Source organism: Variovorax sp. KBS0712 (genome assembly GCF_006323185.2).
Classification (GTDB): domain Bacteria; phylum Pseudomonadota; class Gammaproteobacteria; order Burkholderiales; family Burkholderiaceae_C; genus Variovorax; species Variovorax boronicumulans.
Genome location: NZ_VCCD02000001.1, coordinates 788,861 through 904,203, shown reverse-complemented (window position 1 = coordinate 904,203; position 115,343 = coordinate 788,861). Strand labels below are relative to the sequence as shown.

The following is a 115,343-nucleotide window of genomic DNA, read 5'->3' as shown; positions in this document are numbered from 1 at the left end:
CGTACAGTCAGCTTCGCCATTTCCGTGTCCTAGCCGTGTCCTAAAAATCGGTGGATTTCAGTGTATCCAGCCGAACGATCGCGGACAAGAAAACGAGGTAAGCTATTGTTTTATATGGGTATTTTCGATCCGTGGACGTCCGAGGAAATCCGCAATTACTCACCTGTCACGCCGGGGGTCGCGGGTTCGAGTCCCGTCCACTCCGCCAAACACAAGCCCCAGTAGCAGTTTTGCTACTGGGGCTTTTTGTTTTGCTCGGGGGCTTGAGCGCGGATTGGCACTTGTTCCTGGGATTCCGGCTAACCCACCTCGACCAGCTGGCAGCGTGACATTTGGGAACGTTCTTCACCGTGGCGATGTACGCGGCGCCGCAAGGCCAGGCGTTGGTTGTGCATCAGGGCTATTTCTCGCCCTCCAGGAGATGAAATGACTTTCCCCCGAGCCACTCTCAAGCTGGGTTTCGCAGGTCTCGTTGCTGCCGCAGCCTTGTTCACCGCCGCATCGGCCAGTGCGGCCACCAGTTGGTCGATTGGCGTCAACCTGCCCGGCGTGGTCGTGAGCGAGCCCGCACCGGTCTACTACGAGCCAGCGCCTGTCTATTCGAGGCCAGCCCCGACCTACTACCAGCCCGCACAGCCGGTCTACTCCGCCCCTGCACCTGTCTACTACGAGCCTGAATCCCGTTGGGAAGAGCGTCGCGCGCAACGCTGGGAGGAACGCCGCGCAGAGCGCCGTGAATGGCGTCGCCGGCAGTGGGAGCGCGAGCAGCACCGCCGCTACTACGAGGATCGCGACTGACATCGGGAACGTCGATCCCTGCGAATCTGCCGGGCCTGGCATCAGTGATCTGCTGCCAGGCCCGGCTCGCATGCACGCGCGGTTGACCTGAGCGCAGCACGTTTCCCGAGCGCAGCCACGCGCTCCCGGCGGTTGCCTGCGCGCCCTGCGCCTCCGCAGGGCCGACAGGACTTTCACCGAGCCATCGACGCATGAAGTCCGGGCATACTCGCGCGCCCTCCAGATTTCCAACAACCACGCCAAGAAGAACTTCATGTCAGGACACGGCTTTCACGTGCATGGTCCGCACGATCACGAACTCGAACATGCCGCCTCCGGCGGCCACGACCACGGCCACGGTGATGCAGCCTCCTCAGGCAAGGGCATGAGCACGACCGGAAAGATCGCCGTGAGCACCGCCGCCATTGCGACGGCGGGCGCGATCTTCGCGTACATGGGCGGGGCCACGCAGGCCAACGCCGGCCTCTACAAGAACAACGCGGCCATCAAGAAGACCGAGGCTTCGAACCAGTGGAATTACTTCCAGTCGAAGAGCACCAAGCAGGCGCTCGCGGAGTTCGCACGCGATACCGCCACCGACGACGGCCGTCGCCAAGGCTGGCAGGTGAAGGTCACCCGCTACGAGCAGGAGAAGACCGAGATCCAGGCGGCTGCCAAGAAGCTCGAGGACGAGGCCAGCCGCTGGGACGCGCAATCCGAGACGCAGATGCACCAGCACCATCGCTGGGCGCAGGCCACTACCGTGCTGCAGGTCTCCATCGCGCTGGCGGCCATTGCGCTGCTCACCCGGAAGAAATGGCTGGAGCGCGCCATGTACGGCGTGGCCGTCGCGGGCGTTGCGATCGGCGCGCTGGCAGCGCTGCACATCTAGGACCCGGAGCGGCGGTTCACCAGCGCGTGAATCCCGCGCAAGTCCAACCGCTCCAGCAGATCGACAAGCAGGGCCATGAAAGGCGCGTAGGCGGCTTGGTCGGCGTGGCGTTCGATCCAGTGCTCGATGTCCGTGACGCGACCCTGAAGCGCCAGACTGGCGAGTTCGTCCAGGGCACGATCTTCCGGCATGGCATGTCGGGGCATCGCGGGCGCCGGTGATGGCTCGCCAGGCGCGGTCTCCCGCTGCGCGACGACGGGCCAGTCCGCGTCGGAGGCATCGACCGGCACCGACAGCGTGAAGGAGAACGTCGCACCCTGACCGGCCACGCTGGCCACGCTCAGCGTTCCGCCCATGGCCGAGACGATGCGCTGCGCGATGAACAGGCCCAGTCCCGTGCTGCCGCTCGCGGGGTGCATCTGCTGGAAGGCGCCGAAGATGTCGATGTTGCGGCTCATGTCGATGCCGATCCCGGTGTCACCGACAGCGAAGCTCAAGACACAGGCGCGCCCCTCGGGCCGGGCCGTGACCGACAAGGTCACCACACCGTCGCGCGTGAACTTGGCGGCGTTGGACAGCAGGTTCAGCAGCACCTGCTGCATGCGCTTTCCGTCCAGGCCGATCTGCCGGGGCATTCGCTCGGAAGGGCGGTAGCGAAAGCGGTTGTTCCGCTGCGCGCACAGGGCGACGGCGTAGTCGGAAATGTCGTCCAGCAGGTGCGGCAGGTCGGTGGTGACGGGGCGGACCGTCAGCGGTTGCAGCTCTGCCTTGGCGTATTCCAGCAGTTCGTCGATCAGGTGGAGCTGGTACTTGACGCTGCGCTGGATGGTCAGCAGATGCTGGCGCTGCGTGTCGTGCGCATCGGCGAGCAGGAGAGACGCGTACCCGCCGATCGTCGCAAGCGGTGCGCGCAGGTCGTGGCCGATGTAGCCCAGGATCTCGACTTTCTGATGGGCCTTGGCCTCGATGTGGGCGAGGGCCGCGCGCAGATCGGCATGCAAGGCGGCGGCGTGCATGTTGCCGAACGCGAGCGCGTAGCCGATGTGGGTCAACTTCAAGCCGAAGGCCAGCAGGGTCTGGAAATTGCCCGACGCCAGAAAATCCTGCGGCACGGGAAAGAAGGGCGTGCCGACCAGGCGTGCACCATGAACCAGCAACGCCAGCAAGGCGACGACGACCACTTCGGGGTTGCTGTTTCCCCCGCGCCCGCGACCCATCGTGCACAGTGCCTGAAGGGTCATCAGGGCGATCACCGACTGGGCCGCGCCGTACACGTAGACACGGGCCGAGGTGTCGTACGTGACATAGGAGAAGCAGGCCAGCAAGGCCACTTCCACGGCCAGTACCCCCGCCATCCAGGGCAGCCACGTGCGGCGCCGATCGAAGAACAGGCAGATGCCCACGTAGAACAGGACCGAACTTAGTGTCGTGAGGAAATTCCCGAGGAGGATGGAGAAGAAGTCGGGGATCCTGTCCCGCAGGATGAGCAGCAAGGCGCCGACGCCGAAGACAAGGAAGCCGACGCCCCAGACCAGCAGATAGCGCGCGCGTCCCTTCGCCCACAGCGCCAGCATGCCGGCGGCAAGGACAAACTCCGCCAGCGCCGTGAAGAACGCAGCAGTTCCCAGATTCAGATTCATTTGGACTTCGATCGACGCTTGGCGATGCGCGTCGCTCCGAGGGGAGTCCGATTCTGCGGAGGATCTCGTCAGCCGCCTTTGCCTGGCGGTGCGCCGGTTTTGATCGGGCGCCCTGTCCGGTCATTGACCGGTTCGCGCCCTTGCTGGGTGCGAAAATTCAAGCGCAGCGCAGGACTACCCCAGCAGCAGGACCTGCGTGCCGTCGGAGGCCACCATCACGCCCGGCGAGGCCGCATCGATCTCGATGCGGATGCCCATGTGCAAGGCCGGGTCCAGGGGGCGCTGGCGGCCCGCGTTGAAGAGCGCCACGTCGCGCAGGTAGGTGTCGTGCTGCGCAAGGTTCAGCACGAACTTCTCTGGATAGGCGCCGGTCGCGCTCAGGTGGTCCGAGAATTTCTCGGTCATCGTGAAGAAGAGGAACAGCGGGTTGTCGGCCATGCCGCGAATCTAGCCGCGCTGCACGCAATCCGACTACCGGGTTTGTGGGAGGGGGAAGCGCCCGGCCGCAGCCCTCAGGCCATCCCGTAGCGCAGCAGCCAGTTCCAGATCACCGCCGAGCCGTTCGACATCGCCAGCGCCGACTTCGCGTAGCCCATGAGGTCGGCCAGCCGCACCTCGGCGCGGATCACGACGTCGTGGCGCTGCAGGTCTTCTTCCTTCACGTCCGCGCGGCGCCGGTCGAGCTCGTCGCGCAGCACGGTGGCGTAGGCGCGCGGGCTCTTCAGGCGCAGGAACATGATCGGCTCGACCACGGCGTCGAGCGCGGGATCGACGAAGGTGTGGATCTCGGGTTCGCGCGAGACGACCTGGTCGCCGTGCGCGTCCCGGATCAGCTGCTGGGCCTCTTCGAGCGCGGCCTCGTTCGCCGCGTAGATCCGGCCGCCGCGTCCTTCGCAGATGAACACGTACTGGTCGGGGCGCGAGAGCCAGTCGACCGGCCCGCGCTGGGCGAAGACGGCCAGCCCTTCGGCGCCGGGCAGCAGCGACTGGCGCAGCGGGTACTTGGTGAGGGGGTCTTCAGCGAACATCTTGCAGCTTCCTCGAAATGACGAGCGACGGGGTGTCGGCGCGGCGGTCCGCGGGCACGACCAGCACGTCGCCCGTGGCCCAGCACAGCACGCGCTGCGCCACGCTGCCGAACAGGAAGTCGGCCAGCGGATGGGCGCGGCGCTTGCCGACCACCAGCAGCTCGGCGCGCGCATGCTGCTGCTGCACCGTGGCCTGCCGCGCCGGGTCGCCGCGGCCGATGGCCGACAGCACGCGGTTGCGCCGCGCGCTCGACGAGTCGGTGAGCGAGAACAGCCGCTCGCGCGCCTGCCGCATGCTGTCGTGGCGGTAGGTCTTGATGGCGTGCTCGGACACTTCGGCGTAGCGCAGCTTGCTCTCGTGCATCGTGTTGAGTGCGTGGAACAGCTCCAGCGCGGCGTCGGGGTCCAGCCCGTGGGCCAGGCTCACGAGCTCGCGCGAGGCGGGCGTGAAGTCGACGGCCACGAGGATGCGGCTGTAGCGCAGGCGCGTGTCGAGCCGCGTCACGAGCACCGGGCAGCGCAGCTGCCGCAGCAGGCGCTCCACGGGTTGGCCGGTGAAGAAGGCGGCGGGCGAGCGGTCGCGTTCGTGGCTCAGCACCACGAGGTCGACGTAGCGCGCCTCGTCCACGATCTGCGCGAGACCGCCGCCACGCCCCGCGACCTGCTTGACCAGCACATCGAAGCGCGAGGCCATGGCGCGGGCCAGCCCCGCGAGGGCGGTGGCCGCCTCGGCGTGCGCGAGCGGCGCCAGGTCCGCGGGCGCGTACACGAGCTTCAGCAGCGCGCCGTGCTCGGCCGCGAGCAGGGCGGCGCGTTCGACCGCGCGGTTGCCGCGCGCCGTCAGGTCGGTGACGGCGAGGATGGATTGAAAAGACGGCGTGCTGGATGCGACGCCGCCTCCGGGAAGGGCGTGCTCCCGCTGAACCTGATGATGATGCATGACGCACTCCAGTCGAACGCGACCCCGGATGACGGGGGCGCAGCCGCGCGGGGCAGGTGCCCGGCGGTCGATGGTTTGCGCTGAAAAGAGAGAGGGGGAAAGAGGCGGACCGCCGGGCTCAGGAATGTGCGGGCGTCTGCTGGGCCGCCGCTGTCATCCGCGCCCACGCAGGCGTGCAACCGCCGGGGCGGGACGTCGAGGTGTGGAGGAAGGGCTGGGCGTTCATGCGGGGGAGTCTAGGCCGGATGCGGCCGAATCCGCTCAGTACCCGCACAACCTTTGCCAGATTGGAGCCGCGCGGTGCAGGGCGCGCGCGGTTGGGCTTCCCATTTTTCCTTTTCATTTGTCATGCGCAGGAGGGGGCGTGTTTCCGTGTCTGTCCCCGTCTTCCTGGAGGTTCACGCATGAGATTCCACTGTCTAGCGCCCGGCCGGGCCGCAGAGATAGCCCATGAGCGCATCGACGATCGAGGCCTCGAGCGCGGCCGGCTCGAACTGCGCGGGCGGCTCGATGACGGCCGCATGCACCAGCGTCTCCATGATCTGCAGCACCACCCAGGTGGCGAGGTCGAGGTTGCGCGGCGCGAGCTCGGGGCGGTGCTCGTCCAGCAGCTGGCGCACGCGCCGGAAGATGTCGTGGTCGGCGGGGCTTTCTTCGCGCGGCGTGTCGAAGAAGGGAAATTCCTTTTCGAGCACGCGATGCAGCGCCGGGTAGAGCGCATGCGCCGCGAGCAGCGCGCGCACCATGGCCTGCACGCGCCCGCGCAGGCTGCGCGCACGCGAGGCGGCGAGCACCTCGTCGATCACCGCGTACATCTGACCCGCGTGCCGCTCGTGCAGCGCCGTGATCAGCGAGTCCTTGTTCGGGAAGTACTGGTAGAGCGAACCCACGCTCACGCCGGCGCGTTCGGCCACCACGTTGGTGTTGGTGCCGGCATAGCCGCGCTCGCCCAGAACACGAGCCGTGGCTTCCAGGATGACCTCGACCATCTGCTGCGAGCGCGCCTGGCGCGGCGTCTTTCTTGGCTGGGGAAGGGATTTCATCGGGCGTTCCGAATGCGAGTTTTCAATGCGAGTGATGGCTCGTATTCTAAGAAGAACCGAGCAAATGCTCGCATTCAAGAGTTCGCAACATCCGAATCGATACACACACCATGACAGCCAATGCCTCCGAGGCCCACGCGCCGCGTGAGTTGCCTTCCGCCTTCCAATCCCCGCAACCGAGTTCAGCGGCCCCGCCTGAGCGCGGTGCGCGATTGGAAGCCCACGTCCTGCAGTGCCGCCTCGTGACGCCGCACATGCGCCGCATCACCCTCGGCGGCCCGGACGTCGCCGCCTTCTTGCGCCACGCGGCGGCCGACCAACCCGGCGCCTGGGTGAAGGTGTTCGTGCCCGGCGGCGAAGGGCGGGCCTACACCCTTCGCCGCATCGACCGCGTCGCCGCCACGCTCGAGCTGGACTTCGTGCTGCACGGCGACAGCGGCCATGAAGGCCCGGCCTCGGCCTGGGCGGCACGGGCGCAGCCGGGCGAACGCATCGGCTTCGCCGGGCCGCGCGACGGCGGCTTCGCGCTCCCGGACGACGCGCGCTGGGTGATGCTGGCCGGCGACGCGACCGCGCTGCCTGCGATTCAGGCGATTGCCGCGAGCCTCGGGCCGGAGATCCGCCTCAAGACCTATGTCGAAGTGCCCACGGCGGCCGATGTGCAGGAGATCCGCAGCCAGGCTGTGCTGCGCACCTGCTGGCTCACCGGCGATCCGGCCGAGCCGGGGCTGGCGCTGCAACAGCAGCTGATGCACCGGCCGCAGCCGGCGGGGCCGGGTTACATCTGGCTGGCGGGCGAGTCGGGCGTGGTGCGCACGTTGCGCGCCCATTTCCTGAACGACCAGGGCCTGGCGCGCACGCGCCTGACCGCCAAGGGCTACTGGAAGCACGGCGAAGCCGATCACCGCGACCGGGCCTGAGCCCGACGCGCCGGGTCAGTGTTCCGCCGGTGCGTGGCGCGTGCGGGTGTCCGAAGGCCGCTCGCCGAAGCGCGCGCGGTACTGGGCCGCAAAATGGCCCAGGTGAAGGAAGCCGTATTTTTCCGCCACGTCGCGCACGCCCGTCTGCGTGGACGCGGCCTGCAGCTCGGCGCGCACCCGGTCCAGCCGCAGCTCGCGCAGGAACTCCATCGGCCCCTGGCCCGCATGCTGGCGGAACGCGAGTTGCAGGGCGCGCGCGCTGCAGCCGGCCTCGCGGCACACGTCGGCCAGCGACAGCGGCTGCTCGGCGTGCGCGGCCATGAACTCCTGCGCCTTGCGCACCGCACGCGGCAGCAGGTGGCGCTGCGCGTCGCCGGCCAGGGCGCGCGAGTGGTTGTGGCCGGCCGACATCAGCAGGCTCGACATCAGGTACTCCTCGGCATGCTCGGCCAGTCGCCCGCCGCCTTGGAGTGCATTGCCGGCATCGAGCGTGAGCCGCAGGTAGTCGATGAAATGCACCAGCGGCGCGAGCGCGGGGTTGTCCAGCGGCACGCCGAGGTCGAACACCAGGTGCTGGCGCACCGGCGCCTGCAGCAGCGCCTCGAGCCGCGACAGCAGCGCCGCGCGCGCGATGCGCACGATCAGGTGCGGGCTGTCGTCGGCCCAGCGCATCGACAGCAGCTCGGTGGGCGAGGGCAGCGAGGCGACGCGCGGCGTGGCCTCGACCTGCTGGCCGCCGCAGCGGATGTCGGCGCCGCCGCGCAACGGAATCTGCAACAGGAAGAAGTCTTGCAGGTAGCCCGGGTCGATCTGCACGCCGGGGCCGTACTGCACGTAATTGAGGCTCACGTCGCGGTGCAGCCGCGCGCTGTGGTGGCAGGCGTCCAGTTCGGTGCGCGGGCGCAGCATCGTGAGGCCGTGGGGGCAGAACACGCGGGCCACGCTCTCGCGCGCCTCGTCCATGTCGTGGCTCTCGAACAAACGGTAACGCTGCAGCGGCAGCCGTGGGGCGGTGGCGGTTTCCATAGGGAAGCGCAGTGACCGTAGCAAAAAGCCTTCCAGCCCACAATTCGGGCCGTCCCTTGGAACCCCCGAAAAAACCTGCGCGGCAGGGACAGCGCCTGCGTTTTCCGGATCGGCCGGCGAGGCCTTGCGTTCTACCTTTGGCCCATTCGCCGAACCGGCGATTCAACCGAGGAGAGCAAGCGTCATGTTCAAAGGTCTCGAAGGCAAAAGCGCCATCGTCACGGGTGGTTCGACATTGATAGGCGCCGGCGTGGTGCGCGCCTTTCACGCGGCGGGCGTGAAGGTGGTCATCGCCGACATCGACGCCGACAAGGGCCAGCCGCTGGCCGACGCGCTGGGCGCCGGCGTGCGCTTCGTGCGCACCGACATCACCGACGACGCGCAGGTAAAGGCCTGCGTCGATGAAGCCGCCACCCGCCACGGCAGCGTGGACTTTCTCGTGAACCTGGCGTGCTCGTACGTGGACGACGGCTTCAAGTCGCCGCGCGCCGACTGGCTCACCTCGTTCAACGTGAACGTGGCCAGTGCCGTGGCCATGCTGCAGGCGGCGCACCCGCACATGGTGGCGGCCGGCGGCGGGGCGGTGGTCAACTTCACCAGCATCTCGTCGCACGTGGCCCAGACCGGGCGCTGGCTCTACCCCGTGAGCAAGGCCGCGATGGCGCAGCTCACGCGCAACATGGCGATGGACCTTGCACCCGACCGCATCCGCGTGAACAGCGTCTCGCCGGGCTGGACCTGGTCGGCCGTGATGGACCAGCTGACCGGCGGCGACCGCGCGCGCACCGACCGCGTGGCCGCGCCCTACCACCTGCTCGGGCGCGTCGGCGATCCCGACGAGGTGGCGCAGGTGGTGCTGTTCCTGTGCTCCGAGCACGCGAGCTTCGTCACCGGCGCCGACTACGCGGTGGACGGCGGCTACTCCGCCATGGGCCCGGAGCAGGCCGTGCCCGCGATTCCCCGCCTGATGGAACCCTGATCGGCATCCACAACAACACCCCCACGAGACAACACAGAAGGAGCAAGCCATGAAGCGAATCGCCATCGTCGGCGCGGGCCAGTCGGGCCTGCAACTGGGACTCGGTCTGCTGGACGCAGGCTACGAGGTCACCATGTACAGCAATCGCACGGCGGACGACATCCGCCACGGCAAGGTCATGTCGAGCCAGTGCATGTTCCACACCGCACTGCAGGTCGAGCGCGACCTCGGGCTCGACCATTGGGCCAGCGACTGCCCCACGGTCGATGGCATCGGCTTCGCCGTGCCGCACCCCGAGCAGAGGGGCGCCAAGGCCATCGAGTGGGCGGCGCGGCTGAACTCGAGCGCGCAGTCGGTCGACCAGCGCGTGAAGGTGCCGGCGTGGATGGCGCTCTTCCAGCAGAAGGGCGGCGAGCTGGTCTTCAAGGACGCCGGCATCGACGACCTCGAAGCCTGCACCCGCAGCCACGACCTCACGCTGGTGGCCAGCGGCAAGGGCGAGATCTCCAAGCTCTTCGAGCGCGACGCCGCCAAGTCGACCTACGACCAGCCGCAGCGCGCACTGGCGCTCACCTACGTGAAGGGCATGCGCCCGCGCACGCCGTACTCGGCCGTGTGCTTCAACCTGATTCCGGGCGTGGGCGAGTACTTCGTGTTCCCGGCGCTCACCACCACGGGCCCATGCGAGATCATGGTGTTCGAAGGCGTGCCCGGCGGCCCGATGGACTGCTGGACCGACGTGAAGACGCCGCAGGAGCACCTGGCGCGCAGCAAGTGGATCCTCGACACCTTCACGCCCTGGGAGGCCGAGCGCTGCGCCGACATCGAACTCACCGACGACAACGGCATCCTCGCCGGCCGCTTCGCGCCCACCGTGCGCAAGCCCATCGCCACGCTGCCCTCGGGCCGCAAGGTGCTCGGCCTGGCCGACGTGGTGGTGCTCAACGACCCGATCACGGGGCAGGGCTCGAACAACGCGGCCAAGTGCGCCGACACGTACCTGAAAAGCATCCTGGCGCGCGGCGAGGGCGCGGCCGATGCGCCGTGGATGCAGCAGACCTTCGACCGCTACTGGTTCGGCTACGCGCAGTGGGTCACGCGCTGGACCAACATGCTGCTCGCGCCGCCGCCGCCCCACGTGCTCAAGCTGCTCGGCAGCGCGGGCGCCGTGGCGCCGATGGCCAGCGCCATCGCCAACGGCTTCGACGATCCGCGCACCTTCTTCCCGTGGTTCGCCGACCCGCAGGAGGCCGACCGCTACCTCGACACCTGCGCGGCCGCCGCGGCGGCTGCGTAGGCGGAGCCAGCCCATGACACGACGCGTGGCCATCGTCGGCGCCGGCCAGTCCGGCATGCAGCTCGCACTGGGCCTGCGGGCCAAGGGGTACGCCGTGACGGTGTATGCGAACCGCACGGCGCAGGAGATCTTCGACGGGCCGGTGATGTCCAGCCAGTGCATGTTCGAGACCGCGCTGCAGACCGAGCGCGAACTGGGGCTCGACAGCTGGGCCGACACCTGCCCGGTGGTCGAGGGCATCGGCATGTCGGTGCGCAGCCCGGAAGGCAGCCGCGCCATCGCGTGGGAGGCGAAGCTCGACGGCCCCGCGCAGTCGGTCGACCAGCGCCTGAAGATCTCTGCATGGATGCAGCTGTTCGAAGCGCGTGGCGGGCGCCTCGTGCACCAGGACGCCGATCTCGACACGCTGGAAGACTGCGTGCGCACGCACGACCTCGTGGTCGTCGCGAGCGGCAAGGGTGAGATCTCGGCGCTGTTCCCGCGCGACGCGGCGCGCTCGCCCTTCGACGCGCCGCAGCGCGCACTGGCGCTCACCTACGTGAAGGGCATGCGCCCGCGCGAGCCGTTCGCAGCCGTGAGCTTCAACCTCATTCCGGGTGTCGGTGAGTACTTCGTGTTCCCGGCACTGACCACCAGCGGCCCGTGCGAGATCATGGTGTTCGAAGGCGTGCCGGGCGGCCCGATGGACTGCTGGGACGACGTGAAGACGCCGCAGGAGCACCTGGCGCGCAGCAAGCAGATCCTTGCCACCTTCTTGCCCTGGGAGGCCGAGCGCTGCGAACACATCGAACTCACCGACGACCACGGCGTGCTGCGTGGCCGCGTCACGCCCGTGGTGCGCCACCCGGTCGCCACGCTGCCCTCGGGCCGCCAGGTGCTGGGGCTCGGCGATGCGGTGGTGCTCAACGACCCGATCACGGGGCAGGGCTCGAACAATGCGGCCAAGGCGGCCGACATCTACCTCAAGCGCATCCTCGAGCACGGCGACGCACCTTTCGATGCCGCGTGGATGCAGCAGACCTTCGACCGCTATTGGGAGGGCTACGCGCGCTGGGCCACCGACTGGACGCACAGCCTGCTCACGCCGCCCGCGCCGCACCTGCAGAAGCTGCTGCAAAGCGCTACGCACAGGCCGGCCGTGGCGAGCGCGGTGGTCAACGGCTTCGACGACCCTCGCAACTTCGCGCCCTGGTGGTTCGACGCGGCCGAGGCCGACCGCTTTCTCGAAGCCAAGGCGCGCGAGGCCGCGGTCGACCGCTTCGACCGGCGCGACTTCCGCAAGGCGCTCGGCCAGTTCAGCACCGGCGTCACCGTGATCACCACGCGCGCACTCGACGGGCGCCGCGTGGGCATGACGGCCAACTCGTTCTCGTCGGTGTCGCTCGACCCGCCGCTGGTGCTGTGGAGCCTGGCGCGGCAGGCGCCCAGCGTGGCCGACTTCACCGGTGCCAGCCACTTCGCGATCAACGTGCTGGCCGCGCCGCAGCATCATTTGTCGCGCCAGTTCTCGACGCCGCAGGCCGACAAGTTCGGCGGCGTCGATTGCTGCGAAGGCACGGCCGGCGTGCCGCTGCTCAACGGCGTGCTCGCGCGCTTCGTGTGCCGCAACGTGCGACAGTACGACGGCGGCGACCACCTGATCTTCATCGGCGAGGTCGAAGGCTACGAACGCTTCGACGGCGAGCCGCTGGTTTTTCACTCGGGCTACTACCAGGTCACGACGCGCCATCCGGAATGCGTACAGTGAGCCCCTGGTTTCCCACGTCCACCTTTGAGCATTGAACGGAGTCACACACCCATGCAGAACAAGGCACCCACCTCCTCGTCGCAAGACATCCGCATCCAGGCCGCCGACGGCAGCGGCAGCTTCGGCGCCTACCTGGCCCTGCCGCGCGGCGGCGCCGGCCCGGGCCTCGTGCTCGCGCAGGAAATCTTCGGCGTCAACAAGACCATGCGCGACGTGGCCGACTACTACGCCGAGGAGGGCTACGTGGTGCTCGTGCCCGACCTGTTCTGGCGCCAGCAGCCCGACGTGCAGCTGGGCTACACGCCCGACGACTGGCAGCGCGCCTTCGCGCTGTACCAGGGCTTCGATGAAGCGCTTGGCATGCAGGACATGCAGGCCGCCATCACCGCGCTGCGCCAGCGCCCCGAGGTGCCCGGCGGCAAGGTCGGCGTGCTCGGCTTCTGCCTGGGCGGCAAGCTCGCCTACCTGGCGGCCTGCCGCACCGACGCGGACGTGGCGGTGGGCTACTACGGCGTGGGCATCGACGCCGCGCTCGACGAGGCCGACCGCATCCGCTGCAAGCTGGCGCTGCACGTGGCCGAGCTCGACGGCTTCTGCCCGCCCGAGGCGCGCGACCGCATCGTGCAGACCCTGCGCGGCCGGCCGAACGTCGAGGTGCACGTGTACCCCGGCGTCGACCACGCCTTCGCACGTGTGGGCGGCGAGCACTTCCACCGTGCCTCGGCGCTCATGGCGCACGAGCGCAGCGTGGCCGCGCTGAAGTCGGCCATCGGCCCGAACTACGACCTGGCGGCGCTGTGGGACAAGCACTGCGAGTACGAGTTTGGCACCCGCAACGTCGACGACACCATGGGCACCATGGTGGCCGAGCCCTACGTCAACCACATCCCGACCATGACCGGTGGCGTAGGCTACAAGAACCTGCACGCGTTCTATACGAACCACTTCGTCAACAGCAACCCGCCCGACACCTCGCTGGTGCCGATCTCGCGCACCGTGGGCGCGACGCAGGTGGTCGACGAGATGCTGTTCTGCTTCACCCACACCACCGAGATTCCGTGGATGTTGCCCGGCGTGGCGCCCACCGGAAAGCGCGTGGAGATCCCGCTGCTCGCGGTCATCAAGTTCCGCGGCGACAAGCTCTACCACGAGCACATCTACTGGGACCAGGCGAGCGTGCTGGTGCAGGTGGGCCTGCTCGATCCGGCGCTGCTGCCGGTGGCGGGCGTGGAAACGGCGCGCAAGCTGCTCGACGAGACGCTGCCGTCGAACACGCTGCTGACGCGCGCTTGATGCGAACCTGATGCGTCCGCGCGGCGAAGCTGCCGCGCGGGACGCGGCGGGCTTCTCAGACCGTCATGCCTTGTTCGACGTCGAGCGTCTTGCGGCGCGCCATGGCCAGGTTCGACTTGGTCTTGTCCAGCACCAGGTAGACGAACAGGCCTTCCTTCTTCTGCATCGGGCGGATGATGTGGTACTGCTTGCCGAGCGTGATCAGCATGTCTTCGATGTTGTCGTTCAGGCCGAGGTCGCGCATGGTGCGCAGCTTGGCGCGGACCACTTCGGTGTTGCCGGCGGCGGCCACCTCGAGGTCGACGCCCGAGCCGATCTGGCCCAGGATCATGCCGCTGCTCGAATCGACCAGCGCCGCGCACAGGGCGCCGTCGCAGGTCATCAGGTCGTCCATGGATTGCTTGATATTTGCCATCGAAATCTTTCCTAGTCCTCGCCCCTGAAAGTCGGCGGCCACCCGGGCGAAGGGAATGGGCGGCTGCCGGTGTCGAACGGGTGTGGTGCGCCGGCGCCCGGCGTCAGGCGTGCTGCAGCAGCTGCGTTGCCTGTTTCGCGAAGTAGAGGACCTGGCCGATGATGGCTTCGCGGCTGGTGACCACGCTCACGATCAGCGTCATCTCGGGATGCCGGGCCTGCAGCATCAGGATGTGGCCGTGCGTGGCCTCGATCGCCACGTTGTCGCAGTGGCCCAGCTGGCTTTCCTCGCCGGCCACGGCGCCCAGCGCGGCCAGCGAACTGGCGATGGCCGACAGGCGCGCGACCTGCGCGGTGTTCTCGACGCGCGCGGCCAGCTCCAGGCCGTCTTCGGTCGAGATCACCACGGCCTTCACGCCCTTGATTTCCCGCATCAGGGTGTCGATGGCCGATTCCGCTGCAAGCCTGATTCTTGGAGTGATGTTCATTGCTGCCTGAATGGAAGGAAAAGGAGAAAAAGAGGGGCGTCCTGCGTTCAGACCTCGAGCTGGAGCAGGAGCAGTTCCAGCAGCTGCACGACCTGCTGCGCATCGGTGACGTTGGCCGGCAGCACCGGGCACACGACGCCCTTGGCCTCCATGCGCCGGGCGTAGGCGTCGATGCCGGGGCTCGGGTGCGCTTCCATGCGGCCCACGGCCACCACGCAGGCGGTCTGCGCGATGAGCTCGGCGAAGCCGTCCAGGTAGATGTCCAGGTCGGCCAGCGGATCGGGGCGGCTGTTGTCCACCAGGATCACCACGCCGAGCGCGCCGCGCCCCAGGATGCGCCACATGAAGTCGAAGCGCATCTGGCCGGGCGTGCCGTACAGGCGCAGCTTCTCGCCGTTGTCGAGCGTGAGTTCGCCGTAGTCCAGGCCGACCGTGGTGGTGGCCTTGGCCACCGAGGTGTCGCTGTTGCGCACGTCGGTGCTCACGGGCGGGATCTCGCTCACGCCGGCGATGGCCGTGGTTTTGCCGGCGCCCATGGTGCCGGTGAAGAGGATCTTGTGTTCTACGGTCATTGAGGGCCTGACGGCAGCAAGCCGAGTCGGTTCCTGATGCGTGCGAGCAGGCCGGGCTGCACGGTGTCGCGGGCGGGTGCCGGGAAGCGGCTGTCGGGAAAGACGCTGTCGGGGGCCGAGGCCGCCACCAGCGCGCCGGGGGGCGCGGCGCGTTCGAGCAGGCCGGCGCGCTGCAGGTCGGCCAGGAAGTCCGCGCACTCCTGGCGCGTGGCGGGCGAGCGCTGCTGCAGCGACAGCACCGACGCCGGCCGGTTGGACATCAGCGTGGCCAGGCGCAGGCGGATCGGCGCTTCGAGCACCGCCGCGGGCGGCCAGCGCAGCATGCGGAACTCTTCGTGCTCGCCGATCGGCACCTCGGTCATGGCCAGCCCCAGGCCGCGGGCGTGGACGACCATCGCGCCGAGGCGGTTGAGCGCCACTTCCAGCGCATCGGTGTGCAGCGGCAGGGCCAGGAAAGGGCCGCGTTGCGGGTCGGCATGGGCGACGGTCAGCGTGGGCACCGCCGGTTGGGGCGAGGCGGCTGCGAGGGCGACTTGGTCGCCGACGACCCGCAGGTCGGCCTGTTCGGCCTTCCACGACCAGTTCTGGTGCGTGCGGTGGTCGAGCAGCCGGATCAGCGACTTGAGCAGCACTTCTTCGCGGTGCGGCAGCCCTTCGACGCTGTAGCTCAGCAGGGCGCGTTGACTTTTGGGAACGGTGTTAACGGCCGTCATGCAGCCTCCGCACCACCGTGCCCATCGGCCGGCCGCTGTGGGGTGTTGCGTTCAACCGCATCGAAAACACCGATTGGAGGCGGCATCGCCGTTCTTTTTGCAACTTAAGCACTCACTGTAAGAAGTTGGACGGAGACGCCGATCGCAACGCTGGCTGGGAGAACTAAAGTGTTTGTTTGGAGGTGGCGTCAAAAATATAACACTTGTTGCAAATAAAAACACAAGATTACGAACAACTGTTTTCAGTGGGTCGCGGACGCGACAAAGCCTCGCGTGCCGCAGCGCGGCGCGCGAGGTTTCAGGGAGGGGGCGGTGAAAGCGGCGGGCGGGGAGAAGGGCGCCCGCCGGGGCGTCAGTGCGCCAGTTGGGCCTGCAGCTCGGCCACTTGCCGGCGCAGGTCCGCGTTCTCGGCCGTGAGCTCGGCCACGCGCTGTTGCAGTTGCTGCACGGCGTCGAGCGCCGCCGGTTCGGCGCCTTCTTCGGTTTCGGGCGCGGCCTCGCGCGGCTTGCGCTTGGCCTCGCGCACGCGCTTGGCGGCCTGCTTCAGCTCATCCTTGCCGGCGTTGGCGGCCGACACCTGCTCTTCGGCGGGCAGCGAGGCGACGGCCGCGGCCGTGTTGATCGAGATTACGCCCGACTTCACGGCCGCCACCAGTTCGGGCGCAGCCTGCTTCTGGATCTTCTCGATCATCACGACCTGGCTGCTGCTCAGGCGCGCGGCGCGGGCGATGGCCTCGCGGCTGTTCAGCGGCACGGGCGGCGGCAGGGCCTCGTCGGAAGTGGGAGTGGAGGTCGAAGCCGGGGCGTCATCGACGTCGAAGGGCGGGTCGTCCGCCGTGGTCGGGGTGGTCGGTGTGGCGGCGGTGCTGCGGGCGCGGCGCTCGTCCACGATGTCCTTCTTGCGCAGCGCCAGCACGCCGCGCAGGTAGTCCGAGATGCTGCGGCGGCCCAGGTGCTGGTCGATCATCCACAGGTGCACGTCCTGCAGCGTCTTGAAGCGCGTGTTCTGCACGGTCTGGAAGGGCAGGCCGTGCTTCTGGCAGATGCCGTAGCGGTTGTGGCCGTCCACCAGCACGTCGCCCCACAGCACCAGCGCGTCGCGGCAGCCTTCGGTGAGGATGCTGCGTTCGAGGGCTTCGTACTCCTCCGGCGTCAAGGGATCGATATAGGCTTTGAGTTCTTCGTTGACGACGATGTTCATGGGTACGGGTGCGATGTAAGGGGCGGAATTTTAGGTGTCTCGGTTTCGGCGGCTCGCACGTCTAGACAAGGAGAGAGACGAGAAGGCGCCACCGGGAAAAACAGGGCCGTCTTGCGTCATCAAATGGTAATAGTTCTTATTTGCATCTTTGCCCTTGAACACTTCAGGAGTACCCATGGATCTGTCGCTTTCCCCGTCCGCGCCCACGCTGGGGGAGGTCTTCATCGCGAACCGTGCCCAGCTCCAGCGCGTCGCGCAAAAGATCGTCCGCACCGCTGACCTCGCAGACGAAGTGCTGCAGGACGCCTATCTGAAGCTCGCCGACGGCGCTTCGGTGCGCGATGTCCGCAAGCCGCTCGGCTATTGCTGCCAGGTGGTGCGCAACGTGGCGGTCGACTACCACCGCCACCATTCCGTGGAGGCGAGCTACCGCACCTACTGCGACGACGTCGAACTCGTGAGCCCGCCCAGCAGCAACGACGCGCCCGACCGCGTGCTCGGCGGCCGGCAGGCGCTGGTGGCGATCGACCGCGTGCTCGAAGCGCTGCCGGCGCGCACCCGCCTCGCGTTCGAACTCAACCGCCTCAGTGGCCTGACCCAGCGCGAGATCGCCACGCGCCTGGGCTGCTCCGCCACGCTCGTGAACTTCATGATCAAGGACGCCGACGCCGCCCTCGAAAGTTGCCGCTACCTCGTGCAGGCCGCCTGAGTTTTCCGACGCACCGCATCGGCGCTACGATGGCCGCCGATGAGCAGCAGCAACGACACGCAACGCGACCCCACCTGGCAGACCGCCTGGACGTGGGTTCGCCGCCAGCACGCCGGCGAGGGCGCGCTCGACGCCGCCGCGAGCGCCGAGCTCGCGCAATGGCTCGCCGCCGATCCCGCCCATCGCCAGACCTATGCTGAGGCGGCCCGCCTCTGGCAGCTCGTCGGCCTGGTGCCGCCCGCGCATGACGTCCCTTCGCAGGACGCCGAAGACGCGGCCCGCTGACCGGCCCCCTCTTTTTTCGCCCCTCCCACAGCGGCCTCGTCGCAGCGCAGCCATGCGCGGCTTTGATGCATGCGGGACTAAACACCCAGCCTCGCGGCGCGTCTTGTATCGCAAGGGCAAACCCTGCCCGTCATTGCACTTACCAAGAGGACCGCCCATGTCTACCAGCTGTTTCGACCGCGAGGACGAGACCTTCATCGTGCTCGTCAACCACGAAGCGCAGTACTCCATCTGGCCGCACTGGAAGGCCGTGCCCGGCGGCTGGACCGCCGTCGACGGCGTCAAGGGCGACAAGAAGACCGTGCTCGACTACGTCGAAGCCCAGTGGACCGACATGCGCCCCAAGTCGCTGCGCGACTGGATGGCCGCGCAGCAGTCGCAGCAGCAACCCGACAACGCCTCCGCCTGACGCGCATGCAGGCCTCGCTGCCCCTGCTGTGCCTGCCCTGCGCGGGCGCCAGCGCCACCATGTACCTGCGCTGGCGGCGTGCGCTGCCGCGCTGGATCGAGGTCGTGCCGGTCGAGCTGCCGGGCCGCGGCGGGCGCTTGGGCGAACACTTCGTCGACGACTTCGATTGCATGGTCGCGCAGCTGTGCGCCGAGCATGAAGGCCTGCTGCGCGGTCGCTACGCGCTCTTCGGTCACAGCATGGGCGCCTTGCTCGCCTGGGGCATGGCGCAGCACCAGCGGCAACAGCACCGCCCGCTGCCGGATGCGCTGATCGTCTCCGGCAGCGCAGCACCGTCGCAGCGCGACCCCGACCGCTTCCTCGACATCACCGACGACGCGGCCCTCATCGCCGACCTGCGCAAGCAGGGCGGCACGCCCGACGAACTCTTCGACAGCCCCGAGCTGCTGCGCATGACGCTCGACACCCTCGGCGCCGACTACCGCCTGTGCCGCAGCTTCGTGCACACCGACCCCGCGCCGCTGCCCGTGCCGTTGCATGTGCTGGCCGGCCGCCAGGACGACATCGCCCCGTGGCGCATGCAGGCCTGGGCCGCCGAGACCGCGCATGCGCGCTTCACGCTCGAGGGGTTCGAGGGCGGCCACTTCTTCATCCGCCAGCACGAGACCTCCGTGCTGGCCGCGCTGGCGCGGCACCTCGCGCCGGCGGTGATGGCGGCAGGAGGCGTCGATGCGGCTCGTGCCCTGGCATGACCCGTTGCCGCCGGGCATCGCGTTGCACCGCCTGGACCTGGACCTCGCGGCGGAGGACGGCGATGCCTGGCCCGACCTCACGCCCGACGAATGCGCACGCGCCAGCCGCTTTGCCCGCCGTGCCGACCGCGTGCGCTTCGCCCACACCCGCGCCGCCGTGCGCCGCCTGATCGCGCAGCGCCTCACCTGCCGTCCGGCGGAGGTGCCGCTGCGCGCTGACCCACACGGCAAGCCCTTCGTCGAAGCTGGCAGCGACAACGCCGTGCCCCTCTTCAACATCTCGCACGCCGGCGATCACGCGCTCATCGCGCTGGCCGACCCGGCGCGCGTGCGCTGCGTCGGCGTCGACATCGAAGCCTGCGCGCGCGACCTCATGGCCGACGCCGATGCGCTGCTCGCCATGGCCTTTACCGCGCGCGAGCAGCGCGAGATCCGCAGCGACGCCGACCTGCCACACGCCTTCTACCGCCGCTGGGTCGGCAAGGAGGCTGTGTTGAAAGCCGCCGGCGTCGGCATGGCCGAGCACCTGCAAAGCATCGGCATTCACCCCGACGCCCACGGCGCGCTTGCCGTCGACTGCGCCGTGCCCGCGTGGGCCGGCATCGAAGCGATGGCGCTGTCCGCGCCGCCGGGCTATGCCGCCGCGCTGGCCTGGCACACCAAGGAACAACCCCTGTGAACCCGATGCATCCCGTGGACTTCGTGACCCACCTGCGCAGCCTCGCCGCGCAGCGCCCCGACGACATCGCCTTGATCGCCATCACCGACCGTGACGGCAGCGCACTCGACACGCCCATCAGCTACCGCACGCTCGATGCGCGCGTGCGCGGCCTTGCGGCGCACCTGCAGCAGGCCTTCGCACCCGGCGGCCGCGCACTGATCATGTTGGACAACAGCGACGACTACGTCGTGAGCTTCTTCGCCTGCCTCTATGCGGGCCTCGTCGCCGTGCCGGTGTTCCCGCCCGAGTCCACGCGCAAGCGCCACCTGGGCAAGCTCGAGGGCATCGCCGCCGACGCGGGCGCCTGCTGCGTGCTGACCCACGCCGCCATCCGCGACGCGATGGCGGGTGTGGCCGACGCCTTCGCGCAGGCCACGCTCATCGCCGTGGACGAGATCGATGCCGCCGGCGCCGACGCATGGCGCCCGCACACGCCGGCCGCCACCGACATCGCCTTCTTGCAGTACACCTCCGGCTCTACCTCGGCGCCCAAGGGCGTCATGGTCACGCACGCCAACCTGATGGCGAACATGCGCGCGATCGAAGAGGGCCTTTCGGTCTGCACGAGCGACACCTTCGTCACCTGGCTGCCGCTGAACCACGACATGGGCCTCATCGGCGGCCTGCTGCAGCCGATGCACCGCGGCGCCGTGGTGGCGCTGATGTCGCCGCGCTACTTCCTCGAGCGCCCCGTGCGCTGGCTCGAAGCCGTGTCGCGGCTGCGCGCCACCGTCAGCGGCGGGCCCGACTTCGCCTACCGCCTGTGCCTGGACCGCGTGTCCGACGCGCAGTTGCAAAGGCTCGACCTGTCGTCGTGGCGCCTCGCGTTCTCCGGCGCCGAGCCGGTGCGCGCCGACACCCTGCGGTCGTTCCAGCAACGCTTCGCGCCCGCAGGCTTTCCGGCCGAGGCGGTCTACCCCTGCTACGGCCTCGCCGAATCGACGCTCTTCGTCACGGGCGGGCACCGCGGCGCCGGCATGGTCGCGCACGCCTTCGACAAGGCGCGCCTGGCGCAAGGCGCCGTGGTGCGCGACGAGGGCGGCGCCATGCTCGTGGGCTGCGGCCGCAGCGTCACGCACCACGCGGTGCGCATCGTCGACACCGCCACGCTGAGCGTGTGCGCCGATGGCGCCGTCGGCGAAATCTGGGCCTCGGGCCCGAGCCTGGGCAGCGGCTACTGGAACAAGCCCGAGGTGTCGCAGAAGACCTTCGTCGAGCACGACGGCACGCGCTGGCTGCGCACCGGCGACCTGGGCTTCGTGCACGACGGACAGCTCTATGTGGCCGGCCGCATCAAGGACATGATCATCGTGCGCGGCCACAACCTGTACCCGCAGGACATCGAGCGCGAAGTGGAGCGCGAGGTCGAGGCCGTGCGCAAGGGCCGCGCCGCGGCCTTCGCGGTCGAGGGACCGGAAGGCGAGGGCATCGGCCTCGCGGCCGAGGTGTCGCGCAGCATCCAGAAGCTGGTGCGGCCCGAGGTGCTGGTCGAGGCGCTGAGCGCGGCCGTGAGCGAACAGTGCGGCGAGCCGCTGTCGGTCGTGATGCTGCTCAACCCGGGCGGCATGCCCAAGACCACGAGCGGCAAGCTGCAGCGCGGCGCCTGCCGCCAGGGCTGGATCGATCGCACGGCGGACGCCTATGCGATCTACGCGCACGGTGCTTTCGTGCTCGGCGGCAGCGCCCCCGCAGTCGACACAACCGAAGCCGCGCTCGACGACGTCGAGCAGGCCCTCGCCACGATCTGGCACGAGGTGCTGCGCCGCCCTGTCGAACGGCCGCTGGTGCGCGACGCGCACTTCTTCACCCACGGCGGCAACTCGCTCGCCGCCACGCAGGTGGCCGCGCGCATCGGCGAGCGCTGGGACGTCGACTTCCCGCTGCGCGCGCTGTTCGAACAGCCGCGCCTGGGCGACCTCGCGCGCGAACTGCGGCGCGTGCGGGCGCTCGGCCAACGCCGCGCGCACCAGCCGATCCCGGCCCTGCCGGCCGAGCGCCGCACGGGGCCGCTCGCACTGTCGCATGCGCAGGCGCGCCAGTGGTTCCTCTGGCAGCTCGATCCGAAGAACAGCGCCTACCACGTGGGCGTGGCGCTGCGCCTGTCGGGCGTGCTGGATGCCGACGCAATGAAGGCGGCGCTTGAAGGCCTGCTCGCGCGCCACGAGAGCCTGCGCACCGTGTTCCGCACGGCGGCCGACGGCACGGTCGGTCAGCAGGTGCTGCCGACGGCGCCCCTGGCCCTGGCCCACGTCGATCTTCGCGCGCTGCCGGACGGCGACCGTGAGGGCGCCGCCGCCGCGCAGGCGCGCAAGCTCCAGGCCGAGCCCTTCGACCTCGTGGCCGGCCCCGTGCTGCGCGCCGCCTGGCTCCAGCTCGGCGACGCGCACCACATCCTCGCGATCGTCACGCACCACATCGTGTCCGACGGTGCCTCGCTGCAGGTGCTGCTCGACGAGTTCGGTACCGCCTATGCCGCACACGCGAAGGGCGAAACGCCGTCGCTCGCCACGCCACTGATCCAGTACGCCGACTACGCCGCGTGGCAGCGCGACTGGCTCGCCGCCGGCGAGGCCGAACGCCAGCTGGCCTACTGGCGCACCCAGCTCGGCAGCGACCATCCCGTGCTGGCCCTGCCCACGGACCGCCCCCGCCACGCGGTCGCCAACTACCGCGCGGCCTCGCACGCTTTCGACCTCGACGCGGCCCTCGTCGCCCGCCTGCACGCCACCGCGCAGGCGCATGGCGCCACGCTGTTCATGGTGCTGCTCGCGGGCTTCCAGGCACTGCTGCATCGCTACACGGGTCAGCCCGACGTGCGCGTGGGCGTACCGGTCGCCAACCGCCACCGCCCCGAGACCACGGGCCTCATCGGCTTCTTCGTCAACACGCAGGTGCTGCGCGCCACGCTGAGCGGCCGCACCCCGTTCGCGCAACTGATGGCCCAGACCCGCGAGGCCGCGCTCGGCGCGCAGGCCCACCAGGACCTGCCGTTCGAACAGCTCGTGGACGCCCTGCAGCCGCAGCGCAGCCTGAGTCACAACCCGCTGTTCCAGGTGATGTTCAACCTGTTGCGCGAAGACACGGCCGTGCTGCGCGGCCTGCCGGGCCTGGCGGTCGACGAGTACCGCATGGACGACAGCGCCGCGCAGTGCGAACTCGCGCTCGACATCCGCGAGCGCGCCGACGGCCAGGTGCGCGCGGTCTTCACCGCGGCGGCCGAGCTGTTCGACGAGGAGACCGTCGCGCGCATGGCCGTGCACTACCGTGCGTTGCTCGACGCGCTGACGGCCGACCCGGCCCGCGCCATCGGCGATGCGCCGTGGCTCGCTGCCGAAGAGCAGGCGCAACTGCACACCTGGGGCACGGGCCCATCGCCCGCATCCGCCGCGACACCCGCGCATCGCCTGTTCGAGGCGCACGTCCGCCGCGCACCCGATGCCATCGCGCTGATAGCCGGCGACACCGAACTTTCCTACGCCGCCCTCGACCGCCGCGCGAACCGGCTCGCGCACCGCCTGCTGCGCCAGGGCGTGCGGCCCGATACGCCAGTCGCCGTGGCCGTCGATGCCCCAATCGACCGCGTAGTCAGCCTGCTCGCCGTGCTGAAAGCCGGCGGCACCTACCTGCCGATGGACCCGTCGCACCCGCCGCAGCGGCTGTCGGAGTTGCAGGCCGACAGCGGCGCCGCGCTGCTGCTGACCGGCAGCCGCAGCACCGTGGGCAGCTCCGTCGCGCGCCTCGAAGTCGATGACGCATCGCTGGACGACGAACCGAACGAGGCCCCGCAAGTCGCGCTGCACGACCACCACCTGGCTTACGTGATCCACACCTCCGGCACGACCGGCTGCCCCAAGGGCGTGGCGGTCGCGCACGGCGCGCTGTCGATGCATCTGCAGGCCATGGCCGACACCTGCGGCTTCACGGCGAGCGACCGTTCGCTGCAGTTCGCGCTGCCGCATGTCGACGCCGCCATCGAACAGTGCCTGCTGCCGCTGACCACCGGCGCCGCGCTGGTGCTGCAGCCGCAATGGTGCTCGCTCGCCAGCGAACTCGATGCCCTGCTGCAGCGCCACCGCGTCAGCGTGGTTGACCTGCCGCCGGCCTATGCGCGCCAGCTGCTGCAAGACCAGCCGCCGTTCCAGCACGCCGTGCGCCTCGCGCTCTTCGGCGGCGAGGCCTGGACTGGTGAAGACCTCGCGCTGGTCCGCCGCGTGCTGCACTCGGCACGCGTCGTGAACGCCTACGGCCCGACCGAAGCCGTGATCACGCCGACCCTGTGGTCCGCCGACGCCGAGGCCATCGTGAAGGGCTACGCCCCCATCGGCCGCCCGGTCGGCCGCCGCACCGCCCACGTGCTCGACGCCGACCTGCAGCCCGTGCCGCAGGGCGTGCCCGGCGAGCTGTACCTCGGCGGCGACGGCCTCGCGCGCGGCTACCTCGGGCGTTCGGCCCTGACGGCCGAGCGCTTCGTCGCCGATCCGTTCGATGCGGCGGGCGGTCGCCTGTACCGCACCGGTGACCTCGTGCGCTGGCGGACCGACGGTCAGCTCGAATACCTCGAGCGCCTAGACCACCAGGTGAAGGTGCGCGGCTTCCGCATCGAACTCGGCGAGGTCGAGGCGCGCTTGCGCGAGCAACCCGGCGTGCGCGAGGCACTGGTGTGCCTGCACGACGGCGCGACCGGTCCGTCGCTCGTCGCCTACGTCGCCCCCGCGGCGGGCGCATCGCTCGACGCGACCACGCTCAAGACCCAGCTGGCGCAGGCGCTGCCCGACTACATGGTGCCGTCTGCATTGATGGTGCTCGACAGCTTCCCGCTCGGCGCCAACGGCAAGGTCGACCGCCGCGCATTGCCTGCCCCGGCCGTCGCCGGAGCACAGGGCTACGAAGCCCCTCGCGGCGACGTCGCGCAGACGCTGGCCGCGATCTGGGCCGAACTGCTCAAGGTCGCGCAGGTCGGCCTGCACGACAACTTCTTCGATCTCGGCGGCAACTCGCTGTTCGTGATCCGCATGCACCGGCTGGTGGAAGACCGCCTGCAGCCGGGCTTGGCGGTGGTCGACCTCTTCAAGTACCCGACCGTTGGCGCGCTCGCCCGCCACATCGAGCAGAAGGGGCGCGGCCCCGCCGCTGCCTCCGACGACGCCGCGCAGGCGAAGCAGCGCGCGCAGCAGCAACGCGCCGCCCTGCTGCAACGCCGCCGACCCACGGAAAGAACCCTCTGATGCACGCGCAAGACGACACCCCGCTTTCCCCTGACACCACGGGCCTCGAGATCGCCATCGTCGGCATGGCCGGCCGCTTTCCCGGCGCGCCCGACGTGGACGCCTTCTGGCGCAACATCCGCGACGGCGTCGAGTCGGTCACCGTCTTCAGCGACGACGAACTGCGCGCGCGCGGCGTGCCCGAGCGCGCACTGGCCGATCCCGACTACGTGAAGGCCGGCGTGCTGTTCGACGGCTTCGACCGCTTCGACGCCGGCTTCTTCGGCTACTCGCCGCGCGAAGCCGAGCACCTCGATCCGCAGCAGCGCATCTTTCTCGAGTGCGCCTGGGAGGCGATGGACCACGCGGGCTGGCCGACCGGCCAGAAGGGCGGGGCGCCGGTCGGCGTCTACGCGGGCGACGGCCCCAACCTCTACCTCATGAAGCACCTGCTGCCCGCCGTCGGCATCGACGCGGGCACCGGCATCGCCGACATGCTGGGCCTCATGAGCGGAAACTCCGCCGGCTCGCTGTGCACGCGCGTGGCCTACAAGCTCGACCTGCGCGGCCCGGCCCTGAGCGTGCAGACCGAATGCTCGACCTCGCTGGTGGCCGTGCACCTGGCCTGCCAGGGCCTGCTGAGCCACGACTGCGACATGGCGCTGGCCGGCGGCGTGTGGCTCAACCTGCTGCAGGACGGCGGCTACCGCTACCAGAACGGCGCCATCCTCTCGCCCGACGGCCACTGCCGCGCCTTCGACGCCCAGGCCGCGGGCACGGTGATCGGCAGCGGCGCGGGCATCGTCGTGCTGCGCCGGCTGGCCGACGCGCTGCGCGACGGCGACACCATCCACGCCGTCATCAAGGGCACGGCCGCCAACAACGACGGCGCCGACAAGATCGGCTTCACCGCACCGAGCGTGCAGGGCCAGGCCGGCGCGATCCGCGCGGCGCAGCTGATGGCCGACGTGCCCGCGCACACCATCGGCTATGTCGAGGCGCACGGCACGGGCACCACGCTGGGCGACCCGATCGAGCTGGCTGCGCTCACGCAGGCCTTCCGTTCGGACGGTGGTGATGGCGGGCGCTGCGGCTACTGCGCCATCGGCTCGGTCAAGACCAACATCGGCCACCTCGACGCGGCGGCCGGCGTGACGGGGCTCATCAAGGCGACGCTGGCGCTGCGCCACCGCACGCTGCCGCCGAGCCTGCATTTCGAGCAGCCGAACCCGCAGATCGATTTCGCGAACAGCCCGTTCCGCGTGAACACCGAGGCGCGCCCGTGGCCCGAGGGCGATACGCCGCGCCGCGCGGGCGTCAGCTCCTTCGGCATCGGCGGCACCAACGTGCACGTCGTGCTGGAAGAGGCGCCACCCGTGGCCACGGCCACCGCATCGGCCGGCTGGCAGGTGCTGCCGCTGTCGACCCGCAGCGCGTCCGCGACGCGGCAGGCCGCGCAGCAACTGGCCGATCACCTGCGCGCGCACCCCGCGCTGCCGCTCACCGACATTGCCCACACCCTGCAGGCGGGCCGCCGCGCCTTCGAGCACCGCAGCGCCGTGGTGGCCGACCACGCCGAAGGGGCCGTGCAGCTGCTCTCGGCGGGCGAGGGCCTGGCCGTGCGCGCCGCGCCCGCGCAGGCGCCCGAGGTGCTCTTCCTCTTCCCCGGTGGCGGCACGCAGCACGCCCAGATGGGCCGCGCGCTCTACGAGGACGACGCGGCCTTCCGCGACGACATCGACCGCTGCTGCGCGCTGCTGGAACCCGAGCTGGGTTTCGACCTGCGCACCGTGCTGTTCCCCGCGCCCGGCGGCGAAGCCGAGGCCGACGCGCGGCTGTTCGACATCGCACTCGCGCAACCCGCGCTCTTCGTCGTCGCGTACGCGATGGCGCAGTGGTGGATGCGCCGCGGCGTGCGGCCCGCCGCGATGATGGGCCACAGCCTGGGCGAGTACGTCGCCGCCTGCCTGGCGGGCGTGTTCCGCCTCGAAGACGCGCTGCGTGTCGCGGCCCTGCGCGGTCGCCTGCTGCAGTCGATGCCGCCCGGTGCGATGACCGCCGTGCCGCTGTCGCAGGCCGCGCTCGCGCCCTTCCTGGCGCCGGGCTGCGACCTTGCCGCCGCCAACGCTGAACAGCTGTGCGTGATCTCCGGCCCGCGCGAAGCGGTCGAGGCCGCCGAGGCGCGGCTGCGCGCGGCGGGGCACCTGCCGCGCCGGCTGCATGTGTCGATCGCTTCGCACTCGGCGATGACCGAGCCGCTGCTCGCGCCGCTCGAAGCGCTCATCGCTTCGGTGCCGCGCCGGCCGCCGACGATTCCCTTTGTCTCGAACGTCACGGGCCAGCTCATCACGCCCGAAGAGGCCATGAGCCCCGCCTACTGGGCGCGCCACCTGCGCGGCACCGTGCAGTACGCCGACGGCGTGGGCACCTTGCTGCAGGTGCCGGGCCGCGTGCTGCTCGAAGTCGGTCCCGGCGAAACGCTGGCGGGCCTGGCGCGCCAGCATCCGCTGGCCGACACCGCCGCCGGCGTGCTCGCCAGCCAGGCGCATCCGCAGCAGCAGGCACGCAATGCGCAGCAGATCGCGCAGACGCTGGCCCAGCTGTGGGTGGCGGGCGTGGACATCGACTGGGCCGCCTGCCGCGCGGGCGCCGCGCGTCGGCGCGTGCCGCTGCCGGCGTACCCGTTCCAGCGCCGCCGCTACTGGGTCGAAGCGTCCAGCGCTGCGAAGGCGCCGCAACGAACCAACGCTGACGCGTTCTATGTGCCCTCGTGGCAGCGCACGGAGCCGCTGGTCGTCGTGCCTTCGACCGATACCGGCGGCTGCCTGCTCGTGCTCGGAGACAGCCGCAGCCTCACGGGCCACCTCGTGCGCCAGCTGCGCGCGCAGGGCCGCACCGTGGTGCTGGCCGAGCGCGGCAGCGCCTTCGCGCGCACGGCCCACGGCCACTGGACGCTGCGCCCCGGCGCGCGCGACGACCACGCCCGCCTGCAGGCCGAGATCGCCGCCGACTTCGGCGCCATCGGCGGCATCTACCACCTCTGGAGCCTCGACGAGGCGCTGCCCGCGCAGCAGCCGCAGGCCGAGCTGCTCGAGCGCAGCTTCTTCAGCCTGCTCGCGCTCGTGCAGTCGCTCGACGCGGGCGACCGCACGCTGCCGCTGGCCGTCGTCGCCAACCAGCTCGAAGACGTCACCGGCACCGAGCCGCTGTGCCCCGAGAAGGCCACGCTGCGCGGCATCGGCAAGGTGATCGGCCAGGAATACCCGCGCGTGCACTGCCGCGTGATCGATGTGGTGCTGCCCGCGCCCGAAAGCGATGCCGAAGGCCGGCTGGTCGCGCAGATCGTGGCCGAGGCCGCGGCACTGCAGGCCGAGCTCGGCGAACCGCTGGTGGCCTGCCGCGGCGCGCACCGCTGGATCAAGACCTACGAACCCGCGACGCTGACCGCTGCTGCGCAACCGCGCCTGCGCCGCGAAGGCGTCTACCTCGTCACCGGCGGCCTCGGCGGTGTCGGCCTCGCGCTGGCGAAGCACCTGGCCGTGCACTGGCAGGCGCGGCTGGTGCTGCTGGGCCGCACGGCGCTGCCGGCGCGCACCGAATGGCCCGCACTGGTTGCGGCCAGCAGCACGCCCGCCGCGCTGAAGCTGCGGCTGCAGCAACTGCTCGAACTCGAAACGCTCGGCGCCCAGGTGCTCACCGTGTCGGCCGACGTGTCCGATGCCGACGCGATGCGCGCGGCCCTCGCGCAGGCCAATGCCCGCTTCGGCCCGCTGCACGGTGTCGTGCATGCCGCTGGCGATGCGGGCGGCGGCATGATGGCCGGGCGCACGCGCGCTCAGGTCGACACCGTGTTCGCGACCAAGGTGCGCGGCACGCGCGTGCTGTTCGACGCGCTGCGCGGCCAGCCGCTGGACTTCGCGCTGCTGTGCTCGTCCATCTCCAGCGTGGCCGGCGGCCTGGGCATGAGCGACTACGCCGCCGCCAACGCCTACCTCGACGCCGTGGCCGTCGCGCACGAACGGCTCGGCGCATTCCCGGTGTTCTCGGTCAACTGGGACGCCTGGCGCGGCCTGGGCATGGCCGCGCACATGGACGTGCCCGACGACATCGGCATGGACGGCCCCGAAGGCGCGCGCGTCTTCGAGCGCATCGTCAACGGCCCGGTGCGCGCGCAGACCGTGATCTCGACCACCGACCTGGCCACGCGCCTGGGCCCGCTCGACAACGGCATGCTCGACCTGCTCGGCGACGAGGCACCGGCCGCCGCCGCAGGCGCGGCCCATCCCCGGCCCGCGCTGCAGACCCCGTTCGTCGCGCCGCAGGGCGAGGTCGAGACCGCGCTCGCCGCGCTGTGGACCGAGCGCCTGGGCATCGCGCCCATCGGCGTGGACGACAACCTGTTCGAACTCGGCGGCGATTCGCTCGTTGCCATCCAGTTGCTGTCGCGCGTGCGCAAGCGCTACGCGACCGAACTGCACCCCAGCGAGTTCTTCAAGGCGCCGACCATCGCCGGCCTGGCCGCGCGGCTCGGTGTCGCCTCGACCGCCACTGCGCCGCAGCGCAGCGCGATGGAGATCACGCCCGTCGCGCGCGGCGGCACGCTGCCGCTGTCGCCGATGCAGCGCCGCCTCTGGCTGGTCGACCGCCTCACCGACGCCGCCAACCGCAGCGGCCGCGCGGCCTACAACATGTCGGCCGGCCTCGCGCTGCACGGCGAGCTCGACATCGGCGCGCTGCGCGCCGCCATCGACGCCATCGTGGCGCGCCACGAGGTGCTGCGCACCGTGTTCACCGAGGACGACGACGGCGAGCCGATGGCCGTCGTGCGCCCCGGCGCGCCGCTCGACATTCCTGTGATCGCACTCGACGACGACGCGCGCTACGGCCCATTGTTCGACGAACTGGTGCGCGCACCGCTCGCGCTGGCCGAGGGCCCGCTCATCAAAGCCACCGTCGTGCGCATGGCCGCGCGCGAGCATGTGCTGGTGCTCGTGGTGCACCACATCGTGTTCGACGGTTGGTCGATCGCCGTGTTCGCACGTGAGCTGGCCGCGTTCTACGAGCGTGCGCGGCGCGGCCAGCCGCTCGAACTGGCACCGCTGCCCGTTCAGTACGCCGACTACGCCGCCTGGTATGCGCGCGCGCTGGCCTCCGACGGCTTCGCGCCCAAGGCCGCGTTCTGGCGCAAGCGGCTGGCGGGCGCACCACAGACCTCCGGCATCAAGCCCGACCTCCAGCGCCCCGCTGTGCCCACGCATGCCGGCGACTCGGTGCGGCTCACGCTCTCGCCCGCGCTGTCGCAGTCGCTGGCCGCGCTCGCGCGGGCGTCGGACACGTCGCTGTTCACGCTGCTGCTGTCGTCGTTCTTCCTGTTCTTCCACCAGGCCTCGGGCGCCGACGACATCGTCATCGGCACCGATGTCGCGGGCCGCGGCCACCCGGACCTCGAAGGGCTGCTCGGCTTCTTCGTCAACGTGGTGCCGCTGCGCTCGCGTCGCACGAAGGGAACGACCGATTTCGCGCAATGGCTCGCCGCCACCAAGGCCGACACCCTGGCCGCGATGGACCACCAGGACGTGCCTTTCGACCGCATCGTCGAGCTGTCGGGCGTGCCGCGTGCACGCGACCGCAACCCGCTGGTACAGGTGCTCTTCGTGCTCCAGAACACACCCGAGATCCGGTTCGCCATCGAAGGCGCCGAGGTCGAGGTGCTGCCCCAGCAGATGAACGAATCCAAGTTCGACCTGGCGGTGTTCGCCAGCGAACACGACGGCGCGCTCACCGCCGAGTGGGTGTTCGCCACCGACCTCTACCGGCGGGAGACCGTCGAAACCTTCACCGCTTCGTGGCATGCGCTGCTGGAGCGGATCGTCGCCACACCCGGCCAGCCGATCGACGCGCTGGCCCCCATGCCCTCGGAGGAATCCATCGCCATGACAAACGCTCCCAACGTCCGCCCGGCCTCGAAACTGGACAAGCTCGGCAAACTTGGAAAGCTCGACGCCCTGGGCGCCGGCCGCGCCCCCGTGCGCGCCGCCGCGCGGCCCGCCGTGCAGACCTCGTTCCTGAAGCCCGGCGCCGAATTTCCCATCGTGCTGCAGGCCACCAGCCCCGAGCTCGACACCGTGGCCTGGGCCAAGGGCCAGGCCGACTACATCGAGATGCTGGTCGCCAGGCACGGCGGCATCCTGTTCCGCGACTTCGGCCTGAACACGCCGCAGGACTTCGAGGCTTTTGCCGAAGCCATCGAGCCCGAGCTGTACGGCAGCTACGGCGACCTGCCGAAGAAGGAGGGCGGAAAGAAGACCTACCGCTCCACGCCGTACCCCGAGCGCCAGATGATCCTGTTCCACAACGAGAGCGCGCACCTGGACCGCTGGCCGCGCAAGCAGTGGTTCTTCTGCGAGCTGCCGTCGCCCGTGGGCGGTGCCACGCCCATCGTCGACTGCCGCGAGATGCTGCGCCGCCTGCCCGCCGAGGTGGTGGCCGGTTTCGAGCGCAAGGGGCTGCAGTACGTGCGCACCTTCACGCCCGGCCTGGACGTGAGCTGGCAGGACTTCTACAAGACCGATCACCGCGAGGACGTCGAGGCGCGCCTGGCCGCCGCCGGCATCGAATGGCGCTGGTTCGACGGCGACACGCTGCAGACGCGCACCCGCTGCCCCGCCGTGATCCGCCACCCGCTCACCGGCGAGCGCGTGTTCTTCAACCAGGTGCAGCTGCACCACGTCGCCTGCCTCGAGCCGCAGGTGCGCGAAGACCTGCTGGCCATGGGCGGTGTCGAGCGCCTGCCGCGCCACGTGACCTACGGCGACGGCTCGCCCATCGCCGACGAGACCATGGCCATCGTTGGCGAGGCCTACGAGGCCTGCGCCGTGCGCTTCGACTGGCGCCAGGGCGACGTCGTGATGCTCGACAACATGCTCGCCGCCCATGCACGCGACCCCTTCGAGGGCCCGCGAAAGATCGTGGTGGCGATGGGCGCGATGTTCGACCGCGCCGCGCTCGACGACGGCGCGCGTGGTGCCGAGTCCCGCCTGGCCGACGAACAAGGCGCCTGAACGAAATGACGACCATGACCGACCCCTTCGACGACACGACCTTCCCGCTGAGCCCCGAACAACGCGCCGTGCCGGCCAATGCGCCGCGCCTGCTGCTGCGTGCCGACATCGAGGGCGGGCTCGACGCTGCGCGCCTGCGCGACGTGGTGGCGCGCGTGCTGGGCGCGCACGGCGCCCTGTGCAGTGCCATCCGCGCGGTGCCGGGCTACCGGGGGCTGCGCCAGCAGTACACCGACGGGATGACGCCGCTGGCTTGGGCGGACACGGACCTGCGTGATGCGCCCGAGGCCGCACTGGCCGACTGGCTGGCGAGCCTGCAGGCCGCGCCGCTGGACATCGCGCGCGGCGAGATGGTCCGTGCCGGGCTCGCACGCACTGGGGAGGCACGTCACACACTGGCGCTTTCCGTGCATGCCTGGGTCGGCGACCGGGGCAGCCTGCAGCACTTGTTCGACCAGATCGCCACGGCCTTCGCGGACGAACACGCTTTCGATGCCGCCGAGGTGTTCCCGTATGCGCGCTTCGTGACCTGGCGCCAGGACCTGCTCGACGGCGAAGACGCCGCCGAGGGCCGCGCCTACTGGCAGCGCTACCTCGCGCAGGCCGCCGCGCTCACGCCGCCGCGCCTCGTCGGTCGGCAAGCTGCTGCCTCCCAGCAGACTGCGCGCGTGCGTGCCGACGAATCCGTCGACGCCACTTTTCTGAGTCGCATCGCCGCCTGCGCCGACACACTGGGCGCACAGCCCGACGCGCTGCTGCAAGCCGTCTGGTGGCTGCTGCTCGCGCGCCTGGACGGCACGGGCCGTTTCATCGCCGGCTGGCAGCACGACTGCCGCCGCGACTACCCGCCGATGCAGGGGGCGGTCGGCGTGTTCGACAAGGTGCTGCCGCTCATCGTCGAGACCGCGCCCGAGACGCGCTTTGCCGACTGGTTCGACAACGTCGACGGCACGCTGGCCGCGCATGTCGAGGCGCAGGAGTACTGGGCCGTCGAGGCTCCGCCCATCGCCGCGCACCTCGCGGTCGGCTTCGCGTGCCACGACCGGCCGCGCCGTCATGGCGTCGATCTGCAATGGCAGCTGGCGGCGTTGCCGGGGCCGCTGCTGAATTTCGAACTCGCCCTGCAGGTCGCATGGGACGCCGACGGTGCCGCGCTCTCGGTGCATGCCGATGCGGCGCGCCACAGCGAGGTGGCGGCGCAGCGCCTGCTGATGCAATACCTCTGCCTGCTGGACGCCGTGGTCGAACGCCCCGACACCGCGCTCGGCGCGCTGCCGCTGGTCGGCCCGCGCGAACGCGAATTGCTGCTGCAGTCGCAGGAGGCCGTGGCCGATGTCGGCACGCAGACCGTCACGCAGCGCATCGCCCACTGGGCCGTCGAGACGCCCGACGCGCCCGCGCTCGAAGCGGGCGAGCAGCGCCTGAGCTACCGCGAACTCGACCAGCGCACCGCCCGCGTCGCCCGCTGGCTGCAAGGGCAGGGCGTGACGCCCGGCGCCATCGTCGCGCTGAACCTGCCGCGCGCGCTCGACCTGCCGGTGGCGATCCTCGCCGTCTGGCGCGCGGGCGCCGCCTACCTGCCGCTCGACCCCGACTGGCCCGAGGCGCGCCGTGCGGCGGTGCTGGCCGATGCGAAGCCGGTGTTCACCATCGATGCGGCGCTGCCCGATGCAGTCACGTTGCCCGAGGCGGAAGTGGCATCGCACATCGCCGCACCGAGCGACCTCGCCTACGTGCTCTACACCTCCGGCTCCACCGGCACGCCCAAGGGCGTGGCCGTCGAGCAGGGCCAGCTGCAGAACTACGTGGCAGCCGCCTCGGCCGCGATGCAGCTCGACACCTGCCGCTGCTGGGCGCTCACCAGCTCTGTCGCGGCCGACCTGGGCAACACCGCGCTGTTCGGCGCGTTCTACAACGGCGCCTGCCTCGTCGTGGCCGCGCCGCACGAGGCAAAAGACGCCGAGGCTTTCGCGCGCTTCATGCGCACGCGCGCCATCGACGCGCTGAAGATCGTGCCCTCGCACCTCGAAGCGCTGCTCGAAAGCGCCGCGCCCTGCCTGCCGCGCACGCTGGTGCTCGGCGGCGAGGCCGCGCCGCGCGCGCTGGTCGAACGCATCGCGCGGCTGGCGCCGCAGTGCGCCATCTACAACCACTACGGGCCGACCGAGGCCACGGTCGGCGTCATGGTGCATGCCGTCGAACCCGGCGCGCCGGTGCCCGAGCAGCTGCCGCTGACGCGCGTGCTCGCGAACAACCGCGTGCGCGTGCTCGATGCGTCGCGCGGCCTCGTGCCGGCCGGTGGGCTGGGCGAGGTCTGCATCGGTGGTGCGCAGCTGTGCCGTGGCTACCTGAACCGCGCGAACGCTGACGTGTTCGTCGCCGACCCGTTCTGCGCCGGCGAGCGCCTCTACCGCACGGGCGACCTCGCGTGGGTGCTGCCCGAAGGCGGCCTGCGCCTGGCGGGGCGCGTCGATCACCAGGTGAAGATCCACGGTTACCGCGTCGAGCCGGCCGAGGTCGAGGCGGCGCTGCTGGCGCGTCCCGGTGTGCGCCAGGCGGTCGTGCTCGCCGTGCCCGATGCAGCCGGCGCGACCACGCTCGCCGCCTTCTTTGTCGGCGACAGCGAGGCGACCGACGGCCGCGCGCTGCGCGAACAACTGGCCGCGTTGCTGCCGGCGCACATGGTGCCCGCGAGCTGCACGGCCGTGAGCGCCTTCGCGCGCCTGCCGAACGGCAAGATCGACCGGCTCGCGCTGGCGGCCTCGGCCTCGGCCCCGGCCGAAGCGCCGCAGCGTGCAGTGAAGGCCCCGCGCGACGCGCTCGAAGCGCTGCTCGCCCACGGCATGGCCACGCTGCTGGGCAGCGGCCCGGTGGGCGTGGAAGACGACTTCTTCGAACTCGGCGGCCACTCGCTGCAGGTCATCAAGCTGGTGGCGCGCATTCGCAAGCTGCTGCAGGTCGAGGTGGCGGCCGGCGTGGTGTTCGATCACCCGACGCCCGCGGCGCTCGCCGCCGTGCTGCGCGAGGCCAGCGCCGATGCCATCGCGCTCGAACAGCTGGCGCAGACGCACCGGCAGCGTGACCTGGCCGACGAATCCGTGGGCGAGGCCGCATGAGCATCGCCATGGACGAGATCGCCCGCACCGTGCACGACGGCCAGGCGGTGCCGCTGTCGTATGCGCAGGAGCAGCTGTGCTTCCTGCAGAAGCTCGAGCCCGGGCTCACGGCCTACAACCTGCCGCGCGTGTTCCGGCTGACCGGTGCGCTCGACGCCGATGCGCTGGAACGCGCGTTCCAGGCGGTCATTGCGCGCCACGCGATCCTGCGCACGCACTTCGTCGAGCACGACGGCGTGCCGATGCAGGTGGTGCAGGCCGAGGTGCCGTTCGCGCTGGAGCGCATCGACCTCTCGGACCAGGGCGCCGAAGCGCAGCAGGCCGCGGTTGATGCACTCGTGCGCCGCACCGCGACGCATGTGTTCGACCTGGGCCGTGCGCCTGCACTGATTGCACGGCTTGCGAAGCTCGCCGACGACCGGCATGTGCTGACCGTCTGCCTGCACCACATCGTCTCCGATGCCTGGTCGAACCCGATCCTGGCGCGCGACCTCGGCGCGGCCTACGCGCTGGCGCTGCGCAGCCAGGGCCCGGTGCAGCTGCCGCCGCTGCCCGTGCAGTACGCCGACTTTGCCGTGTGGCAGCGTGCCCGCGTGCAGGGCGGGGCGCTCGCGCCGCAGCTCGCGCACTGGAACCGCCACCTCGGCGACGAGGTGCCCTCGCTCGATCTGCCGACCGACCGCGCGCGCCCCGCGCAGCAGACCTTCGCCGGCACCGCGCTCGGCTTCGAGCTGCCGCCGGCCCTCGCGGCGGCGCTGCAGGCCTTTTGCCGCGCCGAACGCTGCACGCCGTTCGTCGTGCTGCTCGCGGCCTGGCAGGTGCTGCTGTCGCGCTGCAGCGGGCAGGACGACTTCGCCATCGGCGTGCCCAACGCAGGCCGTCACCGCGAGGAGGTGCAGGACCTGCTGGGCTTCTTCATCACGACCCAGGTGTTCCGCGCGCGGCTCGCGCCCCGGCGCACGCTGCGCGAGCTGTGCCGGCAGGTGCGCGCCGACGCGCTGGCAGCGCTCGACCATGCCGACCTGCCGTTCGAGGTGCTGCTGGCCAGCCGCAAGGACCGCCGCGACCCCGCGCGCAGCCCGCTGTTCCAGGCCATGTTCGGCGTGCAGATGGCCGGCGAGGCCGTGGCGCTTGACTTCGCCGGCGTGCGCGCCGAGCTGCAAGAGTTCGACGACGCGGGCGCCAAGTTCGACCTGTCGCTGGACTTCTACATCGAGCCGCACGGCGTGCGCGGCCGGCTCGAATACAACACCGACCTGTTCGACGCCACGACCGCGCAGCGCATGGTGCGCGCCTACCAGCGCGTGCTGCAGGCGATGTCGGACGACCCCGACCGCGTGCTCGCGAACCTCGTGCTCACCGATGCGGACGACGAAGCGCGGCTGCGCGGCTGGAGCGAGAACCTGCCGCACCGCCCGTACACACAGCCCGTGCACCAGCTGATCGAAGCGCAGGCACGTCAGCAGCCGGAGTCGGTGGCGCTGGTGTTTGGCGACACGGTGCTGCGCTATGGCGAACTCGACGTGCGCGCCAACGCGCTCGCGCATCGTTTGATCGGCCTCGGTGTACGGCCCGACATGCCCGTGGGCATTGCTGCCGAGCGCAGCCTCGAGATGGTCGTGGGGCTGCTGGCGATCCTGAAGGCCGGTGGCGCCTATGTGCCCATCGACCCCGAGCTGCCGCGCGAACGCATCGCCTACATGCTGGAAGACAGTGGGGTGACGCTGCTGCTCACGCAGTCGCACCTGCGCGAGGCGCTGCCGGCGGCGGCGCACGTGCAGTTGCTGGCATTGGATGCGCTCGACCTGTCGGCCGAATCCACCGCCTGCCCGCAGGTCGCGCTGCGTGGCGAGAACCTCGCCTACGTGATCTTCACCTCCGGCTCCACGGGCCGCCCCAAGGGCGCGGCCAACCGTCACAACGCGCTCTACAACCGCCTGACCTGGATGCAGGACGCCTACGCGTTGAGCCATGGCGACACCGTGCTGCAGAAGACGCCGTTCGGCTTCGACGTGTCGGTGTGGGAGTTCTTCTGGCCGCTGATGCAGGGCGCGCGCCTCGTCGTCGCTGCGCCTGGCGACCATCGCGAACCGGCACGCCTGGTCGAGTTGATCCGCACGCACGGCGTGACCACGCTGCATTTCGTGCCCTCGATGCTGCAGGCCTTCCTGGCGCACGACGGCATCGAGGCCTGCACCAGCCTGCGGCGCATCGTCTGCAGCGGCGAGGCGCTGCCCGCCGAGGCGCAGGCGAAGGTGTTCGAGCGCCTGCCGGGCGCGGGGCTGTACAACCTCTACGGCCCGACCGAGGCGGCCATCGACGTGACGCACTGGACCTGCCGCGCCGACGGGCTGAACCACGTCGCCATCGGCCGCCCCATCGCGGGCTGCAGGACCTATGTGCTCGACGCGGGCCTGAACCCCGTGCCGCCGGGCGTGGGCGGCGAGCTGTACCTGGGCGGCATCGGCCTGGCGCGCGGCTATCTGCACCGGCTGGGCCTCACGGCCGAGCGCTTCGTCGCCGACCCGTTCAGCGACAGCGGCGAGCGCCTGTACCGCACGGGCGACCTCGTGCGCTGGCGCGACGACGGCCAGCTGGCCTACCTGGGCCGCATCGACCACCAGGTGAAGGTGCGGGGCTTCCGCATCGAACTCGGCGAGATCGAAGCGCAGCTGCTGGCGCAGCCGCAGGTGCGCGAGGCCGTGGTGGTGGCCGACGAAGGCCCGGGCGGCACGCGACTGGTCGGCTACGTGTCGCCGCAGCCCGGTGCGGCGGTGGATGCGGCCGCGCTCAAGGCGCGGCTGGCCGAGGTGCTGCCCGAGTACATGGTGCCGTCGCTGCTGTGCGTGCTGCCGGCCCTGCCGCTCAACGCCAACGGGAAGATCGACCGCAAGTCGCTGCCCAAGCCCGAATGCAGCGGGGCGCAGGCCTACGAAGCGCCCGAGGGCGTGGTCGAACAGGCGCTCGCCACGGTCTGGGCCGAGGTGCTCGGCCTTCCGCGCGTGGGTCGGCAGGACAACTTCTTCGAACTCGGCGGCGATTCGATCCTGAGCCTGCAGATCGTGTCGCGGCTGCGCACGGCGGGCTGGAAGCTCACGCCGCGCCAGATGTTCGAGCGCCAGACCGTCGCCGGGCAGGCGGCCGTGGCCGAGCCCGTGGGCGCGGCGGTGCAGGCCCAGCAGACCGCAGCCGAAGGCGAGGTGCCGCTGCTGCCGTTCCAGGCCGCGTTCTTCGAGGCCGACATGCCCGAGCGCCACCACTGGAACCAGTCGCTGCTGTTGCAAAGCCGCGAGCCGTTGGCGGTGCCCGCGCTCGAAGCAGCGCTGGCCGCCGTGGTGCAGCACCACGATGCCTTCCGCCTGCGCTTCCATCGAACGACCGATGGGCGTTGGCGACAGACCTACGAGGAACTGCCGGCGCGCTGGCGCGAGGAATGGCTCTGGGTGCGCGATGCAGCGAACCCCGCGCAGATCGCCGCGCTGTGCGACGAGGCGCAGCGCAGCCTCGACCTCGCACACGGGCCGCTGCTGCGTCCGCTGCTCATCCACCTGCCCGGCGGCGACTGCCGCCTGCTGCTGGCGGCGCACCACCTCGTGGTCGATGGCGTGTCGTGGCGCATCGTGCTCGACGACCTGGCCACCGCGTACGCGCAGTGCCGCGACGGCCAACCGGTCGCGCTGCCGCCGAAGAGCGCCAGCCTGCAGGCCTGGGCGCGCGCGTTGCAGGCGCAGGCTGTCACGATGGAGGGCGAACTCGCGCACTGGCAGGCTTTCGCCGACGTGCCGGTGGCGTTGCCCTGCGCGCGGCCCGAGGGCGTGAACACCGTGGCGCGCCGCGCCAGCATCGCGTGGCAGCTCGACCGCGCGCGCACGCAGGCGCTGCTCAAGACGGCACCGGCCGCCTACCGCACGCAGGTCAACGACCTGCTGCTCACCGCGCTCGGGCGCGCGCTGTGCGGATGGAGCGGGCATGCGCAGCTCGCGATCCTGCTCGAAGGGCACGGCCGTGAAGACATCCTCCCCGCGCAGAAGGCGCTCGACCTGTCGCGCACCACGGGGTGGTTCACCAGCCTGTTCCCCGTGCGGATCGATCCGCTGGGCGCGTGGGGTGATGCGATCAAGCGCGTGAAGGAAGACCTGCGCCGCGTGCCGCAACGCGGGCTCGGCCATGGCGTGCTGAGGCACCTGGGCACGGACGCACAGCAGCAGACGCTGCGCGCATTGCCGCGTCCGCAGCTGGTCTTCAACTACCTGGGGCAGGTCGACAGTGCGGCCGAGGCCGCATGGTCGCTTGCACCTGAAGACGCGGGCGAACTGGTCGCGGCGAGCGCGCCGCTGCTGCACGAATTCAGCGTCAACGCACAGGTGCGCGACGGTGCGCTGCAGCTGACGGTGGACTTCAGCGCGGCGCGGCATGCGCAAGAGGATGTGCAGGGCTGGGTGAACCGCTTCGGCGACGAGCTCGAAGCGCTGATCGCGCACTGCACCTCGGGCGCTTCCGGCGTCACGCCGTCGGACTTCCCGCTGGCCGGGCTCGACGCCGCGCAGCTCGACGCGCTGCCGCTGCCCGTCGCACAGCTCGAAGACCTCTATCCGCTGTCGCCGATGCAGTCCGGCATGCTGTTCCACAGCCTGGTCGATGCACAGGGCGAGGCCTACGTCAACCAGCTGTGCATGGACATCGACGGCCTTGATGCCGAACGCTTCCGCGCCGCATGGCAGCGCGTGCTGGCGCGCCACGAGATCCTGCGCAGCGGCTTCCTGCCCGACGGCGCCACGCCGTTGCAATGGGTGGCGCGCGGTGCCGAGATGCCGTGGGTGATGCAAGACCTGCGCGAGAGCGTCGATGTGCCAGCTGCACTGGCGCGGCTGGCCGCGTCGCAGCGCGCGAGCGGCTTCGACCTCGCGCGCCCGCCGCTCATGCGCATCGCGCTGGCCCGCGCGCAGGCGCAGCGCCATCACCTCGTCTGGACCTACCACCACCTGCTGCTTGACGGCTGGAGCGTGGCGCAGCTGCTGGCCGAAGTGCTGCGCAGCTACGCGGGGCAAGCGAGCGAGCCCGCACCCGGACGCTTCCACGACCACATCGCGTGGCTCGCGGCGCGCAATACGCAGGCCGGCGAGGCGCACTGGCGCCGCGTGCTGGCCGGCGTGGAAGAACCGACACGCCTGGCGACCGCGCTGGTGCCGCCGGTGGCACCGCGCCCCGGCAAGGCCCGCCAGCGCCTGGCCTTCGACCCCGAAGCCACGCGCGGCCTGCGCGATGCCGCGCGCGCCGCGCACGTCACGCTGAACACTTTCGTGCAGGCCGCCTGGGCGCTGCTGCTGGGCCAGCGCACGCGCACCGGCACCGTCGTGTTCGGCGCCACCGTCGCCGGCCGCAGCGCCGAGATGCCGGGCGCCGAACGCATGCTGGGCCTGTTCATCAACACGCTGCCCGTGGTCGCACGCCTGCGGCCCGGCCAGCCCGTGGGCGACTGGCTGCGCGAACTGCAGGCGGCGCAGGTCGCGTCGCGCGAACACGAGCACACGCCGCTGCACGAGATCCAGGCCTGGGCCGGGTTGGGCGGGCAGGGGCTGTTCGACACGCTGGTGGTGTTCGAGAATTACCCGGTCGATGCGGCCTTGCGTGGCGATGCTGCGGCCGGCCTGAGCTTCGGCGCGGTGCGCACGAAGGAAGAAACCTCGTACCCTCTGACGCTGATGGTGCACGACGATGCGGCGCTGCACATCGACCTCGTGCATGCGCTCGACGTGTGCGACGAAGTGCAGGCCGCGGCGCTCGTGGGCCAGTTGCGCGCGGCGCTGCTGGCGCTCGCCGGCGATGCGGCGCAGGCCGTGGGCCAGCTGACGTTGGCCGATGCGGCCGAGCGCGAGCGGTTGTCGTCATGGTCGCGCGGTGCATTCGTACCGCAGGCGGTCGTGCCCGTTCACCACCTCATCGAACAACGGGCGAAGGCGAACCCCGATGCACTGGCACTCGTCACGGCCGAGCATCGCCTCACCTACGCCGCACTCAATCGCCTCGCCAACCGCTGGGCGCACCGGCTGATCGCGCAGGGCGTGTGGCCCGACATGCCGGTTGCGATCGCGGTCGATCGCTCGGCCGAAACCGTCGTCGGCCTGCTCGCCGTGCTCAAGGCCGGCGGTGCGTACGTGCCGCTCGACCCGGCGTTCCCGCCCGAGCGGCTGGCCTACATGGTCGAGGACAGCGGCGCCTCGCTGCTGCTCACGCGCCGCGCGCTGATGCCGCGTCTGCCCCACGCAGCGAGCGTGCAGCGGCTGGCCTTCGACCTCGACGCGGCCGACGACGGCATGGCCGCCTGGCCCGACCACGATCCGGCGGTGCCGGTGCATGGCGAGCAGCTGGCCTACGTGCTCTACACCTCGGGCTCCACCGGCCGCCCGAAGGGCGTGGCGATGCGCCACGACGCGGTGGCGCGCCTCATCGCGTGGCAGCTGCAACGCCTGCCGGGTGCGAGCCGCACGTTGCTGTTCGCGTCGCCGTGCTTCGACGTGACGTTCCAGGAAATGGTCAGCGGGCTGGCCGGCGGCGGCTGTCTCGTGCAGACCACCGACGCGCAGCGGCTCGACCTCGATGCGCTGGAAGACCTGGTGCACCGCGAAGGCGTCGAGCGCATGTTCCTGACCTTCTCGGTGCTGCAGCATTTCGCCGAACAGTCGCTGGCCTCGGGCCGGCGGTTGCCGGCGCTGCGCCAGATCGTCACCGCGGGCGAGCAGCTCAAGCGCACGCCCGCGCTGGCCGAGTGGCTGGCGCGCGAATCGCAATGCCGGCTCATCAACCAGTACGGGCCGACCGAGACGCATGTGGTGAGCGAGTTCGTGCTCGATGGCGCAGGCGATGAAGACCTGCCGCCCATCGGCACGCCCGCATCGAGCGCGCGCCTGCATGTGCTCGACGCGCAACTGAACCCCGTGCCGGTCGGCGTGGCCGGCGAGCTGTGCGTCGGCGCCGAGGTGCTGGCGCGCGGCTACCTGCACCGCGCCGGCCTGACGGCGCAGCGCTTCGTCGCCGATCCGTTCGATGGGCACGGCGGGCGGCTCTACCGCACCGGCGACCTCGTGCGCTGGCGCGATGACGGCCAGCTCGAGTACCTCGGCCGGCTCGACCACCAGGTGAAGGTGCGGGGCTTCCGCATCGAACTCGGCGAGGTCGAGGCGCAGCTGCTCGCGCAGCCCGGCGTGCGACAAGCGCTGGTGCTGGCGCAGGAAGGACCAGGTGGCGCGCGGTTGGTGGCCTATGCGGCCGGCGCCGAAGGCCAGCCGCTGCGCCCCGCGGCGCTGCGTGCGGGGCTGGCGGCAGCGTTGCCCGACTACATGGTGCCGAGCGTCATCGTGGCGATGCCGCAGGGGCTGCCGCTGAACGCCAACGGCAAGGTCGACCGGCAGGCGCTGCCGCCGCCCGAGGCCGCGGAAGAGCGCGCCCACGTGCCGCCGCAGGGCGCCACCGAAACCGCGCTGGCTGGCCTCTGGGCGCAGGTGCTGGGGCTGTCGCGCGTGGGGCGCGGCGACAACTTCTTCGAGCTCGGCGGGCATTCGCTCGCGGTGCTCAAGCTGCGGCAGCAGGTCAAGGCACAGATGGGCATCGACCTGCCGCTGCAGCGCTACTTCGAACTGCCCGACCTGGCGGCGTGCGCGCAGGCGCTCGACGCGCAAGGGCCGGCGCAGGCGCAGCAGGCCGCGCAGGCCGAGAGCGATCTCGATCGCATGGATGCATTGTTGGAAAGTCTGGGGGGTTGAGTGAGCAGTAGCGAACGCAGTAGGGCCATCGCCCAACGGCTGGCGGGTTTGCCGCCGGCGCGGCAGAAGGAATTCATCGCCGCGTTGCGTGCGCAGGGCATCGATTTCGGCCGCCTGCCGATCGTGCCAGACCCGGCCGCCGTGCCCGGTGCGCCGCGGCCCGCCTCGTACGCGCAGGCGCGCCAGTGGTTCCTCTGGCAGATGGACCCCGAAAGCACCGCGCAGCACATCACGGCCGCGCTCACGCTGCACGGCGCGCTCGACCATGCGGCGCTGCGCGCGAGCCTGCAGGCGCTGGTGGCGCGGCATCCGTCGCTGCGCACGCGCTTCGGCGTGAGCGACGACGGCGTGCCGCAGCAGACCGTGTCGCCCGAGGCGGTGCTCGACCTGCGCGAAGCCGATCTGCGAGCCCACCCCGCGCAGGTGCGCGACGAGGCCGCGCGCCTCGTGCGCACGCCCTTTGACCTCGCGCGCGGCCCGCTGCTGCGCGTGGGCCTGCTGCGCACCGGCGAGACCGCGCACCTGCTGGTGCTGGTGATGCACCACATCGTGTCCGACGGCTGGTCGATGCAGCTTCTGGTCGACGACTTCGGCGCGCTGTACCAGGCGCACCGTCAAGGGAACGACGCCGCCGTGCCGGCCGCGCCCGCGCTGCAGTACGCCGACTACGCGGCCTGGCAGCGCCACTGGCTCGAAGCAGGCGAGGGCGAACGCCAACTCGCCTACTGGACCGAACGCCTGGGCGGCGAGCAGCCGCTGCTGCAACTGCCTGCCGACCGCGCGCGTCCGCCGCAGGGGCCGTACCTCGCCGCGCGCCATCGGCTCGACCTGCCGGGCGAACTGACGCAGGCGCTGCGCCGCCGCGCGAGCGCCGAAGGCGCGACGCTCTTCATGGTGCTGCTGGCCGGCTTCCAGGCGCTGCTGCACCGCTACACGGGCCAGGGCGACATCCGGCTCGGCGTGCCCGTGGCCAACCGCGACCGGCCCGAGACGGCCGGCATCCTCGGCCTGTTCGTCAACACGCAGGTGCTGCGCGCCGAGCTGGCCGGCCACACCACACTGGCCCAGGCGCTGGCACAGGCGCGCGAGGCGGCGCTGGGCGCACAGGCGCACCAGGACCTGCCGTTCGAGCAGCTGGTCGAGGCGCTGCAGCCCGAGCGCAGCCTGAGCCACCCGCCGCTGTTCCAGGTGATCTTCAACCACCGGCAGCAGGACCTGGGCGCGCTCGACCGGCTCGAAGGGCTGCGCATCGAACCCTGCGAACTCGACGAACAGGCGGCGCCCTTCGAGCTCGCACTCGACACGCTGGAGCAGGCCGACGGCACGCTCGGCCTGAGCTTCACGTACGCCCGCGCGATCTTCGAGCCCGCGACCATCGAGCGCATGGCCGCGCACTACGTCGCGGTACTGCGCCAGCTGGCCGACGACCCGTCGCGCACGTTGCGCGAGGTGGCACTGCTCGGTCCGCAGGAGCATGCCCAACTGCGCCAATGGGGCGAGGGCCAGGACACGGCCTGGGACGAGGTGCCCGTGCACCGCCTCGTCGAGCGCCAGGCCGCGCTGCGGCCCGAGGCCACGGCGCTGATCGTCGACGGCGTGCCGATGCGCTTCCGCGACTTCGACGCGCGCGCCAACCGGCTCGCGCATGCCCTCATCGCGCAGGGCGTGCGGCCCGAGGACCGCATCGGCCTCGCGGTGGAGCGCTCGCCCGAGATGGTGGTGGCGCTGCTCGGCGTGCTGAAGGCGGGCGCGGCCTATGTGCCGCTCGACCCCGACTACCCGCCCGAGCGGCTCGACTTCATGGCGGCCGACAGCGGCGTACGGCTGCTGCTCACGCAGGCGCGCGTGCGCGAGCGGCTGGGCGCGTCGATGCAGGCGCTGCCCGCGCTGCTGCTCAATGGCGGCGTGCTCGACAGCGGGCCCGAAGACGCACCCGATGTCGCGGTGCATCCGGGGCACCTGGCCTATGTGATCTACACCTCGGGCTCCACCGGCCAGCCCAAGGGCGTGGCCGTGGCGCACGGCCCGCTGAGCATGCACATCCAGACCATCGGCCGCGCCTACGGCATGACGCCCGAAGACCGCGAGCTGCAGTTCGCATCGATCAACTTCGACGGCGCGCACGAGCGCATCTGGACGCCGCTGGCCTTCGGCGCCACGCTGATGCCGCGCAGCCAGGAGCTGTGGACCGTGCACCGCAGCCGCGAAGAGATGCGCCGCCACGGCATCACCGTCGCCTGCTTCACGCCGGGCTACCTGCAGCAGATGGCCGATGAACTCGGCGAGGACGGGCGCGTGCCCACGCTGCGCTCGTACACCGTCGGCGGTGAGGCCATGGGCCGCGTGGCCTGCGAGCGCGTGATGCAGACCTTGCAGCCGCCGCGCCTCATCAACGGCTATGGCCCGACCGAGACGGTGATAACGCCGACCATCGCCAAGGCCTACGCCGGCACCGCCTTCGACGCCGCCTACCTGCCCATCGGCGCGCCGGTGGGCGACCGCCGCGCCGTGGTGCTCGACACCGACATGAACCTGGTGCCGCCCGGCATGGCCGGCGAGCTGTACCTCGGCGGTGCGGGCCTGGCGCGCGGCTACCTGAACCGCGCCGGCCTGAGCGCCGAGCGCTTCGTGGCCGACCCCTTCGACACCGCGGGCGGGCGCCTGTACCGCACCGGCGACCTCGTGCGCTGGCGCGCCGACGGACAGCTCGAATACCTGGGGCGGCTCGATCACCAGGTGAAGGTGCGGGGTTTTCGCATCGAACTCGGCGAGGTCGAGGCGCGCCTGCGCGCGCAGCCCGGCGTGCGCGAGGCCGTGGTGGTCGCGCGCGAGCGTGCAGGCGGTGCGTTGCTGCTGGCCTACGTGTCGAGCCTCGACGCGCAACGCCAGGTCGATGCCTTCACGTTGCGCGACGGCCTGGCGCAGGTGCTGCCCGAGTACATGGTGCCGTCGGCGATCACCGTGCTCGCGGCGCTGCCGCTCAACGCCAACGGCAAGGTCGACCGCGCCGCGCTGCCCGAGCCGGTGTTCGCCGCTGCAGCCGACACCTGGGAAGCGCCGCAGGGTGCGGCCGAGGAGGTGATGGCGGCCGTGTGGGCCGAGGTGCTCGGTGCGCCGCGCGTGGGCCGCAACGACAACTTCTTCGAACTCGGCGGCCATTCGCTGCTGGCCATGCAACTGCTCGAGCGGCTGCGCCGGCAGGGCTTCGGTGCGCAGGTGCGCACGCTGTTCCAGAACCCGCGCTTCGCCGACTTCGCGCGCGCCACGCTGGAAGCCGGTGCCGCGCCGCGCCCGGCGCTGGTGGTGCCCGACAACGCGATCCCCGACGGCTGCACGCGGCTCACGCCGCAGATGCTGCCGCTGGTGACGCTCGACGACGCGCAGCTGCGCCGCATCGAGGCCGCTGTGCCCGGCGGCGCGGCCAACATCCAGGACATCTACCCGCTCGCGCCGCTGCAGGACGGCCTGCTGTTCCATCACCTGATGCAGGCCGAGGGCGACGTCTACGTGCAGTCGCTGCAGATGCGTTTCGACAGCGAGGCCCGGCTCCATGCGTTCATGGACTGCCTGAACCGCGTCATCGCGCGTCACGACATGCTGCGCACCGCGGTGCTGTGGGAAGGGCTCGCGGAGCCGGTGCAGGTGGTGCACCGTCATGCGCCCGCCGAGATCGAATGGCTGCCGGTCGACGCCGCCGCAGGCGATGTCGCCGCGCAGCTCGAAGCGCATGTGCGCCCCGGCCACTACCGCCTCGACGTGCGCCGCGCGCCCATGCTGCGCGCCATCGCCGCGCACGACGCGGCGGGCCACGGCTGGCTGCTGCAACTGCCGAGCCACCACCTGGCGCTCGATCATGTGTCGCGCGACCTGCTGGTCGAGGAGATCACGCTGCTGCTGCAGGGCCGCGCCGACGCGCTGCCAGAACCCGTGCCATTCCGCAGCTTCGTCGCGCAGGCGCGGCTCGGCGCCGACGTGGCCGAACAGGAGACGTTCTTCCGCCGCATGCTCGGCGATGTGCGCGAACCGACCGCGCCTTTCGACCTGTTCGATGCGCGCGGCGACGGCACGGCCGTGGAAGAAGCGCACCTCGAACTCGATGCGGCGCTGGTGCAGGCCGTGCGCACGCAGGCCCAGCGCAGCGGCGTCAGCGCGGCCACGCTGTTCCACTTGGCATGGGCGCTGGTGCTGGCCAAGACCACGGGCAAGGACGACGTGGTGTTCGGCACCGTGCTGTTCGGCCGGCTCGCAGGCGGCGAGGGCGCGGGGCGCGCGCTCGGCATGATGATCAACACGCTGCCGCTGCGCGTGACGCTGGGCCGCAGCCATGCACTGGCCTGCGTGCGCCAGACGCACGCCGCGCTGGCCGGCCTGCTGCACCACGAGCATGCGAGCCTGTCCCTCGCGCAGCGCTGCAGCGCGGTGCCCAAGGGCACGCCGCTGTTCTCGACGCTGCTGAACTACCGCTATGTGGCGCAGGCGCCCGAGGCGGGTGCCGGTGCCGGCGGCTGGGAAGGCATCGAGACGCTCGGCGCGCAGGAGCGTTCGAACTACGCCTTCGCGCTGTCGGTGAACGAACGCGCCGACGGCTTCGCGCTGACCGCGCAGGTCGATGCCGCAGTCGGCGCCGCGCGCGTGTGCCAGTACATGCACGATGCGGTGCGCCGCGTGGCCGACGACCTCGCGCAGGCGGCCATGCACCCGGTCGTCGCCTTCGACCTGTACACGGCCGACGAGGCGCAGCGCCTGCAGGCCTGGGGCGCGAACACGCCGGCTTACCAGCACACCGCACCGGTGCATGTGCTGGTGGCACGCCAGGCCGCGCTGCGGCCCGAGGCCACGGCGCTGATCTTCGGCGACCACACGCTGAGCTACGCGGCGCTGGAGGCGCGCGCCAACCGGCTGGCGCACCACCTCGTGCGCGCGGGCGTGCGGCCCGAAGTGCGCGTGGGTCTTGCGGTGCGGCGCTCGGCCGACATGGTCGTGGCGCTGCTCGCGATCCTGAAAGCGGGCGGCGCCTACGTGCCGCTCGACCCGGCGTATCCGCCGCAGCGCCTGGCCTACATGGTGGAAGACAGCGGCGTCGCGCTGCTGCTGGCCGACGATGCCGCCGTGCTGGACCGTATCGGCCTGCCCGGTGTGAAGGCCCTGACGCTCGACACGCTGGACCTGTCGAGTGGCCCGTCACATGACCCCGGCGTGGCGGTGCACCGCGACCACCTGGCCTACGTGATCTACACCTCGGGCTCGACCGGCAAGCCCAAGGGCGTGGCCGTGGCGCACGGCCCGCTGGCCATGCATGTGCAGTCCATCGGCGAGGCCTACGGCATGACGCCGGACGACCGCGAGCTGCAGTTCGCGTCGATCAACTTCGACGGCGCGCACGAGCGCACCTGGGTGCCGCTGGCCTTCGGCGCGGCACTGATGCCGCGCGACGAAGAGGTCTGGCCGGTGGAGCGAACCTGCGCCGAAATTGCCCGCCACGGCATCACCATCGCCTGCTTCACGCCCGGCTACCTGCACCAGATGGCCGAGCTGATGGGCGAGGCTGCTAGCCGGCTGCCGATCCGTTCCTACACCGTGGGCGGCGAGGCGATGCCGCGCACCAGCTTCGCGCTGGTGCAGTCGGTGCTGAAGCCGCCGCGCATCGTCAACGGCTACGGGCCGACCGAGACGGTGATCACGCCGATGATCGCCAAGGCCGCGCCGGGCGAAGGCTTCGACGCGGCCTACATGCCCATCGGCCGCCTCGTGGGCGACCGCACGGCCTACGTGCTCGACGGCGCCATGAGCCAGGTGCCGCCCGGCGTGGCCGGCGAGCTGTACCTGGGCGGCGACGGTCTGGCGCGCGGCTACCTGCAGCGCGCGGGCCTGAGCGCCGAACGCTTCGTGGCCGACCCCTTCGGCGCGCCGGGCGGCCGGCTCTACCGCACGGGCGACCTCGTGCGCTGGGAGGCCGACGGGCAGATGGCCTACCTGGGGCGGATCGACCACCAGGTGAAGATCCGCGGCTTTCGCATCGAACTCGGAGAGATCGAGGCGCAGCTGCTGGCGCTGCCGCAGGTGCGCGAGGCCGTGGTCGTCGCCAGCCAGGGCGCGGGCGGCGCACGGCTGGTGGCGTATGTGTCGCCGCTGGCGGGCGAGCGCATCGAGCCTTTGCGGCTGCGCACCAGCCTCGCGGCGCTGCTGCCCGAGCACATGGTGCCGGCGGCCATCGTCGTGCTCGACACGCTGCCGCTCAACATGAGCGGCAAGGTCGATCGCCATGCGCTGCCGGCGCCGGTGTTCGCCAGCGGCGACGGCTACGACGCGCCGCGCGGCAGCGCCGAGCAGGCGCTCGCGCGCATCTGGTCCGAGGTGCTGGGCGTGGCACGCGTGGGCCGCGACGACAACTTCTTCGAACTCGGCGGCGATTCGCTGCTGAGCCTGAAGGTGATGGCGCAGGCACGGCGCCTGGGCCTGCCGGCGCTGGACCTGAAGCTGCACGACTTCCTGCGCGCGCCGACCATCGCGGGGCTGCTGGGCGGGCGTGCCGAGGCGCCGTCGCTGGTGGCCCTGAACGCCGTGGTGCCCGGTGCGCCGCCGCTGTTCTGCATGCACGCCGCCCTGGGCACGGTGTACGACTACGCGCCGCTGGCGCGCCGCCTGCGGGGCGTGCGCACCGTGTACGGCCTGCCGTGCCGCATGCTTGCCGACCCCGCGCACCGCGACGTGTCGCTGGCGCGCATGGCCGACGACTACGCCCGCATGCTCCGTGGCGTGCAGCCGCAGGGGCCGTACCACCTGCTGGGCTGGTCGCTCGGCGGCGCGCTCGCGGCGGCCGTGGCCGCGCGGCTCGAAGCAGAAGGGCAGGCCGTGGCGTTCCTCGGCCTGGTCGATCCCTACGTGCCCGAGCCCGACGCGCCCCTGCAGACGGTGGACGACGACGGCCGCCGCGACTTTGCCGACTTCGTCGCCTCGGCCTGGCCGGCGGCGCGCCTGGACGGGCTGCTGGACATCGACGACTTCGTCTGCGACGAGGCGACGGTGGCCGCGCTGCTCACCCAGGCGCGTGCGAAGGCGCAGGCCCGCGGCGACGCGCTGGAGATGCCGGCGCACGCGAACCTGCCCGACGACGAGCTGGCCCGCATCTTCCTCGTGAGCCAGCAGCTGAAGGCGATCGAGACCGAGGCGCTCGTGCCGCTGCGTTGCCACGCCGAGTGCTGGTGGATCGCGCGGCGCCCGGCGGCGGACCGCGCCGCGCTCGCGCTGCAACTGGGGTGGCCGGACCTCGCGAGCGCTGCGGCGCTCGACGAGGACCACCACGCGATCCTGCGCAGCCCGGTGTTGTTGACGCAACTGGGCGAGCGACTGGGCGAGTCCGAAGCCCTTGCGGCCTGACGCCCGGGCATAAAAAAACGCACGACCCGGAAGCCGGGTCGTGCGTCAAGGGCACCCTTCTGCCGGTGCCGCCCTATTTCAGTTCGTTGGTGCGTGTCAGAGCTTGTAGCTGAGCTTCAGCCAGGCGTTGCGCGGGTTGCCCTGCGTGTAGCCGTTGTAGGCACCCAGGCCGTTGTAGTACCGCTTGTCGCCCAGGTTCTCGATGTGCAGCGAGGCGCTCAGGCGGTTGTTGATGTCGTAGCGCGCCATCAGGCCGAACAGCGTCAGGCCGCCTTGCGAGGCGCGGCCGAGTTCGTTGAACTCGTCGTAGTAGATGCCGCTCTGGTAGCTCACGCTGCCGCCGACGGTGAGCTTGCTCCACTCGCCCGGCAGGCGGTAGCTGGTGGCCACGCGCAGCAGGCGGCGCGGGTACTGCGGGTTCAGCAGCACGCCGTCGGCATCGCGCTTGGCGTGGTAGGTGTAGCCCGCGAGCATCTGCAGACCCGGCAGCACCTCGCCGGCGGCGGTGAGCTCGAAGCCCTTGCTCTTGGCGCCCTGCACCGCGCGGTACGGAATGCCGCCGTCGGGCAGCAGCGAGCCGGCGCCGGTGTCGATCACGGCGAGGTTGGTCTCGCGCGTCTTGAAGATCGCGGCGCTGGTGTTGAGCTTGCCGCCGAAGTGTTCGCCCTTCAGGCCCAGCTCGATGTTCTTGCCGCGCTGCGGCGCGATGAGCGAGTTGTTGCGGTCGCGCACCGTGTTGGGCTGGAAGATGTCGGTGTAGCTGCCGTACAGCGAGAGTTCCTTGCTCACGTCGAACACCACGCCCAGGTAGGGCGTGACCACGCCGTTCTCGCGCATCGAACTCACGCCGGTGCGCCGCCAGGTGGTCCAGTCGAGCGTGGACGCATCGGACTTGTACCAGGTGCCGCGCGCGCCGACGATGAGCGACAGCGGCTCGGCCAGCTTCAGGCGGGTCGAGGCGTAGATGGCTTTCTCGGTGGTGTTCAGCGGCGCCGTGTACAGCGGGTACGAGAAGGAGGTCGGCTCGGGGAAGCTCTGCAGCTGGTAGAAGTTCAGCGGCCGGCGGTCGATCATGCGCGGCACGGCGCCACGCGTGTAGACCGTGGCGTCGTAGGTGTTGTAGCTCATGCCCACCACGGCCTCGTGCGTCTGGCCGAAAGCCTCGAACGGGCCCTTCAGGTGCACGTCGAGGGCCTTGTTGGCGCCTTCGGCGGGGTTCTCGCGGATGTCGATGGTGGAGGCGCCGGTGCGCGCGTTGATCGCGCGGTAGATGCTCAGGTCGCCCGAGGCGCGCTCGCGCTTGCTCTTGAGGTAGCTGGCGTCCACCTTCAGCTGCCAGCCCGCGCCCAGACGCTGGTCGAGGTTGGCGAACAGCTTGTCGCTGTACATGTCCCAGTAGCTCCACGGCGCGCTGGAGTTGAACGAGCGCGGCAGGTTGGTGCGCTGGCCGTTGCTGAAGAACAGCGGGCTCTGGCCGTAGTTGGCGCCATCGATGGCGGTCTTCTGGTGCTCGAAGCCCACCGACAGGCGCGAGCCCGCCGCGAGGTCGACTTCGAGAATGCCGTACAGCGCGTCTTCGCTGCGCTTCTTGTTCTCGATGAAGCTCTTGCCGTCGGTGCGCGAGGCCATGAAGCGGCCGCGCACGGTGCCGTCGGCGTTGAGGGGGCCGCCCACGTCGATCTCGGCGTTGTAGCGGCTCCAGCTGCCGATGCCGCCGGAGATGTGCCCGGCGAATTCGGAGGTCGGGCGCTTGCGCACGAGGTTGATGGCGCCGCCGGGCGAGCCCACGCCGTTGAGCAGGCCGGCCGCGCCGCGAATCACCTCGACGCGGTCGTAGAAGGCGGTGCTGATCATGCTCGACTCGCCGGCCACGCTGTTGAAGCCCAGCGTGGGCACGCCGTCGATCATGGTGCTCAGGGCGAAGCCGCGCGAGGAGAAGGTCACGCGCTCGTCGTTGCGGTCGGCCACGATGCCGGGCGTCTGGCGCAGCACGTCCTCGAGGGTGACGAGGTTCTGGTCGTCGATCTGCTGGCGGCCGATGACGCTGACCGACTGCGGCGTCTCGCGCAGCGACAGGTCCATGCGCGTGGCGCCGGCGGCGGCGCGCGTGGTGTACGAGCCCGTGCCTTCGGTGGTGCCGTCGGTGGCGGCCTGCGCGGCCACGGTCACGGCCGGCAGCGTGGATGCGCCGGCCGTGCTCTGGCGCTGGATGGTGACGCGCGTGGGGCCGTTGCGCACCGCCACCAGGCCGCTGCCGGCCAGCAGGCGGTCGAGCGCCTGCTGGAAGCTCAGGCGGCCCGACACGGCCGGTGCGGCCAGGCCCGAGACCACGTCACCGGCGGCGAGCACCTGCACGCCGGTCTGGCGCGACAGCTCGTTGAGCGCGGCGCCCAGCGGCTGGGCGGGGACGTTGATGTCGCGTGCTTGTGCAGCGGCCTGGTCGGCGCCCTGGGCGGCGGCGAGGCCGCTCCAGCTGGCAAGGGCGGTTCCGAAGGCAGCGGCAAGCGCGGCGCTCAGGAGTCGGTGGCGAGGCGAGAAACGCATGGGTGAAGGCTCCAGACAAATAAATCGGTGCGGCATGAAACGGGGGCGCGCCGCAGCCGTTGATCGGATGCGGGGTGCTTCTGGATGTAAGACGTTTGAACTCGAAAAAGAGAGACAGGCCCGTGACAAGGCATCGGCCGTCGCGTCGATGCGGGCCGAAAACGAGCGGGAAAAAGGAGCGGCGCGCCGGCGGGCACGCCCGGGTCAGCGCGCCTGCAGGCGCACGCTGCCGTCGGGCCGGGCCACCGCCACCAGCGGCAGGATGGCCGGCAGCGCGTCGAGCAGGCCGGCCGAGTCGTTGGTGCGAAAGCGCCCCGAGAGCCGCATCGCGTCGATGCGGGCGTCGGCGCCGACGATGGGCGCGCTGCGGTAGCTGTTGACCGCGGCCAGCGCGTCGCCCAGCGGCGTGTTGTCGAACACCAGCCAGCCGTCGCGCCAGGCCGAGAGGGCGGCGGTGTCGGCCTGGCGCACCGGGTCGGCGTGGCCGTCGCGCACCTCGAGCATGTCGCCGGCGCGCAGGTCGACCACTTCGCCGCTGCGTTCGGTGCCGGCCTGGCGCAGCACCTGCACGCGCACATGGCCGTGCTCGACGCCCACGGTGATCGGGCCGCCGCGGTCGCGCACGGTGAAGGCGGTGCCGACGACTTCGATGATCGCCTCGCGCGTGCGCACCACGAAGGGCCGCTCGGCGTCGGGCGCCACGTCGAAGCGGACCTCGCCGCGTGCCATGTCGATCATGCGGCGGCGGCGGTAGAGCGTGACGTCGACGGCGCTCTGGGGCGCCAGGTCGAGGCGGCTGCCGGCCGAGGCATCGGCGGCATCGGCCAGCGTGACCTTGAGCATCCGCGCGTTCGGTGTGCGGTACGTCGCCTGGAACACGGGCTGCTGCCAGTACCACTGCACGCCGCGCCCCGCGACCACGCCGGCGCCGAGCAGCCCGGCGACCGACAGCAGCATCTTGCGGCGCGAAGGGTTGCGTGGGGCCGATGCGGGCACGGGTTCGTCGAAGTGCGCGCGCAGGTCGTCGGCCATGCCGCCCAGCGCGTTCCAGCGCTCGCGCGCCTCGCGCACGGCGGCGGCGTGTTCGGGCGAGCGGGTGCGCCACTGGTCGAGCGCGAGCCGGGCGCTGTTGGCGGCCGGGCTCGGCGGCGCGATCTCGTCCTCGACGATGAGCGCGAGCGCGCGTTCGATCAGCCGTTCACGCGGAACGACCGCTGTGGCCGCACGGCTCATGAAAAGTCTTCGGCCAGTGCGGTGTCGAAACCGGCGTGGCTGTTCACCGCCTGCGGCTCGATCAGTTCATGGCGCAGCTCGGCGAACACGCGCGAGCAGTCGATGGTGGCGCGCAGCAGGTGCTTGGCGACCGCCATCTCGGTGATGCCCAGGCGCTGCGCGATCTCGGCGCGCGAGTGGCCGTAGGCGCGGAACAGCAGGAACACCTCGCGCCGGCGCGGCGGCAGCTGTTCCATGGTTTCCACCACGCGGCGCAGCACACGGTGCTGCGCCACGACGTATTCGGACGAGGGGGCCGTGAGGTGCGTGCCCACGACGGCATGCGAGACGGCCCACTCCTGCGCCACCTTGCGGTGGCGGGCTTCGTCGATGCACAGGTTGCGCGCCACGCGGAACAGCAGGGCGCGCGGCGACTCGATGGCGGCGCCGTCACGCAGGCCGAGGGTGTGCGTGTACACGCGCTCGAAGCTGGACTGCGCGATGTCGGCCGCATGGTGCGGGTCGCGCAGGTCGCGCGTGAGCTGCCGGCGCAAGTCCGCGTAGTGAGACACAAGTTCCTGGACGAGGTCGCGCATCCGGTCGCCTTCTCGCAAGCATCGACAAAGGACCCCTGGGCCGATGGCTGGTGCGCGCCAGTGAAGAGGAGGCGAGGGCGCTGGCTTCGGTGACCCCGGGGATGGGGTGAATAAGAACTATTCTTATTGAGTGTAGCACCGAAGCCTTGCGTTTCCGTGGCTAGACCACGGGCGCGGCGTGGGCGGGGCGCTCCGCGGCGGGCGCCTGCGGGGCCTGCGCCGTGTGCCGCGGCGTGGCGTTCAGCAGCGCCTGGCCGATCTCGTCGGAGCGGATGGCGGTGACCGACAGCAGCGTGTCGCTCAGGCCGTGGCTGGTCTCGCAGGCGCCCTGCAGGAAGATGCCCGGGCGCAGCGCCGGCGTGCCCTGCACGCGGTAGTCGCGGTCGACCGAGAAATCGCCCAGGTAGGGCGCCAACGGTGCCAGCAGCGTGCGGTGCGCGTCGCGGGCGTAGCCGGTGGCGAGCACCACGGCGTCGTAGGCCTTGTCGTGGCGCGCGCCGGTGTTCAGGTCGTGCAGCGACAGGTGGATGCCGTCCTGCGCGGCGCGCACGGCCGACACCTCGTGCCGACGCAGGAAGCTGTGGCGCGTCGAGCCGGCCACGCGCTGGCGGTAGAACACGTTGAAGATCTGCTGGATCAGCTCCAGGTCGGGCGCGGCGTAGTTGGTGTGCCAGAACTCCTCGAGCAGCTCGGCGCGCTCGTTCACCGAGCGGTTGAAGACGAAGTCGGTGAAATCGGTGTTGAAGATCTCGTTCACGAACGGGCTGTCGTCCGAGGGCTTGATGGAGCGCGCCCGCATGATCAGGTCGACCTGCGGCTTCGCGGGGTGTGACTGCAGGTCCATGAAGATCTCGGCCGCGCTCTGGCCCGCGCCCACGATGGCGATGCGGTCGGCGCCGGGATGGCGGGCGATGGCCTCCAGGTAGGTGCTCGAATGGAACACGCGGCCGTCGTCGCGCAGGGGCTGGAAGCGCGCCGGGATGTTGGCCACGCCGCCCACGCTCACCACCAGGTTGCGCGCCAGGCGCTCGCGCACCGCGCCGTTGGCGTCGCGCGAGCGCACGCGCAGCAGCGAGACCTCGTTGCCCTTCATCTCGGGCACCACCTCGAACACGGCCTCGCCGTAGGCGCAGCGGTCTTCGAACTGCGCCGCGGCCCAGCCCAGGTAGTCGTTGAACTCGTGGCGGCTCGGGAAGAAGGTCTTGAGGTTGATGAAGTCCTGCAGGCGCTGCTTTTCGTGCAGGTAGTTCAGGAAGGTGAAGCGGCTGGACGGATTGCGCAGCGTGGCCAGGTCCTTCAGGAACGAGATCTGCATGTGCGCGTTGTCCAGCAGCATGTTGCGGTGCCAGACGAAGCCCGGCTGCTTCTCGATGAACAGCGCATCGACGAAGTGGCCCTTCTGGCGCTTCTCGTCGAGCGCGATGGCCAGTGCGATGTTGGACGGGCCGAAGCCGACGCCGATCAGGTCATGGATTTGCATGGATGTCCTCCAGGGATGGCTCGTGTCGACGAGCCGGGGCCGGCGAAGCGGCGGTGGGGTCGGCGCGCGGAATCCACAGCGCCTCGCCGAAGAAACGCTCGCGCCACAGCACGCCCAGCAGGGCGCGCTTGTGCGGAAAGTCGAACTCCTTCACATGGGCGTAGCCGCAGCGGCCCAGGCTCCGGATCATTTTTTCGTTGTCGGCGCGCGGCTCGATCACCAGGCGCTGCGTGCGCGGGTCGTCCAGGAAGAGGTAGTGCGACACCGACGGCATCCAGGCCGTGAGAAAGGGCTTGCCGCGAAAGCGCGCCTCGCCCACCAGTGCATGCCAGCCGCGGTCGTGGTCGGCCGCGTCGTAGAAGGGCGCGATGCGGTCTTCCTTCGCCCAGTAGGCCTCGAAGTAGCCGAAGGGCTCGCCGTCGAAGCGGCCGACGAGGCCGGTCACGCGCGGGTCGGCCGCGATGCCTTCCAGGTACTGGCGGTGGCGCGCGAGGTCGCCTTCTTCTTCCCAGAAGTGCGCGACCACGGGGTCGTTCATCCAGCGGTGGAAGGCGGGCAGGTCGCGTTCGATGTCGACCGTGTCGAGCGTGAGCGTCTGGTTCAGCCACGGGATGTGGCGGCGGTACACCGTGCCCTGCGGCTTGGCGGGGCGCAGCGGATGGCGCTTGCCCTGCGTGACGACGAAGCGCTGCGCGAAGGGCTCGCGCGGCTGCGGCAGCCAGGCGCGCGGCCATTGCCAGAAGGCTTCGCGCGCCACCGTGGGCAGCGCGCCCTCGGCCGGCGTGACGATGCCTGCGTCCACCAGACGCGTGCCGCTCGGCAGCGGCGATTGCAGCGCGAGCTGCCGCGCGGCCGGGTGGCGCTGGAAGGCCGCCTCGATCGCCGCCAGCAGGTGCGCTTCGTCAGGCTCGCCCGCGCAGGCGCCCAGCCATTCGAGGCGCGGCGTGCCGGCTGCGCGCGCAGGGCCCAGGTGCTGCTGTGGCGGTCGCCGTCGTGCGGCGTGACCTTGAGCACGGTGCCTTCCAGCCGGACGTCCAGCACCCGGCCTTCGGGGTGCGCGTGAAAGCGCCATGCGGTGTCGTGGGCGGTCAAGCAAAACCTCCGGGGTGTGGTCGATGTGTGTGGGATGCAGAAGGAAGACGCGGGCTGCGGCCGGATGTTTAGTCGGCGGTGCTTGCACAGCGCTCCCGCTCGAACTCGGGCGAGAGCGGACACGCGCCGCAATAGCCCAGCCGTGGCACGAGGTAGTAGAGGCAGCACTGGCGGTGCAGCGTGACGGGCGGCGCGCTGCGGTCGGCCACGCGCACGCCGCGGCGCGCGGGCATGAACATCGGGTTGTCGCGCGCCTCGCCGCACGGTTGCGGCCAGGTCGGGCGGTGCAGCAGGTGCTCGAGGTCGGCGGCCACGGCGGGCGCCTGGCCGCTCATGCGCAGGCCTTCTTCCAGCACCGGCTCGAGGTAGCGCACGGCGTTGCCCCAGAGGATCTTGGGCGCCAGCCGCGTGAGCTGCGCCAGCCGCGCGAACAGGGGCGCCAGGTGCGTCCACAGCAGCACGTCGTAGCGCGCCGCCGTATCGGTGCCGGGGCGCGGCGTGCCGAGCTCGACGATGTGGAAGCACTCCGGGTCGCCGTCTGCGTCGTCGAGCGACACCCACACCTGTTCGGGCGTGACAGGAAAGCCGTGCTGCAGCAGGCTCGCGGCGGCGGCCACGGGCGGCAGCAGCGCGTGCAGATAGTTCATGCTCCAGGCGGACGCGACCGCGCGCAGGTCGCGCTCCGGCATGTTCAGCGTGCGCGCCTTCAGGCGCAGCAGCGCCAGCAGGCGCGGCGGGTCGGCCAGCAGGTCGGCCACGCGCACGGCGTTGGGCGGCGGGTGCGGGGCGCAGGCCAGCGTTTCGCCGTAGGGCGCCCACTCGCCCTGGAAGATCGGCGCGAGCAGCGGGATCACGGGGCGGGGCCGAAGGTGGCGTGAAGAAGAAGGCGCACAGGCATGCAGCAGAAGACGCGCCGGCGGGCCAGAAATTTAGTCCGCACGAGGCCCGTGCCTAAACAGCCGTGCCCCACGGAGCGTCTACTCACTCATCGACAGCAGTGCAGGCGTGCGAATCCCCATGAGCTTCCCGAGACACCGTCCCTCCGATCCGGCCTTCAGCATGGCCTGGCGGCTTTTTCGCGAGCTGCACGACGCACCGTCGCCCGAGCGCGCCGAGCAGCTCGTGGCCTGGCTCGGCCAGGACCCGGGCCACGTGCGCGCGCTTGACGAGGCCCTGACGCTGTGGGCGCTGGCGGGCGCCTCGGTGGTGGAGGCCGCGCGCGAGGCGGGGGCGCAGCCGCTGCTGCAATAGGCGCCGCGCCTTCCTGCTAAACAAGCAGGCGCGCCGAACGTCATTGCAGGGAGCCCGTCTCCCTTTGCAACGAACCGTCCGCCGCATGAACCTCACACCCGCCAGCGCCCCCGCGTCCGAACTCGTCCGGCTGTTGCGGCCCTACTTCCCGTGGATCGCGCTGTCGACCGTGACCGGCATCGGCGCGGGCATCGCGACCGTCGCGTTGCTGGCGACCATCAACCAGGTGCTGCATCGCCCCGGCGGCCTGGCCGGCGGGCTGCTGCTGACCTTCATCGGCCTGTGCGTGGTGGCGCTGGTCGGCCGCGCCACCTCCGACATGTCGAACAACGTGGTCGGCCAGCGGCTCGTGGCGCAAGTGCGCAAGAGCCTGGCGCTGAAGATCCTCGCGGCGCCGATCGATGCGCTCGAGCGTTACCGCATGCACCGCCTGATGCCCGTGCTCACGCAGGACGTCGACATGATCAGCGACGTGGCCTTCATGCTGGCCTCGACCATGATCGCGCTGGCCGTCTCCTTCGGTTGCCTGGGCTACCTGGCCTGGCTCTCGCCGCCGCTGTTCGGCCTGCTGCTGGCGGCGCTGCTCGTGGGCATCACCGTGCAGAGCCTGGCGCATGCGCGCGGCATCTCGGGCTTCTTCAAGGCGCGGGAGCAGGAAGAGGCGCTGCACAAGGCCTACCGCGGCATCAGCGAAGGTGCGAAAGAGCTGCGCATGCACCGCGCGCGCCGCGCCAAGGTGTACGAGCAGCAGGTGGCGCACACGGTGGAACGCATCCACGACATCAACCGCCGCGCCATCAACATCTTCGTGCTCGCCTCGTCCTTCGGCTCGGCGCTGTTCTTTCTGCTGATTGCACTCATCCTCGGCTGGGCCGCGTTCCGCGACACCGCGCCGGTCGTGCTCAGCGGCTTCGTGCTGGTGCTGCTGTTTTTGAAGGGGCCGCTCGACCAGGTGGTGGCGGCGCTGCCGCACCTGGGGCGCGCGAAGGTGGCCTTCGAGCGCATCGGTGACCTGTCGGCCCGCTTCGCCACGCCCGAGCCGCACCTGGACCTGCACGCGCCGCCCGCCACGCCGGTGCTGCACGACGCCATCGAGCTGCGCGGCGCGCGCTATGCGTTCCCGGCGGTGGAGGGCGCGGAGCCCTTCGTGCTCGGTCCGGTGGATTTGCGCATCGGCCGCCGCGAGATCGTCTTCGTCGTCGGCGACAACGGCTCGGGCAAGACCACGCTCATCAAGCTGCTGCTGGGCCTGTACGCGCCGGTGGATGGCGAGCTGCTGCTCGACGGCAAGGCCGTGACGCCGCAGACGCGCGACGACTACCGCCAGCTCTTCACCACCGTGTTCTCCGACTTCTACCTGTTCGAAGACCTCGTGGCCGGCGAAGAGGGCGGCCACCAGGCGCTGCCCGAGACCGCCTTGCCCTACCTGCAACGGCTGGAGATCGCGCACAAGGTGTCGGTGAAGAACGGCGCCTTCAGCACCACCGACCTGTCGACCGGCCAGCGCAAGCGGCTGGCGCTGGTGCATGCGTACCTCGAAGGCCGGCCGGTGCTGGTGTTCGACGAATGGGCGGCCGACCAGGACCCGGCCTTTCGCCATCTGTTCTACACCGAGCTGCTGCCCGAGCTGCGCGCCAAGGGGCACTCGCTGGTGGTCATCTCGCACGACGACCGCTACTTTCATGTGGCCGACCGGATCGTCCACATGAAGGCCGGGCGCATCGCGCAGGCCACCGAGGCGCCGGCGCCGAGCCTCGCGGCTTGACCCGTTCGCGAAGCGGGTGCTAGTGTGGGGTTCGCTTCGAACGAACCTTCACAACAGAAAGAACAGGCTTCCTCATGCACCTTCGCTCCACCCCGCGTTCATGGACGCGCGTCGCCTGCAATGGCGCCGTGCTGGCCAGTGCCTTGCTCGCCGTCAACGCCTTGGCCCAGAAGCCACACCAGGGCGTGCTCGACGCCGCCACGCAGCAAAAGGACGAAACGCTGCAGCTGTTGGAGCGCATGGTCAACATCGACTCCGGCTCGACCAACACCGAGGGGCTGGCCAAGGTGCGCGAGATGGTGGCGGACGAACTGCGCAAGCTCGACGCGCGCATCGAGAGCTTTCCCGCCGAGCCGCATCCGGGCACCAACCTGGTCGCGACGCTGACGGGGCAGGGCAAGAAGAAGATCCTCATCCTGGCCCACATCGACACCGTGTTCAAGGACGGCACGGCCGCGGGCAAGCCCTTCTACATCAAGGACGGCCGCGCCTATGGCCCCGGCGTGATGGACAACAAGGGCGGCGTCGTGGCCGGCCTGCAGGCGCTGAAGATCCTGCAGAAGATCGGTTTCAAGGACTACGGCCAGATCACCTTCCTGATCGACACCAACGAAGAGACGGGTTCGGTCGGCACCAGCGCGCTCATCGAGCGCGTGGCCAAGCAGCACGACGTGGCGCTGAACCTCGAGCCGGGTCGCCCGGCCGACGGCCTCGTGGTCGAGCGCAAGGGCTCGGCCACGGCACTCGTCGAGGTGAAGGGGCTCGCGTCGCACGCGGGCGTCGCGCCCGAGGCGGGCCGCAACGCCGCCATGGAAGTCGCGCACCAGGTGCTGCAACTGTCGAAGGTGGCCGACGCGGCGAAGAAGACCACGGTCAACTTCACGGTGCTCACGGCCAACGGCCCGACCAACGTGATCCCTGCCTCGGCCAGTGCCAAGGGCGACGTGCGCGCCGCCACGCCCGAGGAGCTCGACCGCGTCGAGAAGGACCTCACGCGCATTGCGCAGAACAAGCTGATCCCCGAGACCGAGGTGCGCGTGCGCCTCGTGCGCGGCCTGCCGCCGATGCCGCGCTCGCCCGCTTCGGACAAGCTGGTGCGCATGGCCGAGGGCATCTACGGCGAGATCGGCAAGAAGCTCACCATCGAGAGCAGCGGCGGCGCCGCCGACGCCAGCCTCGTGGCCGGTGTCGGCGTGCCGGTGCTCGACGGCTTCGGCATCGTGGGCGGCGGCATCCACACGCCGGAGGAGTACGCCGAGGTCGAGAGCGTGGTGCCGCGGCTTTATCTGCTGTCGCGGATGCTCATGGACTTGAGCGCGAACTGATTTCGGTTCCCGGGGACGCTGGCGTGGAGTGCCAGCGTCAGGTTTTCTCGAGCTCCAACTTCAGATCGCTCGCCTTGAAGGTTTGCGGTGAGTAGCGCTTGCCGGAGAGCCGCGACAGTGCATCGACGAGCACCTGTATTTGCGATTCATCGAAGTCCGCCTTGTCGCGCTGCTGGGGGTCGCGCAATTGAGTCGAGGATGTTTCGATCTTGGTTGCAACCGCGGCGAGCGCACTGACGGTTACCGCATCCAGGGCCTTCTTTTCACTCTTGGTGCCGTCGGGCCATTTCACGCTCTGTGCGAAATCGATCAACTTCTTCGCGTCTCGATAGCGCTGGTTCTTGTTGACGCTGGCTTTCAGCGCATCGATGACCGCGACGCGCTCGGCGGTGGAGGCCTGGGCCTCGGAAGAGAGTTTGGCGGTAAAGGCAGCGAAGGTGTTGGCGGGGTCGAGCGTGGCCTCCTCCTTGGCGCGATTGATCTGCACCGTGAGGTAGGTGCGATTCTTCAGCACTGAATTGCATGTCGCGTCTTCGTAGATTCGCCCATTTTTCTGGTTGAACCACCAGCGTGTCCAGGGATGCGTAGAACTGCTCCCAGAGCCACCCGAGTCCGCGAATGGCATGCGCACGAACGCGTAGTTGCCGTATTCCAGCCGACCGGAATGCAGTGAATTGATCTGCTCCGCGCCCGGGAGCAACGAGGCGTGGTACTTGAACTCGATGTCGCTCTTGTTGGCTTTGAGCAAGCCGCCGCCGATCGTGTCGAGCACCTTCAGCACTGGCGATGCCGGCGGATAGGCCACGGCGCCCAGGCTGGCCGCTGCGGTGAGCAGGCCCGAGATCTCCGTGTTCTCCTTGATGTCGAGCTCCATGATGTAGAACTCTAGGAGCAGGGGCTTGCCGTGGTATTCGATAGGCCCGTAGATGGGCAACTGGCTGAAATTCAGGTACTGCCCAGGCGCGACGCCTTCCGAGTAGTAGATGAGGCGGCCACGATCCCTTCCGGCAACACTGAAATCGAAATCGGTCTGGGCGTCTTGCTCTGCGATGCGCGCAACGATGGCGATCTCGCCGCGCTTCTTGAAGCCGAGCAGACTGGCACCGCGCTCGACGAACTCGTTGATGAAAACCTGGCTCAGATGAACCGTGATCACGTCGCCCTTTTGTATGGCGGGGTGCTGGTTCTGTGTGACCGCACTACATCTCTCGCCAGTGGCCCGAATGTCATAGGCCTGAGCATCTGTGTCTGCGGAGAAATCGTTGCCGCACACCGATTGGTATTTCCTGACGAACGGGACGCAGGAATTGGCGATGCTCCAGTGCGCCTTCGCGTAGTCGTTGACGCCTTGGTCGTCGGCGGCGTTCGCAAAAGTGCAGGCCTGCACCAGCACGACGGCCGCTGCGCGCAGGATGCTTGCATTCTTCATGGCTTCCTCCTTGTGGTTCCACGTGGATGTCGAATCCGGTTTCGTGCGTGGAGGAGGGGAAGCGTGCGCCGTATCGCCGCAAGTGTGCGATCGCGTAATTTTTGTCAGCCCCCGCAACAACGCAGAGGGACTGTTCCAGTCGCCGGAAGGGTCAGGAATCCCACAAACGAGGGAGTCGCTCAAGCAACGGGTTCGGTACGGCCGTCGCCGATGCAGGCGACGGCTCCGGCTGAGGGCCGATCGAGAGGGCCTCAGCCCCGCTTCGGAATGCCCAGGCCCTTCACCACGGCGGGCCGCGCCACGAAGGCCTCGAGCACGCGCGCGACGTTCTTGAACTCGCTGAAGCCCACGAGGTCGCTGGCCTCGTAGAAGCCGATCAGGTTGCGCACCCACGGGAAGGTGGCGATGTCGGCGATGGCGTAGCTGTCGCCCATGATCCATGCGCGGTCGGCGAGGTGCTTGTCGAGCACGCCGAGCAGGCGCTTCGACTCGGCCACGTAGCGGTCGCGCGGGCGCTTGTCTTCGTAGTCCTTGCCGGCGAACTTGTTGAAGAAACCGAGCTGGCCGAACATCGGGCCGATGCCGCCCATCTGGAACATCACCCACTGGATGGTCTCGTAGCGGGCCGCCGCATCCTTTGGAATGAACTGGCCGGTCTTTTCTGCGATGTACAGCAGGATGGCGCCCGATTCGAACAGCGCCAGCGGCTGGCCGCCCGGGCCGTTGGGGTCGAGGATGGCGGGGATCTTGTTGTTCGGGTTGAGCGACAAAAATTCCGGCGACATCTGGTCCTGGGTCTCGAAGCTCACGAGGTGCGGCTCGTAGGGCAGGCCGGTTTCCTCCAGCAGGATCGACACCTTCACGCCGTTGGGCGTGGGCAGCGAGTACAGCTGCAGGCGCTCGGGGTGCTGCGCGGGCCATTTCCTCGTGATGGGGAAGTGCGAGAGATCGGTCATGGGGAAAGTCCTTGGAATAGGGGCGACAACGGCGAGCGCCGGATTCTGCACGGCTCAGGCGGGCGGTGTGCGCGCATGGCCTTGAAGGCGCGGCAGCACCTCGCGGCCGAGCTCGTCGACCACGTCCTGCGCGGGCCGCCGGCTGCTGCGCGCGAGGTTCAGCAGCACGTGGGCGACGCCGGCGTCTTCCATGCGGTCGAGGTAGTCGATGAGCGCATGGCGTCCGGCGCGCAGGCCGAGTTCGATGGGCTCGGCGGGCGCGTCGGCATCGTCCAGCAGGTCGAGCTGCAACGACTGAACGAAGGGCTTGGCCTCGCCGCCCGCGCGTTCGCGCAGCGCGGTCTGCCACAGGCCGATGCGGCCCTGCTGGCGCGCTTCGTCGCGGTGGTAGGTGGCCCAGCCGTCGGCGTGGGCGGCGGTCCATTGCAGCGACTGGCGCGCCGAGCCCACCACCAGCATGCCGATGCGCGCGGCGGGTGGCGCCATGAGGTCGTGGCCGCCGGTGGCTTCGTGCAGTGCGGCGCGGTCGCTCGCATCGGGCGAGAGCGCCGAGCGCACGAGGTTCCAGCGTTCGCGGAAGACGTCGCCGCGCAGCGCGATGTCCTGCTGGAAGATGGCGAACTCGGCCTCGCGGTCGCCCGAGCCCAGCCCGAGGATGAAGCGGTCGTTCGACAGGCGGTTGAGCGAGAGCGCGGCCTTGGCCACGTGCAGCGGATGGCGCAGCGGCAGCACCGCGGCGGCGGTGCCAAGCGCGATGCGCTGCGTGGCGGCGGCCAGTGCGGTGAGCCAGATGAAGGGCTCGTCGAGCACCGCGGTCTCTTCGCCCTGCGGCACCATCACGGGCACGTCGCGCGTCCACAGCGCGGCAAAGCCGAGCGTGTCGGCCAGGCGGGCCAGATGCAGTTCGATCGCGGGGTCGGCCATCGCGCCGTGCGGGCGCGCCAGCGGCGTCATCAGGCCCAGGGTGAGGCGCCCGGCGAGCAGCGTCTGCCGGTAGGCGGTGTTGAACGGCGCCATGGCGGCGTCAGGCGCGCCGCTTGCGGGAGGCCGGCGCGACGGGCGCAGCGAACAGCCGCTCGATCGACTGCCGCACGTCGGCCTGCATGTCGGCGATGGCCTTGGTGTCGCCCGAGAGGTGCTTGAGCAGCGCCTGCAGGAACAGCCCGTCGAAGAGGGCGTAGCAGGCCGAGGGCGGCAGGCCCGGCGCCTGGCCGGAGAGTTCGGCGAAGCGGCTCATGATGCGCCAGATCATGTCTTCGAGGCTCTTGTCGATCTGCACCACGTCGTCGTGGAAGGCCGCTTCGAACAGCGCCTGCGAGCGCAGGTCGTACCAGAGCCGGTGCACGTGGCCTTCGCCAAGCAGCGTGTCGCCCAGGCTCTGCAGGAAGCCTTCCATGAGCTCGTCGTAGGTGGTGGCGGTGTCGACCGCGTGGTCGTAGCGCGTGACGCAGCGCGCCTTGTACTGCTTGACGCTGCAGACGATGAGGTCGACCTTGTCGCTGAAGTAGTAGTGCAGCACGCCGTGCGAGAACTCGGAGTTCTGCGCAATCTCGCGCAGGCTGGTGCGCGCGTAGCCGAGCGTGGCCAGCGTGGTGAGGGCGGCTTCGCCGAGCTCGGCGCGGCGCTGCTCGAACTTGTCGGCCGGTGCCTTCTGCACCCGCCCGGCGTGCTTCTTTACCCGTGAATGAGTGGTCATTTCTAGCCAGGCCGCAGAGTGCCGGCCGCTGTGTTTCCTGGTGATTGCAAACCATAGCACGCGGCGTGGGAAATCCCTCGTACGTGCATTCCAGAGGCATTTTACGAAATTTGGGCAGTTGTCAAAAAAATTCTTGACACTCGTCAAGTCGATTCCTAGCATGACCGCTCCATCTCATACACATATCCACAGGAGACAAGTGATGGCCAAGTTCGACTTGACGGGGCGCAAGGCCCTGGTGACAGGGGGTGCGCGCGGCATCGGCGCGGGCATCGCCCAGGCGTTGGCGCAGGCGGGTGCGTCGGTGATGATCGGCGACGTGCTCGCCGATCTGGGCCGCGAGACCGCGCAGCGGCTTTCCGCAGAGGGAGCGAAGGTGGGCTTCGTCCCGCTCGACGTCACGAAGGACGGCGACTGGGCGGCTGCCACCGAAGCCACGGTGAAGGCGCTGGGCGGCTTCGACATCCTGGTCAACAACGCCGGCATCGAGATCACCTCGCTGGTGGTCGACGTCGACGGCGACGACCTGCGTCGCATGCTCGATGTGAACGTGGCCGGCACGCTGCTGGGCATGAAGCACGCCTTTCGCGCCATGCGCCCCGGCGGCAGCGCGGGCGGCGGCGGGGCGGTGGTCAACATCGCCTCGGTCGCGGCCACCATCGCCTTTCCTGCCATCGCCGGCTACTCGGCGACCAAGTCGGCGGTCGACCGCGCCACGCGCGTGGCGGCCATGGAGTCCGGCAAGCTGGGCTATGGCGTGCGCGTCAACTGCATCTACCCCGGCCTCGTGCCCACCGACATGGGCATGAAGCTCGCCAACGACATCGTGGCCGCGGGGCTGGCGCCCAGCGTCGAGGCCGCCGTGGGCGACGTCATCGGCCAGACGCCGCTGGGCCGCCTCGGCGAGATCGGCGACATGGCCGACGTGGTGGTCTTCCTCTGCTCCGACGCCGCCCGGTTCATCACCGGCGCGGGCCTCGCGGTGGACGGCGGCATGGGCATGTGAGCGATCAACAAGGAGCAAGAAACATGAGCAGCAAGAAGAAACCCGTCATCGTCTACGGCGCCTCCGGCTACACCGGGCGCCTGGTCTGCGAGTACCTGCGCGAGTACCACATCCCCTTCATTGCCGCGGGCCGCAGCGCACAGAAGCTCGAAGCGGCGATGAAGTCGAACGTGCCCGGCATCGAGACCGCGGACTACGAAGTGGTCGAGGTCGCGCACACGGTCGAGGCGCTCACCGAGCTCTTCACCGGCGCTTCGGTCGTGCTCAACACGGTGGGACCGTTCGCCAAGTTCGGCCCCGAGGTGGTCGATGCCTGCCTGGCCGCCGGCTGCCACTACACCGACACCACCGGCGAGCAGGACTGGCTCATCACGCTCGACCAGAAATACGGCGCCAAGTTCGCGGCGGCCGGCCTGCTGCTGTCGCCCGGCCTGGCGCAGATGTACACCACCGGCGAAATCGCGGCGCAGCTGTGCCTGGAAACGCCCGGCCTGGACACGCTCGACATCGCCGTGTTCTGGGGCGGCAGCCCGACCATCGCGTCGACGCAGACCATCCTGGTGAACGCAGCCACGTCCAAGGCCTTCTACCTGGAGCAGAACCAGTACGTCGAATGGCAACCCGACGCGGGCCTGTACCACCTGTCGATTCCCGGCCAGCATGAAGCCGCACTGGCCTTGCCCTGGGGCGGCACCTCGCACCCGGTGTGGTTCAAGCGCGATCCGCGCGTGGCCAACGTGAAGGTGCTCGGCGGCGTTTTCAACAAGCCGCTGATGCTGGGCGTGCCGCAGATCGTGGCCGCCGCGCTCAAGGCCACCGAAGGCATGAACGACGAAGACCGCTATGCCGCGCTGGCACAGACGGCCGCGGGCGTGATGAACACCATGCCGCCGCGCGAGAACCCGCGCATCAACAAGTCGGTCGACTCGGTGCATGCCTCCGGTCCGCTGGGGCGCGCGCATTGCGTGATCTTCGGCAACTGCAACTACAAGCAGACCGGCCTGCTGCAAGCCTATGCCGCGGCCTCGCTGCTGCAGCAGGCGCCGCGGCGCGCCGGCTTTGCCTCGGGCTGCCAGGCCTTCGGGCACCGCGAACTGCTGGGGGCGCTGCGCAGCTTCGGGCTGGTGCAGGAACCCGTGCTCACGCGGATGGGCTGACGCGCATGCGCCTCGTCGACTACCTCGACAAAGGCGCCCAGCAGGGCGCCGATTCGCCGTGCCTCACCATGGGCGACGCCGACCTGAGCTACGGCCAGGTGCAACGCATCAGCTGGCGCGTGGCACGCGGCCTGCAGCGCGCGGGCATCCAGCCCGGGGACAAGGTGGCGGTGCTCTCGAGCAACGACGCCCTGGCCTTCGCCACGGTGTTCGGCATCTCGCGCGCCGGTGGCGTGTGGTGCCCGATCAACCCGCGCAACGAAGCCAGCGAGAACGCCTTCGTGCTCGACGCCTTCGATTGCGCCTGCCTCGTGTTCCACAGCAACTACGCGCCCATGGTCGAGCAGATGCGCACGCAGCTGCCGAAGCTGAAGGCGCTGGTGTGCCTCGACCAGCGGCAGGCCTTCGCGCCCGCCATGGACGAATGGCTCGACGGGCTGGACGATGCGCCGATCGACATCGCGCCGCCCGACGACGTGGCCATGATCGCCGGCACCGGCGGCACCACCGGCCAGCCCAAGGGCGTGATGCTCTCGGGCGGCAACCTGGAGGCCATGTCGGCGCTGACCCTCATGGGCTACCCGTTCGAGGGCCGGCCCGTGTACCTGGCGCTCGCGCCGCTCACGCATGCGGCCGGCGTGCTGTGCCTGCCGGTGATGGCGCTGGGCGGGCGCGTGGTCATCATGCCCAAGCCCGACCTGAGCGAGTTCCTTTCGCTCATCGAGCGCCGGCGCGTCACCCACACCTTCCTGCCGCCGACGCTGATCTACATGCTGCTGCAGCACCCGGAGCTGGCACAGACGAAGCGCGATTCGCTGCAGTGCTTCTGGTACGGCGCCGCGCCCATGTCGGCCGCGCGGCTCGAAGAAGCGCTCGACAAGATCGGCCCCGTCATGGCCCAGCTCTTCGGCCAGACCGAGGCGCCGATGATGGTCTCGATGATGCCGCCGCGCGATCACTTCAATGCCGATGGCTCCGTGGCGCGCCAGCGCCTGGCCTCGGCGGGGCGGCCCGGGCCGCTGGTGCAGGTCGGCATCATGAACGGCGAGGGCGCCTTGCTGCCCACGGGCGAGAGCGGCGAGATCGTGGTGCGCGGCTCGCTCGTGATGCGCGGCTACTACAAGGACCCGAAGGCCACGCAGGAGGCCTCGCGCCATGGCTGGCACCACACGGGCGACATCGGCTACCTCGACGGCGACGGCTTCCTGTACATCGTCGACCGTGCCAAGGACATGATCATCTCGGGCGGCTTCAACGTCTACTCCGCCGAGGTGGAGCAGGTGCTGATGCAGCACCCCGACGTGCAGGACAGCGCCGTCGTCGGCCTGCCCGACGAGAAGTGGGGCGAGCGCGTGGTGGCCGTGCTGCAGCTGCATGCGGGCCGCAGCGTCGATGTCGAGGCGATCAAGACTTTCGTCAAGTCGCGCATCGGCAGCGTGAAGGCGCCCAAGCAGGTCGAGGTGTGGGCCGACCTGCCGCGCTCCAAGGTCGGCAAGGTGCTCAAGAAGGAAGTGCGGGCGTCGCTGCTGCAGAAACTGCAGTCGCCCTGATGCGGGTTCAGTCGCGCTGGTAGTGCCCCTGGTGCGCCTGGCGCAGCTCGAACTTCTGGATCTTGCCCGTCGAGGTCATCGGCAGCGCGGGCACGAAGACGATGTCCTTGGGCACCTCGAAGCCGCCCAGGTGCTCCTTGCAGTGCGCCGTGAGCGTGGCTTCCGAGAACTCCGCCGGCGCATCGGGCCGGCGAGTGACGAAGGCCGTGATGGCCTCGCCCCAGCGCTCGTGCGGCAGGCCGACCACCGCCGCGTTGAGCACGGCCGGGTGGCGCAGCAGCACCTCCTCGACCTTGAGCGAGGGCACGTTCTCGCCGCCCGACTTGACCATGTCCTTGAGCCGATCGAGAAAGATCAGCTGCCCGTCGTCGTCCAGCTTGCCCAGGTCGCCCGAGTGGTGCCAGCCGAAGCGCTGCGCCTGCGCCGTGGCCTGCGGGTCCTTGTAGTAGCCGAGCATCACGTTCGGTCCGCGAAAGACGATCTCGCCGACCTGGTTCGGCGCCAGCAGCTCGCCCTCGTCGCCCATCACCGCGACCTCGTTCACCAGCGTGCCCACGCCCCAGTACGAGCCGAAGCGCTCGCGCTGCTGGTGCGTCTCGAAGATGGTGGCGCCGGGGTACATCTCGGTCTGCCCCGAGGCCAGCGCGAAGTTCGGGCACAGCGCGTCGAGCAGGCGCAGCAGCAGCGTGCGCGACATCGGCGCCATCGCATACACGCACAGCCGCAGGCTCGACAGGTCGCGCGACTCGCGCTGCGGGTGCGCCAGCAGCGCGCCGTACATCATCGGCAGGCCGACCGTCACCGTGATCCTGTGGCGCTCGATGGCGGCGAGCATCGCGCCGGGGTCGAAGCCGCGCAGGATGACGTTCGTGCCGCCCACCGCCAGTGCCGACATCAGCACCGTGTGCTGCCCGCAATGAAAGAGCGGCAGCACGTTGCTCCACACGTCGTGGTGCGCGGGGCCGCCGCCCCATTCGAGCATGTTGCTCTGGAGCACCGAGTGCACCGAGGCGTGCGAATGCATCACGCCCTTCTGGCGGCCGGTGGTGCCGCTGGTGTACATGATGAGGGCGAGCTGGTTGGTGTCGATGGCCACGTCGGGCAGCGTGGCGGGGCCCTGTGCGATGGCCTGCGCCACGGTGGGAACGCCGGGCGGCGGCGTGTCGCCGTCGAGCACGCACAGCAGCGGCGAGACGGCCGTTGTGTCGAGCAGCTGGCGCAGCTCGGGCTTGGCGTGCAGCGCGGTGTCGATCACGAGGTGCCGCACCTCGGCATGCTCGAGGATGTAGCCGATGGCATCGACCGCGAGCGCCGTGTTGATCGGCACCCACACGAGCCCGGCCTTCTGGATGCCCAGCAGCGCGACCACCATCTCGATCGAGTTGTTGCACAGCATGGCCACGCGCTCGCCGCTTGCGAGGCCCAGGCCCAGCAGGTGGTGCGCGAAGCGGTTCGATGCGGCGTCGAGCTCGCTGTAGCTCATGCGGTGCTCGCCTTCGATGAGCGCGGTGCGCGCACCGAAGCGCCGCGCGCTGCGGTGGATCACGTCGCCCAGCGCGATGCGGGCGATGCGTTGGAAGGAGGAGGGCGTGGGCTCGGTACGGGCGGCGGGCATGAGGGCGTGTCTCCGGTCGTTGGGGGTGTTCGATCGGAGCGCAGACTAAGACCGGCACCGCCTGCCGGTCTTGCGAAGAGTGGCTATGCGGCGCCGCCCGCCCGCGGGGGCCGCGTCAGAAGCGGGCCTTGAGGAAGGCCGAAGGCCCCTGCAGCCGCACCTTGAGGCGCGAATCGGCGAAGCCGCCCTCGCGCGTGAGGTCGATGTTGGTCACGCCATACGACAGCACCAGGCCCACGTTCTTCACCGGAAACCACTCCACGCCGGCTGCGGCGTTGTAGATGTTGCCGTGGAAGCGGCCGCTGCTTTTCCACACGCCGGAGGCGTCTGCGAACAGCCGAAGGTCGGGCGTGATCGCGTGGCGCACGCCGACCTCGAGCAGGGGTGCGATGGCGTTGTCGCTCGAGCGCTCGCTGACCGAGCGCACCTGTCCGTTCACGCCGACCAGCGCGCTGGCACCGAGCGTCGCGCGGTAGTAGGCCGCGCCGGCGCCCAGCCCGAAGACGGTGTTGCCCGAGCCGAGCCACCACTTGTAGGCGAGCTTGGCGAAGTCGAGCTGGGCCGAGAGGTTCGCGTTGCCGATGGCATTCAGCGAGCCGAAGCTGCCGAACGAGGTGTTGCCCGCCACCTGCCCTTCGTAGTCGCGCTTGTAGCGGTAGTAGTCGAAAGACAGGCCCTGGCTGTCGCCGATCAGCACGTCGGCCGAGATGCGCGGCATGGTCACGCGGCCCGGCTTGAGCTCGTTCGAGCGCAGCACGCCGTAGGGCGTTTCGACCGAGGCGCTGAACTTGGGATCGGCACTGAAGGCCCCCACCGAGAAGCTGAAACGGTCCAGCGCCGGCGAGGGATCGGCCGCGGCAAAGGGCGCGAAGCAAAGCAGGGAGAGGGCGCCGGTTCCGGCCAGGGCGCCGAATCTCGCGGTCCGGTCGAACGGACGCGAACGAAGCAACAGCATGAAAGAAATCCTTCGGGTGAAAGATGCCTCGGGCATGTGCATGGCGCGATGCCTCCGGGCTGAGGCTCCCTGAAACCGCATCACCTTAGTGACGTGGCACCGCGCTGCGCATGCGCCGTTGGCCGATGTGCCTGTAGGAAATTGCCGATCGCGCGCCGATGCATGCCGCGGCGCTACAGTCCGCCCATGCGCGAACACCTTTCCACCACCACCGGTCCCCAACGTCTTCTCTACGGGGCCGCGGCGGCCGTCGCGGTGGCGCTCGTGCCCTGGCCGATGGGCCTCACGGCGCGCGCGCTGGCCGGCTGGTGCGCAGGCGTGGCGGTGTACCAGGTGCTCAGCTGGTGGCTGGCCGAGACCTTCGACGCCCAGCGCACGCGCGAGCGTGCGCAGCAGCTGGACCAGCCCAATGTCGTGATCCTGGTCTCGATGCTGGTGGCGGTGGGCGTGAGCGTGGTGGCCATCGCGATGCTGCTGCAGCAGGTGCGCCAGCTCAGCGGCTGGGCGCGCGGCGCGCACGTGGCGCTGGGGCTGGTGGCGTTGGCGGGATCGTGGCTGATGATGCACACGATCTACGCCTTCCATTACGCGCACCGCTACTACATCGACCGCAAGGACAGCGCCTCCGACGGCGGGCTCGACTTTCCGGGCAAGGAGGCGCCCGACTACTTCGACTTCATGTACTACGCCTACGTGATCGGCATGACCTCGCAGGTGTCGGATGTGCAGGCCACCTCGCACGAGATGCGGCGCATCACGCTGGTCCACAGCGTGCTCGCCTTCGCCTTCAACATGCTCGTGCTGGCCCTGTCGGTGAACGTGGTGGCTGGCGTGGTCTGAAGAAAACTCAGCCCGCGGCCTTGCGCAGCGACGGCAGCTTGACGATGCCGGTCGACAGCGCCACGCCGCACACGATCACGAAGGCGCAGATCAGCATCCACTGCGTGATCTGCTCGCCCAGGAACACGGCGCCGTAGAACAGCGCGAACACCGGCACGAGGAAGGTCACGGTGAGGGCGCGGGCCGGGCCGGCGCGTTCGATGAGTCGGAAGAACAGGATGTAGGCCACGCCCGTGCAGGCGATGCCCAGGGCCAGCAGCGCCAGCCACGCACGCAGGCTGGGCATCTGCGCGGGCCAGAGCCAGATCGCGGGCAGCGCGAGGAACAGGCTGGCGCCGATCTGGCTGCCGGTGGCCGTGGTCAGCGCGGGCACGCCGGACAGGTGGCGCCGCGTGGCGCTGGCCGAGATGCCGTAGCAGAGGCACGCCGCCAGGCAGGCCAGCACGGCCCACAGCGCGGCGTGGTTGCTGGCGCCGGCATGCAGGCCGGCGCTGCGGCTGGCGAGCATCGCGACGCCCGCGAAACCGATCACCAGGCCGACGAGGCGCGAGCCGTTCGGCCGCTCGCGGAACCAGGCCCAGGCCACCAGCGCGCCGAACATCGGCGTGGTGGCGTTGAGCACCGCCGCCAGGCCGGTGTTGATGGTCAGCAGCGCAAAGCAGAACAGCGCGAAGGGCATGCCCGAGTTGAAGATGCCGACCGTGAGGCTGGCCTTCCAGTGCTTGGCGATCGACGGCCCCTGGCCGCGCAGCAGCGCAATCGGCAGCAGGAACAGCGCCGCGATGGCCACGCGCACGGTGGCCGTCGGCAGCGCGCCGAACTCCGCCGCGCCGATGCGCATGAACAGGAAAGAGGCGCCCCACAGCGCGCCCAGCAGCACGAGATCGACGAGCCACGCCTTCGGTGCGAGCGCGGCGGGGGCGGGCGAAGGCGAAGGAGCGACGGTGGTGTTGTTGTTCGTTGTGGTCATGCGTCTCTTTGGGGAATGGCGCGTTACGCCATCGGCGGTGTTTTCTTCTGTCTTACTTGCCGGTCTCGAGTTCGAGCAAGGCGGTCTTGCGCTCGAGCCCGCCAGCGTAACCGGTCAGCGAGCCGTCTGCACCCAGCACGCGGTGGCAGGGCACGATCACGCTGATCGGGTTGCGTCCGACCGCCGCGCCGACCGCGCGCACCGCGGCCGGGTTGCCCACGCGCTGGCTCAGCGCGCCGTAGGTCGTGGTCTCGCCGGCCGGGATGGCCAGCAGCGCCTGCCACACGCCCTGCTGGAAGGCGGTGCCGTGCGACAGGTCGAGCTGCATGTCGAAGTGGCTGCGGCGGCCTGCGAAGTAGTCGCGCAGTTGCGCGGCCGCCTCGACCAGCGCGGGATGGTCGTCCTTCGTCTGCCAGCCCGTGGTGTCGGGCCAGTGGCGCTGGTGGTCGAACCAGACGCCGGCCAGGCCCTGGTCGGTGGCGGCCATCGTGATGCCGCCCAGCGGCGTGTCGGTGTGCGAGGTGTAGATGACGGTGCGTTTGAATTTCATGGTCTTTCAGGCACGGGGCCTGCCGTTGCGAGGTCGGAAGAAGTGGCGGTCGGCGCTACGGCCAATGCCGGTTCGGAGGGCGCGGGCGGCGTGTGCCAGGCCCGCAGCACGGCGTAGCTGCGCCAGGGGCGCCAGGCCTGCGAGGCCTCGCCCGCGGCGCGCGCGGTGGTCACGCCCAGCGCCTTCTGCAGGGCCACGTCGCCGGCGGGAAAGGCGTCGGGCCAGCGCAGCGCGCGCATCGCGATGTACTGCGCGGTCCAGGCGCCGATGCCGGGCAGTTCCTGCAGCGCCGCGAGGGTGGAGGGCACGTCGGCGCCCGCATGCAGCGCCAGCCGGCCCGAGGCCACTTCGCGCGCGATGGCCTGCAGCGCGGCCTGCCGTTGGCGCACGATGCCCAGCTGCCCGAGCGCATCGCCGCTGGCCGCTGCCAGCGCGGCGGGCGTAGGGAACAGGCGGGTCAGGCCGTCGATGGGCGTGTCGATCGCGTCGCCGAAGGCCTCGACCAGCCGCGAGCCCAGCGTGCGCGCCGCGGCGACGGTGATCTGCTGGCCCAACACCGCACGCACCGCGAGTTCGAAGCCGTCGACCGTGCCCGGCACGCGCAGCCCGTCGCCGTGCGGAAAGGCCGAATGCAGCGCGGCGTTGATGGCCATCGGCTCCGCGTCGAGGTCGAACAGGGCGCGTGCGCGGCTGATGACGATCGGCAGCACCGCGGCCAGCGAATCGCTCACGGCCAGCAGCACCTGCTCGCGTTCGAGGTCGAAGCGCAGCTGCAGCCAGCCGGCATGTGCCTGCCCGCCGTGCTGCACGCGCAGCGTGCGCGCCAGCCGCACATAGGTGGGCGTGCTGCCCTTGGCGGGCTCCTTGCCGTCGGCGGTGTGCACGGCCTCCACGCCGCGCAGCGCGCGCCGTGCGAAGAAGCCGAGCATGGCGTTCGCGTCGTAGGGCGGGCGAAAGCCCAGCCGCACCTCGATGGCCTTGCCTTCGCCCCCTTCGGTGCCGCCCGCGCGGCGCAGTGCGCTCGGGTTGAGCCCGTAGTGCTCCACGAAGGCCGCGTTGAAGCGCCGCACGCTCGCGAAGCCGCTGGCCAGCGCCACCTGCGTCATCGGCAGGCGCGTGTCGGCGATGAGCTGCTTGGCGGCCAGCAGGCGACGCGTCTGCAGGTACTGCAGCGGCGACACGCCGAACTGCGCCTCGAAGATGCGCCGCAGGTGGCGGTCGCTCACGCCCAGGCGGGCCGCAATCTGCGCCGCGCCGGGGCCTTCTTCGGACCAGGCATCGGGCTCGTCGATCAAGCGCGCCGCCTGCAAGGCGAGGATGCGCGAGGCATCTTCGGTCGACCAGCTGGCTGCGCGCGGTGCCAGCTCGGGCCGGCAGCGCAGGCAGGGCCGAAAGCCTGCGGCCTCGGCCTGGGCCGCGTGGCGGAAGAAGCGGCAGTTCTCGCGCCGCGGCAGCTTCACGCGGCACACCGGCCGGCAGTAGATGCCGGTGGAGGTCACGGCCGTGAAGAACGAGCCGTCGAAGCGCGCGTCGTGCGTCTTCATCGCCAGGTAGCAGGCGTCGCTCTCGAGCACTTCGGAGGGGGCGTGGGCGGTAGACATGGGGAAATGATACGGTTTCGACTCGTTTCAACTGGCCGTTTTCGGACATCGATGTCTACAACGCGTTGCCTACAATGCCCGACTCCGAACCAACAGTGACCCCGCCCTTCATGCAGCTCAGCGCATCGATCTTCAAGGCCTATGACATCCGCGGCGTCGTGCCCCTCAGTCTCGATGTCGAAGTGGCCGAGGCGCTGGGCCGTGCCTTCGGCAGCGCAGCCCGCGCGGCCGGCGAGACCGCGGTGGCCGTGGGCCGTGACGGCCGCCTGTCGGGCCCGGCGCTGGTGGACGCGCTGATCGACGGCCTGGTCGCCACCGGCGTCGAGGTGATCGACATCGGCGCGGTCACGACCCCGATGCTGTACTTCGCGGCCCACACGTTGTGCACCAGCGGCATCCAGGTCACGGGCAGCCACAACCCGAAGGACTACAACGGCTTCAAGATGGTGCTGGCCGGCCGCGCGATCTACGGCGACGAGATCCAGGGCCTGCGCAAGACCATGGAAGACGGCAGCGCCACGCTGGCGCCCGGCGGCAGCGTGCGCAAGGTTGACGTCACCGACGCCTACGTGCAGCGCATCGTGGGCGACATCAAGCTCGCACGCCCCATGAAGATCGTGGTCGATTCGGGCAACGGCATCGCGGGCGCGACCGCACCGGCCATCTTCCGCGCCATCGGCTGCGACGTGGTCGAGCTGTTCAGCGAGGTCGACGGCAACTTCCCCAACCACCACCCCGATCCGAGCAAGCCCGACAACCTCCGGGACCTGATGGCCGAACTGGCCAAGGGCCAGGCCGAGCTGGGCCTGGCTTTCGACGGCGACGGCGACCGCCTCGGCATCGTCACCAAGGACGGCCAGAACATCTTCCCCGACCGCCAGATGCAGCTCTTTGCGCAGGACGTGCTCTCGCGCGTGCCCGGCGGCACCATCGTCTACGACGTGAAGTGCTCGCAGCGCCTGGCGCCGGCCATCGAGGCCGCGGGCGGCACGCCGATGATCTACAAGACCGGCCACTCGCTCATCAAGGCGAAGATGAAGGAAATCGACTCGCCGCTGGGCGGCGAGATGAGCGGCCACATCTTCTTCAAGGAGCGCTGGTACGGCTTCGACGACGGCACCTACGCCGGCTGCCGCCTGCTCGAGATCCTGAGCAAGCACCCGGACGCGAACGCCGTGCTCAATGCGCTGCCCACCAGCTTCTCGACCCCCGAACTGAACGTCGCCTGCGCCGAAGGCGAGCCGCACGCGCTGGTCGCCCGGCTCGTGCAGAACGCGCGCTTCGACGCGCCCGCCCAGGTCTCGACCATCGACGGCCTGCGCGTGGACTGGCCCGATGGATTCGGGCTGATCCGCGCTTCCAATACCACCCCCGTGCTGGTGCTGCGCTTCGAAGGCCAGACCGAGGCGGCGCTCCAACGCATCGAGACCGAGATGCTTGCGGTGCTGCGAACGGTCAAGCCCGACGCCACGCTGGCCGCTGCTGCCCACTGAAGAACCTGTGCGTTCCCTGCTGCTTCGCCTCTACGGCGTCTTCACCACCGCCGTCCAACCGCTGGTCCGCCGCAAGCTGCGCCGCCGCGCCATCGCCGAGCCCGGCTATGCCGTGGCCGTCGAGGAGCGCTTCGGCCACTACGACGACGCCACCACCGGCTTTGCCCAGTGCTGGGTGCACGCCGTCTCGCTGGGCGAGACGCGCGCCGCCGCCATCCTGATCGCCGAGCTGCGGCGCCAGTACCCGGGCATTCCGATCCTGCTCACGCACGGCACCGCCACGGGCCGCGAAGAGGGCGCCAAGCTGCTCGAGCCCGGCGACACGCAGGTCTGGCAGCCGTGGGACACGCCGGGCGCCGTCGCCCGCTTTCTCGACCGCTTCCAGCCGCGCATCGGCGTGCTGATGGAAACCGAGGTCTGGCCCGAGATGGCCGCCGCCTGCGCCGAGCGCCGCATTCCGCTGGTGCTGGCCAATGCGCGGCTCAACGAGAAATCGCGCGCCGCGGCCGAACGGCTCAGCGGGCTGGCGCGGCCGGCGTACTCGGCGCTCGCCGCCGTCTGGGCGCAGACCGAGGCCGACGCGCACCGGCTGGTGTCGCTGGGCGCCAAGGTGGCCGGGATCTACGGCAACCTCAAGTTCGACGCCACGCCCGACGCGCGGCAACTGGCCACGGCCGTGTCGCTGCGCGAGCACCTGCCGCGCCCGATGGTCGTGCTGGCCAGCTCGCGCGACGGCGAGGAGCGGCTGCTGCTGGAGGTGCTCAAGCGCTTCGGCGCCACCTCGCCGGTGCCGCCCGAGCAGGGCGCGATCCGCTCGATCGCCAAGCGCGTGCACGACGTGCAATGGATGATCGTGCCGCGCCATCCGCAGCGTTTCGACGAAGTGGCGGCGCTCATCGAGGCCGAGGGCTTCGCGGTGGCGCGCCGCAGCGCGGCCGGCCAGCCGGCCGAGGCCGAGATCTGGCTCGGCGATTCGCTGGGCGAGATGGCGCTGTACTACGGCTTGGCCGACGTGGCCTTGCTCGGCGGCAGCTTCGAGCCGCTGGGCGGGCAGAACCTCATCGAGCCGGCGGCCTGCGGCTGCCCGGTGGTCATGGGCCCCTCGACCTTCAACTTCGCCGAGGCGGCGCAGCTGTCGCTCGCGGCAGGCGCGTCGCTGCGCGTCGAGGGCATGGAGCAGGCCGTGACCGCGGCGCTCAAGCTGGTCGAGAACCCCGAGCGTCGTGCGGCGATGGCGCAGGCCGCGCTGGCCTTCTCGTCGTCGAACCGTGGCGCGGCCGAACGCACGGCGGCGGCGGTGCTGGCGATTGCGCAGGCGGCGGAGCCGGTGACGACGCCGGTGGCCGGCGACGACGGCGCGCCGTCCGAAGCGGCGCGGGCCGAACCCACGCTGGATTGAGCGACCCGTTGCCGGGTCAGCGCACCGGCGGGTTCAGGATCACCGGCGGCGGCGGTGCCGACGGCATCGTCGGCGCGGGCGGGTTGAACGGCTGCACCGGCACCGGCGGCACCACTGGAATGGCCGGCGGCGTCACGGGCACCACGGGCGCACCCGTCGTCGCGGCAGGCACCGCAGGCGTGCTTCCGTTGCGCGCCAGCGTCGCGTTGATCGCGTTCATGTCGTCGGTCGTCAGCGTGCCGTTGGCCTGGCGCAGCTTCAGGTTGCCCAGCAGCACGTTGTAGCGCGCCTGCGCGAGGTCGCGCTTGGTCTGGAACAGCTGGCTCTGCGAGTTGAGCACGTCGATGTTGATGCGCACGCCCACCTGATAGCCCAGCTTGTTGGCGTCGAGCGCGCTCTGGCTGGAGGATTCGGCCGCTTCGAGCGCCTTCACCTGGCCGGCGCCCGACACCAGCCCGAGGTAGGCCGCGCGCGTGGCCTGCGCCACGCTGCGGCGCGTGCCCTCGAGCACGCTGCGCGACTGGTCTTCGAGCGCCAGCGTTTCCTTGATGCGGTTCTCGGTGGCAAAGCCCGCGAACAGCGGCAGGTTGAAGGTGACGCCGACCGTGGCGGCGTTGACGCGCGTGCCCACGGTGCTGGTGCTGGTGCCGGTCGGGTTGCGCGTGACGTTGTAGCCCAGGTTGGCGTCCAGCGTGGGCTTGTGGCCGGCCTGCGCCTTCTGCACCTCGAGCCCGGCCACGTCCAGGCCCAGGCGCGCCTGGCGGATCGCCGGGTGCACCTCGTCGGCCTGCGCCACCCAGGCGTTGATGTCGGCGGGTTGCGCGGTCGGCAACACGACCGGCGCGGCCAGCGGCACGGGCACGCTGCCCGGGCGACCGACCAGCTGGTCGAGCACCACCTTCTTGACCTGCAGGTCGTTCTCGGCGGCGATCTCCTGGGCGATCACGAGGTCGTAGCGGGCCTGGGCCTCGCGCGAGTCGGTGATGGTGGAGGTGCCGACCTCGAAATTGCGCTTGGCCGAGGCCAGCTGCTCGGCCACGGCCACCTTCTGCGCGCGCACCAGGGCCAGGCTGTCTTGGCTGGCGAGCACGTCGAAGTAGGCCTGGCTCACGCGCACGATGAGGTCCTGCTCGGCGATGGTGAGCACCGCCTGCGCCACCTCGGCCTGGCGCTTGCCCTGCTCGTAGGTGGCCCAGTTGGCGGGGCGGTACAGCGGCTGCGTGGCGTTGATGCCGACGTTCTGCGTGGTGAAGTCGCGCGAGGCGCTGCTGCCGCGGCCGGTGCCGGTCAGGGTGTCGATGTCCAGGTTGCTGCGGTTCACGCCCGCGGTGAGCCCGACGGCCGGCAGGATGCCCGCCTTGGCCTGCGCGGCGCGCGCCAGGTTGGCCTCGTACTGGGCCCGCGCGCCTTGGTAGGTGGCGTCGAAGCCGCGCGCGGAATCGTAGAGTTCGTTCAGTGTCTGGCCCTGGGCCGGCAGTGCGAGCAGGCTCGCAATGGCGCTTGCGAGGGCTGCGAAAAGAGGCAGAAGCCGGGGCCTGGGAGGCATTGAACGTCCTTGGGAGGGAAAGAATCAGTAGCGCGGCACGCTCGGGTCGTGCTGCGCGGACCAGGCGTCGATGCCCCCCGCCACGTTGGCGAGCGAGTCAAAGCCGTTCTGGTGCAGAAAAGCGGCCACGCGCTGGCTGCGGGCGCCGTGGTGGCACAGGCAGGCGATGCGGGGCGCGGGCTGTCCGTCGCCGGCGGCGAGTTCGGCCAGCCGGCCGGGGATCTCGTTCATCGGGATCGCGACCAGCGTGAAGCCCTGCGGCGCGACGCTCGCCGTCTGCAGCTCCCAGGGCTCGCGCACATCGAGCAGCACGGGGGCGGCGTCGGCGTCCTGTGCGAACCAGGCGGCCAGGTCGGCGGGGCGGACTTGATCGATCATTCGGTGGGCCGCTCGATCAGAAGGCGAAGCGCGAGGGCTCGGGGAAGTTCAGCAGGCGCGGCGCCACGGTGTCCCAGGGCTGGATCGTCTCCCACTTGCTTTCGCTGGTGCGGGTCACGAAATGGGCGCGCATCATGGGCTCGTCGCCGACGATGGCCGACAGGCGGCCGCCGACCTTGAGCGAACCGAGCAGGTTCTGCGGAATGCGCGCGACCGAGCCGCTGAGCACGATCACGTCGAAGCTCGGGCCGCTGGCCAGGGGCACGGCGCCGTCGGCGTGGCGCACTTCGACGTTGGTCACGCCGTTGCTGCGCAGCGTCTCGGCGGCGCGGGCGGCCAGCACGGGGTTGATTTCGAGGGACAGCACCTGGGCCGCGCGGGCGCCGAGCAGGGCGGCCATGAAGCCGGAGCCGGTGCCGATCTCGAGCACCGATTCGTGCTTCTGGATGTGCAGGTCCTGCAGGGTGCGGGCCTCGACCTTGGGCGACAGCATGAATTCGCCGGGCACCGAGCCGTCGAGCAGCGGCAGTTCCATGTCGAAGAAGGACAGCGTGCGGTGCGCGTCGGGCACGTAGTCTTCGCGGTGAATCTCGGCCAGCAGCTCGAGGATGTCCGACTCCAGCACGTCCCAGGGACGGATCTGCTGTTCGATCATGTTGAAGCGCAAGCGCTCGAGGGTGGGCGTGGGGTTCATGGCGTGGCTTTCCTTGAAGGCTCTGGACGGGACAAACCTTCAATTTTAGGTCGCGTCGATGACGCCACCGCGCCAGTCGGCCATCCGATGGCCGTCATGCGGGGCTCCCGGGGCGCACGCACAGGCCGTGAAGCACGGTTTCGCACTGGGTGGCGATGAATTTTTCGGGGTCCAGCGTGCTCACGCCGTCGACGCAGACCATGGCCGAATGCTTCCAGAGCATGAGGAACACCATGGGCGCGACCACCGAGTAGATGGCGTGGTCGATGTCCATGGGCACGAACTCGCCGCGGTCGATGCCGCGTTGCAGGATGCGCCGCAGCAGCTCGTGGCCCGGGCGCACCACCTGCTCGCGGTAGAACTCCGCCAACTCGGGAAAATTGCCGCCTTCGCTCATCATCAGCTTGGTCAGGCCCGAGGCCTTGGTCAGGCCGACGCGCTCCCACCAGACGTTCATGCAGTAGCGCAGCATCTCGGCCGTCGTGCCCTCGAAGGCCTCGAACTCGGCGTTCCACTCTGTGAAACGGCCGCCGAGGTTTTCGATCACCACGGCCTTGAACAGCTCTTCCTTGCTCGGAAAGTAGAGAAAGAGGGTGCCCTTGGACACGCCGGCGCGGGCCGCCACTTCTTCCGAGCGGGTGGCGGCAAAGCCCTTTTCGACGAACAGGTCGAGCGCCGCCGCCAGCAGCTCGCCCGGACGCGCCTCCTTGCGCCGCTCGCGCTTGGACGGCAGCGGGCAGAACTTGTCGACGAGGGAGCGGGGGGAGGCCATGGTGTTAATGACTGACGGGTTAGTAATGTAGTGACCGGCATCCGGCCCGTCAAGCCGCGACAATACCGGTCCCCGCTTTTTCCAACCCACCCGGAGCCGCGCCATGTCTTCCTCACCGTCGCCCACCGAAACCATCGTGCTCGGCGGAGGCTGCTTCTGGTGCACCGAGGCGGTGTTCGACCGGGTGCAGGGCGTGCTGGACGTCGAATCGGGCTACAGCAACGGCCAGACCCTGAACCCGAGCTACGAGCAGATCTGCACCGGCCGCACCGGCCATGCCGAGGTCGTGAAGCTCGAATTCGACCCGGCGCAGATCAGCCTGCGCGAGCTGCTCGAGATCTTCTTCGTGGTGCACGACCCCACCACCCTCAACCGCCAGGGCAACGACGTCGGCACCCAGTACCGCAGCGGCATCTACACCACGAGCGACGCCCAGAAAGAGGTCGCCGACGCTGTCATCCGCGAGATCGAGGCCAGCAAGACCTACAGCTCGCCCGTGGTGACCGAAGTGGCGCCGCTGGCCAACTACTCGACCGCCGAGGCCTACCATCAGGACTACTTCCTGAACCACCCGAACCAGGGCTACTGCGCGTTCGTGGTCGGCCCGAAGGTCGAGAAGTTCCAGAAGACCTTCGCTTCGCGCGTCAAGGCCTGAGTCTCTTTTTTCACGCCCCGTGTCCGCGACCCTGCGCCAGACCCCGACCCGCATGACGCGCGCCACCCGCGCGCTCGTCGTCGCGCTGGCGTTCGCGCTCTGGTTCGCCGGCACGATGGGGCTGATGCACCGTTCGCTGCACGTGCCGGGCCTGCCCGCCGCTGCTGCGGCGGCGCAGGCGCAGGCCGCGCACCGGCACGACAGCGGCCACACGCTGGCCAGCCTGTTCGGCGTGCACGACGACGCCGACTGCCGCCTGTACGACCAGCTGGCGCACGGCACGGGCATGCCCGGCGTGCCGCTGGTGGTGCTGCCGATGCTGCTGCCGGCGGCCACGTTTGCTTATCTGCAGGGCGAAGCCATCGCCCGCTGGGTCGCGCTCTTCGACGCGCGCGGCCCGCCGTCCACTCGCTGAATCCCCCGTGTTCCGGTGGCCGCACCCCCTTCGGGCGGGTGAGGGCGGCCGGTCGTTCCCCGATTCAACGAGTGTTCCTTCTTCATGACCCCCCAATTCCGTCGCAACGCCATCGGCGCTGCCGTTCTTTCGCTCGCCTCGGTGGCGAGCCTGGCCCAGACCGCCGACACCGCCGCCGCCCCGGCCGCTGACGCCACCAGCCTGCGCGAGGTCACCGTCACCGGCAATCCGCTGGGCGCGAGCGACCTGATCGCGCCGACCACCTCGCTGTCGGGCGACCAGCTGCTGCTGCGCTCCGAATCGACGCTGGGCGAAACGCTGAACAACCTGCCCGGCGTGAGCAGCAGCTACTTCGGCCCCAACGCCAGCCGCCCCAGCATCCGCGGGCAGGACGGCGACCGCATCCGCATCCTGCAGAACGGCGGCGGTGCGCCCGACGCCTCGGCGCTGAGCTATGACCACGCGGTGCCCGTCGATGCGCTGGTGACCGAGCGCATCGAGGTGCTGCGCGGCCCCTCGGCGCTGCAGTACGGCGGCAGTGCCGTGGGCGGCGTGGTCAACGTGATCGACAACCGCATCCCGACCGAGTCGATCAACGGCTTCGGCGGCCGTGCCGAGCTGGGCTACGCCAGCGGCAACAAGGAAAAGAGCGGCGGCGTGCTGCTCGAAGGCGGCAACGACCGCTTCGCCCTGCACGTCGACGCCTTCAACCGCGACTCGAAGGACGTGGCGGTGCCGGTCGACCTCGAATGCAGCAAGCCCGGGCGTCTGTCGCTCGCGCGCCGCATCTGCAACTCGCAGAACGAGGCGCACGGCGGCGCGGTCGGCGGCACGCTGTTCTTCAGCCAGGGCTGGATCGGCGCCTCGGCCAGCACCTACCGCAGCAACTACGGCACCGTGGCCGAGGACGACGTGACCATCGGCATGAAGTCCGACCGCTACGCGCTGGAAGGCGAGTGGCGCCCGGGCGGCTTCATCCGCAGCATCCACGCGAAGGTGAGCCGCACCGACTACCGCCACACCGAGTTCGAGGGCCGCGAGGCCGGCACCACCTTCTCGAACCTGAGCAACGACCTGCGCATCGAGGCGCGGCACGAAAAGATCGGCAACCTCGAGGGCCTGGTCGGCTTCAGCCGCGAGACCAACCGCTTCGCCGCCGACGGCTCGGAGGCCTTCGCGCCGCACAGCCGCACGCGCTCCAACGCGCTGTTCCTGCACGAAGAGCTCGGCACCTCGTGGGGCCGCCTGAGCTTCGGCGCGCGCACCGAGAAGGTCACGGTGCGCTCGCTGGGCTACCCCGACGACCTGTCGGTGACGCGCTTCGCCATCGGCGAGCGCACCTTCAACCCGCACAGCGCGGCGTTCGGCGCGCTGGTCAACCTCACGCCACAGTGGCAGCTGACCTCGAACCTGGCCTACACCGAGCGCGCACCGAAGGACTACGAACTGCTCGCGAACGGCCCGCACGTGGCCACGGCGGCCTGGGAAGTGGGCGACCCGAACCTGGGCAAGGAAAAGTCCACCGGCTTCGACCTGGGCGCGCAGTGGAAGTCGGGCCCGAACACGGCCCGTGTGAACGCGTACGTCACGCGTTTTCGCAACTACATCGGCCTGACCGCGTCGGGCCGCACGCTCGACGAGGAAGGGCAGGTCGTCACCGATCCCGAAGCGACCGACACGCTGGCCGAGTACCGCTACGGCGGCATGCGCGCGCGCTTCACCGGCATCGAGGCCAACGGCAACCTGCGACTGCTGGGCACCGACGGCTTCGCGCGCATGGCCGACGCGGGCACGCTCGACCTCGAATGGCGCGGCGACATCGTGCGTGCCAAGAACCTCGACACCGGCGAGCCGCTGCCGCGCATCGCGCCGCTGCGCCTGGGCGCCACGCTGGCCTACGGCAACGGGCCATGGACCGCGCGCGTCGGCTTCGACTACAACGCGGCGCAGCGCCGGGTGCCGAGCGTGGGCGCGCGCGAGACGGACGCGTACACGCTGTGGAACGCGTCCATCAGCTACCGCATGAAGGTGCAGCGCGCCAACCTCACCTGGTACGCGCGCATGGACAACATCGGGAACACGCTGGCCTACACGCCGACCTCGATCCTGACGACCACGGTGTTCCCGAAGGCGCCGCTGCCGGGGCGTTCGCTGAAGGTGGGCCTGCGCGTCACGTTCTGACGTTCCAACCTCTTGAGCGACGGGCGCGCGCTATCCTCGCCGGGTGAATTCGTTCGTCATTTCTTCCCTGCTGCCCGTCGTTCTTCTCATTGCCGCCGGCTACCTTGCCGGACGGCGCCGGTGGATCGGCGGCAATGCGGTGAAAGACCTGTCGAACCTCATCTTCCTGCTGCTCGCGCCCGCGCTGCTGTTTCGCGCCATGAGCACGGTGCACGTGCAGCAGCTGAGCCTGAAGCCCGTGGCGGCGTACTTCATCGCCTCGGGCCTGCTGTTCGCGGCCACGCTCGCGTGGCGCGGCTTCAACCGCACGGGCGCGGTGCTCGCGCTGGCCAACACCTACAGCAACACCGTGATGATCGGCATCGCGCTGATCGGCCTGGCCTACGGCGAGCCCGGCATGGTGGTGCTGCTCACGCTCATCTCGCTGCATTCGCTCGTGCTCATGACCAGCGCCACCGTGGTGCTCGAGCTGGCCGTGGCGCGCGAGCATGCGGCGGTGAGCGGTGCCGACCGGCGCTCCATGGCGCGCACCGTGGGGCGCGCGCTGCGCAACGCCATCATCCATCCGGTGCCGCTGCCCATCATCGCGGGCCTGCTGTTCGCGCAGACGGGCCTCGTGATGCCCGAGGTGATCGACAAGCCGATCCAGCTGCTGGGCCAGGCCTTCGGGCCGGTCGCGCTGGTGATGGTGGGCATCACGCTCGCGCTCACGCCCATCGGGCGCCACTGGCGCGGCGCGCTGGTGCAGGCGCTGGTGAAGAACCTCGTGCACCCGCTGCTGGTGGCGCTCATCGGCTGGCTGCTGGGCGTGCGCGGCATTCCGCTCACCGTGATGGTGGTGGCGGCGGCGCTGCCCATCGGCGCCAACGTGTTCCTGTTCTCGCAGCGCTACCGCAGCGCCGAAGACCTGGTCACGGCCAGCGTGGCGGTGTCGACTGTGTTGGCACTTGGCACGCTCACGCTCGTGATGGTCTGGGTGCAGTGGTTGCCCTGACGGCCCCCATTTCTCCCGCGCTTTTCGCGAACTTTTGCCCGACTGAGCGACAGCGCTAGCCCTATGCCGTTTGGCAGGGGTGGCCGTTTGGTGGGCTGGCGAGCGGCGTTCGCGCCCCTACATTTGCCGGCTGATGACGATCTACCCGGCGCGTGTTTCGCCCCTTGCCCTTGCAGTGACGGCGGTGGTCGCGACGGTGATCGCGCTGCACGGCGCACGCGCGCATGCGGCGGGCGAGGCCAAGCCATGCCGCACGCCCTGCCTGGCCGTTCCCGTGCCGGCGGAGGCGCCGCCGGCCAAGGAAGCGGAGCCCAAGCCCGCCGTCGTGCGGCCGGCGCCGAAGCCACGCCCGCAGATCACCGCCACCGCAGCGCCGGCCCCGGCGCCCGAGGTGCATCGCGAACCCGTCGAGCGGCGCCCCGCGCCTTCGAAACGCTGCAGCGAGATCAACATGCGCGCCGCCGTGGGCGAGCCGCTGTCGGACCAGGACATGACCATTTTGAGGAGCCAGTGCTGATGACCACGACCCACACGAACACAGCGAACACCGCCGCCCCCCGCACCCTGTGGCGCGTGCTGGCGCTGTGCACCGCCACGCTGCTGGCCGCCGCCTGCGCGCACCGCCCCGCGCCCAGCAGCGCCATGCCCTTCGACCAGGCCGTCACCCAGGCGGTCGACGACCTCATGGTGCAGACCCAGAAACTGCCGGCCTTCCTGGCCAAGGTGGAGTCGACGCTGACGCAGCGGCGCATCGTGATCGACCCATTGCTCGAAGGCGCCAGCGGCCAGCAGACCGAGGTGACGCGCGTGGCCGAGCAGCGCATCGTGCAGCGCATGCAGGCGCAGTTCAAGCAGTTCACCGTGACGCCGTTCAACGCCAACGAGATCGGCAACGCGCAGTACGTGCTCAACGGCACGCTGGTGCGCGACAAGGACGCCTCGGGCGCGCCGTACCGGCTGAACCTCGCCATGACCGAGATCAAGAGCGGCATGGTGATCGCGCAGTCGGTCGCGCGCATCAGCGATGCGTCGCTCGACACGCGGCCCACCGCCTTCTTCCGCGACAGCCCCGTGAACGGCAAGGACCGCGGCGTGGAGGGCTACATCCGCACCGCCGAGACGCCGGCCGGGCAGGCCGCCGACGCGCTGTACCTGGAGCGCCTGCCGACCGCCACGGTGCTGCAGGAGGCCACCGCCGCCTACGAGGCCGGCCGCATGAGCGAGGCCCTGAGCCGCTACGAGGCCGCGTCGAAGCGGTCCGATGGTCAGCAGCTGCGCATCTACAGCGGGCTGTACCTCACGCAGTCGCAGCTGGGCCGCACGGCCGACGCTGAGCGCACCTTCGGCACGCTGGCGCGGCTGGGGCTCGAGAGCAACAACCTGAGCGTCAAGTTCCTGTTCAAGCCGGGCTCGACCGACTTCCTGGCCGACCCGAAGATCAGCGCGGCCTACCCGATGTGGCTGCGCCAGATCGCGCGGCAGGCGGCGCAGATCGAGTCGTGCGTGGTGGTCACGGGCCACACGAGCCGCACGGGCTCGGAGGCGGTCAACGAGCGGCTGTCGTTGCAGCGCGCGACCAGCGTCAAGGCGCGGCTGGTGGGCGAGGCGCCGCCGCTGTCGAAGAAGCTGCGCGAAGCCGGCATGGGCTTTCGCGAGAACATCGTCGGCACGGGCGCCGACGATGCGAGCGACGCGCTGGATCGGCGCGTCGAGTTCAAGGTTGCGACTTGCGAGGCTTGAGGCAGGCTTAAGGGGCCAGGCGTTCGCGCACCCAGTCCGCGCCTTCGAGCCTGTAGCGCAGCCGGTCGTGCAGCCGGCTCTTGCGGCCCTGCCAGAACTCCCAGCGGTCGGGCACCAGCCGGAAGCCGCCCCAGTGCGGCGGACGCGGCGGCGAGAGCAGGTGCCTGGCGGCGTACACGGCGGCGTTCTTCACCAGCACGTCGCGCCCACTGATCACTTCGCTCTGCGGGCTGGCCCAGGCGCCGATGCGTGAATCGAGCGGTCGGCTGGCGTAGTAGGTGTCGCTCTCTTCGGCACTGACCCTTTCGACGCGGCCCTCGATGCGCACCACGCGCTCCAGCTCGACCCAATGGAACTGCAGCGAGGCATACGGGTTGCCCGACAGCTCGCGGCCCTTGCGGCTGTCGTAGTTGGTGTACCAGACGATGCCGCGTGCGTCGTAGCCCTTGATGAGCACGATGCGGCTGGACGGCCGCAGGTCGCTGCCCACGGTGCACAGCGTCATCGCGTTGGGCTCGGGGATGTGCGCGTCGACGGCCTCGGTGAGCCAGCGCTCGAACTGCTGGATCGGGTCGGCGGCGCTGCGGGTCTCGTCGAGCTCGGCGCGCTCGTAGCTCTTGCGCAGCGCGGCCAGCGCGTCCTTGGAAAGAGGAGAAGAAGTCATGCCGGGATTGTTGCGCACATACTCGGCCCATGACGACGACAGAGGCGAACTCCCCGACCGTGATCGTGCTGGCCTCGGGCCGTGGCGAGCGTTTCATCGCGGCCGGCGGCACGGGTTCCAAGCTGAAGGCGCTGCTCGCGGGCCGGCCGGTGCTCGAGCGCACGCTCGACGCGGTGCGCGCGAGCGGCCTGCCGTGGCACCTGGAAGACGCGGGGCACCCCGGCATGGGCGATTCGATCGCTGCCGCGGTGCGTGCCACGCCCGACGCGGCGGGCTGGCTGATCCTGCCGGGCGACCTGCCGCTGGTGCAGCCCGCGACGCTGCGGGCGGTGGCCGCCGCGCTTGGTGGGCGGGTGAATGCCGTGCAGCCGCAGTACCGGGGCGAGCGCGGGCATCCCGTGGGCTTTGCGGCGGGCTGCTGGGCGCAGCTGGCGGCGCTGGAGGGGAATCTGGGCGCATCGTCCGTCCTGCGTGCGATGCGTGCCATCGATTCGGTCATCGATCTGGCCGTGGACGATGCCGGCGTCGTGACCGACATCGACACGCCCGAGGCCCTGGCGCGGGCCGAGGCGCTCTGGCAGGCGCGCGCGGGCGCCTGACCGCTCACACTTTTTGCTTAGTTCTGGGCAACGACCGCGCAGAGCACGCGCGGGCCGGAGTTGCCGGCGGGCTGCGTCGTGAAGTCGTCGCGGTCGCGGTGCACCACGAGCGCGCGGCCGCGCACGTTGTTGGCGGCGCCGTCGGTCAGCGAGATCGCGTGGTTCTCGACGCTGAAGCGCGCCACGCCGCTGGCGTCGGCCACGAGGCTGGGCAACTCGCCGGCATGGCTGCCGGGCGCGGAGAACTTGCCGTGCGTGCCGCCGGCCGGGTTGAAGTGGCCGCCCGAGGCGTTGCCGTTGTTGCCGCAGTCGCCCTTTTCATGGATGTGGAAACCGTGCTCGCTGCCCGGCGCCAGGCCGCGCACCTCGCCGGACACGCGCACGCCGTGGTCGAGTGCGGTGAGCGTCACCGAGCCGCGCGCGGGGTTGGGCGTGACGGCGGCGGTCGGCGTCAGCTCGACCGTGGTGCTCGGCTTGCCGCCCATGCTGCCGCAGGCGGCGAGCACGGCAGTGGCGAGGAGGGCGGTGCCCGTGGCGAGGAGACGGCGATGGATCATTGGTTTTCCTTGTTGATGAACGGGGTGGAGGGTTGAGAGGACGCGGTGTCCGAAGACCCCGCAACGTATACCGGAGCCGGGGCTGTCCCGCAATCGGCGGGTGTCTGAAATGGCGGCTCGGCGGCCAGCGCCACCAGCCGGGCCAGCGCCGCGTCGTGGATCGCGTGGCGCTGCAGCTCGAGCAGGGTCTGGCGCGCGTAGTCGAGTGAGCTGCCGTAGCGGCCCACGGCATTCGCGAAGATGTGGCGGTAGCGCTCGTCGCTGAGCTCGCCCGTGAAGTTGGGGCTGCGCCGCGACAGCGTGAAGGCCAGCGCGCGCACCGGCCCTTCGGCGGTGCCGCATTGCAGCCACTTGGGGTCGTACACGCCGGTCGGCATCTCGCGCAGCCAGAGGCGCTTGAGCGTCTCCAGGCCCTCGGCCTTCGGCACGCGGAACACCACGCCCCGGCAGCTGCCGCCCGAGAGCAGCCCGAACACCAGGCCCGGCGTCTGCACGCTGCCGCGGTTGACGCGGCTCCACATCTTGAGCGCGCGGTGCCAGCCGTGCACCGAGGCCGCGCGCCGTTCCGCAAAGCCGAATTCGGGCCGCCAGATCAGCGAGCCGTAGCCGAACAGCCAGAGATCGTCGCGCCCGCCCCAGTCGGCGATCGCGCGTTCCAGCATCGGCTGCGGGTCGCGCAACGGACGGGGCATGGGGTCGAGACCCGGCGGACCGGGGTCCGGCGCGCCGGCTGACACGGGGGTGTCGGGGGTGGCGCCTACAATTTCGTGATCATGGTTCACCGCACCATTATTTACCGACCCCTTTCCTACGGAGATCGCGCTTCCATGAACAACGACGACAGCCAGCAGAATTTCGCCCTCGGCTTCCTGGTGGCATTGATCATGCTCGTGATCATGTTCGTGATCGGTGTCGCCTTCTGGCACAAGGGCCTGGGCGCGACGGCCGCGCAGGCCAAGCCCGCTGTCGCGGCTTCGGCGCCGGCACCGGGCGGCGCGGTGCAGGTGACCGAAGTCACCGAGACCGTCACCGTGGTGATCCCCGACGGCGCCAGCATCCGCGTGGTCGGCGGCGTGGTGAACTTCTACTTCGCGACCGGCAGCGCCGACCTCGCACCGGGCGCGGCCGAGGCGCTGGCCCTGGTCATCAAGGGCGTCGAGGGCGGCCGCAAGGCCGTGGTCTCGGGCTTCCACGACACCACCGGCGATGCCGCCGTGAACGAGGAACTGGCCAAGAAGCGCGCCCAGATGGTGCGCGAGGTGCTGGCGGGCCTGGGCGTGCCGGCCGAGAAGATCGACCTGCAAAAGCCCGCCGTCACCGCCGGATCGGGCAACAACGCCGAGGCGCGCCGCGTCGAAGTCCGGCTGGTCGACTGAGCAATCCGGCCTTTTGCATCTCCATCAAAAAACCCGGCATGGCCGGGTTTTTTTGTGCCTGCACGCAGCCGGGTGCATGCCTGAGTAATTTCGTATCGTTCTGCGGCCTGATTTCATCGGGGCGTCGCGCTCGAATTGGTACGATGGGCCTCCAGGCCCACAGTCGCGCCGGCGACACGCAGCAAGAGCCAACTTCCCCATGAGCAGCACACACCCCACCGTCCGCGACGTCACCGATCGCATCCGCGCGCGCAGCCGCGACACGCGCAGCACCTACCTCACGCGCCTGGCCGAGATCCGCGCCCGCGACCGCGGCTCCGATCGCATGGGCTGCGCCAACGTGGCGCACGCCGTGGCCGGCATCCCGGCCAACGACAAGTTCAAGGTGGTGGCCGAGCGCGCGCCCAACCTGGGCATCGTCACCGCCTACAACGACATGCTCTCGGCCCACGCGCCGTACCAGGGCTACCCGGACATCATCAAGCACGAGGCCCGCCGCCACGGCGCCACCGCGCAGGTCGCCGGCGGCGTGCCCGCCATGTGCGACGGCGTCACGCAGGGCACGCCCGGCATGGAACTGAGTCTGTTCAGCCGCGACCTGATCGCCATGAGCACTGCGGTGGCGCTCACGCACGACATGTTCGACGGCGCCCTGATGCTCGGCGTGTGCGACAAGATCGTGCCGGGCCTGCTGATCGGCGCGCTGCACTTCGGCCACCTGCCCACCGTCTTCGTGCCCGCCGGGCCGATGCCCTCGGGCCTGTCGAACACCGCCAAGTCGAAGGTGCGCGAGCAGGCGGCGCAGGGCCTCGTGGGCCGCCAGGGCCTGCTCGAGGCCGAGATGGCCGCCTATCACACGGTCGGCACCTGCACCTTCTACGGCACCGCCAACAGCAACCAGATGCTGCTCGAGGCCATGGGCCTGCACGTGCCGGGCACCGCCTTCATCCAGCCCGGCGACGCCATGCGCGAGACGCTCACGCGCGAGGCCGTGCGTTCGGTGCTCGGCAAGGCGAGCGACACGGCCTTCAACTGTCCGCCCATCGGCGAAATGGTCGACGAGCGCTGCATCGTCAACGCCATGGTCGCGCTGCTGGCCACGGGCGGCTCCACCAACCACCTGATCCACTGGGTGGCCGTGGCGCGCGCTGCGGGCATCCTCATCGACTGGGACGACTTCTCCCAGCTGTCCGACGTGGTGCCGCTGCTCACGCGCGTGTACCCCAACGGCAGCGCCGACGTGAACGAGTTCCAGGCCTGCGGCGGCCCGGGCTTCGTGATCGGTGAGCTGGTCGAGGCTGGTCTGATGCACGCCGACGTGCTCACGGTGCGCGCCGGCGGCATCCGCGAATTCGCCAACATCCCGTCGCTGGCCGGCGAGAACACCCTGCAATGGACGCCCGCTGCACCGCTGCAGAAAGAAGCCGTCACGCGCCCGGTGGCCAGCCCCTTCAGCGCCACCGGCGGCCTCAAGCTGCTCAGCGGCAACCTGGGACGCAGCGTGATCAAGGTGTCGTCGGTGCCCGACGACCGCCATGTCATCGAGGCGCCCGCGCGCGTGTTCGACTCGCAGGCCGCGCTGCAAAAAGCGTTCACGGCCGGCGAGCTGGAGCGAGACGTGGTCTGCGTGGTGCGCTGGCAGGGCCCGCAGGCCAACGGCATGCCCGAGCTGCACAAGCTCACGCCGCCGCTGTCGGTGTTGCAGGGCAAGGGCTTCCGCGTGGCACTGGTCACCGACGGCCGCATGAGCGGTGCCTCGGGCAAGATCCCCGCGGCCATCCACGTGTCGCCCGAAGCCGCTGCCGGCGGCCCGCTGGCCAAGGTGCGCGACGGCGACCTGATCCGCCTCGACGCCGTAGCGGGTACGCTCGCCGTGTTGCTGCCCGAAGACGAATGGGCCGCGCGCGAGACCGCGACGCTGTCCGACGCGCAACGCATCGCGGACGGGCACGGCCTGGGCCGCGAACTGTTCGCCGGCATGCGCCGCAACGCCCTGACCGCCGAAGAGGGCGCCTGCACCTGGATGTGACGGGGCCCACGCGGGCCGCAAGAAATTTTTGGAGCCATGAGATGACAGACAGACTCACCCCCCTCGACGTGATGCGCGACGCACCCGTCATTCCGGTCATCGTGCTGAACGACGTGAAACACGCCGTGCCCCTGGCGCGCGCGCTGGTCGCAGGCGGCATCCGCATGCTCGAAGTGACGCTGCGCACGCCGCAGGCGCTGCAGTGCATCGAGGCCATCGCCAAGGAAGTGCCTGAAGCCGTTGCCGGCGCCGGCACCATCCGCAGCGCGGCCGACGCGCAGGCCTCGGCGCTGGCCGGCGCCAAGTTCGGCGTGAGCCCGGGCTACACGCGCGCGGTCGGCAAGGCCTGTCACGACCTCGGCCTGCCGCTGCTGCCCGGCGTGGCCACCGGCAGCGAGATCATGACGGCGCAGGAAGACGGCTACACCCAGCTGAAGTTCTTCCCCGCGCTGCAGGCCGGCGGCCTGCCGATGCTCAAGGCCTGGCAGGGCCCGTTCGGCGACGTCACCTTCTGCCCCACGGGCGGCATCCATGCGGGCAACGCAGCCGAGTTCCTCGCGCTGTCGAACGTGGCCTGCGTGGGCGGTTCGTGGATCGTGCCGACCGACGCCATCCGCGACGGCGACTGGACCCGCATCGAGCAACTGGCGCGCGCCGCGAGCCAGCTGCCGCGCTGAGCATGTCGGCCGATTTCGACGCGGGCGACCTCAAGGTCATCGCGTTCGACGTGTTCGGCACGGTGGTCGACTGGCACAGCGGCATCGCGGCCGAGGTCGAGCGCGTGCTGCCCGGCGTGGACGGCGCGGCCTTTGCGCTGGCCTGGCGCGCCGGCTACCAGCCCGCCATGAAGGCCGTGATGGAACGCATCGCGGCCGGCGAGGGCGGCTTCACGCTGCTCGACGAGCTGCACCTGAGCATGCTCGAACAGGTGCTGCACGACTTCAGCCTGGCCGACCACCTCGACAGCGCCGCCAAGCGCGACCTGAGCCGCGCCTGGCACCGCCTGCCGGCCTGGCCCGATGCGGTCGAGGGGCTCACGCGGCTGAAGAAGAAGTTCACCATCTGCACGCTCTCCAACGGCAACATCGGCCTGCTCACCGAGATGGCCAAGCGCGCCGGCCTGCCCTGGGACTGCGTGCTGTCGGCCGAGGTGTTCAAGGCCTACAAGCCCGACCCGCGCACCTACCTCGGCGTGGCGGGCGTGTTCGACGCCACGCCGGGCCAGGTCATGCTCGCCGCGGCGCACCACGACGACCTGGCGGCCGCGCGCGTGTGCGGCCTGAAGACGGCGTACATCGAGCGGCCCCACGAGTTCGGCCGCAAGCAGCCGAAGGACGTGTCGCCGCAGCCGGACAACAGCCTGCATGTGCGCGACATCGTCGCGCTGGCCGACCGGCTGGGCTGCTGATCAATCAGTCCGTGATGAGCTTTTCCACCGTGCGCAGGTTGCGCGTGGTGGTGCTCGACTTGTAGCGGGTCTTCGCAAGCAGCTTGGCCACCGGCGTCTCCAGGCTTTCGCCGCGCGGGCACTGCCAGTACAGCACGCCATCGCCGCGCACCAGCTGCTCGACCTTGGCATCGACCGTGCCGGCCTTGTCCATGATCTCGTCGAGCATCGCGGCGTCGGAGCCGAATACGAGGTACGGGTGGTGCGTGTCGTCGATGCGCTCAAAGGGATAGCCCGCCGCCATGTCGGCCACCTGCCGCTGCGTGAGCAAGACGATCCACGCCTCGTAGCCGAAGCACTGGCGCAGCGCCTGCTCGATGCGCGTGCGCAGCGCGGCGGCATCGAGTACGTCGGTGTCGAACAGCACGTTGCCGCTGGCGAGCACCGTGCGCACCACGCCGAAGCCGAGTTCGTCGACGAACAGCGCCTTCAGGTCGGCGCTCTTGATCGTGATGCCGTTGACGTTCACGCCGCGCAGCAGGGCGACGTAGCGCGTCAGCGGCGCGTCCTTCTTCTTTGTCTTCGGGCTTGCCATGGTGTTGCGTGCCGCCCGAAACGGCTCAGCGCAGGCCGCCGCCCGACGCGTTCTCGTTGCGCTGGATCAGCTCGATCTTGTAGCCATCGGGGTCCGTCACGAAGGCGATCACCGTCGTGCCGCCCTTGACCGGGCCGGCCTCGCGCGTCACGTTACCGCCGGCGGCCTTGATCTTGTCGCAGGCCGCGTAGGCATCGGGCACGCCGAGCGCGATGTGGCCGTAGGCGGTGCCGAGCTCGTAGCTCTCGGTGCCCCAGTTGTAGGTGAGCTCGATCTCGGCCTGGTCGGGGTTGCCGTTGCCGTAGCCGACGAAGGCGAGGCTGTACTTGTACTCGGGGTTTTCCGACGTGCGCAGCAGCGTCATGCCGAGCACCTGCGTGTAGAAGTCGATGGAGCGCTGGAGATTGCCAACGCGCAGCATGGTGTGGAGAAGTCGCATCTCGTGGGTCTGTCGTTATGGGGGGAAGGGGGCTATTGTCGCCCTCTGCTCAGGACGATCAAGCCGCCAGCGTCAGCAGGTGCGCTTGGTACTTCTTCAGGAAATCCATCAGGTGCCGTGGGTACTCGGGCACCACCGCCGCGCGCACGCTGGGCCGCGCCGCCAGCGCATGGCGCCAGGCATTCACCTTGGGCAGCGCATCGAACAGGTGCGAATCGCTGATCGCATCGAATACTTCGAAGTAGCGGAACACCGGTGCGAACACCGCGTCGACGAGGCTGAAGGCTTCGCCTGCGAAGTAGGGGCCTTGCCCCAGCGCGGCCTCGACGCGTTCGAACTTGGTGGCCAGCGCCTCGCGCTTCTGCGCGAACACGGCGGCGTCCTGCGTGGTCTCGTAGCCCCACAGGTCGGCGAGGATGGCCGAGCCGAACTCCATCCATGCACGGTGCTGCGCACGTGCGAGCGGGTCTTCGGGGTGCAGGCGGGCGCCGGGTTGCGTCTCCTCGAGGTACTCGCAGATCACGTTGCTCTCGAACAGCACGGCCTCGGTGCCGTCGGGGCGCTGCACCTTCAGCAGCGGCACCTTGCCCAGCGGCGAGATGTCGAGGAACCACTGGGGCTTGTTCGCGAGATCGATCACCACGCGCTCGAAGGGCACGTTCTTCTCGTGCAGTGCGATGGCGGCGCGTTGCACGTAGGGGCACAGCAGGTGGCTGACGAGGGTGAGGGCCTGGGTCATGGGGCGTTCCGTCTTCGAAGAAATGGGTGGTCGGATCGCCGCGATTCTTGCGGGCCTGAACAACCTTTTCTGGAAAAGCCCATTCGGGCGCCGCCCGGTTGCTACGGCTTGGGAAAGAGGTACGCGCCGGCCGCAGGCTTGAGAAGGGGCCTGAGTTCGGTGAACGGCAGCGCCACCGTGGTGCCGAGGCAGGCGCCGAGCGCGTGCGGCACGCCGCTGACCGCGACGGCCAACGCATCGCGCCCGCGGGTGCGCTCGAAATGCAACGCCAGGTACTCGGGCCACACCTCGTCGCAACCCGTGTAGTGCTGCGGTTCTGCGGCGGCTGCGGATTCGGGCCCGCGCCCTTCTGCCTTCAGCTTCTTCCCGATCAGCGCCATGAGCGTCTTGCTCGGCACGAACCCGTCCGGTGTCCTGGTGAACGTGCGGAACAGGTGATCGAAGTCGAGGTACTCGCCACGGACCAGGTCGAGCGTGTAGGGCGCGTAGTGGTTGTGGGGATGGGGGCCGCCGCAGTCAGTGCTCCCCGATTCGACGACGCTCATCAGCGTCGGGCTGAGAAAGGTGACGCGCACCGATTCCGCGTCGTAGTCCCCCAGCGAGCCGGCCGCCGGGTGCGTCGCGGTGTAGAGGGTGGCCTTGCATTCGAGCGCGGCGAGGCTGAGCTGTCCGTGCCTGCGCGCGAGGATGGCGTTGACCTTCTCGACCACGCGCGCATCCGGGTGTCGCGTGAGCCGCGGATAGGAAAAGCGCGTGCGCGGATCGATGACCATGCGCCATGCCACCGCTCCGCTGACGTGCTCCGCGCCTTGCTTGAGCGGGGTCTGCAGCTTCAGGTGGTCGTAGGGTGCCGTCTCGATGGAAACCGGTGCGTCCGAAGCCGCGCCGGTGGTGTTGCCTGGCGGGATGGCGCGCGTCACCGGCGCGGTGGCGCCGGGACTCCGGTCTGGGTCGTACTGGCGAACCTGTCGAAGCTCGAACGCGACGTTCTGCTTGCTGGGGCCATCGCTCCAACTTCCGGCAAAGGTGCCTTCGACCACCTGGCCGCGCCACGTCGGGCCCGGCTGCCGGGTCTGCGCATCTTCGAACAACGGCGCGTTGCCGCCTTGTGCCGCCCGGTACATCGCCTCGCCCTGGATCGGGAGGGCTTCCACGAGCTTCGTCACCGGCCCGGAGAGTGGAATGTCGACACCGTGGCGGCGATAGAAATACCGCCCGCCGCCAGTGGCATTCACTTCGAGCACGACCTCGCTGGTGCCGAGGGTGCCTTGGTAGACCGTACGGACTTCTGCCAGGGCCGGCACCGCCGACCCGAGCAATGTCGCCCACGCGAGGAAGAGTCGGGTCGCGTTGCGCACCGTGAGGCCTTTCGTTACGAGGCCGTCTCGAGCCAGTGCGTGATCCGCCCGTTGTGCATCACGCCGATGCGGTCGGCCATCGCATGCGCCTCGGCCTCGTTGTGCGTGACCAGGATCGCGGTCTGCCCGGCCTTCTTCAGGATGCCGCGCACCTCGGCGGTCAGGCGCTCGCGCGTGCCGCCGTCGAGGTTGGAGAACGGCTCGTCCAGCAGCAGCAGGGCCGGCGAGGGCGCCAGCGCGCGGGCCAGTGCGATGCGCTGCTGCTGGCCGCCCGACAGCTCGTGCGGGTAGCGCTCGCCGGCCTCGGCCAGGCCGACCAGCGCGAGCATCTCGGCCACGCGCGCCTTTTGCGCCGCGCGGCCCAGGCGGCGCGGGCCGAAGGCCACGTTCCTGGCGGCCGACAGGTGCGGGAACAGCGCGTACTCCTGGAACATCATGCCCACGCGCCGCTGCTCGGGCGGCAGGTGCTTCTGGGGCGACGACAGCAGCGTGTCGCCGAGGCGGATGGTGCCGGCGCGCACGGGCTCGAAGCCGGCGATGGCGCGCAGCACCGTGGTCTTGCCGCAGCCCGAGGGGCCGAACAGGCAGGCGATCTCGCCCGCGGGCAGGTCCAGCGAGAAGCCGTCGACCACCGTGTGCGGGCCGCGCGGCGTGTCGTACGCGAGCTGGAGCGAGTCGAGATGAAGCGGGGAACTCATGCGGGGTCCGTGTCGGGAGGCGTCACCGCCGGTGTCGTGCCGAGCTGGTTGCGCGCCAGCAGCACCACCGGCAGCAGGCCGGCGACCACGATGGCCAGCGCGGCGATCGCGCCTTCTTCGTAGGTGCCGCGCGCGGCCTCGGCGTAGAGCCAGGTGGCGAGGGTGTCGAAGTTGGCCGGGCGCAGCAGCAGCGTGGCCGGCAGCTCTTTCATGGCGTCGACGAAGACCAGCAGCGCACCCGCCGCGATGGCGGGCTGCAGCAGCGGAAGGTGCACGCGGCGCAGCGTGCCGCCGGTGGTTTCGCCGAGCAGGCGCGAGGCCTGCTCGATGGCCGGCGGAATGCGCGCCAGCCCGGCCTCGATGCCACCCACGGGCATCGCAAGAAAGCGGATGGCGCAGGCCATGACCAGCACGATGCCCGCGCCCATCAGCGGCAGGCCTTGCCAGCCCATCGCGCCGGCCAGCGCCGCGTCGAAGGCCAGCGCCGGCGTCAGCAGGCCGATGGCGAGCACCGTGCCCGGCACCGCGTAGCCCAGCGTGGCCGCGCGCGCCTGCCAGCGGGCGCGGTTGAGGCTCGTGCCCTGGCTGCGCGAGGCCCAGGCCACGACCAGCCCCGCCGCCACGGCCACCACCGTCACGCCGGCCGCGAGCGCCAGCGTGTTGCCCAGGCTGGCCACGAGGCCCTGCGAAATGCCGCCGCCCTGGTGCAGCCGCTTGCCGCTTTCCCAGACCAGGTACAGCGCGGGCGCGACAAAGCCGATCAGCACCGGCAGCGCCGCCGTCGCGGTCGCCGCCCAGGCCGCGCCGCCGTGCAGGCGCCGGGGCTGCACCGCGCGCATGCGCTGCGCGGAGCCGAAGCGCTGGTGCTGGCGGCCGTTGCGTTCGAGCCAGACCAGCGCCACCACCACGAACAGCATCGCGCAGGCGATCTGTGCGGCGCCGGCCAGGTCGGAGCGCGTGATCCAGGTGGTGTAGACCGCCACCGTGAGCGTGTTCACGCCGAGGAATTCGGAGGCGCCGATGTCGTTGAGCGTCTCGAGCAGCGCCAGGCTCAGGCCCACGGCCAGCGCCGGCCGCGCCAGCGGCAGCGCCACGCGAAAGAACGCGCCGCGGCGGCTCTCGCCCAGCGTGCGCGCCGCTTCCAGCAGGTGCGCCGGCTGGGTCATGAACATCGCGCGCGCCGTCATGTAGACGTACGGATAGAGCACGAAGCCCAGCACGAAGATCGCCCCCGGCATCGAGCGCAGGTCGGGCAGGCGGAACTGGCGCGGGCTGTCGAAGCCCAGCATCCAGCGGATCGCGCCCTGCACGGGACCGATGGGATGCAGCAGGTCGAGGTAGGCGAAGGCGACGATGTAGGTCGGCATCGCCAGCGGCAGCAGCAGCGCCCAGTTGAGCACGCCGCGGCCGGGGAAGTCATGCGCCGTGACCAGCCAGGCGCAGCCGGTGCCGATCACGAGGACGAGGGTGCCGACGCCCGCGAGCAGCAGCGCCGTGTTGAACGCCGCCTGCGGCAGCACGTGCGCGAACAGCGGTCCCCAGTGGCCGACGCCCGAGCCGAACGCGAGCCAGGCCAGCGTGAGCACCGGCGCGAGCACGCCGAGGGCGATCAGGAACGACGCGCAGCGCCATGCCGGGCCCGCGGCGCGCAGGCCCGGCGGCTGGCGCCGCGAAATCAGCATTCAGTTGCCGGCAAGGTGTGCCCGGCCATGCAGGTCACTGGTCGAAGCCGACCTTGTCGACGAGGGCGCTGGCCTGCTTGCGGTACTTGGCAATCTCGGTCAGCGGCAGCGGATCGACCTTCAGCTCGCCGATGGCCTGGCCGATGATCGGGTCGAGGGCCACGCCCTTGCGCACCGGGTACTCGTAGTTGGCGTCGGCGTACAGCGCCTGGGCCGGTTCCGACACCAGGAACTCGAGCAGCTTGACCGCGTTGGCGCGCTGCGGCGCGTTCTTGGCCACGGCCGCGCCGCTGATGTTCACGTGCGTGCCGCCGCTCTTGGCGCTGGCGAAGGTCGGGCGGATCACCTTGATGGCGTCGCCCCACTTGCGCGCGTCGGTGCCTTCCTTGGCGCTCTTCATCTGGCCCACGTAGTACGAGTTGGCCACGCCGATGTCGCAGATGCCGCCCAGGATGTCGCGCGCCACATCGCGGTCGCCGCCGGTGGCCTTGCGCGCCAGGTTGCCCTTGACGCCGCGCAGCCACTGCTCGGTCTTGGCTTCGCCGTCGTGCGCGATCATCGCGGCCACCAGGGCCGTGTTGTAGGGGTGCTGGCCGGCGCGGATGCAGACCTTGCCCTTGTACTTCGGGTTGGCCAGGTCTTCGTAGCGGAAGCTGGTCAGCGGCTGGTTCTTGTCGGCGTACAGCACGCGGGCGCGCAGCGAGAGCGCGAACCATTGGCCGTCGGCGCCGCGCAGGTTGGCCGGAATGGCCGACTCGAGCGCGGCCGACTTCACCGGCTGCGTCACGCCGCCTTCGACGAGGTCGACGAGGTTGCCGATGTCCACCGTCATCAGCACGTCGGCCGGCGAGCGGGCGCCTTCGGCCTTCACGCGTTCCAGCAGGCCGTCCTTCACGAACACCGTGTTGACCTTGATCTTGCTTTGCGCGCTGAACGCCGAGATCAGCGGCTGGATCAGCGCCGGCTCGCGCGTCGTGTAGAGCGTGAGCTCGTCATTGGCGGCGTGCGCGGGCAGGGCGGTGAGGGCGAGCCAGGCGGCAGAAACGCCGAGGAGGGCGTGCGCCACGCGGCCCTGGGGGTCGGAACGGTCGGTCATGAAGAGGATCCTCCAGGTGCGGTGAGGTGTTCTAGGAAAGGCATCGGCGACGACGGGTGCGTCGCTGATGAGAACAATTATCACTGACGGGGAGGGGTGGGTTTTCCTTTGGCTTACGGGTTGAGGGTTTACTGCGATGCGCTCGGCCGGGGGCTTCTAGGCCGTCAAGGCCACGACTTCCGCATCGGTCAGTTTCTGCGGTTGGTATCGCACCGATCGGACATGAAGGAACGGCTGGTTGCCGCCGGTGGCAAGGTTCCCGATGCCCAGGAAGTTCATGGGCGGGACCGTCGTCATGGCCGCTTTGAACAACTGGCCGTTGCATCCGTAGCGAAGGCCGTCGGCGCCATAGCTGACCGTGGTCTTGACCGGGCTGCCAACGGGGGTGCCGAGGAGTCCGACTCCTGGCGTGCTTGGGCCTGACACGCCATTGGCGTTGGAATACGCGTAGGCGGACCCCGTCGTATTGAAGCCGATGCCGACGCGGTTGGCGATGGCGGAGCCAATCTCGATCAGGTTGCGCGTCGACGAGTCTCCTTCTCTCGGCCGTCCGAACTCCATGAAGAGGGTGCCTTCGGCGGCATTGCACCAGCCTTTGGTCGTGTCGACGCGAATGACGTCGCCGGCGCGTGTCGTGGCGGCGGAGGTTGCGGTGTCTGCCTGGCGGGTGGCCGCGGTCGAGGTGGCGGCGTCCGCCGCTCGGGTGACCGTTGCGGTCGTCGTGGGGATGTAGCTGGTTGCCACAGGTCCCACCTCGACCTGGCCTTTGCATATCCAGACGGTCAGAGTGCTTGTGACAACCGTGTTTGCGTTGACGACCGGGTAGACCCCTCCGCTGGTGCTGCCCGCAGCCGTCACATTTTGAACAACCGCCCGCGTGAATCTGTCCACAAACTGGGCCGAATTGGCCGCTGTGATGATGAATGAGCCAAGCGCGGAGATGCCCGTGTAGTACATCGTGATCGACTCGCTTCCGGTCAGCGGTCGACTGAGTTTCACGTAGCTGCTCGAACTGTAGGCGGTGCCTCCCATGACCGTTGCGCCAATTCCGGAGCCGCCCTGCATGCGACAACCCGCGTAGCCCGTGGAGGTCATGGCCGGTGTGAAGGTCGTTGCGACGCAGGCTTCTCCGTCCACCGTTTCGCTGGAGACCAGTGGCGGCGTGGTCCCGCCGGCGACCCCAGCGGCGATCTGGCTGTTGAGCAGCAGGTTCGTGCTTTGCCCCTCCTGCATCAGCCACGGCGCGATGCTCAGATCGGTCGGGTTGTAGGTCATCCGCGCCGCGCCAGCCGCAGCAGTCTTCATTACACCCGTCGAGTCGAAATAAGTCCCGATGGACGCGCGGCTGATGAAGGTCTCGGCGCTCGGAACGTAGCTTGTAGCAAAGGCACCCGTTTCGAGCTGGGCGCCCCAGATCTGAAATGCACCGTGGTCGGTGCCGTCGCCGACATGAAATGGGTAGATGGCAAGCGTATCGCCGACGGTGATCCCCGTAGACTGGGTGAATGCGCAGCGGAACCATCCGCCGCCCACCGACCGCATTTCCCACCCATTGCCCGAGATAGAAGGACTGCCACCATGAAGCGTGGCATAGCCGAAAGTGAACTGCGCCGCTGTGGTCGTATTGCGCAGCTGTAGCGACACTGGAGCGTTCCTCGATACGTTCTTCAGATAGACGGAGAACGTCATCACCGTCGATGTAGCAGCCGCCGACTGGCCCAATGATCCGGTAGGTGTTCCGGAGACCTCGACGGCTCGCAATGTCCCGTCGGGGGCCAACTTGCCGGTCGCACGTGAGACTGCGCCGGCAAAGAACCATGGAACCAAATGCATGTCGCTGCTCTTGAGCAGGATGTTGGTGCGCTGCTCTTCCACCATCAGCACAGGCGGCAACGCCAGATTCGATGGCTCGTAGCTGTTGCGCGCAACGCCTGCCGCCGCATAACGCAGGATGCCTTCGGCGTCGTAGTAGCTGCCGATCGAGGCCCGTGCCGTGACCCCATCCCAACTGGGGATGTAGGAGCTGGCGAACGCACCCACTTCGAGCTGCGCACCCCAGATGTAGAGGCCGGCGACGCCGTCGCCGGGGCCGGTGCCGGCAGCCGCTGCGCCGGGGTAGACGGCCGCGGTCAGCGCCGCGGATGCGTCTGTCGTGAAGACGATCTCGACCCTGCGCCACCCACCGCCGACATCGACGATCCGTTTCGACACCTCCGTAAAGACAGAGATGGTGAAGAGGGAGATGGTCAAGGCCGACAGGTCGAAGGCGAAGCTGATTCTTTCGCCTGTTGTCGCGCCGGAAGCAAAGGCCCATCCATTCGAGGAGCCTGCGGCCTTCGCATAGAAAGAAAAGGCGTAGGTGATTGCGGCCGCCGCTTTGGCAGTCGTCTGCGACGCGCGGCCCACGGACGCGATCCCGCCGTTGAGCAAGGTCAGCTTGCAAGCATCCCAACGTCCGTTCGGCGCCTGGGCTGCGCCAGGCACGGCGGTGACGCTCGTCTTCGCCCAGACCGCGTTTTCAAATCGCGACGAAAACGCCAATTGGTTGATTCGCGCGTTTTCAATGAGCAGCCCCTTCGCCACCTTCGTGATCGGATCGAAGTCGAAGCGCGGCGTGGCGCAGGGCTCGATGAAGCCTTGGGCGTTGACGCGAGAGCCGTTCGTGCCGCCCGCATAGGTGAACAGCTCGGCAAAAGTCTTTTCGGTAAGTGTCGTTGTCATCTGGTTGAGTCCTCTGCGGGCTGCCTTGCGCGAACGCAGGCGGTACCTTCGGGTTCGGCGGCGGAGGGTTCCGCCGCCGGCCAGCCCATGGCGGCCATGGCAGTCTTTTCCTTGGTTGGCGATGACGACTTTCTCGCCGAACGCCCCAACGAAAAAGGCCGACATATGTCGGCCTTCAAAGAAGTGAGGGGCGCCCCGCAATTCAACGAGAGCGGGGTCTTTGGGACCTCACCGCCCCGCCGGCACCTCGAACACCAGGCACGTCGTCGTCGCATGCGCATACAGCGTGCCGTCCGCCCCGACCAGCCGCGCCTCGGCGGTCGCGAGCTGCTTGCCGCAGTGGATCACCTTGCCTTCGGCGCGCACGCGCTGCACCTTCGGCGTGAGGCCCTTGACGTAGTTCACGCTGAGTTCGGCCGTCGTGTACGCGCGACCGGGCGGCATCATGGTGTGGACCGAGCAGCCCAGGGCCGAGTCGAGCATCGTGGCGACCCAGCCGCCGTGGATGGTGCCCAGCGGGTTCAGGTGTTGCGGCAGCGGCGTGCCCTGGAAGATGGCGATGCCCTTGCTGACCGAGACGATGGTGAAGTCCAGCGTCTTGGCGATGGCGGCGTAGGGAATCTCGCCGTTGAGCATGGCCTGCATGACCTCCAGGCCAGTCTTGCCGGCGACCTGCTCGGGGCGCGCGAGCCCGGGGCCGGGGCCGTTCTCGAGGCGCTCGGCGATCTGCCGTTCTTCGGCGATCCATGCGTCGAGCAGATTGGAAGGGGTGTCGGTGAAAGCTTGCTGCGTCATGCCTGTGTTCCTGCTGGGGGCTTTGCGGGGAGGGGTTGATTGCATATGCAATAGTTGCACATACAATAATACCCCATGGACACTCCCACCCAACCCCGCGGCTGCACCAGCTTCAAGACGCGCCAGTTGATGCGCCGCCTGACGCAGCACTACGACGCCGAGGTGTCGCGCAGCGGCCTCAAGACCACGCAGTACTCGCTGCTGTCGCACCTCAAGCGCCTGGGCCCGATGCGCCCGGTCGACCTGGCGGGCGAACTGAAGATGACCGCGTCCACGCTGAGCCGCAACCTGCAGCCGCTCATCACCGCGGGCTGGGTGGCGCAAGTGGCGGGCGCCGATGCGCGCAGCCGGCTGGTGTCGCTCACCGACGCCGGCGAGGCCAAGTGGCGCGAAGCGCAGCAGCACTGGAAGACGGCGCAGCTCAAGCTCAATGCGCTGCTGGGCGTGGAGCGCGTGCTCGCGCTGCATGCGCTCATCGACGAATCGCTCGCGCTGCTCGGCACGGGCGAGCCGGTCGACGTGCAGGACTGACGCTCCCACCCCCTTTCAACGAACACGTTCCGCGCCCCTGAAGCCGCGCGGCCGGATTTCCTGTCTCTTCGTTTTCCCCCGACCCATTCCAACAGTTCCAGAGGTCCCATGTTCGCCACCCACGTCTCCGCATGGCTGCAGCGCCGCGGCATCCACTACGGCTGGATCGTCGCCGCCGTCACCTTCCTGACCATGCTCACCATGTCGGCCGCGCTCGGCCTGCCGGGCGCGATGATGAAGCCGCTCGGCGAGGAGTTCGGCTGGAGCACCGAGCAGATCTCGTCCGCGCTCGCGCTGCGCTTTGCGTTGTTCGGCCTCATGGGCCCGTTCGCCGCGGTGCTGATGGAGCGCTATGGCCTGCGCGCGGTGATGTGCGCCGGCCTCACGCTGGTCGGCCTGGGCATGGCGCTGGTCACCACGGCCTCGCAGCTGTGGCAACTGTTCGTGCTGTGGAGCCTGATGCTCGGCCTGGGCACCGGCATGACGGCGCTGGTGCTCGGCGCCGTGGTGGCCAACCGCTGGTTCGTCGCGCGGCGCGGCCTGGTCGTGGGCATGCTCACGGCCAGCGCGGCCACAGGCCAGCTGGCCTTCCTGCCGCTGGCGGCCTGGATGATCGAGCACTGGGGCTGGCGCTCGGCCATCGTGCCGATCGTGGTCGGCAGCGTGGTGATCGCGCTGCTCGCGCTGTGCCTGGTGCGCAACCGGCCGTCGGACATCGGCCTGCGGCCCTACGGCGAAGCGCCCGGCACGCAGCCGGCGCCGGCGCCCGCCTTCACGATGAACTTCGCCACGCCGTTCCGCGTGCTGCGCGAGGTGGCAACCAACCGCACCTTCCTGATCCTGGCCGGCACCTTCTTCATCTGTGGCCTGAGCACCAACGGCCTGGTGCAGACGCACTTCATCTCGCTGTGCGGCGACTACGGGATGAGCGCCGTGCCCGCCGCCTCGGTGCTCGCGATGATGGGCGCCTTCGACTTCGTCGGCACCATCCTGTCGGGCTGGCTCTCCGACCGCTACGACAACCGCAAGCTGCTCTTCTGGTACTACGGCCTGCGCGGGCTGTCGCTGTTCTGGCTGCCGCACTCCGAATTCACGATCTACGGCCTGGGCCTGTTCGCGATGTTCTACGGCCTGGACTGGATCGCCACCGTGCCGCCGACCGTCAAGCTCGCGGGCGCCGCCTTCGGCCCCGCGAAGGTCGGGCTGGTGTTCGGCTGGATCTTCGCGGCCCACCAGCTGGGCGCGGCCACCGCGGCCTACGGCGCGGGCTTTGCGCGCACGCTGCTGCTGACCTATACGCCGGCGCTGTACACGGCCGGCGCGGCCTGCCTGTTCGCGGCGGTGATCGTCATGGCGATCCGCCGTCCCGCCAAGACCGCTGCTGCACCGGCCGCGGCCACCAGCAACGCCGCCGCGCGCGCCTGACTGCCGGAGACCCGCATGACCACCCCCCAACAAGCGAACGGCGACCTCGACCCGCGCACGCGCCGCCTGCTCGAGGCGCCCATCATCCCCACGCTGCTGCGGCTGGCCGCGCCCAATGTGCTCGTGATGCTGGCGCAGGCCTCCGTCGGGCTCATCGAGACCTACTTCGTCGGCAAGCTCGGCACCGACGCGCTGGCCGGCATGGCGCTAGTGTTCCCCATCGTCATGCTGATGCAGATGACCTCCAGCGGCGCGATGGGCGGCGGCATCGCCTCGTCGATCGCGCGTGCGCTGGGCGCGCGCCGCCGGGGCGACGCCGATGCGCTGGTGTGGCACGCGGTGGTCATCGCGATCGGCTTCGGCCTGTGCTTCACGCTCGCGCTGCTGCTGGGCGGGCGCTGGCTGTACGGCGTGATGGGCGGCACCGGCGCCGCGCTGGAAGCCGCGCTCACGTACTCGAACTGGGTGTTCGCGGGTGCGGTGCTGGTGTGGCTCTTCAACTCGCTGTCCGCCATCATCCGCGGCACCGGCAACATGGCGGTGCCGGCCAACGTGACGGTGGTGGGCGTGGTGTTCCTTGTTCCGGCGTCGCCGCTGTTGATCTTCGGCATCGGGCCGTGGGGCGGCATGGGCATTGCGGGCGGCGCGCTGGCGCTCCTGCTGTACTACCTGCTGGGCTCGCTCGCGCTCATCGCCTACCTGCGCTCGCCGCGCAGCCTGCTGCGGCCCACGCTGGCGGCGTTCCAGATGCGCTGGCCGCTGTTCCGCGACATCCTGCGCATCGGGCTGGTGGGCACGGTGTCGACGGTGGCGACCAACCTGTCGATCGGTATCGCCACCGCACTCACCGGCCATTTCGGCGCGGGCGCGCTCGCCGGCTACGGCACGGCATCGCGGCTCGAGTACCTGCTGGTGCCGCTGGTGTTCGGCCTCGGTGCGCCGCTGGTCGCGATGGTCGGCACCTGCATGGGCGCAGGGCTGCGCGAGCGTGCGCTGCGTGCCACCTGGGCTGGCGCGGCGCTGGCCTTCGGCATGGCCGAGGTCATCGGGCTGGCTGCGGCGCTGTTCCCGCGTCCGTGGCTGATGCTGTTCGGCCACGACCCCGTGATGCTCGAGACCGGCGCACACTACCTGCGCGTGGTGGGGCCGCTGTACGGTTTCTTCGGTGTCGGGCTGGTGCTGTACTTCGCCTCGCAGGGCGCGGGCCGGCTGCTGTGGCCGGTGCTCGGCAACATCGCGCGGCTCGCCGTGGCGGGCACGGGCGGCTGGCTGGCGCTGCGTTGGGGCGGCGGGCTCACCGGCGTGTTCGCGGCGCAGGGTGTGGCGCTGGTGGTGTACGGCATCGTCATTGCCTCTGCCATCGCGGGCGGCGCGTGGTTCGGCCGCGTGGGCTGGCCGCGCACGACCCAGGGGTTGCTGCGCCGCGTGGCGCAGGCCTGAAGCGCACATCGATTTCTTTTCAACGAAAGGCTCGTCATGCAGATCAAGGATTCCGTCGTCTTCATCACCGGTGCCAACCGGGGGCTCGGCCTGGCGTTCGCCAAGGCGGCGCTCGCGGCCGGCGCGCGCAAGGTCTACGGGGCTGCGCGCGACCCCAAGAGCATCACGCTCGCGGGCGTCGTGCCCGTGGCACTCGACGTGACGCAGCCCGCGCAGATCGAGGCCGCCGCGCGCGCCTGCGGCGACGTGACGCTGCTGGTCAACAACGCGGGCATCTCGCGCGGATCGAGCTTCCTGGGCTCGCCCGACGCGGTGGCCGCGGCACGCGCCGAGTTCGAGACCAACTTCTTCGGCCCCTGGGCGCTCACGCAGGCCTTTGCGCCGGTGCTCGCGTCGAACGGCGGCGGTGCGGTCCTCAACGTGCTGTCGGCCCTGGCCTGGACGACGTTCCCCGGCGTGGCGACCTACAGCGCCACCAAGTCGGCGGCCTGGTCGCTGAGCAACGGCTTGCGCAACGAACTGGCGGGACAGGGCACGCAGGTCACGAGCCTGCACGTGGCGCTCATGGACACCGACATGGCGGCGCGCCTGCCCGGTCCCAAGACCTCGCCCGACGATGCGGCGCGACAGGCGCTGGCGGGCGTGGAAGCGGGGCTGCCCGAGGTGCTGGCGGACGAGGTCACGCGCCAGCTCAAGCAGAGCCTTTCGACCGAGCGGCCCGCTTATGCGAGTCCGCCGGTCTGAAGTGCGTCAATAGCGGTAGGGGTTGTTCGGGCGACGGTCGTAACGGTTGGGCACACCGTCGCCGTCGTTGTCCCGGCGGCCGTGGCGACGGCCTTCCCAGTCGCGGCGGCCGTGGTCGTAATAGCCGTGGCGACGCGGGCCGTCGTAGTAGCCCGGGTGGTAGTGGCGCGGGGGCGGCGGCGGGGCGTAGTAGTGATGGCGCGGCGGCGGCGCGGGGGTCACGTACACCTGGGCCTGGATGAACGGGCCGCCGGCCTGGGCATGGGCCGGCGCGGTGAGGGCGGCCAGCGACAGCAGGGCGGCAGCACCGAAGGCGAATGTCAGCTTTTTCATGGCGACTCCTGGGGAGTGATTGCGATGCCTCATCGTCGCGCCATTATGTGAAGTTCTTGTAAGCCGGAAGCGAAATCGCATGAAGAGCTGTAAGCCGCTGCGCGCACGCTTTTTCAGCGTGGCGGGGCCGGCAGCATGCGCCGCAGGGCTTCGAAGAACAGGTCGGACTGTTCCCGCTCGCCCTGGATCTGCGCCGCCACGTGCGCGGCCAGCTGGGCGTTGACGGGCACCAGCGGGCGCCCGGTCGATTGCGCGATCACCTGGTGCAGGCAGGCGCGCTCCAGGTAGTACAGGTCGTCGTAGGTATGGGCGATGGTGCCGCCCGCCACGATCACGCCGTGGTTCGCGAGAAAGGCCACGTCCTTGCCGGCCATGGCGCGCGCGATGCGCTCGCCCTCGGCGTCGTCCAGTGCCAGGCCGTTGTACTCGGCGTCGATGGCGATGCGGTTCATGTAGCGCATGGCGTTCTGGCTGGCGGTCGGGTCGAGTGCGCGGTCGACCGTGAGCGTCAGCGCCGTCGCGTAGGGCATGTGGCAATGCAGCACCACGGCGTGGCCCGTGAGCCGGTGCACCGCGCCGTGGATGAAGAGGGCGGTGGGCTCCACGCGATGGCGGCCCGCGAGCACTTCGCCGTGCACGTCGATCAGCACGATGTCGTCGGGACCGATCTCGCTCCAGTGCAACCCGCGCGGGTTGATGAGGTAGCGGTCCTGCGCGCCCGGCAGCAACACGCTGAAATGGTTGCACACACCTTCGGACAGCCCGTGGTGGGCCGCGGCGCGCAAGGCGAGCGCGAGGTCCTCGCGCAACTGGCGCACGGCGGGGCTGGCGTATTCGGAATCGGCGGACATCGCGGGGGTCTCCTTCTTTCTTGTGGTGGGTGAATTGTTCGTGCCGGATCAGGCGCGGGCCAGGCCGGCCCAGGCCGCCACGAAGCGCTGCGCGTCCTCGCGCACGGCGGCGGCGGTCTTGCCGGGCTTGTAGAGCGACGAGCCGATGCCGAAGCCGGCCGCGCCGGCCGCGCGCCACGCGCCCATGTTGTCGGGCGCGATGCCACCCACGGGCATCACGGGCGTGCCGGCCGGCAGCACCGCGAGCAGGGCCTTCACCACGGCGGGCGAGGCCAGCTCGGCCGGGAACAGCTTCAGGCCCGTGGCACCGGCCGCGAGCGCGCCGAAGGCCTCGGTCGGCGTCATCACGCCGGGCAGGCAGACCATGCCCAGGCGCGCCGCCTCGCGGATCACTTCCGCGTTGAAATTGGGCGACACGATCAGCTCGCCGCCGGCCGCATGCACCTCGCGCACCTGCTTCGCGTCGAGCACGGTGCCCGCGCCGACCAGCGCGTTCGGAAAGCGCTGGCGCATCAGCGCGATGCTCTCCAGCGGCTGCGGCGAATTGAGCGGCACTTCGAGCAGCCGGAAGCCGGGCTCGACGATGGCGTCGCCCACGGCAGAGGCTTCGGCGGGCGAGAGGCCGCGCAGGATGGCCACGAGCGGCAGGGCCTGCATCGCGGCGTTGAATTTATCGAGGGGCGTGGTCATGGGGCGGGTGTCCTGTCGGTGTCGAGGAAGCCGGACAGCGTGTGCAGTCCGGCCCAGGTGGCTTCGGCGCCGAGCGTGCGCGTGGCGACGCCGGTGGCGCGCAGGGCCAGGGTGTAGCGTTGGGTGAGGGCGGAAGAGCCGATCAGCACGACCTCGCCGACGGCCTGTACCGATTGCGTGCGCAGCTCTTCGCCGATGAGCAGGCCCGACAGGTAGCTCGACAGCTCTTCCTTGGGCATGCGCTCGAACAGCGCGAGCGTGCGGGTGCCGAAGGCGTTGTGCAGCAGGCCGTGGCCGTTCTCGGAGCGCGTCACGCCTTCGAGGAAGGCGGCTTCGTCGAGCGGCGCGGCCGCATCGAGCGTGCGCCCCAGGATCGAGTGCTGGCTCAGCAGCGCGTAGAACTCGCCCGTCATGTAGGTGCGAAAGCCCGCGACGCGGCCTTTCTTGACCGTGGCCCATTTGTTGTGGGTGCCGGGCAGCACGAAGACGCCATCGTCCAGGCCGGTGATCGTCATGGCGCCGAGGATCTGCACCTCTTCGCCGCGCATCACGTCGGGCACGCCGGCGTGCTCGTCGCTGAGGCCGGGCACGATGGCGATGCGTGCGCCGGGGATGGCGTCTGTGGCGATGATGCTGCGGCCTACTTCGACGCGGCCTGCGGGGCAGGGGCAGTAGGGCGCTTCGACCCAGCCCTGCTTGCTGCCGGCCATGCCGGAGATCAGGCAGCGCGTGTCTGCCAGGCGCATCCAGTCGCCGAACAGCGACTCGAACACGGCAGGAAAGCCGCCCTCGGGCACGGTGAGGATGCCGCGGGCGTCGCTGCGCTCTTCGATGACCTGCCCGCTCGGGTCGAGCAATGCACCGCGTAGCGAGCTTGTGCCCCAGTCGATGGCGATGAGTCTTGTCATGTTTGTCGTCTGTAGCGTTTCGAGAGGTTGTTCGGGGCGCGTGCACAGGCCACCGGGTACTTCCCTCCGCGAATGTCCCCCGGCCTGCGGCCTCCTCCTTGATTTCGCTGCGGGAAGCACCCAGTACCCTGAGCCCGGGAGGCGCGGTCGTCGTGCGGGCCGATCAACAACTGCTCTGAACCCGCTCACGTCGACGGGGTGCCTTGCGCAGCGAAATCAAGGAGGAGCCCGAAGGGCGGGGGACATTCGCGGAGCAAGGTACCCCGTCGGCGGGAGCGCGCCCTGGATCTCTCCAAATCAGTGATTGTCTCGCGGCACAAAAGCCCCACGACGACCACGCAGAAAGGCCAGGTCCGCCCCCTGGTCAGCCTGCAGCACCGTGTCGACGTACAGCTTCCAGTACCCCGAGTCCAGCAGCGCTTTGGGTGCCACCCACTTCGCGCGGCGCTTCGCCAGTTCCTCGTCGCTCACATGCAGGTGCAGCTTGCGGTTCGGCACGTCGAGCTCGACGATGTCGCCGTCCTGCACCAGCGCCAGCGGGCCGCCCGCAGCCGCCTCGGGCGCGGTGTGCAGAACGACGGTGCCGTAGGCGGTGCCGCTCATGCGCGCGTCGCTGATGCGGACCATGTCGGTGATGCCCTTGCGCAGCACCTTCGGTGGCAGCGGCATGTTGCCGGCCTCGGCCATGCCGGGGTAGCCCTTGGGGCCGCAGTTCTTGAGCACCATGATGCAGTGCTCGTCGATGTCCAGGTTCTCGTCGTCGATGCGCTTGTGCAGGTCGTCGGCGCTCTCGAAGACCACGGCGCGGCCCTTGTGCACCAGCAGCTCGGGCGTGGCCGCGCTGGGCTTGATGATGGCGCCGTTGGGCGCGAGGTTGCCGCGCAGCACGCAGATGCCGGCCTTGTCCTTGAAGGGCTCGGCCTGGGTGCGGATGACCTGCGGGTTGTAGTTCTCGGCGTCCTTCACGTTCTCCCACACGCTCTGGCCGGTGACGGTGAGGATGTCCTTGTGCAGGTGGTCGGCGATTTCCTTGATGACCACGGGCAGGCCGCCCGCGTAGCAGAAGTCTTCCATCAGGAACTGGCCCGAGGGCTGCAGGTTCACGAGGCAGGGCAGGTCGGCGGCGAGGCGGTCGAAGTCGTCGAGCGTGAGCTCGACGCCCATGCGCCCCGCGATGGCCAGCAGGTGGATCACGAAGTTGGTCGAACCGCCGATGGCCGCGTTGACCTTGATCGCGTTCTCGATGGCCTGGCGCGTAAGGATCTTCGACATGTTGAGGTCTTCATGCACCATGTCGACGATGCGCCGGCCCGCTTGCCGCGCCAGCACGTTGCGCCGGCCGTCGACGGCGGGGTAGGCCGCGTTGCCCGGCAGGCCGATGCCCAGCGACTCGACCATGCTGGCCATGGTGCTGGCCGTGCCCATCGTCATGCAGTGGCCGTGGCTGCGGTGCATGCAGCTCTCGGCCTCGAAGAAATCTTGCAGCTTGAGCGTGCCGGCGCGCACCTGTTCGCTCATCTGCCACACGCCGGTGCCCGAGCCCAATTCTTGCCCGCGCCATTTGCCCGAGAGCATCGGGCCGCCCGACACGCCGATGGTCGGCAGGTCGACGCTGGCCGCGCCCATCATCAGCGCGGGCGTGGTCTTGTCGCAGCCCATGAGCAGCACCACGCCATCGAGCGGGTTGCCGCGAATGCTTTCTTCGACGTCCATGCTCGCGAGGTTGCGGTACAGCATGGCGGTGGGGCGCAGGAGCGTCTCGCCCAGCGACATCACCGGGAACTCGAGCGGGAAGCCGCCGGCCTCGTACACGCCGATCTTCACCTGCTCGGCGAGCGTGCGGAAGTGCGAGTTGCAGGGCGTGAGTTCGCTGAAGGTGTTGCAGATGCCGATGACCGGGCGGCCGTCGAACTGGTCGTGCGGCACGCCCTTGCCCTTCATCCAGCTGCGGTAGATGAAACCGTCGCGGTCGTGGCGTCCGAACCACTGCTGGCTGCGCAGTTCGCTGGCGGGCTTTTTCTTCGGGGCGTTGCTCATGGGATGTGTCTCTTCGTCGTGGATCTGGAGCGGAATCCTCAGGGTTTTTCCTGCGGGACGACCGTTTCAATCATCATATGATAAGCGTGACGAGCTGTCGCGCATTCAGGGTTTTCGAGTGGCCGGCACAGGCGGGAGCTGCCTGAATCCGGCCCCGATACGGGCAGGCAAACAGGCACCGGACACCACCAGAACCACACACCCACAGGCAGGCATGATCAAGAACGTTCACGGCAACACGGTCGACCGCATCGGCAGCGACATCGTCGCGGGCCGCTATGCGCCCGGCGCGTCGATTCCGCCGGAGCCGCTCTTGTGCGAAGAGCTCGGCGTGAGCCGGACGGTGGTGCGCGAATCGATCAAGTCGCTGATCGCCAAGGGCCTGGTGACCAGCGGCCCGAAGGTGGGCACGCGCGTGCAGCCGCCCGACCAGTGGAACTGGTTCGACGCCGACGTCATCGTCTGGCAGACGCAGGCGGGCCTGTCGGCCGAGTTCCTGCGCGACCTGCAGGACCTGCGCCGCGTGGTCGAGCCCGCCGCGGTGGCGCTGGCCGCCCAGCGCGCCACCGCCGAAGACATCGCCGACATGGAAGACGCCTACGCGGGCATGAAGCGCGCCATCGAATTCGGCGGCGACTACATCACGCCCGACCTGCGCTTTCACCAGGGCCTCATCCGCTCCAGTCACAACCGCATGCTGGTGCAGATGAGCCGTGCGCTGGGCGCGCTGCTGCGCACCAGCTTCGAGATTTCGACCACCCGCAAGAACGGGCCCGCGAGTTCGCTGCCGCTGCACCGCGCGGTGCTCGACGCCGTCATCGCACGCGATCCGGCCGCCGCCGAGAAAGCCGTTCTGGTGCTCATCGACGGTGCGCGCCACGACATCGAGACGGTGCTGGCTTCGCGCAAGAAGATTCCGCGCATCAGCCGCCCGGCGACACAGCTGAAGGCCTTCCCGCTCTAGACGCGGCGGCCGCGCAGACATCCCATAACAACACTGGAAAGTCAGGAGACGCAGATGCTGATGCAAAGGGCTATCGACGGATTTTTTCGCCTGCTGGAGTTCCTCGTCGTCGTGTGCATGGTGGCGATGGTCGTCATGGTGTTCGGCAACGTGGTGCTGCGCTACGGTTTCAATTCGGGCATTTCGGTGTCGGACGAGATGTCGCGCTACTGCTTCATCTGGCTCACCTACATCGGCGCCATGGTGGCCATGCGCGACGGCGCGCACCTGGGTGTCGACACGCTGATCAAGCACCTGCCGCTCATGGGCAAGAAGGTCTGCTTCTTCCTGAGCCAGTCGCTCATGCTGTTCTGCAACGTGCTCTTCTTCATGGGCACCTACGAGATGCACGAGCTGCAGGTGACCAACATCTCGCCCGTGGTCGGCATCTCGATGATCTGGGTCTACGGCATCGGCTACGTGGT

89 protein-coding genes and 3 pseudogenes (2 of these 92 running past the window's edge) are annotated in these 115,343 nt (G+C 69.9%); 44 read left to right on the top strand and 48 right to left on the bottom strand.

Annotated features, from left to right (window positions below; all coding sequences use genetic code 11):
- A protein-coding gene (locus tag FFI97_RS03980; protein WP_139702097.1) for a tyrosine-type recombinase/integrase crosses the window boundary here: on the bottom strand, positions 1–20 show its 5' end (the start). Its footprint begins 1,369 nt before the window's first position; 20 of the gene's 1,389 nt are visible here — the first part of the coding sequence; it begins with the start codon at positions 18–20; its stop codon lies off the left edge, out of view.
- A 406-nt stretch (positions 21–426) separates the two neighbouring features.
- Between FFI97_RS03980 and FFI97_RS03975 the strand changes: the two genes are divergently transcribed.
- Both FFI97_RS03975 and FFI97_RS03970 read left to right on the top strand, forming a co-directional pair.
- Complete coding sequence (locus FFI97_RS03975) at positions 427–798, top strand: hypothetical protein (protein WP_070062418.1); 372 nt, start codon at positions 427–429, stop codon at positions 796–798.
- Between the two features lie 253 nt (positions 799–1,051).
- Positions 1,052–1,669, top strand: coding sequence for a DUF4337 domain-containing protein (locus tag FFI97_RS03970; protein ID WP_139702098.1), 618 nt, complete (start codon positions 1,052–1,054; stop codon positions 1,667–1,669).
- On the opposite strand, the gene FFI97_RS03965 is transcribed toward FFI97_RS03970, so the two are convergent.
- The 5 genes from FFI97_RS03965 to FFI97_RS03945 all read right to left on the bottom strand — a co-directional run bounded on the left by FFI97_RS03965 (position 1,666) and on the right by FFI97_RS03945 (position 6,320).
- Positions 1,666–3,309, bottom strand: coding sequence for an ATP-binding protein (locus FFI97_RS03965; protein ID WP_139702099.1), 1,644 nt, complete (start codon positions 3,307–3,309; stop codon positions 1,666–1,668). The genes FFI97_RS03970 and FFI97_RS03965 overlap by 4 nt on opposite strands.
- 174 nt (positions 3,310–3,483) lie before the next feature.
- Complete coding sequence (locus FFI97_RS03960) at positions 3,484–3,747, bottom strand: hypothetical protein (protein WP_070062421.1); 264 nt, start codon at positions 3,745–3,747, stop codon at positions 3,484–3,486.
- A gap of 74 nt (positions 3,748–3,821) precedes the next feature.
- The gene (locus FFI97_RS03955; protein WP_062469933.1) at positions 3,822–4,337 is read right to left on the bottom strand and encodes a hypothetical protein; all 516 of its coding nucleotides are present in this window, start codon (positions 4,335–4,337) and stop codon (positions 3,822–3,824) included.
- Positions 4,327–5,277, bottom strand: coding sequence for a universal stress protein (locus tag FFI97_RS03950; protein ID WP_139702100.1), 951 nt, complete (start codon positions 5,275–5,277; stop codon positions 4,327–4,329). Before FFI97_RS03950 ends, FFI97_RS03955 begins: the two co-directional genes overlap by 11 nt.
- 419 nt (positions 5,278–5,696) lie before the next feature.
- Positions 5,697–6,320 (bottom strand): TetR/AcrR family transcriptional regulator, encoded by a 624-nt coding sequence (locus FFI97_RS03945; protein ID WP_185993554.1) that lies wholly within the window; start codon positions 6,318–6,320, stop codon positions 5,697–5,699.
- 212 nt (positions 6,321–6,532) lie between these two features.
- On the opposite strand from FFI97_RS03945, the gene FFI97_RS03940 reads away from it, so the two are divergent.
- The gene (locus FFI97_RS03940; RefSeq protein WP_260684891.1) at positions 6,533–7,240 is read left to right on the top strand and encodes a siderophore-interacting protein; all 708 of its coding nucleotides are present in this window, start codon (positions 6,533–6,535) and stop codon (positions 7,238–7,240) included.
- Positions 7,241–7,255: 15 nt separating this feature from the next.
- On the opposite strand, the gene FFI97_RS03935 is transcribed toward FFI97_RS03940, so the two are convergent.
- The gene (locus tag FFI97_RS03935; RefSeq protein ID WP_139702102.1) at positions 7,256–8,266 is read right to left on the bottom strand and encodes an AraC family transcriptional regulator; all 1,011 of its coding nucleotides are present in this window, start codon (positions 8,264–8,266) and stop codon (positions 7,256–7,258) included.
- Positions 8,267–8,450: 184 nt separating this feature from the next.
- Here FFI97_RS03935 and FFI97_RS03930 point away from each other — a divergent pair, with 184 nt between their 5' ends.
- The 5 genes and pseudogenes from FFI97_RS03930 to FFI97_RS03915 all read left to right on the top strand — a co-directional run bounded on the left by FFI97_RS03930 (position 8,451) and on the right by FFI97_RS03915 (position 13,582).
- Entirely contained in the window at positions 8,451–9,245 is a 795-nt protein-coding gene (locus FFI97_RS03930; RefSeq protein ID WP_139702103.1) for an SDR family oxidoreductase, read from the top strand.
- Between the two features lie 49 nt (positions 9,246–9,294).
- Positions 9,295–10,542, top strand: a complete 1,248-nt coding sequence (locus FFI97_RS03925) for a styrene monooxygenase/indole monooxygenase family protein (protein ID WP_144004368.1) — start codon at positions 9,295–9,297, stop codon at positions 10,540–10,542.
- Between the two features lie 13 nt (positions 10,543–10,555).
- A pseudogene (locus tag FFI97_RS03920) lies at positions 10,556–11,791 on the top strand (styrene monooxygenase/indole monooxygenase family protein); the annotation flags it as partial.
- A gap of 9 nt (positions 11,792–11,800) precedes the next feature.
- Positions 11,801–12,289, top strand: a pseudogene (locus tag FFI97_RS34275) (flavin reductase family protein); the annotation flags it as partial.
- A gap of 51 nt (positions 12,290–12,340) precedes the next feature.
- Complete coding sequence (locus FFI97_RS03915) at positions 12,341–13,582, top strand: dienelactone hydrolase family protein (protein WP_144004366.1); 1,242 nt, start codon at positions 12,341–12,343, stop codon at positions 13,580–13,582.
- 55 nt (positions 13,583–13,637) lie between these two features.
- Here FFI97_RS03915 and FFI97_RS03910 read toward each other — a convergent pair whose 3' ends face one another.
- From FFI97_RS03910 to FFI97_RS03890, 5 genes are all read right to left on the bottom strand, one after another.
- Entirely contained in the window at positions 13,638–13,997 is a 360-nt protein-coding gene (locus tag FFI97_RS03910; RefSeq protein WP_062469909.1) for a hypothetical protein, read from the bottom strand.
- Between the two features lie 103 nt (positions 13,998–14,100).
- Positions 14,101–14,484, bottom strand: coding sequence for a roadblock/LC7 domain-containing protein (locus FFI97_RS03905; protein WP_062469906.1), 384 nt, complete (start codon positions 14,482–14,484; stop codon positions 14,101–14,103).
- 47 nt (positions 14,485–14,531) lie between these two features.
- The gene (locus FFI97_RS03900; protein ID WP_139706695.1) at positions 14,532–15,056 is read right to left on the bottom strand and encodes a GTP-binding protein; all 525 of its coding nucleotides are present in this window, start codon (positions 15,054–15,056) and stop codon (positions 14,532–14,534) included.
- The gene (locus FFI97_RS03895; RefSeq protein WP_139706693.1) at positions 15,053–15,769 is read right to left on the bottom strand and encodes a hypothetical protein; all 717 of its coding nucleotides are present in this window, start codon (positions 15,767–15,769) and stop codon (positions 15,053–15,055) included. The genes FFI97_RS03900 and FFI97_RS03895 overlap by 4 nt, the downstream gene beginning before the upstream one ends.
- Positions 15,770–16,121: 352 nt before the next feature.
- Positions 16,122–16,970: a plasmid replication/partition related protein gene (locus tag FFI97_RS03890; RefSeq protein WP_139706691.1), complete on the bottom strand. Its 849-nt coding sequence runs from the start codon at positions 16,968–16,970 to the stop codon at positions 16,122–16,124.
- A 175-nt stretch (positions 16,971–17,145) separates the two neighbouring features.
- Between FFI97_RS03890 and FFI97_RS03885 the strand changes: the two genes are divergently transcribed.
- From FFI97_RS03885 to FFI97_RS03840, 10 genes are all read left to right on the top strand, one after another.
- Positions 17,146–17,679: a sigma-70 family RNA polymerase sigma factor gene (locus tag FFI97_RS03885; RefSeq protein ID WP_139706689.1), complete on the top strand. Its 534-nt coding sequence runs from the start codon at positions 17,146–17,148 to the stop codon at positions 17,677–17,679.
- A 39-nt stretch (positions 17,680–17,718) separates the two neighbouring features.
- Positions 17,719–17,964 carry a FecR/PupR family sigma factor regulator gene (locus tag FFI97_RS03880; RefSeq protein WP_139706687.1) on the top strand — a complete coding sequence of 82 codons (246 nt, stop codon included), beginning with the start codon at positions 17,719–17,721 and terminating at the stop codon, positions 17,962–17,964.
- 157 nt (positions 17,965–18,121) lie between these two features.
- Positions 18,122–18,373, top strand: a complete 252-nt coding sequence (locus FFI97_RS03875; RefSeq protein ID WP_139706685.1) for an MbtH family protein — start codon at positions 18,122–18,124, stop codon at positions 18,371–18,373.
- A 5-nt stretch (positions 18,374–18,378) separates the two neighbouring features.
- Positions 18,379–19,125, top strand: a complete 747-nt coding sequence (locus FFI97_RS03870; protein ID WP_139706682.1) for a thioesterase II family protein — start codon at positions 18,379–18,381, stop codon at positions 19,123–19,125.
- Positions 19,103–19,804, top strand: coding sequence for a 4'-phosphopantetheinyl transferase family protein (locus FFI97_RS03865; protein WP_139706680.1), 702 nt, complete (start codon positions 19,103–19,105; stop codon positions 19,802–19,804). Before FFI97_RS03870 ends, FFI97_RS03865 begins: the two co-directional genes overlap by 23 nt.
- Before the next feature lie 5 nt (positions 19,805–19,809).
- Complete coding sequence (locus tag FFI97_RS03860) at positions 19,810–25,071, top strand: non-ribosomal peptide synthetase (RefSeq protein WP_139706699.1); 5,262 nt, start codon at positions 19,810–19,812, stop codon at positions 25,069–25,071.
- Positions 25,071–32,111: a type I polyketide synthase gene (locus FFI97_RS34270; RefSeq protein ID WP_144004365.1), complete on the top strand. Its 7,041-nt coding sequence runs from the start codon at positions 25,071–25,073 to the stop codon at positions 32,109–32,111. The genes FFI97_RS03860 and FFI97_RS34270 overlap by 1 nt, the downstream gene beginning before the upstream one ends.
- 14 nt (positions 32,112–32,125) lie before the next feature.
- Positions 32,126–35,227: a non-ribosomal peptide synthetase gene (locus tag FFI97_RS03850; RefSeq protein ID WP_139702914.1), complete on the top strand. Its 3,102-nt coding sequence runs from the start codon at positions 32,126–32,128 to the stop codon at positions 35,225–35,227.
- Positions 35,224–42,987 carry a non-ribosomal peptide synthetase gene (locus FFI97_RS03845; protein ID WP_144004364.1) on the top strand — a complete coding sequence of 2,588 codons (7,764 nt, stop codon included), beginning with the start codon at positions 35,224–35,226 and terminating at the stop codon, positions 42,985–42,987. The genes FFI97_RS03850 and FFI97_RS03845 overlap by 4 nt, the downstream gene beginning before the upstream one ends.
- A complete protein-coding gene (locus tag FFI97_RS03840; RefSeq protein ID WP_260684890.1) occupies positions 42,988–50,364 on the top strand; it encodes a non-ribosomal peptide synthetase in 7,377 nt (2,458 codons plus the stop codon).
- A gap of 96 nt (positions 50,365–50,460) precedes the next feature.
- Here the strand turns inward: FFI97_RS03840 and FFI97_RS03835 are convergent, their stop codons facing one another.
- The 6 genes from FFI97_RS03835 to fhuF form a co-directional block, all read right to left on the bottom strand.
- Positions 50,461–52,908, bottom strand: a complete 2,448-nt coding sequence (locus FFI97_RS03835; RefSeq protein ID WP_139702908.1) for a TonB-dependent siderophore receptor — start codon at positions 52,906–52,908, stop codon at positions 50,461–50,463.
- A 204-nt stretch (positions 52,909–53,112) separates the two neighbouring features.
- Positions 53,113–54,141: a FecR family protein gene (locus FFI97_RS03830; protein ID WP_095746291.1), complete on the bottom strand. Its 1,029-nt coding sequence runs from the start codon at positions 54,139–54,141 to the stop codon at positions 53,113–53,115.
- Positions 54,138–54,716 carry an RNA polymerase sigma factor gene (locus FFI97_RS03825; RefSeq protein WP_070062439.1) on the bottom strand — a complete coding sequence of 193 codons (579 nt, stop codon included), beginning with the start codon at positions 54,714–54,716 and terminating at the stop codon, positions 54,138–54,140. The genes FFI97_RS03830 and FFI97_RS03825 overlap by 4 nt, the downstream gene beginning before the upstream one ends.
- A gap of 160 nt (positions 54,717–54,876) precedes the next feature.
- Complete coding sequence (locus FFI97_RS03820) at positions 54,877–56,196, bottom strand: lysine N(6)-hydroxylase/L-ornithine N(5)-oxygenase family protein (protein WP_070062440.1); 1,320 nt, start codon at positions 56,194–56,196, stop codon at positions 54,877–54,879.
- Positions 56,183–57,268, bottom strand: a complete 1,086-nt coding sequence (locus tag FFI97_RS03815) for a GNAT family N-acetyltransferase (RefSeq protein ID WP_144004363.1) — start codon at positions 57,266–57,268, stop codon at positions 56,183–56,185. The genes FFI97_RS03820 and FFI97_RS03815 overlap by 14 nt, the downstream gene beginning before the upstream one ends.
- 88 nt (positions 57,269–57,356) lie before the next feature.
- Positions 57,357–58,142 carry a siderophore-iron reductase FhuF gene (gene fhuF / locus FFI97_RS03810; RefSeq protein ID WP_139702907.1) on the bottom strand — a complete coding sequence of 262 codons (786 nt, stop codon included), beginning with the start codon at positions 58,140–58,142 and terminating at the stop codon, positions 57,357–57,359.
- A gap of 163 nt (positions 58,143–58,305) precedes the next feature.
- On the opposite strand from fhuF, the gene FFI97_RS03805 reads away from it, so the two are divergent.
- The 3 genes from FFI97_RS03805 (at position 58,306) to FFI97_RS03795 (ending at position 61,629) form a co-directional block, all read left to right on the top strand.
- Positions 58,306–58,539, top strand: coding sequence for a hypothetical protein (locus tag FFI97_RS03805; RefSeq protein ID WP_062469860.1), 234 nt, complete (start codon positions 58,306–58,308; stop codon positions 58,537–58,539).
- An 85-nt stretch (positions 58,540–58,624) separates the two neighbouring features.
- On the top strand, positions 58,625–60,304 hold the full coding sequence (locus FFI97_RS03800; protein WP_139702906.1) for a cyclic peptide export ABC transporter: 1,680 nt from the start codon (positions 58,625–58,627) through the stop codon (positions 60,302–60,304).
- A 74-nt stretch (positions 60,305–60,378) separates the two neighbouring features.
- Positions 60,379–61,629, top strand: a complete 1,251-nt coding sequence (locus FFI97_RS03795; RefSeq protein ID WP_139702905.1) for a glutamate carboxypeptidase — start codon at positions 60,379–60,381, stop codon at positions 61,627–61,629.
- Between the two features lie 37 nt (positions 61,630–61,666).
- Here the strand turns inward: FFI97_RS03795 and FFI97_RS03790 are convergent, their stop codons facing one another.
- The 4 genes from FFI97_RS03790 to FFI97_RS03775 all read right to left on the bottom strand — a co-directional run bounded on the left by FFI97_RS03790 (position 61,667) and on the right by FFI97_RS03775 (position 65,710).
- Positions 61,667–63,058, bottom strand: a complete 1,392-nt coding sequence (locus FFI97_RS03790; RefSeq protein WP_139702904.1) for a hypothetical protein — start codon at positions 63,056–63,058, stop codon at positions 61,667–61,669.
- A gap of 251 nt (positions 63,059–63,309) precedes the next feature.
- On the bottom strand, positions 63,310–64,014 hold the full coding sequence (locus tag FFI97_RS03785; protein WP_139702903.1) for a glutathione S-transferase N-terminal domain-containing protein: 705 nt from the start codon (positions 64,012–64,014) through the stop codon (positions 63,310–63,312).
- Between the two features lie 54 nt (positions 64,015–64,068).
- Positions 64,069–65,031 carry a TIGR03571 family LLM class oxidoreductase gene (locus FFI97_RS03780; protein ID WP_139702902.1) on the bottom strand — a complete coding sequence of 321 codons (963 nt, stop codon included), beginning with the start codon at positions 65,029–65,031 and terminating at the stop codon, positions 64,069–64,071.
- Between the two features lie 7 nt (positions 65,032–65,038).
- Positions 65,039–65,710 (bottom strand): TetR/AcrR family transcriptional regulator, encoded by a 672-nt coding sequence (locus tag FFI97_RS03775; RefSeq protein ID WP_139702901.1) that lies wholly within the window; start codon positions 65,708–65,710, stop codon positions 65,039–65,041.
- A gap of 202 nt (positions 65,711–65,912) precedes the next feature.
- Between FFI97_RS03775 and FFI97_RS03770 the strand changes: the two genes are divergently transcribed.
- From FFI97_RS03770 to FFI97_RS03760, 3 genes are read left to right on the top strand one after another with little or no spacing between them, the layout of a single operon-like run.
- Positions 65,913–66,716: an SDR family NAD(P)-dependent oxidoreductase gene (locus tag FFI97_RS03770; protein ID WP_139702900.1), complete on the top strand. Its 804-nt coding sequence runs from the start codon at positions 65,913–65,915 to the stop codon at positions 66,714–66,716.
- Positions 66,717–66,739: 23 nt separating this feature from the next.
- A complete protein-coding gene (locus FFI97_RS03765) occupies positions 66,740–67,873 on the top strand; it encodes a DUF5938 domain-containing protein (RefSeq protein WP_139702899.1) in 1,134 nt (377 codons plus the stop codon).
- A 5-nt stretch (positions 67,874–67,878) separates the two neighbouring features.
- A complete protein-coding gene (locus FFI97_RS03760) occupies positions 67,879–69,423 on the top strand; it encodes an acyl-CoA synthetase (RefSeq protein ID WP_139702898.1) in 1,545 nt (514 codons plus the stop codon).
- A 7-nt stretch (positions 69,424–69,430) separates the two neighbouring features.
- On the opposite strand, the gene FFI97_RS03755 is transcribed toward FFI97_RS03760, so the two are convergent.
- Positions 69,431–71,038: a class I adenylate-forming enzyme family protein gene (locus FFI97_RS03755; protein ID WP_139702897.1), complete on the bottom strand. Its 1,608-nt coding sequence runs from the start codon at positions 71,036–71,038 to the stop codon at positions 69,431–69,433.
- Positions 71,039–71,153: 115 nt separating this feature from the next.
- A complete protein-coding gene (locus FFI97_RS03750) occupies positions 71,154–71,993 on the bottom strand; it encodes a hypothetical protein (RefSeq protein WP_139702896.1) in 840 nt (279 codons plus the stop codon).
- A gap of 186 nt (positions 71,994–72,179) precedes the next feature.
- Here FFI97_RS03750 and FFI97_RS03745 point away from each other — a divergent pair, with 186 nt between their 5' ends.
- Positions 72,180–72,833 (top strand): DUF1345 domain-containing protein, encoded by a 654-nt coding sequence (locus FFI97_RS03745; RefSeq protein ID WP_070062606.1) that lies wholly within the window; start codon positions 72,180–72,182, stop codon positions 72,831–72,833.
- A 7-nt stretch (positions 72,834–72,840) separates the two neighbouring features.
- Here FFI97_RS03745 and FFI97_RS03740 read toward each other — a convergent pair whose 3' ends face one another.
- From FFI97_RS03740 to FFI97_RS03730, 3 genes are read right to left on the bottom strand one after another with little or no spacing between them, the layout of a single operon-like run.
- Positions 72,841–73,803 carry a DMT family transporter gene (locus tag FFI97_RS03740; protein WP_139702895.1) on the bottom strand — a complete coding sequence of 321 codons (963 nt, stop codon included), beginning with the start codon at positions 73,801–73,803 and terminating at the stop codon, positions 72,841–72,843.
- Positions 73,804–73,855: 52 nt separating this feature from the next.
- Positions 73,856–74,353, bottom strand: a complete 498-nt coding sequence (locus FFI97_RS03735) for a methylated-DNA--[protein]-cysteine S-methyltransferase (RefSeq protein WP_139702894.1) — start codon at positions 74,351–74,353, stop codon at positions 73,856–73,858.
- Positions 74,350–75,954, bottom strand: coding sequence for a DNA-3-methyladenine glycosylase 2 family protein (locus FFI97_RS03730; RefSeq protein WP_139702893.1), 1,605 nt, complete (start codon positions 75,952–75,954; stop codon positions 74,350–74,352). The genes FFI97_RS03735 and FFI97_RS03730 overlap by 4 nt, the downstream gene beginning before the upstream one ends.
- A gap of 110 nt (positions 75,955–76,064) precedes the next feature.
- On the opposite strand from FFI97_RS03730, the gene FFI97_RS03725 reads away from it, so the two are divergent.
- Complete coding sequence (locus FFI97_RS03725) at positions 76,065–77,447, top strand: phosphomannomutase/phosphoglucomutase (protein ID WP_095746279.1); 1,383 nt, start codon at positions 76,065–76,067, stop codon at positions 77,445–77,447.
- 7 nt (positions 77,448–77,454) lie between these two features.
- Positions 77,455–78,846 (top strand): 3-deoxy-D-manno-octulosonic acid transferase, encoded by a 1,392-nt coding sequence (locus FFI97_RS03720; RefSeq protein ID WP_139702892.1) that lies wholly within the window; start codon positions 77,455–77,457, stop codon positions 78,844–78,846.
- A gap of 16 nt (positions 78,847–78,862) precedes the next feature.
- On the opposite strand, the gene FFI97_RS03715 is transcribed toward FFI97_RS03720, so the two are convergent.
- The 4 genes from FFI97_RS03715 to FFI97_RS03700 all read right to left on the bottom strand — a co-directional run bounded on the left by FFI97_RS03715 (position 78,863) and on the right by FFI97_RS03700 (position 82,236).
- A complete protein-coding gene (locus tag FFI97_RS03715) occupies positions 78,863–80,392 on the bottom strand; it encodes a TolC family outer membrane protein (RefSeq protein WP_139702891.1) in 1,530 nt (509 codons plus the stop codon).
- 24 nt (positions 80,393–80,416) lie between these two features.
- Positions 80,417–80,770 (bottom strand): rhodanese-like domain-containing protein, encoded by a 354-nt coding sequence (locus FFI97_RS03710; RefSeq protein ID WP_070062458.1) that lies wholly within the window; start codon positions 80,768–80,770, stop codon positions 80,417–80,419.
- A gap of 16 nt (positions 80,771–80,786) precedes the next feature.
- Complete coding sequence (locus FFI97_RS03705; RefSeq protein ID WP_062469799.1) at positions 80,787–81,464, bottom strand: protein-L-isoaspartate O-methyltransferase family protein; 678 nt, start codon at positions 81,462–81,464, stop codon at positions 80,787–80,789.
- Positions 81,465–81,558: 94 nt separating this feature from the next.
- Positions 81,559–82,236 carry a TetR/AcrR family transcriptional regulator gene (locus tag FFI97_RS03700; protein ID WP_095746275.1) on the bottom strand — a complete coding sequence of 226 codons (678 nt, stop codon included), beginning with the start codon at positions 82,234–82,236 and terminating at the stop codon, positions 81,559–81,561.
- 103 nt (positions 82,237–82,339) lie between these two features.
- Between FFI97_RS03700 and msrA the strand changes: the two genes are divergently transcribed.
- From msrA to FFI97_RS03670, 6 genes are all read left to right on the top strand, one after another.
- Complete coding sequence (gene msrA, locus FFI97_RS03695; protein WP_139702890.1) at positions 82,340–82,891, top strand: peptide-methionine (S)-S-oxide reductase MsrA; 552 nt, start codon at positions 82,340–82,342, stop codon at positions 82,889–82,891.
- A gap of 52 nt (positions 82,892–82,943) precedes the next feature.
- Entirely contained in the window at positions 82,944–83,306 is a 363-nt protein-coding gene (locus FFI97_RS03690; protein WP_139702889.1) for a hypothetical protein, read from the top strand.
- 84 nt (positions 83,307–83,390) lie between these two features.
- On the top strand, positions 83,391–85,487 hold the full coding sequence (locus FFI97_RS03685; protein WP_139702888.1) for a TonB-dependent receptor: 2,097 nt from the start codon (positions 83,391–83,393) through the stop codon (positions 85,485–85,487).
- 43 nt (positions 85,488–85,530) lie between these two features.
- On the top strand, positions 85,531–86,481 hold the full coding sequence (locus FFI97_RS03680) for an AEC family transporter (RefSeq protein WP_139702887.1): 951 nt from the start codon (positions 85,531–85,533) through the stop codon (positions 86,479–86,481).
- A 133-nt stretch (positions 86,482–86,614) separates the two neighbouring features.
- Positions 86,615–86,998: a hypothetical protein gene (locus FFI97_RS33555; protein WP_185993553.1), complete on the top strand. Its 384-nt coding sequence runs from the start codon at positions 86,615–86,617 to the stop codon at positions 86,996–86,998.
- Positions 86,998–88,221 (top strand): OmpA family protein, encoded by a 1,224-nt coding sequence (locus FFI97_RS03670; protein ID WP_139702885.1) that lies wholly within the window; start codon positions 86,998–87,000, stop codon positions 88,219–88,221. The genes FFI97_RS33555 and FFI97_RS03670 overlap by 1 nt, the downstream gene beginning before the upstream one ends.
- 7 nt (positions 88,222–88,228) lie before the next feature.
- Here FFI97_RS03670 and pdxH read toward each other — a convergent pair whose 3' ends face one another.
- Complete coding sequence (pdxH, locus tag FFI97_RS03665; protein ID WP_139702884.1) at positions 88,229–88,885, bottom strand: pyridoxamine 5'-phosphate oxidase; 657 nt, start codon at positions 88,883–88,885, stop codon at positions 88,229–88,231.
- A 29-nt stretch (positions 88,886–88,914) separates the two neighbouring features.
- Here pdxH and FFI97_RS03660 point away from each other — a divergent pair, with 29 nt between their 5' ends.
- Positions 88,915–89,484: an NTP transferase domain-containing protein gene (locus FFI97_RS03660; protein WP_139702883.1), complete on the top strand. Its 570-nt coding sequence runs from the start codon at positions 88,915–88,917 to the stop codon at positions 89,482–89,484.
- Positions 89,485–89,501: 17 nt separating this feature from the next.
- Here FFI97_RS03660 and FFI97_RS03655 read toward each other — a convergent pair whose 3' ends face one another.
- Entirely contained in the window at positions 89,502–90,041 is a 540-nt protein-coding gene (locus tag FFI97_RS03655) for a superoxide dismutase family protein (protein ID WP_095949020.1), read from the bottom strand.
- Positions 90,038–90,733 (bottom strand): gamma-glutamylcyclotransferase, encoded by a 696-nt coding sequence (locus FFI97_RS03650; protein WP_062480152.1) that lies wholly within the window; start codon positions 90,731–90,733, stop codon positions 90,038–90,040. Before FFI97_RS03650 ends, FFI97_RS03655 begins: the two co-directional genes overlap by 4 nt.
- A 135-nt stretch (positions 90,734–90,868) precedes the next feature.
- Between FFI97_RS03650 and FFI97_RS03645 the strand changes: the two genes are divergently transcribed.
- The 4 genes from FFI97_RS03645 to FFI97_RS03630 all read left to right on the top strand — a co-directional run bounded on the left by FFI97_RS03645 (position 90,869) and on the right by FFI97_RS03630 (position 94,854).
- Positions 90,869–91,417: an OmpA family protein gene (locus FFI97_RS03645; protein WP_139702882.1), complete on the top strand. Its 549-nt coding sequence runs from the start codon at positions 90,869–90,871 to the stop codon at positions 91,415–91,417.
- 199 nt (positions 91,418–91,616) lie between these two features.
- Positions 91,617–93,446, top strand: coding sequence for a phosphogluconate dehydratase (gene edd / locus FFI97_RS03640; protein ID WP_139702881.1), 1,830 nt, complete (start codon positions 91,617–91,619; stop codon positions 93,444–93,446).
- Between the two features lie 41 nt (positions 93,447–93,487).
- Entirely contained in the window at positions 93,488–94,123 is a 636-nt protein-coding gene (gene eda, locus FFI97_RS03635) for a bifunctional 4-hydroxy-2-oxoglutarate aldolase/2-dehydro-3-deoxy-phosphogluconate aldolase (protein ID WP_095949017.1), read from the top strand.
- 2 nt (positions 94,124–94,125) lie between these two features.
- Positions 94,126–94,854, top strand: a complete 729-nt coding sequence (locus FFI97_RS03630; RefSeq protein ID WP_139702880.1) for a haloacid dehalogenase type II — start codon at positions 94,126–94,128, stop codon at positions 94,852–94,854.
- Positions 94,855–94,858: 4 nt separating this feature from the next.
- On the opposite strand, the gene FFI97_RS03625 is transcribed toward FFI97_RS03630, so the two are convergent.
- The 9 genes from FFI97_RS03625 to FFI97_RS03585 form a co-directional block, all read right to left on the bottom strand.
- Positions 94,859–95,428, bottom strand: coding sequence for a DUF1697 domain-containing protein (locus FFI97_RS03625; protein WP_139702879.1), 570 nt, complete (start codon positions 95,426–95,428; stop codon positions 94,859–94,861).
- A gap of 25 nt (positions 95,429–95,453) precedes the next feature.
- On the bottom strand, positions 95,454–95,867 hold the full coding sequence (gloA, locus tag FFI97_RS03620; protein WP_139702878.1) for a lactoylglutathione lyase: 414 nt from the start codon (positions 95,865–95,867) through the stop codon (positions 95,454–95,456).
- Positions 95,868–95,925: 58 nt separating this feature from the next.
- On the bottom strand, positions 95,926–96,606 hold the full coding sequence (locus tag FFI97_RS03615) for a glutathione S-transferase family protein (protein WP_139702877.1): 681 nt from the start codon (positions 96,604–96,606) through the stop codon (positions 95,926–95,928).
- A gap of 101 nt (positions 96,607–96,707) precedes the next feature.
- Complete coding sequence (locus tag FFI97_RS03610) at positions 96,708–97,964, bottom strand: hypothetical protein (protein WP_139702876.1); 1,257 nt, start codon at positions 97,962–97,964, stop codon at positions 96,708–96,710.
- Between the two features lie 14 nt (positions 97,965–97,978).
- A complete protein-coding gene (locus tag FFI97_RS03605) occupies positions 97,979–98,662 on the bottom strand; it encodes an ABC transporter ATP-binding protein (RefSeq protein WP_139702875.1) in 684 nt (227 codons plus the stop codon).
- Positions 98,659–100,344 (bottom strand): ABC transporter permease, encoded by a 1,686-nt coding sequence (locus tag FFI97_RS03600; RefSeq protein WP_139702874.1) that lies wholly within the window; start codon positions 100,342–100,344, stop codon positions 98,659–98,661. Before FFI97_RS03600 ends, FFI97_RS03605 begins: the two co-directional genes overlap by 4 nt.
- A gap of 34 nt (positions 100,345–100,378) precedes the next feature.
- On the bottom strand, positions 100,379–101,440 hold the full coding sequence (locus tag FFI97_RS03595; protein ID WP_139702873.1) for a Fe(3+) ABC transporter substrate-binding protein: 1,062 nt from the start codon (positions 101,438–101,440) through the stop codon (positions 100,379–100,381).
- 156 nt (positions 101,441–101,596) lie between these two features.
- Positions 101,597–104,326 (bottom strand): hypothetical protein, encoded by a 2,730-nt coding sequence (locus tag FFI97_RS03590; protein ID WP_139702872.1) that lies wholly within the window; start codon positions 104,324–104,326, stop codon positions 101,597–101,599.
- Between the two features lie 63 nt (positions 104,327–104,389).
- Entirely contained in the window at positions 104,390–104,956 is a 567-nt protein-coding gene (locus FFI97_RS03585; RefSeq protein ID WP_062480131.1) for a PaaI family thioesterase, read from the bottom strand.
- A gap of 75 nt (positions 104,957–105,031) precedes the next feature.
- On the opposite strand from FFI97_RS03585, the gene FFI97_RS03580 reads away from it, so the two are divergent.
- From FFI97_RS03580 to FFI97_RS03565, 4 genes are all read left to right on the top strand, one after another.
- Complete coding sequence (locus FFI97_RS03580) at positions 105,032–105,487, top strand: MarR family winged helix-turn-helix transcriptional regulator (protein ID WP_139702871.1); 456 nt, start codon at positions 105,032–105,034, stop codon at positions 105,485–105,487.
- Positions 105,488–105,595: 108 nt separating this feature from the next.
- Positions 105,596–106,912 carry an MFS transporter gene (locus FFI97_RS03575; protein ID WP_144004362.1) on the top strand — a complete coding sequence of 439 codons (1,317 nt, stop codon included), beginning with the start codon at positions 105,596–105,598 and terminating at the stop codon, positions 106,910–106,912.
- A gap of 15 nt (positions 106,913–106,927) precedes the next feature.
- Positions 106,928–108,352: an MATE family efflux transporter gene (locus FFI97_RS03570; RefSeq protein WP_095949010.1), complete on the top strand. Its 1,425-nt coding sequence runs from the start codon at positions 106,928–106,930 to the stop codon at positions 108,350–108,352.
- Between the two features lie 36 nt (positions 108,353–108,388).
- The gene (locus tag FFI97_RS03565; protein ID WP_139702870.1) at positions 108,389–109,096 is read left to right on the top strand and encodes an SDR family oxidoreductase; all 708 of its coding nucleotides are present in this window, start codon (positions 108,389–108,391) and stop codon (positions 109,094–109,096) included.
- Positions 109,097–109,102: 6 nt separating this feature from the next.
- Here FFI97_RS03565 and FFI97_RS03560 read toward each other — a convergent pair whose 3' ends face one another.
- From FFI97_RS03560 to FFI97_RS03540, 5 genes and pseudogenes are all read right to left on the bottom strand, one after another.
- Positions 109,103–109,429: a hypothetical protein gene (locus tag FFI97_RS03560; RefSeq protein WP_095746254.1), complete on the bottom strand. Its 327-nt coding sequence runs from the start codon at positions 109,427–109,429 to the stop codon at positions 109,103–109,105.
- A gap of 113 nt (positions 109,430–109,542) precedes the next feature.
- A pseudogene (locus tag FFI97_RS03555) lies at positions 109,543–110,295 on the bottom strand (aldolase); the annotation flags it as partial.
- A 33-nt stretch (positions 110,296–110,328) separates the two neighbouring features.
- Entirely contained in the window at positions 110,329–110,970 is a 642-nt protein-coding gene (locus FFI97_RS03550) for a 2-dehydro-3-deoxy-6-phosphogalactonate aldolase (protein WP_139702868.1), read from the bottom strand.
- Positions 110,967–111,878 carry a 2-dehydro-3-deoxygalactonokinase gene (locus tag FFI97_RS03545; RefSeq protein ID WP_062480116.1) on the bottom strand — a complete coding sequence of 304 codons (912 nt, stop codon included), beginning with the start codon at positions 111,876–111,878 and terminating at the stop codon, positions 110,967–110,969. Before FFI97_RS03545 ends, FFI97_RS03550 begins: the two co-directional genes overlap by 4 nt.
- Positions 111,879–112,175: 297 nt before the next feature.
- Entirely contained in the window at positions 112,176–113,915 is a 1,740-nt protein-coding gene (locus tag FFI97_RS03540) for an IlvD/Edd family dehydratase (RefSeq protein WP_139702867.1), read from the bottom strand.
- 214 nt (positions 113,916–114,129) lie between these two features.
- On the opposite strand from FFI97_RS03540, the gene FFI97_RS03535 reads away from it, so the two are divergent.
- Together FFI97_RS03535 and FFI97_RS03530 are read left to right on the top strand one after the other, a co-directional pair.
- Positions 114,130–114,879 carry a FadR/GntR family transcriptional regulator gene (locus tag FFI97_RS03535; protein ID WP_062476018.1) on the top strand — a complete coding sequence of 250 codons (750 nt, stop codon included), beginning with the start codon at positions 114,130–114,132 and terminating at the stop codon, positions 114,877–114,879.
- Positions 114,880–114,933: 54 nt separating this feature from the next.
- Positions 114,934–115,343, top strand: partial view of a TRAP transporter small permease gene (locus FFI97_RS03530; protein WP_223301408.1) — the 5' portion only. It continues 142 nt past the right edge of the window; only the first 410 of its 552 coding nucleotides appear in the window; it begins with the start codon at positions 114,934–114,936; its stop codon lies beyond the right edge, outside the window.

Coding starts and splice junctions, on each gene's coding strand:
- FFI97_RS03605 (WP_139702875.1), bottom strand. CDS start 98,662: ATGAGTTCCCCGCTTCATCTCGACTCGCTCCAGCTCGCGTACGACACG.
- FFI97_RS03880 (WP_139706687.1), top strand. CDS start 17,719: ATGAGCAGCAGCAACGACACGCAACGCGACCCCACCTGGCAGACCGCC.
- FFI97_RS03575 (WP_144004362.1), top strand. CDS start 105,596: ATGTTCGCCACCCACGTCTCCGCATGGCTGCAGCGCCGCGGCATCCAC.
- FFI97_RS03655 (WP_095949020.1), bottom strand. CDS start 90,041: ATGATCCATCGCCGTCTCCTCGCCACGGGCACCGCCCTCCTCGCCACT.
- FFI97_RS03625 (WP_139702879.1), bottom strand. CDS start 95,428: ATGGCAAGCCCGAAGACAAAGAAGAAGGACGCGCCGCTGACGCGCTAC.
- FFI97_RS03705 (WP_062469799.1), bottom strand. CDS start 81,464: ATGAACCCCACGCCCACCCTCGAGCGCTTGCGCTTCAACATGATCGAA.
- FFI97_RS03890 (WP_139706691.1), bottom strand. CDS start 16,970: ATGAACATCGTCGTCAACGAAGAACTCAAAGCCTATATCGATCCCTTG.
- FFI97_RS03820 (WP_070062440.1), bottom strand. CDS start 56,196: ATGCAAATCCATGACCTGATCGGCGTCGGCTTCGGCCCGTCCAACATC.
- FFI97_RS03570 (WP_095949010.1), top strand. CDS start 106,928: ATGACCACCCCCCAACAAGCGAACGGCGACCTCGACCCGCGCACGCGC.
- FFI97_RS03805 (WP_062469860.1), top strand. CDS start 58,306: ATGAGCTTCCCGAGACACCGTCCCTCCGATCCGGCCTTCAGCATGGCC.
- FFI97_RS03960 (WP_070062421.1), bottom strand. CDS start 3,747: ATGGCCGACAACCCGCTGTTCCTCTTCTTCACGATGACCGAGAAATTC.
- FFI97_RS03790 (WP_139702904.1), bottom strand. CDS start 63,058: ATGAAGAATGCAAGCATCCTGCGCGCAGCGGCCGTCGTGCTGGTGCAG.
- FFI97_RS03795 (WP_139702905.1), top strand. CDS start 60,379: ATGCACCTTCGCTCCACCCCGCGTTCATGGACGCGCGTCGCCTGCAAT.
- FFI97_RS03745 (WP_070062606.1), top strand. CDS start 72,180: ATGCGCGAACACCTTTCCACCACCACCGGTCCCCAACGTCTTCTCTAC.
- FFI97_RS03630 (WP_139702880.1), top strand. CDS start 94,126: ATGTCGGCCGATTTCGACGCGGGCGACCTCAAGGTCATCGCGTTCGAC.
- FFI97_RS03595 (WP_139702873.1), bottom strand. CDS start 101,440: ATGACCGACCGTTCCGACCCCCAGGGCCGCGTGGCGCACGCCCTCCTC.
- FFI97_RS33555 (WP_185993553.1), top strand. CDS start 86,615: ATGACGATCTACCCGGCGCGTGTTTCGCCCCTTGCCCTTGCAGTGACG.
- FFI97_RS03830 (WP_095746291.1), bottom strand. CDS start 54,141: ATGAGCCGTGCGGCCACAGCGGTCGTTCCGCGTGAACGGCTGATCGAA.
- FFI97_RS03815 (WP_144004363.1), bottom strand. CDS start 57,268: ATGGCGCTTTCACGCGCACCCCGAAGGCCGGGTGCTGGACGTCCGGCT.
- FFI97_RS03915 (WP_144004366.1), top strand. CDS start 12,341: ATGCAGAACAAGGCACCCACCTCCTCGTCGCAAGACATCCGCATCCAG.
- FFI97_RS03800 (WP_139702906.1), top strand. CDS start 58,625: ATGAACCTCACACCCGCCAGCGCCCCCGCGTCCGAACTCGTCCGGCTG.
- FFI97_RS03560 (WP_095746254.1), bottom strand. CDS start 109,429: ATGAAAAAGCTGACATTCGCCTTCGGTGCTGCCGCCCTGCTGTCGCTG.
- FFI97_RS03935 (WP_139702102.1), bottom strand. CDS start 8,266: ATGGAAACCGCCACCGCCCCACGGCTGCCGCTGCAGCGTTACCGTTTG.
- FFI97_RS03590 (WP_139702872.1), bottom strand. CDS start 104,326: ATGTCGGCCTTTTTCGTTGGGGCGTTCGGCGAGAAAGTCGTCATCGCC.
- FFI97_RS03950 (WP_139702100.1), bottom strand. CDS start 5,277: ATGCATCATCATCAGGTTCAGCGGGAGCACGCCCTTCCCGGAGGCGGC.
- pdxH (WP_139702884.1), bottom strand. CDS start 88,885: ATGACTTCTTCTCCTCTTTCCAAGGACGCGCTGGCCGCGCTGCGCAAG.
- FFI97_RS03845 (WP_144004364.1), top strand. CDS start 35,224: ATGAGCATCGCCATGGACGAGATCGCCCGCACCGTGCACGACGGCCAG.
- FFI97_RS03765 (WP_139702899.1), top strand. CDS start 66,740: ATGAGCAGCAAGAAGAAACCCGTCATCGTCTACGGCGCCTCCGGCTAC.
- FFI97_RS03825 (WP_070062439.1), bottom strand. CDS start 54,716: ATGCGCGACCTCGTCCAGGAACTTGTGTCTCACTACGCGGACTTGCGC.
- FFI97_RS03615 (WP_139702877.1), bottom strand. CDS start 96,606: ATGACCCAGGCCCTCACCCTCGTCAGCCACCTGCTGTGCCCCTACGTG.
- FFI97_RS03870 (WP_139706682.1), top strand. CDS start 18,379: ATGCAGGCCTCGCTGCCCCTGCTGTGCCTGCCCTGCGCGGGCGCCAGC.
- FFI97_RS03600 (WP_139702874.1), bottom strand. CDS start 100,344: ATGCTGATTTCGCGGCGCCAGCCGCCGGGCCTGCGCGCCGCGGGCCCG.
- FFI97_RS03925 (WP_144004368.1), top strand. CDS start 9,295: ATGAAGCGAATCGCCATCGTCGGCGCGGGCCAGTCGGGCCTGCAACTG.
- FFI97_RS03750 (WP_139702896.1), bottom strand. CDS start 71,993: ATGCTGTTGCTTCGTTCGCGTCCGTTCGACCGGACCGCGAGATTCGGC.
- FFI97_RS03565 (WP_139702870.1), top strand. CDS start 108,389: ATGCAGATCAAGGATTCCGTCGTCTTCATCACCGGTGCCAACCGGGGG.
- FFI97_RS03945 (WP_185993554.1), bottom strand. CDS start 6,320: ATGAAATCCCTTCCCCAGCCAAGAAAGACGCCGCGCCAGGCGCGCTCG.
- FFI97_RS03970 (WP_139702098.1), top strand. CDS start 1,052: ATGTCAGGACACGGCTTTCACGTGCATGGTCCGCACGATCACGAACTC.
- FFI97_RS03965 (WP_139702099.1), bottom strand. CDS start 3,309: ATGAATCTGAATCTGGGAACTGCTGCGTTCTTCACGGCGCTGGCGGAG.
- FFI97_RS03740 (WP_139702895.1), bottom strand. CDS start 73,803: ATGACCACAACGAACAACAACACCACCGTCGCTCCTTCGCCTTCGCCC.
- FFI97_RS03700 (WP_095746275.1), bottom strand. CDS start 82,236: ATGGCCTCCCCCCGCTCCCTCGTCGACAAGTTCTGCCCGCTGCCGTCC.
- gloA (WP_139702878.1), bottom strand. CDS start 95,867: ATGCGACTTCTCCACACCATGCTGCGCGTTGGCAATCTCCAGCGCTCC.
- FFI97_RS03550 (WP_139702868.1), bottom strand. CDS start 110,970: ATGACCACGCCCCTCGATAAATTCAACGCCGCGATGCAGGCCCTGCCG.
- FFI97_RS03760 (WP_139702898.1), top strand. CDS start 67,879: ATGCGCCTCGTCGACTACCTCGACAAAGGCGCCCAGCAGGGCGCCGAT.
- edd (WP_139702881.1), top strand. CDS start 91,617: ATGAGCAGCACACACCCCACCGTCCGCGACGTCACCGATCGCATCCGC.
- FFI97_RS03690 (WP_139702889.1), top strand. CDS start 82,944: ATGACGCGCGCCACCCGCGCGCTCGTCGTCGCGCTGGCGTTCGCGCTC.
- FFI97_RS03755 (WP_139702897.1), bottom strand. CDS start 71,038: ATGCCCGCCGCCCGTACCGAGCCCACGCCCTCCTCCTTCCAACGCATC.
- FFI97_RS03735 (WP_139702894.1), bottom strand. CDS start 74,353: ATGAAATTCAAACGCACCGTCATCTACACCTCGCACACCGACACGCCG.
- FFI97_RS03545 (WP_062480116.1), bottom strand. CDS start 111,878: ATGACAAGACTCATCGCCATCGACTGGGGCACAAGCTCGCTACGCGGT.
- FFI97_RS03730 (WP_139702893.1), bottom strand. CDS start 75,954: ATGTCTACCGCCCACGCCCCCTCCGAAGTGCTCGAGAGCGACGCCTGC.
- FFI97_RS03715 (WP_139702891.1), bottom strand. CDS start 80,392: ATGCCTCCCAGGCCCCGGCTTCTGCCTCTTTTCGCAGCCCTCGCAAGC.
- msrA (WP_139702890.1), top strand. CDS start 82,340: ATGTCTTCCTCACCGTCGCCCACCGAAACCATCGTGCTCGGCGGAGGC.
- FFI97_RS03875 (WP_139706685.1), top strand. CDS start 18,122: ATGTCTACCAGCTGTTTCGACCGCGAGGACGAGACCTTCATCGTGCTC.
- FFI97_RS03585 (WP_062480131.1), bottom strand. CDS start 104,956: ATGACGCAGCAAGCTTTCACCGACACCCCTTCCAATCTGCTCGACGCA.
- FFI97_RS03785 (WP_139702903.1), bottom strand. CDS start 64,014: ATGACCGATCTCTCGCACTTCCCCATCACGAGGAAATGGCCCGCGCAG.
- FFI97_RS03670 (WP_139702885.1), top strand. CDS start 86,998: ATGACCACGACCCACACGAACACAGCGAACACCGCCGCCCCCCGCACC.
- eda (WP_095949017.1), top strand. CDS start 93,488: ATGACAGACAGACTCACCCCCCTCGACGTGATGCGCGACGCACCCGTC.
- FFI97_RS03540 (WP_139702867.1), bottom strand. CDS start 113,915: ATGAGCAACGCCCCGAAGAAAAAGCCCGCCAGCGAACTGCGCAGCCAG.
- FFI97_RS03885 (WP_139706689.1), top strand. CDS start 17,146: ATGGATCTGTCGCTTTCCCCGTCCGCGCCCACGCTGGGGGAGGTCTTC.
- FFI97_RS03905 (WP_062469906.1), bottom strand. CDS start 14,484: ATGAACATCACTCCAAGAATCAGGCTTGCAGCGGAATCGGCCATCGAC.
- FFI97_RS34270 (WP_144004365.1), top strand. CDS start 25,071: ATGCACGCGCAAGACGACACCCCGCTTTCCCCTGACACCACGGGCCTC.
- FFI97_RS03775 (WP_139702901.1), bottom strand. CDS start 65,710: ATGACCACTCATTCACGGGTAAAGAAGCACGCCGGGCGGGTGCAGAAG.
- FFI97_RS03850 (WP_139702914.1), top strand. CDS start 32,126: ATGACCGACCCCTTCGACGACACGACCTTCCCGCTGAGCCCCGAACAA.
- FFI97_RS03685 (WP_139702888.1), top strand. CDS start 83,391: ATGACCCCCCAATTCCGTCGCAACGCCATCGGCGCTGCCGTTCTTTCG.
- FFI97_RS03580 (WP_139702871.1), top strand. CDS start 105,032: ATGGACACTCCCACCCAACCCCGCGGCTGCACCAGCTTCAAGACGCGC.
- FFI97_RS03725 (WP_095746279.1), top strand. CDS start 76,065: ATGCAGCTCAGCGCATCGATCTTCAAGGCCTATGACATCCGCGGCGTC.
- FFI97_RS03645 (WP_139702882.1), top strand. CDS start 90,869: ATGAACAACGACGACAGCCAGCAGAATTTCGCCCTCGGCTTCCTGGTG.
- FFI97_RS03710 (WP_070062458.1), bottom strand. CDS start 80,770: ATGATCGATCAAGTCCGCCCCGCCGACCTGGCCGCCTGGTTCGCACAG.
- FFI97_RS03955 (WP_062469933.1), bottom strand. CDS start 4,337: ATGTTCGCTGAAGACCCCCTCACCAAGTACCCGCTGCGCCAGTCGCTG.
- FFI97_RS03835 (WP_139702908.1), bottom strand. CDS start 52,908: ATGCGTTTCTCGCCTCGCCACCGACTCCTGAGCGCCGCGCTTGCCGCT.
- FFI97_RS03660 (WP_139702883.1), top strand. CDS start 88,915: ATGACGACGACAGAGGCGAACTCCCCGACCGTGATCGTGCTGGCCTCG.
- FFI97_RS03770 (WP_139702900.1), top strand. CDS start 65,913: ATGGCCAAGTTCGACTTGACGGGGCGCAAGGCCCTGGTGACAGGGGGT.
- FFI97_RS03650 (WP_062480152.1), bottom strand. CDS start 90,733: ATGCCCCGTCCGTTGCGCGACCCGCAGCCGATGCTGGAACGCGCGATC.
- FFI97_RS03930 (WP_139702103.1), top strand. CDS start 8,451: ATGTTCAAAGGTCTCGAAGGCAAAAGCGCCATCGTCACGGGTGGTTCG.
- FFI97_RS03900 (WP_139706695.1), bottom strand. CDS start 15,056: ATGACCGTAGAACACAAGATCCTCTTCACCGGCACCATGGGCGCCGGC.
- FFI97_RS03860 (WP_139706699.1), top strand. CDS start 19,810: ATGCATCCCGTGGACTTCGTGACCCACCTGCGCAGCCTCGCCGCGCAG.
- FFI97_RS03535 (WP_062476018.1), top strand. CDS start 114,130: ATGATCAAGAACGTTCACGGCAACACGGTCGACCGCATCGGCAGCGAC.
- FFI97_RS03865 (WP_139706680.1), top strand. CDS start 19,103: ATGCGGCTCGTGCCCTGGCATGACCCGTTGCCGCCGGGCATCGCGTTG.
- FFI97_RS03895 (WP_139706693.1), bottom strand. CDS start 15,769: ATGACGGCCGTTAACACCGTTCCCAAAAGTCAACGCGCCCTGCTGAGC.
- FFI97_RS03975 (WP_070062418.1), top strand. CDS start 427: ATGACTTTCCCCCGAGCCACTCTCAAGCTGGGTTTCGCAGGTCTCGTT.
- FFI97_RS03780 (WP_139702902.1), bottom strand. CDS start 65,031: ATGGCGCCGTTCAACACCGCCTACCGGCAGACGCTGCTCGCCGGGCGC.
- FFI97_RS03910 (WP_062469909.1), bottom strand. CDS start 13,997: ATGGCAAATATCAAGCAATCCATGGACGACCTGATGACCTGCGACGGC.